Annotated in this window: 105 protein-coding genes, 2 tRNA genes, 2 pseudogenes and 1 riboswitch (2 of these 110 running past the window's edge); of the genes and pseudogenes, 29 read left to right on the plus strand and 80 right to left on the minus strand. The window is 64.9% G+C overall.

What is annotated here, in order from left to right:
• From A9Z00_RS06230 to hemL, 11 genes are all read right to left on the minus strand, one after another.
• Positions 1 to 3: the beginning of a rod shape-determining protein gene (locus A9Z00_RS06230; RefSeq protein WP_296975296.1), read on the minus strand. It extends 1026 nt beyond the left edge of the window; only the first 3 of its 1029 coding nucleotides appear in the window; the start codon lies at positions 1 to 3; its stop codon lies beyond the left edge, outside the window.
• Between the two features lie 37 nt (positions 4 to 40).
• Positions 41 to 730, minus strand: coding sequence for a RadC family protein (radC, locus tag A9Z00_RS06235; protein WP_296975297.1), 690 nt, complete (start codon positions 728 to 730; stop codon positions 41 to 43).
• Positions 731 to 791: 61 nt separating this feature from the next.
• Positions 792 to 1418 carry a Maf family protein gene (locus A9Z00_RS06240; RefSeq protein WP_296975298.1) on the minus strand — a complete coding sequence of 209 codons (627 nt, stop codon included), beginning with the start codon at positions 1416 to 1418 and terminating at the stop codon, positions 792 to 794.
• Positions 1419 to 1458: 40 nt separating this feature from the next.
• Positions 1459 to 1701 carry a DUF4321 domain-containing protein gene (locus A9Z00_RS06245; protein WP_296975299.1) on the minus strand — a complete coding sequence of 81 codons (243 nt, stop codon included), beginning with the start codon at positions 1699 to 1701 and terminating at the stop codon, positions 1459 to 1461.
• A gap of 62 nt (positions 1702 to 1763) precedes the next feature.
• Complete coding sequence (locus A9Z00_RS06250; RefSeq protein WP_296975300.1) at positions 1764 to 3137, minus strand: SPOR domain-containing protein; 1374 nt, start codon at positions 3135 to 3137, stop codon at positions 1764 to 1766.
• 316 nt (positions 3138 to 3453) lie between these two features.
• The gene (murC, locus tag A9Z00_RS06255; RefSeq protein WP_296975301.1) at positions 3454 to 4851 is read right to left on the minus strand and encodes a UDP-N-acetylmuramate--L-alanine ligase; all 1398 of its coding nucleotides are present in this window, start codon (positions 4849 to 4851) and stop codon (positions 3454 to 3456) included.
• Between the two features lie 8 nt (positions 4852 to 4859).
• A complete protein-coding gene (locus tag A9Z00_RS06260) occupies positions 4860 to 6254 on the minus strand; it encodes a bifunctional folylpolyglutamate synthase/dihydrofolate synthase (RefSeq protein WP_296975302.1) in 1395 nt (464 codons plus the stop codon).
• A 19-nt stretch (positions 6255 to 6273) separates the two neighbouring features.
• A complete protein-coding gene (locus A9Z00_RS06265) occupies positions 6274 to 8931 on the minus strand; it encodes a valine--tRNA ligase (RefSeq protein ID WP_296975303.1) in 2658 nt (885 codons plus the stop codon).
• A gap of 610 nt (positions 8932 to 9541) precedes the next feature.
• Complete coding sequence (locus tag A9Z00_RS06270; protein ID WP_296975304.1) at positions 9542 to 11320, minus strand: LysM peptidoglycan-binding domain-containing protein; 1779 nt, start codon at positions 11318 to 11320, stop codon at positions 9542 to 9544.
• Between the two features lie 170 nt (positions 11321 to 11490).
• Positions 11491 to 12420, minus strand: a complete 930-nt coding sequence (locus A9Z00_RS06275; RefSeq protein WP_296975305.1) for an RluA family pseudouridine synthase — start codon at positions 12418 to 12420, stop codon at positions 11491 to 11493.
• A gap of 42 nt (positions 12421 to 12462) precedes the next feature.
• Positions 12463 to 13764, minus strand: coding sequence for a glutamate-1-semialdehyde 2,1-aminomutase (hemL, locus tag A9Z00_RS06280; RefSeq protein WP_483316277.1), 1302 nt, complete (start codon positions 13762 to 13764; stop codon positions 12463 to 12465).
• A 143-nt stretch (positions 13765 to 13907) separates the two neighbouring features.
• Between hemL and A9Z00_RS06285 the strand changes: the two genes are divergently transcribed.
• A complete protein-coding gene (locus A9Z00_RS06285; protein ID WP_296975307.1) occupies positions 13908 to 14531 on the plus strand; it encodes a Crp/Fnr family transcriptional regulator in 624 nt (207 codons plus the stop codon).
• Between the two features lie 20 nt (positions 14532 to 14551).
• Here A9Z00_RS06285 and hemB read toward each other — a convergent pair whose 3' ends face one another.
• The 16 genes from hemB to A9Z00_RS06365 form a co-directional block, all read right to left on the minus strand.
• Positions 14552 to 15544 (minus strand): porphobilinogen synthase, encoded by a 993-nt coding sequence (gene hemB / locus A9Z00_RS06290; RefSeq protein WP_296975308.1) that lies wholly within the window; start codon positions 15542 to 15544, stop codon positions 14552 to 14554.
• Between the two features lie 129 nt (positions 15545 to 15673).
• A complete protein-coding gene (gene cobA, locus A9Z00_RS06295; RefSeq protein WP_296975309.1) occupies positions 15674 to 17221 on the minus strand; it encodes a uroporphyrinogen-III C-methyltransferase in 1548 nt (515 codons plus the stop codon).
• 8 nt (positions 17222 to 17229) lie between these two features.
• Entirely contained in the window at positions 17230 to 18162 is a 933-nt protein-coding gene (gene hemC, locus A9Z00_RS06300) for a hydroxymethylbilane synthase (protein ID WP_296975310.1), read from the minus strand.
• 4 nt (positions 18163 to 18166) lie between these two features.
• Positions 18167 to 18841, minus strand: coding sequence for a precorrin-2 dehydrogenase/sirohydrochlorin ferrochelatase family protein (locus A9Z00_RS06305; protein WP_296975311.1), 675 nt, complete (start codon positions 18839 to 18841; stop codon positions 18167 to 18169).
• Between the two features lie 18 nt (positions 18842 to 18859).
• Entirely contained in the window at positions 18860 to 19672 is an 813-nt protein-coding gene (ccsA, locus tag A9Z00_RS06310) for a cytochrome c biogenesis protein CcsA (protein ID WP_296975312.1), read from the minus strand.
• 26 nt (positions 19673 to 19698) lie between these two features.
• Entirely contained in the window at positions 19699 to 21084 is a 1386-nt protein-coding gene (gene hemA, locus A9Z00_RS06315; protein ID WP_296975313.1) for a glutamyl-tRNA reductase, read from the minus strand.
• Positions 21085 to 21322: 238 nt separating this feature from the next.
• Positions 21323 to 21724 (minus strand): adenosylmethionine decarboxylase, encoded by a 402-nt coding sequence (gene speD / locus A9Z00_RS06320; protein ID WP_296975314.1) that lies wholly within the window; start codon positions 21722 to 21724, stop codon positions 21323 to 21325.
• 310 nt (positions 21725 to 22034) lie between these two features.
• Positions 22035 to 22628: a non-ribosomal peptide synthetase module gene (locus A9Z00_RS06325; RefSeq protein ID WP_296975315.1), complete on the minus strand. Its 594-nt coding sequence runs from the start codon at positions 22626 to 22628 to the stop codon at positions 22035 to 22037.
• Positions 22629 to 22834: 206 nt separating this feature from the next.
• Complete coding sequence (gene yihA / locus A9Z00_RS06330; RefSeq protein ID WP_296975316.1) at positions 22835 to 23422, minus strand: ribosome biogenesis GTP-binding protein YihA/YsxC; 588 nt, start codon at positions 23420 to 23422, stop codon at positions 22835 to 22837.
• A 45-nt stretch (positions 23423 to 23467) separates the two neighbouring features.
• Positions 23468 to 25873 carry an endopeptidase La gene (gene lon / locus A9Z00_RS06335; protein ID WP_296975317.1) on the minus strand — a complete coding sequence of 802 codons (2406 nt, stop codon included), beginning with the start codon at positions 25871 to 25873 and terminating at the stop codon, positions 23468 to 23470.
• 75 nt (positions 25874 to 25948) lie between these two features.
• Positions 25949 to 27655 (minus strand): ATP-dependent protease LonB, encoded by a 1707-nt coding sequence (gene lonB / locus A9Z00_RS06340; protein WP_296975318.1) that lies wholly within the window; start codon positions 27653 to 27655, stop codon positions 25949 to 25951.
• A 149-nt stretch (positions 27656 to 27804) separates the two neighbouring features.
• A complete protein-coding gene (gene ispG, locus A9Z00_RS06345) occupies positions 27805 to 28923 on the minus strand; it encodes a flavodoxin-dependent (E)-4-hydroxy-3-methylbut-2-enyl-diphosphate synthase (protein ID WP_296975319.1) in 1119 nt (372 codons plus the stop codon).
• A 101-nt stretch (positions 28924 to 29024) separates the two neighbouring features.
• Positions 29025 to 30281 carry an ATP-dependent protease ATP-binding subunit ClpX gene (gene clpX, locus A9Z00_RS06350; protein ID WP_296975320.1) on the minus strand — a complete coding sequence of 419 codons (1257 nt, stop codon included), beginning with the start codon at positions 30279 to 30281 and terminating at the stop codon, positions 29025 to 29027.
• A 25-nt stretch (positions 30282 to 30306) separates the two neighbouring features.
• Positions 30307 to 30903 (minus strand): ATP-dependent Clp endopeptidase proteolytic subunit ClpP, encoded by a 597-nt coding sequence (gene clpP, locus A9Z00_RS06355; RefSeq protein WP_296975321.1) that lies wholly within the window; start codon positions 30901 to 30903, stop codon positions 30307 to 30309.
• Between the two features lie 231 nt (positions 30904 to 31134).
• Positions 31135 to 32436: a trigger factor gene (gene tig, locus A9Z00_RS06360; RefSeq protein ID WP_296975322.1), complete on the minus strand. Its 1302-nt coding sequence runs from the start codon at positions 32434 to 32436 to the stop codon at positions 31135 to 31137.
• Between the two features lie 96 nt (positions 32437 to 32532).
• The gene (locus A9Z00_RS06365; RefSeq protein ID WP_296975323.1) at positions 32533 to 33522 is read right to left on the minus strand and encodes a hypothetical protein; all 990 of its coding nucleotides are present in this window, start codon (positions 33520 to 33522) and stop codon (positions 32533 to 32535) included.
• Between the two features lie 212 nt (positions 33523 to 33734).
• Between A9Z00_RS06365 and A9Z00_RS06370 the strand changes: the two genes are divergently transcribed.
• Positions 33735 to 33808: transfer RNA gene (locus tag A9Z00_RS06370), tRNA-Gly, on the plus strand.
• Between the two features lie 7 nt (positions 33809 to 33815).
• A tRNA-Arg gene (locus tag A9Z00_RS06375) sits at positions 33816 to 33892 on the plus strand.
• Between the two features lie 242 nt (positions 33893 to 34134).
• On the opposite strand, the gene A9Z00_RS06380 is transcribed toward A9Z00_RS06375, so the two are convergent.
• The 8 genes from A9Z00_RS06380 to A9Z00_RS06415 all read right to left on the minus strand — a co-directional run bounded on the left by A9Z00_RS06380 (position 34135) and on the right by A9Z00_RS06415 (position 40960).
• Entirely contained in the window at positions 34135 to 35082 is a 948-nt protein-coding gene (locus A9Z00_RS06380) for an ABC transporter permease (RefSeq protein WP_296975324.1), read from the minus strand.
• A gap of 6 nt (positions 35083 to 35088) precedes the next feature.
• Positions 35089 to 36582 (minus strand): sugar ABC transporter ATP-binding protein, encoded by a 1494-nt coding sequence (locus A9Z00_RS06385; RefSeq protein ID WP_296975453.1) that lies wholly within the window; start codon positions 36580 to 36582, stop codon positions 35089 to 35091.
• A 58-nt stretch (positions 36583 to 36640) separates the two neighbouring features.
• On the minus strand, positions 36641 to 37606 hold the full coding sequence (locus tag A9Z00_RS06390; protein ID WP_296975325.1) for a sugar ABC transporter substrate-binding protein: 966 nt from the start codon (positions 37604 to 37606) through the stop codon (positions 36641 to 36643).
• A 63-nt stretch (positions 37607 to 37669) separates the two neighbouring features.
• Positions 37670 to 38413 carry a DeoR/GlpR family DNA-binding transcription regulator gene (locus A9Z00_RS06395; protein WP_296975326.1) on the minus strand — a complete coding sequence of 248 codons (744 nt, stop codon included), beginning with the start codon at positions 38411 to 38413 and terminating at the stop codon, positions 37670 to 37672.
• A gap of 28 nt (positions 38414 to 38441) precedes the next feature.
• Positions 38442 to 38987: a D-lyxose/D-mannose family sugar isomerase gene (locus A9Z00_RS06400; RefSeq protein ID WP_296975327.1), complete on the minus strand. Its 546-nt coding sequence runs from the start codon at positions 38985 to 38987 to the stop codon at positions 38442 to 38444.
• Positions 38988 to 39023: 36 nt separating this feature from the next.
• Positions 39024 to 39776 (minus strand): carbohydrate kinase family protein, encoded by a 753-nt coding sequence (locus A9Z00_RS06405; RefSeq protein WP_296975328.1) that lies wholly within the window; start codon positions 39774 to 39776, stop codon positions 39024 to 39026.
• A gap of 458 nt (positions 39777 to 40234) precedes the next feature.
• Positions 40235 to 40618, minus strand: coding sequence for a hypothetical protein (locus A9Z00_RS06410; protein ID WP_296975329.1), 384 nt, complete (start codon positions 40616 to 40618; stop codon positions 40235 to 40237).
• A 21-nt stretch (positions 40619 to 40639) separates the two neighbouring features.
• Complete coding sequence (locus tag A9Z00_RS06415; protein WP_296975330.1) at positions 40640 to 40960, minus strand: hypothetical protein; 321 nt, start codon at positions 40958 to 40960, stop codon at positions 40640 to 40642.
• A gap of 166 nt (positions 40961 to 41126) precedes the next feature.
• Between A9Z00_RS06415 and asnB the strand changes: the two genes are divergently transcribed.
• Positions 41127 to 42971 carry an asparagine synthase (glutamine-hydrolyzing) gene (gene asnB / locus A9Z00_RS06420; RefSeq protein WP_296975331.1) on the plus strand — a complete coding sequence of 615 codons (1845 nt, stop codon included), beginning with the start codon at positions 41127 to 41129 and terminating at the stop codon, positions 42969 to 42971.
• A 59-nt stretch (positions 42972 to 43030) separates the two neighbouring features.
• On the opposite strand, the gene rdgB is transcribed toward asnB, so the two are convergent.
• The 3 genes from rdgB to A9Z00_RS06435 form a co-directional block, all read right to left on the minus strand.
• Positions 43031 to 43681, minus strand: coding sequence for an RdgB/HAM1 family non-canonical purine NTP pyrophosphatase (gene rdgB / locus A9Z00_RS06425; protein ID WP_296975332.1), 651 nt, complete (start codon positions 43679 to 43681; stop codon positions 43031 to 43033).
• Positions 43678 to 44424 (minus strand): ribonuclease PH, encoded by a 747-nt coding sequence (gene rph / locus A9Z00_RS06430; protein WP_296975333.1) that lies wholly within the window; start codon positions 44422 to 44424, stop codon positions 43678 to 43680. Before rph ends, rdgB begins: the two co-directional genes overlap by 4 nt.
• A gap of 115 nt (positions 44425 to 44539) precedes the next feature.
• Complete coding sequence (locus A9Z00_RS06435; RefSeq protein WP_296975334.1) at positions 44540 to 45634, minus strand: GerMN domain-containing protein; 1095 nt, start codon at positions 45632 to 45634, stop codon at positions 44540 to 44542.
• A 125-nt stretch (positions 45635 to 45759) separates the two neighbouring features.
• Here A9Z00_RS06435 and A9Z00_RS06440 point away from each other — a divergent pair, with 125 nt between their 5' ends.
• On the plus strand, positions 45760 to 46299 hold the full coding sequence (locus tag A9Z00_RS06440; RefSeq protein WP_296975335.1) for a phosphatidylglycerophosphatase A family protein: 540 nt from the start codon (positions 45760 to 45762) through the stop codon (positions 46297 to 46299).
• Between the two features lie 24 nt (positions 46300 to 46323).
• On the opposite strand, the gene A9Z00_RS06445 is transcribed toward A9Z00_RS06440, so the two are convergent.
• The 13 genes and pseudogenes from A9Z00_RS06445 to A9Z00_RS06505 all read right to left on the minus strand — a co-directional run bounded on the left by A9Z00_RS06445 (position 46324) and on the right by A9Z00_RS06505 (position 63082).
• A complete protein-coding gene (locus A9Z00_RS06445; protein ID WP_296975336.1) occupies positions 46324 to 47310 on the minus strand; it encodes an MBL fold metallo-hydrolase in 987 nt (328 codons plus the stop codon).
• Between the two features lie 148 nt (positions 47311 to 47458).
• Positions 47459 to 48415, minus strand: coding sequence for a sugar kinase (locus A9Z00_RS06450; protein WP_296975337.1), 957 nt, complete (start codon positions 48413 to 48415; stop codon positions 47459 to 47461).
• A 22-nt stretch (positions 48416 to 48437) separates the two neighbouring features.
• The gene (locus A9Z00_RS06455) at positions 48438 to 48860 is read right to left on the minus strand and encodes a hypothetical protein (protein WP_296975338.1); all 423 of its coding nucleotides are present in this window, start codon (positions 48858 to 48860) and stop codon (positions 48438 to 48440) included.
• Between the two features lie 121 nt (positions 48861 to 48981).
• Positions 48982 to 49932 (minus strand): malate dehydrogenase, encoded by a 951-nt coding sequence (mdh, locus tag A9Z00_RS06460; protein WP_296975339.1) that lies wholly within the window; start codon positions 49930 to 49932, stop codon positions 48982 to 48984.
• 30 nt (positions 49933 to 49962) lie between these two features.
• Entirely contained in the window at positions 49963 to 51261 is a 1299-nt protein-coding gene (gene icd, locus A9Z00_RS06465) for an NADP-dependent isocitrate dehydrogenase (protein WP_296975340.1), read from the minus strand.
• Positions 51262 to 51350: 89 nt separating this feature from the next.
• Positions 51351 to 52463, minus strand: coding sequence for a citrate synthase (gene citZ / locus A9Z00_RS06470; protein WP_296975341.1), 1113 nt, complete (start codon positions 52461 to 52463; stop codon positions 51351 to 51353).
• Between the two features lie 310 nt (positions 52464 to 52773).
• Entirely contained in the window at positions 52774 to 53247 is a 474-nt protein-coding gene (locus tag A9Z00_RS06475) for an acyl-CoA thioesterase (RefSeq protein WP_296975342.1), read from the minus strand.
• Between the two features lie 141 nt (positions 53248 to 53388).
• Positions 53389 to 55143, minus strand: coding sequence for a pyruvate kinase (gene pyk, locus A9Z00_RS06480; RefSeq protein WP_296975343.1), 1755 nt, complete (start codon positions 55141 to 55143; stop codon positions 53389 to 53391).
• Positions 55144 to 55669: 526 nt separating this feature from the next.
• Positions 55670 to 56626, minus strand: a pseudogene (locus A9Z00_RS06485) (acetyl-CoA carboxylase carboxyltransferase subunit alpha); the annotation flags it as partial.
• Positions 56626 to 57486: an acetyl-CoA carboxylase, carboxyltransferase subunit beta gene (accD, locus tag A9Z00_RS06490; protein WP_296975344.1), complete on the minus strand. Its 861-nt coding sequence runs from the start codon at positions 57484 to 57486 to the stop codon at positions 56626 to 56628. The pseudogene A9Z00_RS06485 and the gene accD, both read right to left, overlap by 1 nt.
• 113 nt (positions 57487 to 57599) lie before the next feature.
• Positions 57600 to 57788 carry a glutamate decarboxylase gene (locus A9Z00_RS06495; protein WP_296975345.1) on the minus strand — a complete coding sequence of 63 codons (189 nt, stop codon included), beginning with the start codon at positions 57786 to 57788 and terminating at the stop codon, positions 57600 to 57602.
• Positions 57789 to 58259: 471 nt separating this feature from the next.
• On the minus strand, positions 58260 to 58820 hold the full coding sequence (locus A9Z00_RS06500; protein WP_296975346.1) for a phosphatidylglycerophosphatase A: 561 nt from the start codon (positions 58818 to 58820) through the stop codon (positions 58260 to 58262).
• 521 nt (positions 58821 to 59341) lie between these two features.
• Entirely contained in the window at positions 59342 to 63082 is a 3741-nt protein-coding gene (locus tag A9Z00_RS06505) for a DNA polymerase III subunit alpha (protein WP_296975347.1), read from the minus strand.
• A gap of 112 nt (positions 63083 to 63194) precedes the next feature.
• Between A9Z00_RS06505 and A9Z00_RS06510 the strand changes: the two genes are divergently transcribed.
• The 3 genes from A9Z00_RS06510 (at position 63195) to A9Z00_RS06520 (ending at position 64854) form a co-directional block, all read left to right on the plus strand.
• Positions 63195 to 63521: a YtrH family sporulation protein gene (locus A9Z00_RS06510; RefSeq protein ID WP_296975348.1), complete on the plus strand. Its 327-nt coding sequence runs from the start codon at positions 63195 to 63197 to the stop codon at positions 63519 to 63521.
• 3 nt (positions 63522 to 63524) lie between these two features.
• On the plus strand, positions 63525 to 64034 hold the full coding sequence (locus tag A9Z00_RS06515) for a sporulation membrane protein YtrI (RefSeq protein ID WP_296975349.1): 510 nt from the start codon (positions 63525 to 63527) through the stop codon (positions 64032 to 64034).
• A 496-nt stretch (positions 64035 to 64530) separates the two neighbouring features.
• Entirely contained in the window at positions 64531 to 64854 is a 324-nt protein-coding gene (locus A9Z00_RS06520) for a YtpI family protein (protein WP_296975350.1), read from the plus strand.
• Between the two features lie 260 nt (positions 64855 to 65114).
• Here the strand turns inward: A9Z00_RS06520 and A9Z00_RS06525 are convergent, their stop codons facing one another.
• Complete coding sequence (locus A9Z00_RS06525) at positions 65115 to 66455, minus strand: DRTGG domain-containing protein (protein ID WP_296975351.1); 1341 nt, start codon at positions 66453 to 66455, stop codon at positions 65115 to 65117.
• 133 nt (positions 66456 to 66588) lie between these two features.
• Between A9Z00_RS06525 and A9Z00_RS06530 the strand changes: the two genes are divergently transcribed.
• Complete coding sequence (locus tag A9Z00_RS06530; protein ID WP_296975352.1) at positions 66589 to 68001, plus strand: sensor histidine kinase; 1413 nt, start codon at positions 66589 to 66591, stop codon at positions 67999 to 68001.
• A gap of 132 nt (positions 68002 to 68133) precedes the next feature.
• On the opposite strand, the gene A9Z00_RS06535 is transcribed toward A9Z00_RS06530, so the two are convergent.
• Entirely contained in the window at positions 68134 to 69303 is a 1170-nt protein-coding gene (locus A9Z00_RS06535; protein ID WP_296975353.1) for a DUF445 family protein, read from the minus strand.
• Positions 69304 to 69448: 145 nt separating this feature from the next.
• On the opposite strand from A9Z00_RS06535, the gene A9Z00_RS06540 reads away from it, so the two are divergent.
• The 6 genes and pseudogenes from A9Z00_RS06540 to A9Z00_RS06565 form a co-directional block, all read left to right on the plus strand.
• Positions 69449 to 70813: a YheC/YheD family endospore coat-associated protein gene (locus tag A9Z00_RS06540; protein WP_296975354.1), complete on the plus strand. Its 1365-nt coding sequence runs from the start codon at positions 69449 to 69451 to the stop codon at positions 70811 to 70813.
• Positions 70788 to 72146 (plus strand): YheC/YheD family protein, encoded by a 1359-nt coding sequence (locus tag A9Z00_RS06545; protein WP_296975355.1) that lies wholly within the window; start codon positions 70788 to 70790, stop codon positions 72144 to 72146. The genes A9Z00_RS06540 and A9Z00_RS06545 overlap by 26 nt, the downstream gene beginning before the upstream one ends.
• 18 nt (positions 72147 to 72164) lie before the next feature.
• Entirely contained in the window at positions 72165 to 73535 is a 1371-nt protein-coding gene (locus A9Z00_RS06550; protein WP_296975356.1) for a YheC/YheD family endospore coat-associated protein, read from the plus strand.
• Positions 73532 to 74695 (plus strand): YheC/YheD family endospore coat-associated protein, encoded by a 1164-nt coding sequence (locus A9Z00_RS06555; protein ID WP_296975357.1) that lies wholly within the window; start codon positions 73532 to 73534, stop codon positions 74693 to 74695. The genes A9Z00_RS06550 and A9Z00_RS06555 overlap by 4 nt, the downstream gene beginning before the upstream one ends.
• Before the next feature lie 145 nt (positions 74696 to 74840).
• Positions 74841 to 76202 carry a YheC/YheD family endospore coat-associated protein gene (locus A9Z00_RS06560; RefSeq protein WP_296975358.1) on the plus strand — a complete coding sequence of 454 codons (1362 nt, stop codon included), beginning with the start codon at positions 74841 to 74843 and terminating at the stop codon, positions 76200 to 76202.
• 277 nt (positions 76203 to 76479) lie between these two features.
• Positions 76480 to 76840 (plus strand): annotated as a pseudogene (locus A9Z00_RS06565) (amidohydrolase family protein); the annotation flags it as partial.
• 17 nt (positions 76841 to 76857) lie between these two features.
• On the opposite strand, the gene A9Z00_RS06570 reads toward A9Z00_RS06565, so the two are convergent.
• The 6 genes from A9Z00_RS06570 to A9Z00_RS06595 form a co-directional block, all read right to left on the minus strand.
• Positions 76858 to 77172 carry a DMT family transporter gene (locus A9Z00_RS06570; RefSeq protein ID WP_296975359.1) on the minus strand — a complete coding sequence of 105 codons (315 nt, stop codon included), beginning with the start codon at positions 77170 to 77172 and terminating at the stop codon, positions 76858 to 76860.
• Positions 77169 to 77516 (minus strand): DMT family transporter, encoded by a 348-nt coding sequence (locus tag A9Z00_RS06575; RefSeq protein ID WP_296975360.1) that lies wholly within the window; start codon positions 77514 to 77516, stop codon positions 77169 to 77171. The genes A9Z00_RS06570 and A9Z00_RS06575 overlap by 4 nt, the downstream gene beginning before the upstream one ends.
• A gap of 72 nt (positions 77517 to 77588) precedes the next feature.
• Positions 77589 to 77691: riboswitch (guanidine-I (ykkC/yxkD leader) on the minus strand.
• A 46-nt stretch (positions 77692 to 77737) separates the two neighbouring features.
• Positions 77738 to 77995 (minus strand): hypothetical protein, encoded by a 258-nt coding sequence (locus A9Z00_RS06580; protein WP_296975361.1) that lies wholly within the window; start codon positions 77993 to 77995, stop codon positions 77738 to 77740.
• Between the two features lie 92 nt (positions 77996 to 78087).
• Positions 78088 to 79128: a sporulation integral membrane protein YtvI gene (ytvI, locus tag A9Z00_RS06585; RefSeq protein WP_296975362.1), complete on the minus strand. Its 1041-nt coding sequence runs from the start codon at positions 79126 to 79128 to the stop codon at positions 78088 to 78090.
• A 62-nt stretch (positions 79129 to 79190) separates the two neighbouring features.
• The gene (gene yfkAB, locus A9Z00_RS06590) at positions 79191 to 80339 is read right to left on the minus strand and encodes a radical SAM/CxCxxxxC motif protein YfkAB (RefSeq protein ID WP_296975363.1); all 1149 of its coding nucleotides are present in this window, start codon (positions 80337 to 80339) and stop codon (positions 79191 to 79193) included.
• Between the two features lie 24 nt (positions 80340 to 80363).
• A complete protein-coding gene (locus A9Z00_RS06595; RefSeq protein ID WP_296975364.1) occupies positions 80364 to 81869 on the minus strand; it encodes a bifunctional metallophosphatase/5'-nucleotidase in 1506 nt (501 codons plus the stop codon).
• Between the two features lie 114 nt (positions 81870 to 81983).
• On the opposite strand from A9Z00_RS06595, the gene A9Z00_RS06600 reads away from it, so the two are divergent.
• From A9Z00_RS06600 to A9Z00_RS06610, 3 genes are all read left to right on the plus strand, one after another.
• A complete protein-coding gene (locus A9Z00_RS06600; RefSeq protein WP_296975365.1) occupies positions 81984 to 82724 on the plus strand; it encodes a molybdenum cofactor biosynthesis protein in 741 nt (246 codons plus the stop codon).
• A gap of 12 nt (positions 82725 to 82736) precedes the next feature.
• Complete coding sequence (locus A9Z00_RS06605) at positions 82737 to 83777, plus strand: ThiF family adenylyltransferase (RefSeq protein ID WP_296975366.1); 1041 nt, start codon at positions 82737 to 82739, stop codon at positions 83775 to 83777.
• 94 nt (positions 83778 to 83871) lie between these two features.
• Entirely contained in the window at positions 83872 to 84891 is a 1020-nt protein-coding gene (locus tag A9Z00_RS06610; protein WP_296975454.1) for an HD-GYP domain-containing protein, read from the plus strand.
• A 66-nt stretch (positions 84892 to 84957) separates the two neighbouring features.
• Here A9Z00_RS06610 and A9Z00_RS06615 read toward each other — a convergent pair whose 3' ends face one another.
• Together A9Z00_RS06615 and A9Z00_RS06620 are read right to left on the minus strand one after the other, a co-directional pair.
• Positions 84958 to 85842 (minus strand): C40 family peptidase, encoded by an 885-nt coding sequence (locus A9Z00_RS06615; protein ID WP_296975367.1) that lies wholly within the window; start codon positions 85840 to 85842, stop codon positions 84958 to 84960.
• A 276-nt stretch (positions 85843 to 86118) separates the two neighbouring features.
• Positions 86119 to 86310, minus strand: a complete 192-nt coding sequence (locus A9Z00_RS06620) for a hypothetical protein (protein ID WP_296975368.1) — start codon at positions 86308 to 86310, stop codon at positions 86119 to 86121.
• On the opposite strand from A9Z00_RS06620, the gene A9Z00_RS06625 reads away from it, so the two are divergent.
• Positions 86309 to 86656, plus strand: a complete 348-nt coding sequence (locus A9Z00_RS06625; RefSeq protein WP_296975369.1) for a hypothetical protein — start codon at positions 86309 to 86311, stop codon at positions 86654 to 86656. The two genes, A9Z00_RS06620 and A9Z00_RS06625, sit on opposite strands and share 2 nt — an antisense overlap.
• Before the next feature lie 21 nt (positions 86657 to 86677).
• Here A9Z00_RS06625 and A9Z00_RS06630 read toward each other — a convergent pair whose 3' ends face one another.
• The 4 genes from A9Z00_RS06630 to A9Z00_RS06645 all read right to left on the minus strand — a co-directional run bounded on the left by A9Z00_RS06630 (position 86678) and on the right by A9Z00_RS06645 (position 88502).
• Positions 86678 to 87007, minus strand: a complete 330-nt coding sequence (locus A9Z00_RS06630) for a hypothetical protein (protein WP_296975370.1) — start codon at positions 87005 to 87007, stop codon at positions 86678 to 86680.
• Complete coding sequence (locus tag A9Z00_RS06635; protein WP_296975371.1) at positions 87007 to 87159, minus strand: holin; 153 nt, start codon at positions 87157 to 87159, stop codon at positions 87007 to 87009. Before A9Z00_RS06635 ends, A9Z00_RS06630 begins: the two co-directional genes overlap by 1 nt.
• A 362-nt stretch (positions 87160 to 87521) precedes the next feature.
• The gene (locus A9Z00_RS06640) at positions 87522 to 87857 is read right to left on the minus strand and encodes a phage tail terminator family protein (protein WP_296975372.1); all 336 of its coding nucleotides are present in this window, start codon (positions 87855 to 87857) and stop codon (positions 87522 to 87524) included.
• Positions 87858 to 88034: 177 nt separating this feature from the next.
• On the minus strand, positions 88035 to 88502 hold the full coding sequence (locus A9Z00_RS06645; RefSeq protein ID WP_296975373.1) for a sigma-70 family RNA polymerase sigma factor: 468 nt from the start codon (positions 88500 to 88502) through the stop codon (positions 88035 to 88037).
• A gap of 194 nt (positions 88503 to 88696) precedes the next feature.
• Between A9Z00_RS06645 and A9Z00_RS06650 the strand changes: the two genes are divergently transcribed.
• Both A9Z00_RS06650 and A9Z00_RS06655 read left to right on the plus strand, forming a co-directional pair.
• Positions 88697 to 89053: a helix-turn-helix domain-containing protein gene (locus A9Z00_RS06650; protein ID WP_296975374.1), complete on the plus strand. Its 357-nt coding sequence runs from the start codon at positions 88697 to 88699 to the stop codon at positions 89051 to 89053.
• A 4-nt stretch (positions 89054 to 89057) separates the two neighbouring features.
• A complete protein-coding gene (locus A9Z00_RS06655) occupies positions 89058 to 89522 on the plus strand; it encodes an ImmA/IrrE family metallo-endopeptidase (protein ID WP_296975375.1) in 465 nt (154 codons plus the stop codon).
• A gap of 228 nt (positions 89523 to 89750) precedes the next feature.
• Here the strand turns inward: A9Z00_RS06655 and rpiB are convergent, their stop codons facing one another.
• From rpiB to A9Z00_RS06690, 7 genes are all read right to left on the minus strand, one after another.
• Positions 89751 to 90218, minus strand: a complete 468-nt coding sequence (gene rpiB, locus A9Z00_RS06660; RefSeq protein ID WP_296975376.1) for a ribose 5-phosphate isomerase B — start codon at positions 90216 to 90218, stop codon at positions 89751 to 89753.
• A gap of 200 nt (positions 90219 to 90418) precedes the next feature.
• Positions 90419 to 91816: a Fe-S cluster assembly protein SufB gene (gene sufB, locus A9Z00_RS06665; protein ID WP_296975377.1), complete on the minus strand. Its 1398-nt coding sequence runs from the start codon at positions 91814 to 91816 to the stop codon at positions 90419 to 90421.
• Between the two features lie 79 nt (positions 91817 to 91895).
• Entirely contained in the window at positions 91896 to 92324 is a 429-nt protein-coding gene (gene sufU, locus A9Z00_RS06670) for a Fe-S cluster assembly sulfur transfer protein SufU (protein ID WP_296975378.1), read from the minus strand.
• Positions 92311 to 93534 (minus strand): cysteine desulfurase, encoded by a 1224-nt coding sequence (locus tag A9Z00_RS06675; RefSeq protein WP_296975379.1) that lies wholly within the window; start codon positions 93532 to 93534, stop codon positions 92311 to 92313. Before A9Z00_RS06675 ends, sufU begins: the two co-directional genes overlap by 14 nt.
• The gene (gene sufD / locus A9Z00_RS06680; RefSeq protein WP_296975380.1) at positions 93531 to 94838 is read right to left on the minus strand and encodes a Fe-S cluster assembly protein SufD; all 1308 of its coding nucleotides are present in this window, start codon (positions 94836 to 94838) and stop codon (positions 93531 to 93533) included. Before sufD ends, A9Z00_RS06675 begins: the two co-directional genes overlap by 4 nt.
• 22 nt (positions 94839 to 94860) lie before the next feature.
• Positions 94861 to 95640, minus strand: coding sequence for a Fe-S cluster assembly ATPase SufC (gene sufC / locus A9Z00_RS06685; protein ID WP_296975381.1), 780 nt, complete (start codon positions 95638 to 95640; stop codon positions 94861 to 94863).
• A 161-nt stretch (positions 95641 to 95801) separates the two neighbouring features.
• Positions 95802 to 96455, minus strand: coding sequence for a DUF1802 family protein (locus tag A9Z00_RS06690; protein WP_296975382.1), 654 nt, complete (start codon positions 96453 to 96455; stop codon positions 95802 to 95804).
• 324 nt (positions 96456 to 96779) lie between these two features.
• Here A9Z00_RS06690 and mtnK point away from each other — a divergent pair, with 324 nt between their 5' ends.
• A complete protein-coding gene (gene mtnK / locus A9Z00_RS06695; protein WP_296975383.1) occupies positions 96780 to 98000 on the plus strand; it encodes an S-methyl-5-thioribose kinase in 1221 nt (406 codons plus the stop codon).
• Positions 98001 to 98006: 6 nt separating this feature from the next.
• A complete protein-coding gene (mtnA, locus tag A9Z00_RS06700; protein ID WP_296975384.1) occupies positions 98007 to 99071 on the plus strand; it encodes an S-methyl-5-thioribose-1-phosphate isomerase in 1065 nt (354 codons plus the stop codon).
• Positions 99072 to 99118: 47 nt separating this feature from the next.
• On the opposite strand, the gene A9Z00_RS06705 is transcribed toward mtnA, so the two are convergent.
• Positions 99119 to 99469 carry a YunC family protein gene (locus A9Z00_RS06705; RefSeq protein WP_296975385.1) on the minus strand — a complete coding sequence of 117 codons (351 nt, stop codon included), beginning with the start codon at positions 99467 to 99469 and terminating at the stop codon, positions 99119 to 99121.
• A gap of 183 nt (positions 99470 to 99652) precedes the next feature.
• Here A9Z00_RS06705 and A9Z00_RS06710 point away from each other — a divergent pair, with 183 nt between their 5' ends.
• Positions 99653 to 100249, plus strand: coding sequence for a hypothetical protein (locus tag A9Z00_RS06710; RefSeq protein ID WP_296975386.1), 597 nt, complete (start codon positions 99653 to 99655; stop codon positions 100247 to 100249).
• A gap of 55 nt (positions 100250 to 100304) precedes the next feature.
• Here the strand turns inward: A9Z00_RS06710 and A9Z00_RS06715 are convergent, their stop codons facing one another.
• Together A9Z00_RS06715 and A9Z00_RS06720 are read right to left on the minus strand one after the other, a co-directional pair.
• On the minus strand, positions 100305 to 102206 hold the full coding sequence (locus tag A9Z00_RS06715) for a putative bifunctional diguanylate cyclase/phosphodiesterase (RefSeq protein ID WP_296975387.1): 1902 nt from the start codon (positions 102204 to 102206) through the stop codon (positions 100305 to 100307).
• 130 nt (positions 102207 to 102336) lie between these two features.
• Positions 102337 to 102738, minus strand: coding sequence for a DUF423 domain-containing protein (locus tag A9Z00_RS06720; protein WP_296975388.1), 402 nt, complete (start codon positions 102736 to 102738; stop codon positions 102337 to 102339).
• Positions 102739 to 102807: 69 nt separating this feature from the next.
• On the opposite strand from A9Z00_RS06720, the gene A9Z00_RS06725 reads away from it, so the two are divergent.
• The gene (locus A9Z00_RS06725) at positions 102808 to 103227 is read left to right on the plus strand and encodes a hypothetical protein (RefSeq protein ID WP_296975389.1); all 420 of its coding nucleotides are present in this window, start codon (positions 102808 to 102810) and stop codon (positions 103225 to 103227) included.
• A 255-nt stretch (positions 103228 to 103482) separates the two neighbouring features.
• Positions 103483 to 104640 carry a sporulation protein YhbH gene (gene yhbH / locus A9Z00_RS06730; protein WP_296975390.1) on the plus strand — a complete coding sequence of 386 codons (1158 nt, stop codon included), beginning with the start codon at positions 103483 to 103485 and terminating at the stop codon, positions 104638 to 104640.
• Between the two features lie 58 nt (positions 104641 to 104698).
• On the opposite strand, the gene A9Z00_RS06735 is transcribed toward yhbH, so the two are convergent.
• The 4 genes from A9Z00_RS06735 to A9Z00_RS06750 form a co-directional block, all read right to left on the minus strand.
• Positions 104699 to 105934 (minus strand): MFS transporter, encoded by a 1236-nt coding sequence (locus tag A9Z00_RS06735; RefSeq protein ID WP_296975391.1) that lies wholly within the window; start codon positions 105932 to 105934, stop codon positions 104699 to 104701.
• A gap of 277 nt (positions 105935 to 106211) precedes the next feature.
• The gene (hflC, locus tag A9Z00_RS06740) at positions 106212 to 107081 is read right to left on the minus strand and encodes a protease modulator HflC (protein ID WP_296975392.1); all 870 of its coding nucleotides are present in this window, start codon (positions 107079 to 107081) and stop codon (positions 106212 to 106214) included.
• The gene (gene hflK / locus A9Z00_RS06745) at positions 107078 to 108166 is read right to left on the minus strand and encodes an FtsH protease activity modulator HflK (protein ID WP_296975393.1); all 1089 of its coding nucleotides are present in this window, start codon (positions 108164 to 108166) and stop codon (positions 107078 to 107080) included. The genes hflC and hflK overlap by 4 nt, the downstream gene beginning before the upstream one ends.
• Before the next feature lie 102 nt (positions 108167 to 108268).
• Positions 108269 to 109288 (minus strand): globin-coupled sensor protein, encoded by a 1020-nt coding sequence (locus A9Z00_RS06750; protein WP_296975394.1) that lies wholly within the window; start codon positions 109286 to 109288, stop codon positions 108269 to 108271.
• 182 nt (positions 109289 to 109470) lie between these two features.
• Here A9Z00_RS06750 and A9Z00_RS06755 point away from each other — a divergent pair, with 182 nt between their 5' ends.
• Positions 109471 to 110919: a SpoVR family protein gene (locus A9Z00_RS06755; RefSeq protein ID WP_296975395.1), complete on the plus strand. Its 1449-nt coding sequence runs from the start codon at positions 109471 to 109473 to the stop codon at positions 110917 to 110919.
• A gap of 120 nt (positions 110920 to 111039) precedes the next feature.
• Here the strand turns inward: A9Z00_RS06755 and thrC are convergent, their stop codons facing one another.
• Complete coding sequence (gene thrC / locus A9Z00_RS06760; RefSeq protein ID WP_296975396.1) at positions 111040 to 112299, minus strand: threonine synthase; 1260 nt, start codon at positions 112297 to 112299, stop codon at positions 111040 to 111042.
• A gap of 123 nt (positions 112300 to 112422) precedes the next feature.
• Between thrC and A9Z00_RS06765 the strand changes: the two genes are divergently transcribed.
• Positions 112423 to 113331 carry a LysR family transcriptional regulator gene (locus A9Z00_RS06765; protein ID WP_296975397.1) on the plus strand — a complete coding sequence of 303 codons (909 nt, stop codon included), beginning with the start codon at positions 112423 to 112425 and terminating at the stop codon, positions 113329 to 113331.
• A 96-nt stretch (positions 113332 to 113427) separates the two neighbouring features.
• Positions 113428 to 113680: the start of a class I SAM-dependent methyltransferase gene (locus A9Z00_RS06770; RefSeq protein ID WP_296975398.1), read on the plus strand. It continues 521 nt past the right edge of the window; 253 of the gene's 774 nt are visible here — the first part of the coding sequence; the start codon lies at positions 113428 to 113430; the stop codon falls past the right edge of the window.

Here is a 113680-nt window from a genome sequence, read left to right on the forward strand (position 1 = left end):
CATCGCTTTGCTCCCTTCTGTCGGCCGGACCCTTCTCCCTTTACAGGTATCCCTGTTCCTTCAGGCTGACGAACCGTCCGTCGCCGATGATGATGTGGTCCAGCACGTCAATTCCGATGAGCGATCCCGCTTCATGCAGGCGGCGGGTCAGCGAAATGTCTTCCGGACTCGGCGTCGGATCGCCGCTCGGATGGTTGTGGATGCAGATGATGGACGCGCATCCCCGCTTGATCGCGGCACGGAACACCTCGCGCGGATGGACGAGCGAAGCGTTGAGCGTGCCGACGAACAGCGTCTCGCGTGCGAGCACCTGATTCTTCGTGTTCAGGAACAGGCAGACGAAATGCTCCTGGAGCTCGGAGCGGAGATCTTCCATCACGAGCTTCGCCGCATCCTCCGGCTTGCGGATGGCCGGCCTGTCGGACGCGGCCCGGCGCGCCAGCCTTCGGCCGAGCTCGATGCCCGCCCGCAGCTGGACGGCCTTGGCCGGTCCGACGCCGCGAATCCGGGTGAGTTCGGATATGCTCATGTCGACCAGATTCCGCAAGCCTCCGCACTCGCGCAAAATCCGGTTCGCGAGATGGACGGCGGATTCGTTGCGCGTTCCGGTCCTGAGCAGAATGGCGAGCAGTTCCGCATCGCTCAGCGCTTCCGCCCCGTCAACCATCATGCGCTCTCTCGGCCGGTCTTCCCTGGGGACGTCGCGCAGCAAAATGACACGCGAATCCATGTGTCCTCGCTCCTCCCCGGACTCCGGCCCTGCAGCCGCGCATCCGTCCGTCGTCCGGACGTCACATGGTCCGGACGCCGAACTCGCCGAGCAGCTCGCCGAGCAGCGACACCGGAAGTCCGACGACATTGAAATAGCAGCCTTCGATGCGCTCCACGAATCCCGCGGCCAGCCCCTGGATGCCGTAGGCACCCGCCTTGTCGAGCGGTTCGCCGGTCGCGACATAGCGCGCGATCCGCTCGTCGTCCAGCGGTTTCATGAACACCCGCGTGACGCTGCGGGCGGTCTTGTGCCTTCCGGTCGATCCGTCCACGACGGCGACGCCGGTGATGACCTCATGCGCCCGGCCCTGCAGGCGTCCGAGCATCCGGCGCGCGTCGGCGGCATCCTTCGGCTTGCCGAGAATGGCGCCGTCCAGCACGACGATCGTATCAGCGCCGATGATGACGGTTCCCTCCGCCTCCGCGCCCAGCCGTTCCCGGACGTTCGACGCCTTGCAGAGCGCCAGCCATTCCGCCGCATCCGCGGGCGCAAGATCCGGAGGGATGGATTCGTCGGCGTCGGACGCCTCGATCCGGACCGGAAGCTCCAGCCCGAGCAATTGCACGAGCTCCCGTCGTCGGGGCGACGCCGATCCGAGCACAATCGCACGAAGGGCTTGTCCGTTGCAAGACCCGACCTTTGCCATGACGATTTCCTTCCGTCCCGCCGCCGTCGGCAGGCGGGATCTACAATCTTCGGTAGAGCCAGATCGCGAGGACGATTCCGAGAATGCTGAGCAGGCTGATGTCGAGCCGGAGCGTGAAGTCGAACGCGACGACGGCCAGATCCACCGCCGGCGACCACACGATCGGCACCGTATCGGTCAGGAATTTCAGCGCGGGAACCTGTTCCAGCGACTGCGCGGCCAGCGATCCCGCCAACATCCCGACCACGACAAAAAACACCAGCAGCCAGCGATGCTTCTTCATCCCCGATCGTCCTTCGCCCGATTCTGACACTCGTTCTATATTATACGCGCCGCCCCTTGCGTTTACAATGCGCCGTACGCCAGCGCCCGGTCCCGCAGGGCGACCGCCGCCTCGATCAGGGCGGATTGGACCGCCTTCAGATGGGCGGGATCCGCCTTCCCGCGATAGGCGGCGAACGCGTCGGCCGCCCTGCCGACGGCTCCGAGGATGGCGCGGAAGCCGTCCGCCGCGGCGGCATCCGCCAGCGCCTCCGCCGCTTCCTTCCAGCTCCGGTGCGACGCCTCCCAGTCGCTCCAGGCTTCCTCCGGAACCGGGCTTGTCCCGCCGGCTGCAAGCAGGCTGGCCGACAGCCCGCCCGCCGTCCGGATCAGCTCGGCCGTCCGGAGCAGAAACGCGGGGACGGCCTCCGGCTGTCCCGCGAACGCCTCCGGCGGGACGGACGGAATGTCGAGCGGACGGATGTACAGCTCGACGCCGCCGAACGTCCCGGCCAGCGCCTCCGCGCCTTCCCGGCTGTCCGCGATGCCCGCGTAGGCGCGGTATCCGTCTCCCGTGTCCGCCCCGGAGGGGAAGCCGGCCGATTCGAGCTGCGCCAGCGCCTCCTTCAACCCGGCCTCGGTCGAGAACGCGCCGTACTGGATCATATGATAGCGGACGGCCGGAATTCCGACGGAGGCCCGGCTCCCGGCCGCATACGAGGCACCTTCCGTTCCGGCCGGATCGGCTTCGGGCGTTTCGTCCGCCGCCCGCGGCGTTTGATCCGCCGGTCCGCCCGGCTGCGCCCCGGCATCGGACGGTCCCGGCGAGCCCGCCTGCCAGAAGATCAGCGACATGACGAGCCAGCCGAACAGCGCGCCCGTCAGAACCGCTCCGACGACGGTCGCGGCGGCCCGGATCCAGGAGGCGGCGGGGGGCCGCCTGCGGGGTACGTAACGGCCCGCCGCTCCGCCGATTGCCGTCAGGCGCGATTCGGACGGGAAGCCTTCCGCGGCCTCGAACGGCCGGTTTCCGAACCGCGCCTCTTCCTCCGGCGGGCCGAACGCCGGTTCGACGGCTCCGGGATCCGCCGTCTCTGCCGCTTCACCCCGATCTTCACGACCTTCGCCGCCTTCCGTTCCGCCCGCTTGTTCCGCGCTTTCGCCGGCATCCTGCTCCGCCGTACTCCGGTCCGTCCCGCGAATCAACCGCTCGAGCGCGTCCGTGTCGTCCTGGAACGGGCTGTTCCACTGCGCGGCATCGAAACGGAATTCCGGTTCCGCATGCAGCGCCCCGTCCGGGCCGAACCCGTACGTCTCCCGCGTTTCCGGCGTCTCCCGGCTTCCATCCGGACCGACCCGCACCAGTCTGCGCACGGTCCGTCCGCCGCCCTCGCCCTGGTTTCCGCCGCTGCTCGCCACCGTTTCGAACCGATACGTAATCCGCGCTTTCGGGTTCATGTCTCGCTCGCACCCCTCGTCCGAATCTTCCATTCTACTCTATGAATCCCGTGCGAGATTTATGCGCGGCCGAAAGAAGAAGGGCCGACCCGGACGCCTTCGTGCGGAAGACGTCCGGGTCGGCCCGGACCGAAGAAACCGTCAGGAAATCAAAAGGAATTCCGAAACCGTGCACGCAATGGAACGCTGTCGTCCCAGACGCCGTCGACCACGCCCGGCCGGTCAGACCTTGCTTCCCGGGGAATGCCCCGGCCGAAAACGAGCGGCCGCCCGCCGGGCCCCCGTCCGGGGCACGGCGGACGGCCGTCTCATCCGATCAACCGCCGGCCGCGTACCTCTCCTCCAATTCCCGCGCCAGCCGCTCCGCCGTCTTCCAGATGTCGCCGGCGCCCATCGTCAGCACGAGATCGCCCGGCTTCACGCGCCCGAGCAGCCACTCGAGCACTTCTTCCTTCGTCGGCAGATAGACGGTGTTCGGGTTGCTGTTCTTCGCGATCAGCTCCGCGAGCCGCTGCGAGGATACTCCCTCGATCGCCTTTTCGCCCACGGGCGAATAGATGTCGGTGATGACGACTTCATCGGCTTCCGGGAACGCGCGGCTGAAGGCGTCAAACAGGAAGAACGTCCGCGTGTAGCGCTGGGGCTGGAACACCGCGATGATCCTTTTGCCCGTCGCCTTCGCGGCCGCGATCGTCGCGCGGATCTCCGTCGGATGATGCGCGTAATCGTCGATTACGAGGATGCCACCCGGCTCGCCGATCACCTGAAACCGCCGTTTCGCCCCGCGGAACAGGCGGATCGCCTCCGCGATCCGGTCGAATCCGAGCCCCGCTTCCATGCAGACGGCGATCGCCGCCAGCGCGTTGGCCGCGTTGTGCCGGCCCGGCACCGACAATTCCACGCGGCCGAGCCGCTCGCCGCCCTTCAGCACCGTGAACGAGACCCTGCGGTCGCCGGGCGCGATATCCACCGCCCGGTAATCCGCTTCGCGACCCTCCTCGATCGAATAGGTGACGATCCGCGGTATATCGACCCGGGGCAGCAATTCGCGGATATTCGGATCGTCGATGCAGACGACGGCGAGGCCGTCCGGCTTCACCCGGCCCAGGAACCGGGCATACGCATCCTTCAGCTTGCCGAAATCGCCGTCGAAGTTTTCCAGATGATCGGGCTCGATGTTCGTCACGACGGCCGTATGCGGCTGGTATTGCAGGAACGAACCGTCGCTTTCGTCCGCTTCGGCCACGACGTATTCGCCGCCTCCGGCCTTGGCGTTCGTGTCGAGGCCGACGATCTCTCCTCCGATGATCCAGGTCGGATCGAGGCCGCACGACTCCATGACGAGCGCGATCATGGACGAGGTCGTCGTCTTGCCGTGCGCGCCGGCGACGGCGATCCCCTTGCCCTCGTTCAGCAGGCGGGCCAGCATCTGCGAGCGATGAATGACCGGGATGTTCCGCTCCTCGGCGGCGCGGCGTTCGACGTCATCCTGCGCGATGGCCGTCGAATAGACGACGAGGTTCGCCCCGACGACGTGCTCCGGACTGTGTCCGATGTAAATCCGGGCTCCCTGCTCCGCGAGCTTGTCGGTGCGTTCCTGCCGTACCACGTCCGAACCCGACACCTTGTACCCCTTCTGCAGCATCACCCTGGCGATGGCGCTCATCCCGTATCCGCCGATGCCGATGAAATGCACATGTTCCGCCGTGCTCAAGTGCCGTCTCACCAACCTTTTTCATTGTCGCGATCATGGAGGAGAGAGGAACGAACGTCCGCGATCAGGTACAGCGAGCCGGATACGACGGCCAGATCCTCGGGCCCCGTTCGCCCGATCAGCATGTCGAGCGCCCGGCGCCAATCCGGTTCAACCGCGGCATCGGCCGGACAGCCGGGGACGGCGGCCGCGATCCGCGCCAGCTCTTCCGCGTCCAGCTTCTTCCTGAAATCCGGTTCGGTCACGATGAGCGAATCCGCCATTGGTAGTATATGCCGCAGCATGTCGAGATGATTCTTGTTCGCCAGCGCGCCGATCATGAGGTGCAGCCTGCGCCAGCGGAAATGGTCCCGCAGCGCGCCCGCCAGGGCGGCCATTCCCTCCGGATTGTGCGCGCCGTCCAGCAGCACGCGCGGCTCCTGCCGCACGATCTCGAGCCGGCCGGGCCACCGGGCCTTGCGCAGCCCCTCCTCGAGCACGCCCTCCTCGAGGTACAGCGCGTAATATTGCCGGAGCACCTCCAGCGTCATGACGGCAACGGCGGCGTTTTCCCGCTGATGCGCGCCGATCATCGCGATCTCGAGCGGCTCGATCGCGCGGAACGGACCCTCGAACCGGAACCGCTGCGTGCCGTCGCCGGTGCCGAGCGGCGTCTCCCGGAAATCCCGGCCCATGAGATAGAGCGTGCTCTTCCTGGCCGCGGCCGTCTCGCCGATGATGCGGACCGCCTCCGGCTGCTTCGCGGCGCTCACGACCGGCACGCCGTTCTTGATGATGCCGGCCTTCTCGGCCGCGATCGACTCCAGCGTGCCTCCCAGCACGTCCATGTGGTCGTGGCCGATGTTCGTGATGACGCTCACCACCGGCACGACGATGTTCGTCACGTCAAGGCGGCCGCCGAGTCCGGTCTCCCAGACGACATAATCGGGATAGACGACCTTCGCGAAATAGAGGATCGCGATCAGCGTCGTCACTTCGAACATCGTCGGCGAACCGAGCTCGGACGAAGCCAGTTCGTCGACATGCGGCTTGACTTCGTTCGCGAGCCGCACAAGCACGTCGTCGGGGATGTCCTCGCCGTTGTACCGGATCCGGTCCGTGAACCGGGTCAGGTACGGCGACGTGAACGTGCCCACGTCGTATCCCGCGGCGCGGAGCACGCTGGTCAGATAGGCGCAGACGGAACCTTTGCCGTTCGTGCCGGCCACGTGGATGAACCGGAGCCGGCGGTCGGGCCGGTCGAACCGCTCCAGCAGCCGCGTGATCCGCTCGAGCCCGGGGCGGATGCCGAACGCGGAGAGGCCGGTGATCCAGTCGCGCGCCTCCTCGTATGTCCGGAACGGACCCTGCTCCTGCTGTCCGTTTCCGCTTGCACCTCCGGTCCGTTCTCGCTTGTCGGACATGCTTGCGCTTCCTCCCCCTTCAGCCGCGCAGCTCCGCGATGCGGGCGATCGTCCGGTCGCGCTTCTCCGTATAGTCGCGCAGCTTCGCCCGCTCTTCCTCGATCACCTTCGCGGGCGCCTTCGCCAGGAACCCTTCGTTCGCGAGCTTCTTCTCGACCCGCTCGACCTCGGTGTTCAGCGTCTTCAGCTCCTTCTCGAGCCGCGCGATCTCCGCCTCGATGTCGATCAGCCCCGCCAGCGGCAGGTACAGCTGCGCACCGGTCACGATCGCGGTCATCGCCTTGTCCGGCGCCGGGAGATTCACGCCCATCTCGAGCGACGACGTGCCGCAGAACCGGCGGATGTACTCCTCGTTCCGCCTTGCGATCGCAAGCTCGGCTTCTCCGGTCATGCTGACGATCAGGTCGACCTTCTTGCTGAGCGGCACGTTCACTTCGGCGCGGATGTTGCGGACGGCGCGGATGATGTCCATGAGCAGGTTCATCTCGCGCACGGCGTCCGGCGCCTCGAAGGCGGGATCGTACTCCGGCCAGGGCGCCAGCGTGATCGTCTCGCCGTCATGCGGCAGATGCTGCCAGATCTCCTCGGTGATGAACGGCATGAACGGATGCAGCAGCCGGAGCGTCCGGTCGAGCACATACGCCAGCACCGACCGGGTCGCGCGCTTCGCCTCCTCGTCCGTGCCGTACAGGTTCGGCTTCGAGAATTCGATGTACCAGTCGCACAAATCGTCCCAGATGAAGTTGTAGAGCAGCCGGCCGGTTTCGCCGAACTCGTAGGCGTCGATGAGCCGGGTGACGTCGCGCACCGTCTCGTTCAGCCGGTGCAGGATCCACCGGTCGGCCGTGCCGAGCGGCCCGGACAGATCGATGTCCCGGACCGCGAACCCTTCCAGGTTCATCAGCGTGAAGCGCGACGCGTTCCAGATCTTGTTCGCGAAATTGCGCGCCTGCTCGACGCGCTCCCAGCGGAAGCGCAGATCCTGGCCGGGCGAAATGCCCGTCGAGAGCATGAACCGCATCGCGTCCGCGCCGTAACGCTCGATCACGTCGATCGGGTCGACGCCGTTGCCCTTCGACTTCGACATTTTCTCGCCGTTGGCGTCGCGCACGAGGCCGTGGATCAGGACATCTCCGAACGGCCGTTCGCCCGTGAACTCCAGCGCCGTGAAAATCATCCGCGACACCCAGAAGCCGATGATGTCGAAGCCGGTCACGAGCACCGTCGTCGGGTAGTACCGCTTCAAGTCCTCGGTCTCGTCCGGCCAGCCGAGCGTCGAGAACGGCCAGAGCGCGGAGCTGAACCACGTGTCGAGCACGTCCTCGTCCTGGCGCACCTCGCCGCCGCATTTCGGACAGACCGTCAGATCCTCGCGGGAGACATGCGTCTCGCCGCAGGCGTCGCAGTACCATGCCGGGATGCGGTGGCCCCACCAGAGCTGGCGGGAGATGCACCAGTCGCGCACGTTTTCGATCCAGTGCATGTAGTTCTTCTCGAACCGCTCGGGCACGAACCGGACGCCCTTGCCGGAGCGCTGCGCGGCGATCGCCTGCTCCGCGAGCGGCTTCATCCGCACGAACCACTGCGTCGACAGGAACGGCTCGACGACGACGCCCGTCCGGTCGCTGTGGCCGACCTGGTGGACGTGCTCCTCGATCTTGATCAGGACGCCTTGCTCCTTCAGATCCTCGACGATCCGCTTCCGGCATTCGAACCGGTCCAGTCCCCGGTACGGACCGGCGTTCTCGTTCATCCGGCCGTCCTCGTCCATGACGACGATCTGCGGCAGATCGTGGCGCAGGCCGATCTCGAAGTCGTTCGGGTCGTGGGCCGGCGTGATCTTGACCGCGCCGCTGCCGAACTCGCGCTCGACGTATTCGTCCGCGATGATCGGAATTTCGCGGCCGATGATCGGGAGGATCAGCGTCTTGCCGATCAGGTGCCGGTACCGCTCGTCCTCCGGATGGACGGCGACCGCCGTGTCGCCCAGCATCGTCTCCGGACGGGTCGTCGCGACGACGATGTGGCCGCTGCCGTCCTTGAGCGGGTAGCGAAGATGATAGAGCGCGCCCTTGACTTCCTTGTATTCGACCTCGATGTCGGACAGCGCCGTGCGCGCGGCCGGGTCCCAGTTGATGATCCGCTTGCCGCGGTAGATCAGCCCCTTCTCGTACAGGCGCACGAACACTTCGCGGACGGCGCGGGACAGCCCCTCGTCCAGCGTGAACCGCTCGCGCGAATAGTCGAGGGAGAAGCCCATTTTCGCCCATTGTTCGCGAATCGTCTTCGCGTAGTGCTCCTTCCATTCCCAGACTTTCTCGAGGAATTTCTCGCGCCCGAGATCGTAGCGGCTGATGCCCTGCTCGCGGAGCGTCGCCTCCACGCGCGTCTGCGTCGCGATGCCCGCATGGTCCATGCCCGGCAGCCACAGCGCGTCGTACCCCTGCATCCGCTTCGCGCGGATCAGGATGTCCTGCAAAGTGCAGTCGAGCGCGTGGCCGATGTGCAGGTTCCCCGTCACGTTCGGCGGCGGAATCACGATCGTGAACGGCTTCGCGTCCTTCCGCCGCCCCGCTTCGAAATACCTGCCCTTGAGCCAGTAATCGTACCATTTCTGCTCCGCCGACTTTGGATCGTACGTCGTCGGAAGCGTCACAGAGGATTTGTTGTCGGTCATGCTCCTCAAGCCTCCTCGTGCGGCCTGGATCCGGCAATCCTCCGGGGGTCCAACAAAAAAACCTCCCGCCCGACCAAGGACGAAAGGCTCTTCGCTTCCGTGGTACCACCTTCATTCCGCCGGCGCTTCGGGCGCCTGCGGCACTCGACGGCTTCTAACGGTTGCCAACCGGCCTGCCCTGGCGTGCGCAACGCTCGAACAGGCGACTCCGGGGCGACCCGCATGCGTTCCGATCCTGCGGAACCTCGCAGCCATCCGGTTCCGCTCTCTGAAGGCCGGGCGCGCCGCGGCTCCCCTTCATGGTCGTTCGACGTCGGGAATGCCGAATCCCGTTAAACTATCACTCATTATTTCCTATCATAGCGATGTTAACCGTCCTCGTCAACAAGGCGGCCGTCCGGCGCCGGGAGCCGGTGCGCGATTCCGGTGCGGATCGATCCGGCGCGGTGCCGGCCCGCACGGGGGCCGGGAGCCGGGCCGCAGCCGCCCGACAAAAAACGGCCGAACGGGAACGGCATGCCGTTTCCCGGTCGACCGCTTGATGCCGCCATTTCAAGCACGGGCAGCATCCGCCGCACCCGCGCCGGCAAAGCCTGCCGGCCCGTCCGGCCTACGGAATGTACAGCACCTGGCCTTCCGTCAGCGACGAATCCTCGAGCCGGTTCGCCAGCGCGATCTCGCGCGGATTCCGCTGGTAGCGGAGGGCAATCGATTCGAGCGTGTCGTCCTTCTGCACGATGCACAGCCGCACCGTGCGGAACGACTCCTGCGCGGCGGCCCCGCCGAACAGGGTCCGCCAATCCACTTCGTCCGACGAAGCCTGACGCCGTTCCGTCTCCGCCGGTTCCGGCTCCTGTTCCGGATCGCGGACTTCCTGTGCCTTCGCATCGGATTCGCCGCGCGTCTCCCGCCGTTCCGGGAAAAACAGCTTCCCGATCCCCGGCGTCCCGTCCGCGTCCGACGTTCCGGCATCCCGCTTCGTGCCCAGCGCGACCCTCAGATCGGACCTGCCGGACGCGGGCCGGGATCCGGAGCCGGATTCGGCGGCGGACGCGCCCACGGCCTCCGGAGCGGCGTCGGACGTTTCCTCCGCCGCCGAAGGTTGCGCTACCTCCGGCTGCGCATCGTTCCGGGCCTCCGCGGCCGGCGGAACGTCCGCCTGCTCCGCGCCGGCCCCGGCCGCATCGCCGGCTTCGCCGCGGGCGTCGGACGTGCCCGTCCCGGATCCGGCATCTCCGTCCCCCGTCGTCCCGACCGTCCGCCGCTCCGCTTCCGCGCCGTCCGCGCCGCCGGCCCGCGCATGCGCCGCGAACGATCTCCAATCGAGCGGTCCCGCCGCCCCGGCCGAGCCGGACTTGTCGTCCGCATCCCGCCCGCCGGCCGACCGCCATTCCGCCGTCACCCGCTCCGGCGCGGGATCTTCATCCTTCACCGGGTACGGGCCGCCGGACGGCGGCGCGAACGCTCCGTTCTCCGGCGCCGGTTCGAGGTTCGTCCGCGCGGATCCGACCGCCGCCGGCTCCCATATCCCGGATGCCTGCGACGTCCGGGCATTGCCGGCGCCCGCAAGGACGCCCACTTCCTGTTCCTGCGTCTCCGCACCGGACGGCCGTGAAGCATTCGCCGCCTCCCGCGCCTCCGTGCCGGATGCAGGCGTCCATTCGGCCGCATCCTGCGCACCCCGCGCGGATGCCGCCTCCTCATGCGCATCATCTGCCGCCTGCGCGTTTGTCCCCGCCGGCAGCGCCGAATCGCCCGCCGCGCGCCCGAAGGCTTCGTCCGCCTGACCGGCGGCCCCTGACCGGGACGATTCTCCTTCCGCCGGCGCCGCCCCGCCGAATGCCCGCGCGTCCGTACCCGCCGGCTGCAGCGCTTCCTCCGCCGACACCCCCGGCGCATCGTCCGCCCGGCCGGTCCCGCCGGCGGATGCACCGCCCGCTTCCCCGGTCACCTCGCGGCCGCGGCGGTGAACGACCGTATACGGCTCGTCGCCCCAGGCGTAGGTCTGGTTCCGCGCGGCGGACGCATCCGCCGCGACGCCTTGAAGCGTCAGGACGCCCGTGATGTTGAGCGTGCGCCCGTCCAGCAGATCGACATCGAAATTGTCCACTTCCACCGCCAAATCTTCGGGCCTGATCACCCGCTCCCGCGGCAGCGTGATCTCGACCGGGATCCAATGTTCGAGCTGCCGCGAAGCCCGGCTCTCGTCGTCCGACTGATAGACGCCGCTCAGAAGCAGGCTGCCTCGCAGCACCACCTGTTCTCCGCGGGTCTCGGCCTGGACACAGGGCGTCAGTTCGATCTCCTCGATCTCGCGGATCTCCGCCGCCTCCTCCGGCAGGCGCACGCGCTCGTAGATATCGAACCGGAGCCCGCTCGATTCGCGCACGTCGCTTCCTCCTTCCTCCGCAACCATGGATGCCGCCATGGATATGAACGGATTCATGCCTTCGTTCAATATCCATCTATATGGCCGCGGAAGGAAGGGCATGCCTGCAATTTCCCGAAGGCCCGGCGGAAGCCGGTGCATATCCGGAGGCCGGTCAGCCGGGTCCCGGTTCAGAGGCCGGCGCGGCGGAGCGCATCGTCGAACCAGCGCGGCCGGGGCGCGGCGACGGTGATTTCCTCGCCGGTCCAGGGATGCGGAAAGACCAGGGACTCGCCGTGCAGCGCCTGATGGGACAGGAACGGATCGGCCGGCGCGCCGTACAGTGTGTCGCCCAGCAGCGGATGACCGATATGGCTGAAATGGACGCGGATCTGGTGCGTCCGGCCGGTCTCGAGCCGCACCCTCACCAGCGACAGGCCGCCGGACGCCTTCACCGTCTCGTAATGCGTCACGGCGCGGTCGCCGCCGGGCGTCACCCGCCGGCGCGAGGCGTGGTGCCGGTCCCGGCCGATCGGCGCGTCGATCGTGCCGGACCGCGGGCGGGGCACGCCGTGCACGATCGCGACGTACCGCCGTTCGATCCGCTTCAGGCGCATCGCTTCGTCCAGGCGCATCTGGGCGAGATCGTTCTTCGCATACAGCACCGGCCCGGACGTATCCCTGTCCAGCCGGTGGATGTGGCGGACCGGCAGCGGATCCCCGGCCCGGAGCACGTGCCGGACCGCCGCTTCGTCCAGCGTGCCGCCCATGCCCGGATGCGCGGGATGGACCGGCATGCCGACCGGCTTGAGCAGGACCAGGCACCAGTCGTCCTCGTACAGCGCCTCCGCGGCAGCCGGCTCGCCTCCGCCGGACAGGAACGGATGGCCCGTCCAGTCATACGCCGGAAAAGCCTTCAACCACAGCGCGCCGTGCTCCACCCGGATGCCGCCCGTGGAGAACAGCCGGTTCAGCCATTTTTCCGGAAACACCCCTTCCGCGATGAGCCGCCTGCGCGCGTCGTGCGGATGCGTCCCGTCTTCCAGCCCCGCCGGACGCTTCTCGCCGAGCGGCACGCGCAGCCATTCTCCCTCGCGGCGGGCAAGCGCCGGATCGATCATGCCGCCTCCTCCCGTCCCTGCCGCGCCGGCGGGACGCCTTGCCTACAACCGGCGCAGCGCCTCGTCGTGGGCTTCGATCGTCGCATCGATGTCCGCTTCCGTATGGGCCGCGGAGACAAACATCCCCTCGAACTGGGACGGCGCGATGCTCACGCCGAGATCGAGCATCGCCGCGAAATATTTCTTGAACCGTTCGAGATCGGACGTCTTCGCGGTCTCGTAGTTGACGACCGGGCGGTCGGTGAAGAACGGGCAGATCATCGAGCCGACCCGGTTGATCGTCATCGGCACGCCGCGGCGCGCCGCGTTTTCCTCGAATCCGCGCTGCAGCCGCGCCGACAGCCGCTCGAGCCGTTCGTAGACTTCGGGCGTCAGCAGCTTCAGCGTCGTGTAGCCGGCCGCCATCGCGAGCGGATTGCCCGACAGCGTGCCCGCCTGGTAGATCGGCCCGGTCGGCGCGATCATCTCCATGATGTCCCGCTTGCCGCCGTACGCGCCGACGGGCAGGCCGCCGCCGATCACCTTGCCGAAGCAGGTGAGGTCCGGTTCGACGCCGTACAGCCCCTGGGCGCAGTGATAGTGCACGCGGAATCCGGTCATGACCTCGTCGAAAATGAGCAGGCTGCCGTACGCCTTCGTCACTTCCCGCAAGCCTTCGAGGAAGCCCGGCAGCGGCGGCACGACGCCCATGTTGCCGGCGACCGGCTCGACGATGACGCAGGCGATCTCCTCGCCGTACCGCTCGAACGCGAGTTTGACGGCGGCCAGATCGTTGTAGGGCACCGTGATCGTGTGCGACGCGACGCTGTCCGGCACGCCCGGGCTGTCCGGCAGGCCGAGCGTCGCGACGCCCGAGCCGGCCTTGATGAGCAAACTGTCCGCGTGGCCGTGGTAGGAGCCTTCGAACTTGACGATCTTGCTCCGCTTCGTATACCCGCGGGCGAGCCGCAGCGCGCTCATCGTCGCCTCGGTGCCGGAGTTGACCATCCGCACGACCTCGACGGACGGGACCCGTTCGACGACCAGCTCGGCCATCATCGTCTCGAGCTCCGTCGGCATGCCGAAGCTGGTGCCCTTTTCCGCCGTCCGCTTGATCGCTTCGACGACTTCGGGATGGGCGTGCCCGAGGATGAGCGGCCCCCACGAGCAGACATAGTCGATGTACGTGTTGCCGTCGATGTCCGTGATGCGGCTGCCCGACCCCTGGGCCGCGAACACCGGCGTCAGGCCGACCGACCGGAACGCGCGGACCGGGCTGTTGACGCCGCCGGGAATCGACCGCTTCGCCCGCTCGAAGGCGGCCTTCGATTTCTCATCCCTTCGGATTCGACTTGTTTCGATCAATTTTGTCACTCCCGTCACTTACAAAATCGACGCGCTGTGCTAAACTAGAAGAAGAACGAACAAATTCCGGAATTTCCGCGCTACCGCCATTATTGCGAAAGTCGGGGTTGGTTTATGATCGAATTGCTGAGAAATTCGAAAACATGACCGACGAACAGCTGGGGCAGCTTCTGTCGATCGCGCAGCGTCAGACGTTCCCCGCAAACACCGTCCTGTTCCACGAAAACGATCCCGGCGCCACCTTCTATGTCATTTTGCGGGGATCGGTCAAAATCTTCAAGCGGTCCGCCCAGGGAGAGGAGAAGGTGCTGATCCTGCTCCAGGCCGGCGACAGCTTCGGCGAACTCGCCCTGATCGGCGGACGCCCCCGGTCGGCGTCGGCCGCGACGCTGGAACCGACCTCGGTCCTGGCCATTGCGGAGCAGCCGTTCCACGAGCTGCTGCGCAACCACTACGACATGACGCGCAAGATCATGGCCGAACAGTGCCAGCGTCTCCGGGACACGAACCAACACGTGCACGACCTGACGTTCCTCGACTCGCGCACCCGCGTGATCAAGAACCTGATCCTGCTCGCGAACCGGCACGGCCAGCGCAGCGGCAACATCATCACGATCCGGATGCCGCTCAACTACGACGAGCTGGCGCAGATGGCCGGCGTGCAGAAGCACGTGCTCGCCGAAGTGCTCCGGGACGTCGAGGACCGGGGCATCCTGCGCCTTTCGCCGAACGAATACACGCTCGATCTCTCGAAGCTGCGGAGCTGATCCTCCGCGGCTTTTGTCGTTTATCGGGACTTCAGCCAGTTCGCCGCGTCGACGGCGTGGTAGGTGATGATCAGATCCGCGCCGGCACGCTTGAGCCCCGTCAGCGTCTCCAGCACGACGGCCCGCTCGTCGATCCAGCCGTTCATCGCCGCCGCCTTCACCATCGCATACTCGCCGCTCGTATTGTAGGCCGCAAGCGGCAGATCGAAGTTTTCCCGGATCGTCCGGATCACGTCCATATAGGCGAGCGCCGGCTTCACCATCAGCATGTCCGCGCCTTCCAGCACGTCCGACTCCGCTTCGCGCAGCGCCTCCCGCACGTTGGCCGGATCCATCTGGTATGTCTTCCGGTCGCCGAACTGCGGCGCCGACCGGGCGGCCTCGCGGAACGGTCCGTAGTAGGCCGACGCGTATTTGACCGAATAGGACAGGATCGGCACCGACTCGTGCCCGGCGGCGTCCAGCGCGCCGCGGATCGCGGAGACGAAGCCGTCCATCATGTTCGACGGCGCGATGATGTCGGCGCCGGCGTCCGCCTGCGACACGGCCGTCTTCGCGAGCAGTTCGAGCGATTCGTCGTTCGCGACGTCCGCGCCGCCCGACGGCGTCCTGCGGACGACGCCGCAATGGCCGTGGTCGGTATATTCGCACAGGCAGGTGTCGGCGGCGACGACGAGGTCGGGAGCGAGCCGCTTCACCTCGCGGATCGCCCGCTGCACGACGCCTTCCGGATCCCAGGCCGAAGAGCCGAGCTCGTCTTTGTGCGCGGGAATGCCGAACAACATGACGGATTTCACGCCGGCCTCGACGACCCGCTCGATGATTTCGCCCAGCCGGTCGACGGAGTAGTGGAACACGCCCGGCATCGACTTCACTTCCTCGCGCACGTCCCGGCCGTCCCTCACGAAGATCGGATACATGAAATCGCCGGCGTCCAGCGTCGTCTCCCGCACCAGGTCGCGCAAGGCGGCGGTGCGGCGGAGACGGCGGTGCCGGATCAGCGGATAAGCCATTGATCATTCCCCCAGCATGACAGGATTTCGGACGGTCTCCGGCGCGATGACCGGAGCCCGGATCGTTCCCCGCGCCGCTCCCTGCAGGCGGCGGACGCGGCACGCCGCAGCCGGGCGCGGGTGCACTCCTCAGACCGGCCTGCGGTCCGCCCAGTAGGCCGCGATCGCGGCGACGAGCGCGTCGATCGTCGATTCGGGCGGCTCGATCGCGACCTCGAGCCCCGCTTCCCGCGCGGCCGCCGACGTGAGCGGCCCGATCGAAGCCACGGCCGTTCCCGCGAGCAGCCCGGCCGGGTGCTCCACGCCCGCCGCCTGCAGGCGGCCGATCAGATGGCGCACCGTCGACGCGCTCGTGAACGTCACGATGTGGATGCCGCCCCCGCGCAGCAAATCGACGATGTCCTCGCCTCCCGCGGCCGGCACCGTCTCGTACACGGCGATCTCGACCGGCTCGACGCCGAGCGCCCTCAGCGCCTCCGGCAACGACTTGCGCGCGAGATCGCCGCGCGGCAGAAGCGCCCGCTCTCCCGGCCGCACGTGATCTCGCATGCTTTCTAGCAGGCCCTCGGCGTGGTACTTCTCCGGCAGCTCGGCCGGCACAAGGCCGATCCCGCGCAGCGCTTCGGCCGTCTTCGGACCGACGGCGGCGACGCGCGCCCGGTGGAACCGCCGGATGTCGAGCCCGAACCGGCGCAGCCATTCGAGGAAATAATGCACGCCGTTCACGCTCGTGAAGATCAGATGATCGTACGATTCCGCCGCCCTGAGCGCCTCCCCGATCGCCGACGCGGCCGCTTCTCCCGCGGGCATCCGCGTCTCGATCGCCGGGAATTCCACCGGTTCGCCGCCGAGTTCCTCGATTTTCTGCGACAGCGTCCCGGCCTGCGCCCTGGCGCGCGTCACGAGCACGCGGGCGCCGAACAGGGGCCTGCGCTCGTACCACATGAGCTGCTCGCGCTTGCCCACGACTTCACCGACGACGATGACGGCCGGCGGCTCGAAGCGCGCCGCCTTCACCTTCTCCTCGATGTCCGCCAGCGTGCCGACGAGCGTCCGCTGGTCGGCCGTCGTGCCCCAGCGGATGAGGGCGACCTTCGTGTCCGGCGGACGGCCGTGGGCGATGAGCTGCCGGGCGATGTGGCCGATCCGCGCGACGCCCATCAGGAAGACGAGCGTTCCGGCCGCGTTCGTCACCCGATCCCAGCGGATCAGCTCGTCCAGCTTCTCCGGATTTTCGTGTCCGGTGATGATGGACACCGATGAGGCCAGATCCCGGTGCGTGACCGGAATGCCCGCGTAGGCCGGCACCGCGATCGCGGACGTGACGCCCGGCACGATCTCGAACTCGATCCCTTCCCGGCGAAGCGCTTCCGCTTCCTCGCCGCCGCGGCCGAAGACCATCGGATCGCCGCCCTTGAGCCGGGTGACGATTTTGCCCTCCAGCGCGTGCTCGATCAGGATCCGGTTGATCTCCTCCTGCTTCATCGTGTGGCGGTCCGGCAGCTTGCCGACATAGATCCGCTCCGCGCCCGGCTTCAGGTGTGCAAGCAACCGCGGACTGGCCAGCCGGTCATAGACGATCACGTCGCACGTCCGGATGCATTCGAGCCCGCGCAGCGTGATCAGCTTCGGGTCGCCGGGACCGGCTCCGACCAGGTACACTTTCCCCTTGCCCAAACGAACGGTCACCTCACATCCGCGAGAATGCGGTCGGCGCCGAGCCTGAGCAGCCTGCGCGCCAGCTCCCTGCCGAGGAGCCGCGGGTCCGTCCCCTCCATCGACTCCTTGAGCAGCGTTTCGCCGTCCGGCGTGCCGATCATGCCGGTCAGCCGGATCATCGCGCCCGCGGTTTCGGCATAGGCGCCGATCGGCACCTGGCAGCCGCCGTTCAGCTCGGCGAGGAAGCTGCGCTCCGCCTCCACCGCCCGCGCGGTCGCCTCGTCGTTGTACCGTCCGAGCAGCGCGAGCAACTCTTCGTCGTCGGCGCGGCATTCGACGCCGAGCGCACCCTGTCCGGCGGCCGGCACGCATGCCTCGACCGGGATCGGCGCGGACGCCCGGTCTTCCCAGCCCATCCGCTTCAGCCCGGCCATCGCGAGGATGATCGCGTCGAACCCCTCCGTCTCGAGCTTCTTCAGCCGCGTGTCAATGTTGCCCCGCAGCGGTTCGAGCCTGAGATCCGGACGGATCGCCTTGAGCTGGCACATCCGCCTGAGGCTGCTCGTGCCGACCCGGGCGCCGCGGGGCAGCTCCGCGATGGAGCGCGCCCCGCGGGCAATCAGCGCGTCGCGCGGGTCGACGCGCCGCGGCACGGCGCCGATCGCGAGGCCGTCTTCGAGCGTGTGCGGCACATCCTTCATGCTGTGGACCGCAATGTCGATGCCGCCGGAGAGGAGCTCCTGCTCGATCTCCTTCACGAACAGCCCCTTGCCGCCGACCTTCGAGAGCGACACGTCGAGGATCCGGTCTCCCTTCGTCACGATGTGCCGCGTCTCGAACCGGTATGCGAGCCCGAGCTCGCGCGCGATCCGCGCGAGATCCTCGATCACCTGTCCCGTCTGCGTGAGCGCCAGGGCGCTTCGCCTCGTGCCCACGACGATCGTTCGTGCACCCGCCATCTCTTCACTCCCCGTCCGTTCCGTTACCGTCTCCGGCCTCCGGCGGGTCCGGCCGTGCCGCAAGCTCCCGGATGCGCGCGGCCAGATTCCCGCTCGCCAGATCGCGCCGCCACTCCGCCTCCGGCACTTCCAGCGCGGCGCGCAGCACGCGCCGCCTCGCCCGCGCGTCGGGCACCGACGCGCGCACCGCCTCGCGCAGCCGGTGCAGCCATTCGGTATAGTCGGCCCAGGATTCGCCGTAACGCTCCGCCAGCTCGCGCGCGATCCTGCCCGCCAGCGCCGGGCTTGCGCCCGACGCGGTGACGGCAAGCACGAGCCGCCCGCGGCGGACGACGGCCGGCACCGCGAACGAACCGGCTTCCCGGTCGTCCGCCGCATTCACGGGAACGCCGCGGCGCTTCGCGTCCCCGGTTACCCGCCGGTTGGTCTCGCGGTCCGCGGCCGCAAGGCAGAGCCGGACGCCGTCGAGATCCTCCTCCCGGTATTCCCGGCGCATCCAGGCGATATACCCTTCCTCCGCCAATCGTCTCAGTCCCTCCGTCACGGAGGGCGCGACGAGGCGCACCCCGGCGCCCGCCTCGAGCAGGCCGCGCGTCCGCCGCTCCGCGACGGGGCCGCCGCCGACGACGAGGCACGTCTCGCCTTCCAGGCGCAGCATGATCGGATAATACCCGGCCACGCAACCACCGTCCTTGCCCTACGACCAGGAATGAAAACGCGACGCCGCGCCGATCAGCGAATTGGCGAGCAGCGCGCAGAAGGCGTACAGATTCCACCGCGCCGTCAGCATGCCGGGATGCCTGCGGCGCTTCCTTGCGGCTATGTAGATGAGATAGGCGGCCGCCGCGACCATGGTCGCGAACACCTTCCAGTCGGCGAGCCATTCCGCCCGCCGGGCCATGAGCAGCGTCGCCGCGGCCGCCGCGAGCGACAGGATGAGCAGCGGCGTGCCGGCGAGCACCGCGCCGAACGCGCAGCGGTCGATCGTCTCCAGGCTGGGCATCCGCCGCACGACGGCGTTCCAGCTCCTGCTCTTGAGCTGGCGGTGCAGAAGCAGATACATCGCCGAGAAGACGGCGGCGGCGGTGAACAACGCGTAGGCGGCCAAAGCAAGGCTGATGTGCACGATCAACAGATACTGCCCGGCGTCCCACAGCCGGAGCGGCGCCTCGGACGGCCCTTCCGCGGCCACCGCCGCCAGCACGCCGAATCCAACGACGTTCAGCGCGAAGACGAACGGCTCGATCCGCGGGATCCGGCCGGCCGCGAGCGAGATCGTGACGAGCAGCCAGACGAAGAACAGCATCGTCTCGTACCGGGTCAGGTCGGACGGCCCGTCCAGCTTGAGCAGGCGCCAGACCAGGTAGCCGGTCAGAAGCGCCCATACGAACACAAGGAGCCCTGCGCCGATCCGCTTTATCCTCCGGTTCGCCGACACGAAATCGGAGAAATAAAACAGAAGGCTCAGGGCATGCAAGACGAGCAATCCGTGGACCGCAAGGCCGTACACGGGGCATGCACCTCCGGGGCGCACCCTCACGGCGTGACGGCGGCCAGGCCGCCGGCCGCCTTCCGGACCTGTTCCGTCGCATCCGACCGCTTGTCCGTCCGCGCTTCGGCCTCCTTTGCCTCCGTCTCCTTCTTCAGGTTCCGGATCTCCTCTTCGAGCGCGAACAGCTTGACGAACAGGTCCATCGCTTCGCCGGCTTTCCGGTCCGCCGCCATCTCCTTGATGCGGAGAATCGGATCGTGCATCAGCTGGTTGACGATGCGCTTCGTCATCTTCCGGATCACCCGGCGCTCGTGCTCGGTCAGGTCCGGCAGCTTGTTGAAGAGGCTGGTCATCGTCTCCTCGTGGATTCTCGCCGCCTTCTCCTGCAGCGCGCGGATGAGCGGCACGACGCCGAGCGTCCTGTACCAGTTCAGGAAATGCGCGAGCTCCTCGCCGATCATCGCCTCGATCTTGACCGCTTCCCTGCGCCGCTGCTCGAGATTCGATTCCACGATCCCCTCGAGATCGTCGATATCGTACAGGAACACGTTCGGAATGTCGGCGATCGCCGGATCGAGGTCGCGCGGCACCGCGATGTCGATCAGGAAGAGCGGGCGGGACGGCCTGAGGCGCATCGCCTGCTCCACCTGCGCCTTCGTCAGCACGTATTCCCGCGATCCGGTCGAGCTGATCACCACGTCCGCCTCGGCGAGCCGTTCGGCCGCCCCGGCGAGCCCGATCGGTTCGCCGCCGAGACGCGCCGCGAATTCCACCGCCCGCTCGTAGGTCCGGTTGGCGACGAGCACCCGTTTGATACCGGAAGCGTTCAGATGCTTCGCCGTCAGCTCGCCCATTTTGCCGGCGCCGATGACGAGCGCCGTCTTGCCGCCGAACCCGCCGAAGATCCGTTTGCCGAGCTCGACCGCCGCATAGCTGACGGACACGGCGTTTTCCCCGATCGACGTCTCCGTATGGGCCCTTTTGCCGACGGTGATCGCCTGCCGGAACAGCATGTTGAACAGCGTCCCCGTCGCGCCCTCCCGCTGGGCGAGGAGAAACGCGTCCCTCACCTGGCCGAGAATCTGCGTTTCGCCGAGAATCATCGAGTCGAGGCCGCACGCCACGCGGAACAGGTGGCGGATCGCCGCCTCGTCTTCATACATGTAGAGATATTTCGTGAACGTCTCCCGCGGGACGCCGAACCATTGCTCCATGAAATGCCGGATGTAATGGCCGCAGAGCACGTGGCGGTCGACGACGGCGTACAGCTCCGTCCGGTTGCAGGTGGCGATGATCACGCATTCCATGACGCTCGTCGTCCGCTTCAGCATTTCGAGGGCCTTCGGAAGCTCCTGCCCGGCGAACGTGAACCGCTCCCGCACTTCGACAGGCGCCGTCCGGTAATTCAATCCCACGACAAGGATGTGCATCCGCGTTACCACTCCTGACCGGGCCTCAAAGGCGGGGCGGGGCCCGGTGAGATTTCGGCTTTGAAATAGTATAGCATAGTTGGAAGGCACGTACCCTGACAAAAATGAAAATTGTATGAAAAGCGCGGCATATCCCTATATATCCCTATTGTGGACGCCGGCGCGCGCGGTTATGCAAAAACATGCAAAAACAGCCACGGAACGCTGTCCATGGCTGTTCATTCCTTCGCTGTTCGGTTCAAACCAACGCGAACGGCTTCAGCTCGGGCTCTTCCACCTTGAGCTCGCCGATGCCGCGGATAAGCTTCTTCGCGTGGACCTTGCGCGGCTTCAACACGGAAAGAAGATAGTCGATCGCGAGTTGGGGGTCCACCGTCGCTCCGCAAGTGTAGCAGTCAATCGCCGCGAAACCTTTCTCGGGATACGTATGGATCGAGAGGTGGCTCTCCGAAAGCAGCACGAGCACTGTCGCGCCTTGCGGTTCAAACTGTTTCGATTGCACCGAGAGAACCGTGGCACCGCAGGTTTCCGCGGCCTCCACCAACTGGGCTTGCAGAAATTCGGCGTTGTTGAGCAGTTCGTAATCCACGCCCCAGGCGTCGACTGCCACGTGCCTTCCGAAAGTCGAGTACTCCGCCACTTTCGGCTCCCCCTTCCCAGGAATAATATGGTAAAGCAACTGTCATCCTCCGGGATCTGCGTCATGCACTTCCGGGGGAATTCTCCCGCACATCGCATGCCCCGGGCCAATCCCGGTTCCCGTAGTGAATTCAACGATGATTAAAATAACATCTTCCGCCGAGAAATGCAATACTTTTTTTGGACCGGCGCGAGTCGCCCGGATCCCGCGCCGGACAAGGCTTCTCGGACTCTTCCGGCATGCGCGTGCGACCGCATGAAAAAGGGGCCGCCCGCTCCGTGCGGGGCAGCCCCGGACAACCGCCTTCGCGTCATTCCGCTTCCAGGATGAACAGCCGGCGCGTCAACTGCCGCAGCCGTTCGTCCACGGCCTGCTTCTCGGCTTGGGACGTGCATTGGTTGCGCAGATCGAGCAGCTCGTCGATCGCGTCCTGGATGCGCTCGATTTCCATCTCCACCTGGCGGCTCTCATACAGCGATTCAAGCTCACCGACCGTGTCCCGCCGCTCGAACACGATCCGCGCGCCGTCCCTGCCGTGCTCCACGATCTTGTGGACGGCGCCCTTTTTGTAGTAATACGTCATCGTGAAACCCAGATAAATGCGGTTGACAACGGCGTCGCCGCGGAACGCCGCGACGGCTCTGCGCATGGCATTGGTCAACTGCGGATGGACCAGACGGCAGGACAGCTCACAGACATAACGATCACCGCACAGTTCGAACCTCAGGCTGACTTCCTCTCCGCTCGCCTCGTCCGCGAGCTCCATCTCCTGGCTGCCGCACCCGATCACCCGCAATCGGATGCGGATGTTCTGGGCGCCCACGAACCGGATGAACCGGTCCAGCTCGTCAGCCGTCAGCTGCAGCCGGGCGTTCACATACTCTGTGGCCAGCCGTTTCGCCATAAAAAAATCTCCTCAATTCTTTAGCTTGCGCCGCAAATCGCGGGCTTTTGCCTGTTTCCATTATACGCGATATCCGGATCGGGCGCCTCACGCCGCGGCCTCGATAATCGCGCATTTTCCCGAGAAATTCCGGCGAATATCGCAGGCTGGCCGAAATATTGCAAGGTATCCTCCGAATTGTACGGCAAGTCGGCGGGCTTGCGGTGTCATCCGGCAATTGCCTGACGCACGATGTTCCAGAGCTCGTCCCGCCCCTCTCCCGTCTCGGCGGAGAACAGGACGAGCGGCACGCCGTCGTCCAGGCCCAGCGTCTCGCGCACGGCGCGGAGATGCCGCTCCCGCCGCGTGCGGGGAACTTTGTCCGCCTTTGTCGCGACGACGCAGGTCGGAATCCCGTAATAGCGCAGCCAGTCGTACATCAGCTTGTCGTCCCCGGTGGGAGGATGCCGAAGGTCCACGATGAGCAGCTGCAGCTTGAGCTGCTTCCGGCCGCGGATGTACGATTCGATGAGCCGCCCCCACTTCTCGCGCTGCTTCTGTGACACCTTCGCGTAGCCGTAACCCGGAAAATCGACGAAGTACATCTCGCCGTTTACCCGGTAGAAATTGAGCTGCTGCGTCTTGCCGGGCTGCGCGCTCGTGCGCGCCAGGTTCTTCCGGTTGAGCATCCGGTTGATCAGCGACGACTTGCCGACGTTGGAGCGGCCCGCCAACGCGACCTCCGGCAGGCCGTCACCCGGCAGCTGATCGAGGCGCGCCACGCCGATCACGAATTCGGTGCTGACAATCTTCATGGCTCCTGTCCGCTCTCCCGTATCCCTTCCGATTCCCGCGGAGCATCAGTGCACGTCGTGCATGTCGATCCGGACGGCCTCGCCGCCGGCGCCGTCGCCGGACTCCATCACATGGACGGGGGGAAGTCCGCCGACCAGGGCGTGCGCCAGCACCTCGTCCATGTGCGACACCAGGACGAACTCCAATTCCTCGCGGATGCATTCGGGCACATCCTGCAGGTCGCGCGCGTTGTCCTTCGGCACGAGCACCTTGCGGATGCCGGCGCGGTGGGCGGCGAGCGATTTCTCCTTCAGCCCGCCGATCGGCAGCACGCGGCCGCGGAGCGTGATCTCGCCGGTCATCGCGACTTCTTTCGAGACGGGGCGTCCCGTCAGCGCGGAGATGAGCGCGGTCGCCATCGTGATGCCCGCGGACGGACCGTCCTTCGGTATCGCTCCTTCCGGCACGTGGATGTGGATGTCGTATTTTTCGTGGAAATCCGGCTCGATGCCGAACTCGACCGCCTTGGAGCGCGTGTAGCTGAACGCCGCCTGCGCCGATTCCTTCATCACGTCGCCCAGCTTGCCGGTCAGCGTGAGCTTCCCCTTGCCGGGCATGACCGTCACTTCGATCATCAGCGTGTCGCCGCCGACCTCCGTCCAGGCGAGGCCCGTCGCGGCACCGACCTGGTCCTCCTGCTCGGCGAGGCCGTACCGGAACTTGGCCGGTCCAAGCCATTCCTCGAGGCGCTTCCGGTCGACGACGATCGGGCCTCGGCCGGGATCGGAGACGATCTCCTTCGCCGCCTTGCGGCAGATCGCCGCGATCTGCTGCTCGAGGCCGCGGACACCCGATTCGCGCGTATATTCGCGGATCAGCGCCTGCAGCGCCTCGGGCTCCACGGAGAGCTGATCCTCCTGCAGCCCGTGGTCCCGCTTCTGTTTCGGCAGCAGGTAGCGTTCGGCGATTTCCTTTTTCTCGAGTTCCGTGTAACCCGGAATGTACAGCACTTCCATCCGGTCAAGCAGCGGCCGCGGAATGTTGTGCACCGCGTTCGCCGTCGTGATGAACATGACGTGCGACAGGTCGAACGGCAGCTCGATGTAATGGTCGCTGAACGTGCTGTTCTGTTCCGGATCGAGCACTTCCAGGAGCGCCGCCGCCGGATCGCCGCGGAAGTCCATCGCCATCTTGTCGATCTCGTCGAGCAGGAAGACCGGATTGGCCGTGCCCGCCGTCTTCATGCCCTGGATGATGCGCCCCGGCATCGCGCCGACATACGTCCTGCGGTGGCCGCGGATTTCCGCCTCGTCCCGCACGCCGCCGAGCGAGATGCGCACGAACTGGCGGCCGAGCGCCCGCGCGATCGAACGGGCGATCGACGTCTTGCCGACCCCCGGCGGACCGACGAGGCAGAGGATCGGACCCTTCAGCCGGTTCACAAGCTTCTGCACGGCAAGATATTCGAGCACGCGCTCCTTCGGCTTCTCGAGGCCGTAGTGATCCTCGTTCAGCACCGCCTCGGCGTGCGCGATGTCCAGGTTATCCTCGGTGCGCTTCCGCCACGGCAGCGCGAGCAGCCAGTCGATGTAGGTGCGGATGACGCCGCCTTCGGCCGACGTCGTCGGCATCCGCTCGAGCCGGTCGATCTCCTTCGAGATCCGCTCGCGCACGTTGTCCGGCACGTCGGCTTCCTCGAGCTGCGCGCGCAGCTCCTCGACTTCGCCCGCCCGGCCTTCCTTGTCGCCGAGCTCCTTCTGGATCGCCTTCATCTGCTCGCGCAGATAGTATTCCTTCTGCGTCCTCTCCATCTGCTTCTTGACGCGCTGGCTGATCTTCCGTTCCAGCTCCAGCACTTCGCGCTCGTTGTTCAGCAGATTGAGAATCTTCTCGAGCCGCTCGCGGACGTCGATCGTCTCGAGGATTTCCTGTTTGTCCTTGATCTTGAGCGACAGATGGCTCGCAATGACGTCCGCGAGCCGCCCGGGCTGGTCGATGTCGGCGACGGCCGCCATCGTCTCGGGCGTCACTTTCTTCGTCAGGCCGATGTAATGTTCGAACTGGCCGAGCACCGCGCGCATGAGGGCGTCGATCTCGGGATCGATCTCCTGGCGTTCGGGCAGCTCTTTCACGATGACTTCGAAAAACTGATCGTTCGGGACGTACTCCGTAATCTCGGCGCGCGTCAAGCCTTCCACCAGCACGCGGATCGTGCCGTTCGGCAACTTGAGCATCTGCCGCACCCGCGCGATGGTGCCGACACGGTAAATGTCGTTCTGCGTCGGTTCCTCGATGCCCGACTCCGACTGGGCGCAGAGCAGGATCGTGTTGTCGCCGACCATGCAGCGCTCCAGCGCCCGCACCGACTTCTCCCTGCCGACGTCCAGGTGCAGCACCATGCTCGGGTAGACCAAGAGTCCCCGGAGCGGCAGCAAGGGCAGGCGCCGTCCTTTCCATTTGCCCGGTACCACGCCAGCACCTCCCTGGTCGAATGCACCGCCCGCCGCGCCGCGCATGCGGCACCGTCCGGCGGGTTGACATCTATTTTAGCATTCCGCCGAATCGGCCTGCAAATACGACACCTCCGGCACGGCGTACCGCTCGGCCGGCGTGCCGGCTTCGAGGCCGGGACGGCGCAGCTCGATGTCCGGCAGCGCGATCCGCAGCACCTCCTCGGCCCGGCTCACCGGGATGACGTTCAGTCCCTCCAGCCGTGCATATAAATCCTGCCAGTTGTCCTTCGGGATCAAGACGGTCCGGGCGCCGGCCTGGAACGCGGCCTCCACCTTCGCGAGCACGCCGCCGACCGGCTTCACGTTGCCGTGGATGCCGAGCTCGCCGGTCATCGCGAGCCGGTTGTCGACGGCCCGGCCCGTGATGGCCGAGGCGATCGCGGTCATCATCGCGATGCCGGCCGAGGGGCCGTCGATCGGCGTGCCGCCCGGGAAATTGATGTGCAGATCGTACCGGTGCGGCTGGAATCCGAGCCGGCGGAGCACCGTGAGCACGTTCTCGACCGATCCGCGGGCCATGCTCTTGCGGCGCAGCGTGCGCGATCCGCCCTCCAGCTCCTCCTCGTCGACGACGCCGGTGATCGTGAAGGTGCCCCGGCCCGAGCGGACGGGAATCGCGCTGACCTCGATCTCGAGCAGCGTCCCCATGTTCGGGCCGTATACCGCCAGGCCGTTCACATAGCCGACCTGCGGCTCCTCCGGCACCTTCCGTTCGGGACGCGGCGCGAGCTGGCTCGAATTCGCGACCCACTCGATATCGGCCGCCTCGATCCTGTCGCGCCGCTCGGACATGACGAGGCCGGCCGCAAGCTGCACCATGTTGACCGCCTCGCGTCCGTTCGTCGCGTATTTCGTGACGGCCTTCACCGCCTCGGCATCATACGGCAGGCCGATCTTGCGCATCGCGCCTTCCGCGATCTCCGCGATTTCCTCCGGCAGGAGCGGCCGGAAGAAGATCTCCATGCAGCGGGACCGGAGCGCGGGCGCGATCTCCTGCGGCGACCGCGTCGTCGCGCCGACGAGCCGGAAATCGGCGGGCAGGCCGTTCTGGAAAATGTCGTGGATGTACTGCGGGATGTTCGGGTCCTCCGAATGGTAATAGGCGCTCTCGAGGAACACCTTCCGATCTTCGAGCACCTTGAGCAGCTTGTTCATCTGGATTGGATGGAGTTCCCCGATCTCGTCGATGAACAGCACGCCGCCGTGCGCCTTCGTGACGGCGCCGGGCTTCGGCTGCGGGATACCGGCGACGCCGAGCGCCCCGGCACCCTGGTAGATCGGATCGTGCACGGAGCCGATCAGCGGGTCGGCGATGCCGCGCTCGTCGAAGCGCGCCGTCGTCGCGTCGATCTCCACGAACTTCGCGTCGTGGCGGAACGGAGAAGCCGGATTTCTCTTCGCTTCCTCCAGCACGACGCGGGCGGCCGCCGTCTTGCCGACGCCCGGCGGGCCGTAGATGATGACGTGCTGCGGATTCGAACTGCAGAGCGCCGCCTTCAGCGCGCGCAGCCCTTCGCGCTGCCCGACGATGTCATCCATCGTCTTCGGCCGCGTCTTCTCGGCCAGCGGCTTCGTCAGCGTGATCGAACGGAGCCGGCGCAGCTTCTCCATCTCCTTGCGCGATTCCCGGTCGACGGCCACCCGGTTCGTCCGCTGCGTGCGCAGCAGATTCCAGAAATAGAGACCGATCACGACCGCGAAGAACATTTGGATCAACAGCAGCACGACAGTCAGGTCCATGCGAATCGCTCCTCCCGTATGCGTCGGCGGCCCGGGCGCCCGCCCGGCGAACCGCCCGACACAAAAGTCCGGCAATCAGGATCAATACTTGTAAGTATTGCCTGTTTGCCGGACATGATACGGGAAGTAAAATATTGGTTATCCGATCGTCACCGGACCGCGTGCCCGGCGTGCCGCTTCCGTCCCGGGATCTCGCCCGTCTCGTTGTAGATGCGCACGAGCTCGTCGATTTCCTTCTTCAGCTCGTTCACCAGCTCCGATTCGGGCACCTTGCGGATCATCTCGCCGTGGCGGAACAGGAGGCCTTCCCCGCGGCCGCCGGCGATACCGATGTCCGCCTCGCGGGCCTCGCCGGGTCCGTTCACCGCGCAGCCGAGCACCGATACCTTGATCGGCGCCTTGATGTCGGCGATGTACGCCTCCACTTCGTTCACGATCGAGAACAGATCGATGTCAAGCCGCCCGCAGGTGGGGCAGGAGACGAGCGTCGCCGCGTTCGAGATGAGGCCGAACGCCTTCAGCAGCTCGCGGGCGACCTTCACTTCCTCGACGGGGTCGGCGCTCAGGCTGACGCGCACGGTGTTGCCGATGCCCATCGCGAGCAGCGCGCCGATGCCGGCCGCGCTCTTGATCGTCCCGGAAAACAGCGTGCCGGCCTCCGTGATGCCGAGATGGAGCGGATAGCGGATTCGCTCCGCCGCCATCCGGTACGCCTCGATCGCCATCGGCACGTCGGACGCCTTCAGCGAGACGATGATGTCACGGAAGTCGAGCTCCTCCAGGATGCCGATGTGGTAGAGCGCGGATTCGACCATCGCCTCCGGCGTCGGATAGCCGTATTTCTCCAGCAGGTGCTGCTCCAGCGAACCCGCGTTGACGCCGATCCGGATCGGGATGCCCCGTTCCTTGCACGCCTTCACGACGGCCTCCACCTTCTCGCGGCGGCCGATGTTGCCGGGATTGATCCGCACCTTGTCGATGCCGTTCTCGATCGCGGCCAGCGCCAGCCGGTAATCGAAATGGATGTCCGCGACGAGCGGGATGTGAATCCGTTTCTTGATCTCGCGGATCGCCTCCGCCGCCTCCCGGTTGTTCACGGTCACGCGCACGAGCTGGCAGCCGGCCTCCTCCAGCCGGTGAATTTGCGCGACGGTCGCCTCGACGTCGGCCGTCTTCGTCGTGCACATGCTCTGGATGATCACTTCGTCGCTCCCGCCGATCGTGAGGTTCCCGACCCGGACCGGAACGGTGTCTCTCCGATGGTACATGGCCTTCTCTCCCCGTAGAACGTCAAAATGCCACCTTCGCCGCGGGGGACATCCCCGCGGCGAAGGTGGTCCAATGCGAATCGCCCGGCATCAGGCGCTTATCAGGCGCTTTCTTCTTTCTTCTTGCCCTTCTTCGTCGTGAGCTCGGGCATGATCTTCTCGCGGACCACCTGCTCGGTGATCATGCAGCTCGTGACGTCGTCGCGCGACGGCACTTCGTACATGACGTCGAGCATGATGTCCTCGATGATCGCCCGGAGGCCCCGCGCGCCCGTGTTCCGCTTGATCGCTTCCTTCGCGATCGCCTCGAGCGCCGCCGGTTCGAAGTCGAGCTTCACGTTGTCCATCTCGAGCAGCTTCTGGTACTGCTTCACGAGCGCGTTCTTCGGCTCGGACAGGATGCGGATGAGCGCCTGCTCGTCAAGCGGCTCGAGCGCGGCGATGACCGGCAGACGGCCGACGAATTCCGGAATCAGTCCATACTTGATCAGGTCCTCCGGCTGCACGAGCTTCAGGTACTCGCCCGGCTTCAGCTCGTGCACGCTGTCGCTGTTCACGTTGAAGCCGATGACCTTCTTGCCGATCCGGCGCTTGATGATCTGCTCCAGACCGTCGAAGGCGCCGCCGCAGATGAACAGGATGTTCGTCGTGTCGATCTGGATGAACTCCTGGTGCGGATGCTTGCGCCCGCCCTGCGGCGGGACGGAAGCGACCGTACCCTCGAGAATCTTGAGCAGCGCCTGCTGCACGCCTTCGCCCGACACGTCGCGGGTGATGGACGGATTCTCCGATTTGCGCGCGATCTTGTCGATCTCGTCAATGTAGATGATGCCGCGCTCCGCCTTCTCGACGTCGTAATCCGCCGCCTGGATCAGCTTCAGCAGGATGTTCTCGACGTCCTCGCCGACGTAACCCGCTTCCGTCAGGGACGTGGCGTCGGCGATCGCGAACGGCACGTTCAGCATCTTCGCGAGCGTCTGGGCAAGCAGCGTCTTGCCGGAACCGGTCGGTCCGACGAGCAGGATGTTGCTCTTCTGGAGTTCGACGTCCTCGAGCTTGTTCTGCGAGTTGATCCGCTTGTAATGGTTGTAAACGGCCACGGACAGCGATTTCTTCGCGTGATCCTGGCCGATGACATACTGGTCGAGGAAGGCGCGGATTTCCTTCGGCTTCGGAATATCCTTCAGATCCACTTCCTCTTCCGATCCGAGCTCTTCTTCCACGATCTCCGTGCAGAGTTCGATGCATTCATCGCATATATAGACGCCCGGACCGGCGACCAGTTTGCGCACCTGATCCTGCGATTTTCCGCAGAAGGAGCACTTGAGCTGGCCCTTCTCGTCATTGAATTTGAACATTTCGTTATTCTCCCTTCGCTATGCGTCACTGGCCTACGGCTTCGGGCCGGGTGATGACCTTGTCGATCAACCCGTATTCGAGCGCCTCCTGGGCGCTCATGAAAAAGTCGCGGTCCGTGTCGCGCTCGATCTTCTCGTAGGGCTGTCCGGTATGCTCCACGTAGATCTGGTTCAGCTTGTGCTTCGTCTTCAGGATCCAGTCGGCATGAATCTTGATGTCCGCCGCCTGGCCGCGCACGCCCCCGAGCGGCTGGTGGATCATCACTTCGCTGTTCGGAAGCGCGTACCGCTTGCCCTTGGCGCCCGCGGCCAGCAACAGCGATCCCATGCTGGCCGCCATGCCGACGCAAATCGTCGACACGTCCGGCTTGATGTACTGCATCGTGTCATATATGCCAAGCCCGGCCGTCACCGAACCGCCGGGGGAATTGATGTACAGGTAGACGTCCTTCTCGGGATCTTCGGCCGCAAGAAAGAGCAGCTGGGCGATGACGAGGTTGGCGACATCGTCGTCGATCGGGCCGCCCAGAAAAACGATCCGGTCCTTCAGGAGCCGGGAATAAATATCGTAGGATCGCTCGCCGCGACTGGTCTGCTCCACTACGATCGGCACCAGATTCATGCGACCCACCTCTTTTCTTATTCGGTTTTGCCTCTTATTGTACCATGTCTGCGCCGCAATGTCATATCCGGCGGAAGCGGACGCTCCCGCCGGCAGGGCTCCTGCCCATCGCTTACCTATTATGTATGCGCCGAACGGCGCGGCGTGCACCCCGTCGCCGGTCGAAGATGGAGAAATAAGGCACGCGCCCGTGAAGGTCGTGCCTTACTCCCCTGTTGACGTTCCCGGCGCTCAGGCGGCCGGGGATGCATCTTTGCTGTTTTCGACCAGGAACCGGATCGTCTTGCGCAGGACCAGATCTTCCTTCAGGTTGTCCAGACTGCCGTTGCGGGTGAACAGCTCGCGCAGTTCCTCCGCGGAACGGTTGTAGATGCCGGACAGCTTCTCCAGCTCCTCGTTGACCTCTTCTTCCGTGACGGTGATGTTCTCCGCCTTCGCGATCGCTTCGAGCACGAGATTGTTGCGGACCCGCTTCTCGGCGTCGCCCCTCATCTGCTCGCGCAGCTTCGCTTCATCCTGTCCGGAGATGCGGTAATACAGTTCGGGCGTCATGCCCTGCATCCGGAGGCGGTTTTCGAAGTTGCGCAGCATGTAATCGAGCTCCGTCCGGATCATCGCTTCCGGAATGTCGACCTCCGCGTTCGCGGCGGCCTTCTCGATGGCGGCCAGCTCGCGCGCTTCTTCGGCCTCCTTCCGCTTACGTTCCTTCATTCTGGCCGCAAGATCCTGTTTGTATTCCTCCAGCGTCTCGAATTCGCTGACATCCTTGGCAAATTCGTCGTCCAGCGCCGGCAGGTTCTTCCGCTTGATTTCGTGCAGCTTCACCCGGAAAACCGCCTTCTTGCCCTTCAGCGCATCCGAATGGTAGTCCTCGGGGAACGTCACGTCGATGTCCTTGGAGTCGCCGGTGCGCATGCCGACGATCTGTTCCTCGAAGCCGGGAATGAACCTTCCGGAACCGAGTTCAAGCGTGTAGCGCTCAGCGCGTCCGCCTTCGAACGGCTCGCCGTCGATCGTGCCTTCGAAGTCGATGATGACGATGTCGCCCGTCTCCGCCTGCCCTTCGTCGACGACGACGAGTTCGGCGTGGCGCTCCCGCTGCCGCTCGAGTTCGGCCTGGATTTCCTCCTCCGTCACGTCGACTTCGACGGGCGGAAGTTCAAGGCCCTTGTATTCCCCGAGCTTCACCTCCGGCTTGACCGTCACCTTCGCCTTGAAAATGAACGGCTTGCCCTTGCCGAACTGCTCGATGTCGATCTCCGGCGCGTCGACCGGAAAAATGCCCGTCTCCTTCACCGCGTCCGCATAGGCGTCGGGCAGCAGAATGTCGACCGCGTCCTGATACAGGCTCTCAACGCCGAACCGGGCTTCGAAAATCTTGCGCGGCACCTTGCCCTTCCGGAAGCCGGGAACGTGCACCCGCTGGACGATCTTCCGGAACGCCTTGTCCAGCGCCTCGGCCACGCGTTCCTCTTCCACTTCGACGCTCAGCACGCCCGTGTTCTTCTCCAGAGTCTGCCAACTTGCCTTCATGTTCACGCCTTCCCCTTCCACTACTGACACAACTGACACCGTCTGTTCCTTCGCTCCAATTAAACTACTCCATTATATCCAACCTGCAGAAAGATTTCAAGATTTCCGGGGCCCCTCGACCGCGGGCCCGACCGCGCGCCGGACGGCCCGGCACGCCTGTTCGAACCGGAAACGTAGCGACTCGGGAATGCCGTAGGCCGCGCGGATCTCCGCTTCGTCGGCCCGGCCGTAGGCCGCCGTCTGCACCGCAAGATGCAGCGCGGCCGCCCAGCAATCCACCGCCTCCTCTTCGCCGGACGCCAGCCATTCGTAGTCGGACGTGCCGTAGATGGATCTCAGGATTTCCTCCCACAGTTCGCGGGCGAATTGCGGCAGCATCGGATCGTACGATTCGGTCGCGCGGCACGCCCGCTCCAGCACCTCGCCCGCCGCGGGCGGGTAGTCTTCCGGCCTGAGCGGCGTCCGCTCGATCTCGAGCTCGACCGTCTCTCCCGCGCGGTTCAGCAACACCCTGCCGGTGACGCCGCGCCGCCTGAGCGTCTGCAGGGCGCGGAACTGCATCGACGGGTGCATCGGCTCGCCGCGCAGCCATTCCAGAATCGCCTGGTCCACTTCGGGGGCGTCGAGGTACGCGGCCTTCTCGAGCGCAAGCAGCCGCCGTTCGGGGCTTGAGCCGCGCTTCAGCTCCCCGATCACCCGGCGGATCAGCGCTTCCCGGTCGCCGTCTTCCCGCGGCCTGAGCGCCCGCCCGCGCATCGCTTCCTCGTCGTCGGGCGCATCCTCCTCCGGCGATCCGGCCAAACCCCCGGCCGGTTCGGCGCCGGCTTCGCTCCCGCTCGGCCGGCCGCTCAGCGCCACCAGTTCGGGAAAAACCGCCTCCAGCCACCGGAGCAGCCGCCGCCATTCGGCGTACGCCTCGCCGTCCTGCCCCCGGCAATCGAGCAGGAAGCGGAGCAGCGCGTGCGCTTCCCCGAACCGTTCGGTCTCGAGCAGGCGCCGGATCCGGCGCCGATATTCCTCCGTCATGGACGGCATGAGGTAAACGTTGCTTCCGCCGCCGTCACCGCCATCGAAGTGATCCGCCATATGATGATCGCTCCCGGAAGGCGCCGCCGGGGACGGGCAGGCATGTTCCGGCCCGGCCGGCGCCGGAAATGGTGAATCGCTTGAGTCGACCCCAGTATAGCACGACGCCCCGCTTTCTTCATCCCTTGCCGGCCGGACCTCCCGCAGCGCTTCGTGCCCCGGCGTCCGGTTGCATTTTCGCCCGTCCTGTGCTATGATGTTATGTGCTCCATGCGGGTGTAGTTCAATGGTAGAACTCCAGCTTCCCAAGCTGGCGGCGCGGGTTCGATTCCCGTCACCCGCTCCATCGACCTGTCCCAGTAGCTCAGCTGGATAGAGCATGCGCCTTCTAAGCGTATGGTCAGGGGTTCGAATCCCTTCTGGGACGCCATACCGCAATCTTCACGGGCTGCCCGCACGCCGTGTTCACGGAAGACGGCGTGCGGGCGGCTTTTTGTTGTCCTTGTTGTCCTTTCCGCGCGGCGCGGTCATGGCATCAGGTTCCCTGCGCCGCACTAGACCGGAAGCATGCGCCGCCGATCCGCCGGAATCGGGAACACCCGCATGCCATGGGGCGTGCGGGTGTTCCGTTCGGCGCGCCTGTGGACGGCGCGCCACGATCACGGCGACAGATCAGGCCGTTTTCCGTTTGATCACGTCGGCATAAACGGCGATCAGGATCACGATCCCTTTGACGATATATTGCCAAAAGGAACTGACGCCGATCAGGTTCAGGCCGTTGCTGAGCACGCCGATGATGAGCGCGCCGATCACCGTGCCGCCGATTCTGCCGTAGCCGCCGGTCATGCTCGTTCCCCCGAGCACGACCGCGGCGATCGCATCCAGTTCCGCGGCAACGCCCGCCGTCGGCTGACCCGAGAACATGCGCGAGGCGAGCACGATTCCGGCAAATCCGGCCATGAAGCCGCTGAACGTATAGGCGAAAAACTTCACCCGTTTGATATGGATGCCGGAAAATCGGGCCGCCTCCGGATTGCCGCCGACCGCATAAATGTACCGGCCCATCTTCGTTTTGTTCATCATGAGGTAGCACAGGATCACGAAGATGATCGAATACAGCACGGGGGTGGGCAGCACCCCGCCGATATAGCCGGATCCGATGAAGTTGAAGGCATCCGACATGACGCGAACCGGCTGGCCGTCGGTCAATACGTAGGCCACTCCCCGGCCGATATTCATCGTGGCGAGGGTGATGATAAACGGCGGGATGACGGTGGTCGCCGCCACGTAACCGTTCAGCGCGCCGAACAGGATGCCGACGAGCAGCCCCGCGGCGACGGCTGCGTAAAGCGGAGCACCGAATAACGCGATCAGCATGGCGGTCACCACCCCGGACACGGCCATGACGGAGCCGACGGACAAATCGATGCCGCCCAGGATGATCACCATGGTCATCGCAAGGGCCAGATAGAGGTTGGTGGAGGTTTGCCGCAAGACGTTCAGCAAATTGTTCGCCGTCAGAAAATTGGGATTGAGCACCGCGATGATGACGCATAACACCAACAGTCCGGCGAGAATGCCGATATTGGCCCGCACAAATGATTTGATCCCGTATACCATGGACCCTTAACCTCCGGTGGCATAATGCATGATGGTCTCCTGGCTGAACTCGTCCCGGTTCAAAACGGCCCGTATCCCGCCTTTGTACATGACCGCGATCCGGTCGCTCATGTTGATCACTTCGGGCAATTCCGAGGAGATCAAAATGATGGAGACGCCTTCTTTCACCAACCGGTTCATGATCGCATAGATTTCCGCTTTGGCTCCGACATCCACCCCCCGGGTCGGTTCATCCAGGATCAGGATGCGCGGGTTGGTGGCCAGCCATCGGGAGATGAGCACCTTCTGCTGATTGCCGCCGCTCAAATTCCGTACTTCCTGGTCCGGATTCGGGGTTTTGATCGCCAGTTCATGGATGAATTGCCGGGTTTTCTGGCTTTCATAACGGGCGTTGACTCTGAACCACCTGATGAACTGGTCCAGGATTTTGATCGTGATGTTGTATTGGACCGAACGGATGAGGAACAGCCCTTCCTCCTTCCGGTTTTCCGTCACATAGGCGATGCCGTGTTTGATCGCATCGTTCGGGTTGCGAATGATCACCGGCTTGCCGTCGATCCGGATTTCCCCTTTGTCGTAGGCATCCAGACCGAAAATGCATTTCATCAGCTCCGATCGGCCCGCGCCGACCAAACCGGCAAATCCGAGAATTTCCCCTTTCCGGAGATCGAAGCCGGCTTCGTTCAGCACGCCTTTTTTGGACAGGTTTCGCACGCTGAGCACGATGTCCCCGTCGCTTGCCGGGCTGGCATCCTTGATGTAATACTGGGTGAGCTCCCGGCCGACCATCATCGCGATCAGCTGGTCGGTGGTCGTTTCCTTCGTCTTGACGGTGCCGATCAGGTTGCCGTCCCGCAGAACGGTGATGCGATCGGTGATGGTGAACAATTCGTTCATCCGGTGCGAAATATACACAATGCCGACGCCCTGTTCTTTCAGGCGGCCGATGATTTGAAAAAGAAACTCGACCTCTTTTTCCGTAAGCGAGGAAGTCGGCTCGTCCATCACGATCATTTTCGCCTGGAAGGATACGGCCTTGATGATCTCGATCATCTGCTGCTGCGCTACCGTCAGCTTTTTGACCGGCGTCTCCGGCGCGAGTTCCAGTCCGAATTGCCGCAGATATGTCCGCGCATCTTCCATCATCTTTTTCCAGTCGATCCATCCGATCTTCGTGACCGGTTCTTTGCCCAAAAAAATGTTTTCGGCGACGGACAGATGCGGCACCAGCGAAATTTCCTGGTGGATGATGCTGATGCCGTGGGCCTGGGCATCTTTGACGCTGTTGATGGAAACCTTGTTTCCCTCGATGAAAATCTCCCCTTCGTCGACGGGGTAGATGCCCGCCAGCATTTTCATCAACGTGGATTTTCCGGCGCCGTTTTCGCCGAGGAGGCCGTGAACCTCCCCGCTTTCCAGTTCAAAATCGACCCCCTTCAGGGCGTGGACGCCGGCAAATCGCTTGGCGATTCCTCTCATCTGAAGCAATGGTCGACCCATCCGTTCCACCTCGATGAAGGACGGGAGGGTGCGCGTCGTCACCCTCCCCGTTGTGTCGTCATTGCCATTCGTCGATGCCGTACTCGTGGACGTTTTCCTCGTTGATCAGGAACGTTTCCACCGGCGTTCGTTTTTCGTAGCTTTCGCCCCTCAAAATCTTGTAAGCGACATCCGCGGCAATCTGACCGATCGAGATCGGCGACTGCGCCCCGGTCCCCTTGAACGGACCGCCTTCGGCGATGGCCGCCTTCGCGTCGGGCGAACCGTCCACGCCGTAAATCGCAATCTCCAGGCGGTTGGCGGCTTTGACGGCGGCCAGCGCGCCGAGCGCGGACGGATCGTTGCCGGCGAAGATGGCCACGATGTCGGAATGCGCTTGCAAGATATCCTCGGTAATGCCCAGGGCGGTTTCCAAATCACCCTTTGCGTCCTGTTGGGCCACGACCGTGAAGTTTTTCCCCTCAATGGCTTCCAGGAAACCGGCCACCCGGTCGTTGATCGAATTCATGGTCGGGCTGTCGAGGATGACGATGTTGCCGCCGTTCGGGAAGCGCCTGACAAGGTCTTCGCCGACGACTCTGCCGGCGTTCTTGTTATCCGAGCCGACGTAAGCGGTCACATATTCAAAGTCCTTGACTTCGGTATCGTAGTTGATGATCGGAATGCCGGCTTCCTTCAGCATTTGCAGCGCGGGCCTGATGCCTTCCCAGTCGACGGGATTCAGGAAAATCGCGTCGATTCCCTGCGCGATCATGTCCTCGATCTGGTTGATTTGCAGCGCGACATCCATCGCCGGGTTCAGCGTAATCATTTCATCCCCGTTCGCTTCGACTTTCTCCCGTATCGCTTTTTCCAGAACGATGAAGAAGGGGTTGTTCTGCGTCATGGAGGTGTAACCGAACAAATAATGGTCCTTGTTCTTGGAACCGCCTCCGCCGCTGCCACCGCCGCTTCCGCCATTGCCGCACGCGGCGGACATCAGGACCAGCGCAACAATGAGCACCAATGACCACAGTCTCTTCAAAGGAAGACCCTCCCATCCATGGTTTATTTGACCGGCGACCGGAATGGCGTCCTGGGTGCTCGATCAGGCACATTCGATCAGGCGGACTCCCGCATCCCTGCATGCGCCGAGCAGCGCGTCGTCATCGGGAAGCCTGTCCGTATAGATGCCGTGAACGTTCGAAAGATCCGCAAAGGATACGAGCGATCGATGCCCGAATTTCGTATGGTCGATGACGACGTATGCTTCAATGGCCCGTTCGATGACCATCGATTTCAGTTCGCACTCATACGGATCCGAATTGCTGAATCCGTGCTGCACGCTGCATCCGGTCGCCCCGATGAACGCCCGGTCGAAAGCCATGCGGGAAATCGCCTCAACGGCCAGCGGCCCGACCAAAGTCGAAGTGGTCTCCAGCGCAATCCCCCCCGTTACGATGGTGCGGATCCCTTTTTCCAGAAGGACGTTGGCCACGTTCAGCGCATTGGTCACCACGGTGATGCGGATACCCGTCGGCAAATGCTTCGCCACTTGGAGCGTCGTCGTCCCGCCGTCGATGAAAACGGATTCACCCGGTTGGACGGATTCGGCCGCTTTTTTGCCGATGCGGATTTTTTCCTCGATCATTTTGACAGACCGCTTGCGAACGTCCTGGGTTACGGAAATGGCCCCTCCGAACGTGCGTTTCAGGCCCCCGATCTGCTCCATTTTCTCCAAATCCCGTCGCAACGTCATTTCCGTAACCGAAAAATGTTCCTTCAGATCCCGAATCCGCACTTCTCCTTCACGGGACAGCATCTCCATGATTTGTTGCTGGCGTTCGTTCAATCCGGGATGCATGGACGCACCTCATCCATCAATCTTCATCCACGCGCGGAAGACGCACGATCCTGGGATCGGTGAAAAGATCGAATTCATCCCTGCTCGTGCTGGAGAACTCCGAGACGATGGCCCCTTCGTCTCCCGCCTGAAACCAGTGCAGCGTGTTCGGGGGAATCGTATACTGTTCCCCCGGATTCAATTCGATCTCGCGGAAGACGGTATAATACGTCTCGCTGCCCTCGGGCACCCGCGCCTGGATGTTCGCGGTCGGCTCGCCTTCCACATACAGCCACACTTTCCCCCACCGGCAGCGGAAGGTCTCCATTTTTCCCGGATCACTGCCCACCGGAGGATGCCGGTGCTCCGGACAAGTCTGGCGGGGAAACAGCACGAGTTCTTTGGCGCAATACCGATCGGTGTTGATGTAAGTGACGAGCGCCAGCCCCTGTCGCTCGAGCTCCCCCAGCCCAAAATCAGCGATTTCGATCTGGTCGCGCTCCCGGGGCGTCAATACGATGCCGACCCTTGCCAGCATTTCCGCCGCGCGTTTTTGCGCCAGTTCCGCTTCCCTTCGTTTCATGGTCGCATCGGCAACCTCCGTCCCTTTCTGAACATTTCAAACCGTAACCGTGATCTTCCCGTCATTCGGCCCGACCCACAGTTCCGCATCCGGATCCAAACGCCACCCGTCGAGTCTCAACCGGTTGGCGCGCTTGGGCCACCCCGCTTCGATTCTGCGCTGCACGGCCTCCCAGGAAGGAATACCGCTGACCGCGTCCTGCCGCTCGACATTGCAGGCGCCAACCGCCACCGCCGCGCGCATGACGGACTCGGGTGAAAGGCCTTTCAAAAGACCCGCCAAAAATCCGGCAATGGTACAGTCCCCCGCGCCCGTCGTCCCCGCCACTTCCACTTGATAACAGGTTGCGAGCAGTTCCCGACCGGCCCATGCTCCGACATTTTCCGGCGCGCAGCTTCCCATCGATCGAAGCCGGCATTCACCCGCGGTACGCAAATAGAGGCCGTGTTCCCCCAATTTAACCGCGACGATTGCGGCTCCCATGCCGATCATGCGATCGGCCAACGCTCTCAAATCTTCACCGTCGAGGTGTTCCGCGATGTCGCCCTTCGCTGAAACAAGCCGTTCATAAAACGGTCGATCCAGCATGTACAGGATCTCTTCCATGCTGGGCATGAACACGTCTACCCGGGGCAGCACCTGTTCCAGGATGGCGATCCAATCCGCACGCCCCGCTTCCGATGCGGGATCCGGCATGGCCATGTCGAGCGACGTCGTCAGTCCCATGCGCTTCACCTCATGGAGCATGCCGGCCAGTTCGGTTCCTCCGTCGGCGTACATGCGCTTCATGAGCGGCGGATAACCGAAATGGAACTTCAATAGCCATATTTATGTAAGACTGCGTCAGATTATTATGGGGCCGCGGTTCAAAACCGACCGTCCCCGGTTGAAAGCCGGTCTTCCGGCTGTGATGCCCGCGGCTTGCGGTTTTGTCCCGAACGTGCGGGTGGGCGAAATGTTCATTAATTTTTTCAGTCGAAACCGTTCGAATCAAAAAAGATGATGAAACGCTGCAACAAAGAGGGGGGACTGGGGCAAATCAGCCGGGGCAAATCAATCGAAAAATGTTTCTCTCGTCTCCACGATTCCGGTCACCGGAGGTGCGGGCCTTTCGCGGGGAACAATCGGAAACGCAAAGGCAACCTGTCGATGCTCCGCGAGGTTCACGAAAAGGTGGGGGTGGCGTCCAAAGGCACAGGGGAGCGGCCGTTTCGTCGACAAAGAAAAGGCGGACCGCATGATGGCGTTCAGTCCGCAGGACGTTGCGCTTGCGGCCGCGCACTCCTATGCGCATCATGGGGCATGCGCAATGCGCGCATCGCATCTTCCCGCACGGAGCCGAAATGCAGCACCCGTTCTTCAAACGAACCGCCGTCACCGGCGGCCGCGGCGCTCCGATAAGCGTCCGTCCGATTGACCGCCGCCTGGTGCAGCGGATTGTCGTACCAGTCGATCTCGCGACTCGCATCATTTTCGACGACCCGCACCATTTCGAGCCCGCCGCCGGCTTTCTCCGCAAAATAGACCAGCAGCCCCGGAGCGTCCGGGCCGTCTGTCAACACTTCCACCTCTGCGCACGTGCGGCCGTCCAGACGGACCGTTCCCCTGACCCGCGCTTCCGTGATGTCCATCGTTGCCAGCCTCCTTCGTGTTCAAGACAAGCGCATCCGCTCGATGAACGCCTTCGTCTCCGGCGTTCCGAGCTCGTGCAGCAGATGGTAGATCCGGTTGGTCACCTCGGCCGTCGCGGCCGACACCTGTTCCGTGGAAGCCGTACCGAACGGATGCCAGGTGAAGTGCAGCATCTCCGCCTCTTCCAGGCTGGCCAGCTCCTCGAACAGGTCCTGCAGCCGGTACAACTCCTCCTCGTTCGCCCGAATCTCGAACTCCCAGGGCGATGCGCCCCTGTCCTTCAGGATCTCCTTGCCCCCGACGGAAACGTAATACGTCTCTCTTCCGTCGTCCGATCGCATGTCGTGTCATCCTCCCTTGCCCGGTCCGCCTCGGTGCGGCCGGCATGCGGAATCCCGCCATAGCATGCCGCGCGGACAGACATTTTATGCCGCCGTCCGGCATATATCTCCCTATGCCGTTCCTGAGGTTTCCGGACTCAAGACCGACACGAGAGGATGAACCGGTATGTGCGGAATCACCGGATGGATCGACTGGACGCGCGACCTGACGCTGGACAGCGCCATTCTGGAGAACATGACGGAGACGCTCGCGCCGCGCGGTCCCGACGCCTCCGGCACCTGGATCACGACGCATTGCGCGCTGGGGCACCGCAGGCTCAGCGTCATGGACCCGGAGAACGGCGCGCAGCCGATGATCCGGCGCGCCGGCGACAATACCTATGTCATCGTCTACAACGGGGAACTGTACAACGCGCCGGAGCTGAGGCGAGAACTGGAAGCGCGCGGCCACCGTTTCCTCACCCATTGCGACACGGAAGTGCTGCTCGTCGCCTACATCGAATGGGGACCTGCGGCGCTCGACCGGTTCAACGGCATCTACGCCTTCGCGGTGTGGGAGACGAAGGAAGAGCGGCTGTTCGCGGCCCGCGACCGGCTCGGCGTCAAGCCCTTCTTCTATGCCGAAGTCGACGGCAAGTTCCTGTTCGGTTCCGAGCCGAAGGCTATCCTCGCGCACCCCGCGTTCGAGCCGGCGGTCGGCGCGGAGGGCCTTGCCGAAGTGTTCGTCATCGGTCCGGCGCGGACGCCGGGTGTCGGCATCTATAGGGGCATGACCGAACTGAAGGCCGGACAGTGCCTGACCGTCGACCGGTCGGGCGTCCGCGTGCGCACCTACTGGCGGCTGGAGAGCCGGCCGCACGAAGACGACGAGGCGAGGACGGCCGAGCGCGTGCGGGAGCTGCTGTTTGATACGGTCGAGCGCCAGCTCATGTCCGACGTGCCGGTCTGCACGCTGCTCTCCGGCGGCCTCGATTCGAGCGCGCTCACGGCGCTCGCCGTCGGGCATTGCACCCGGACCGGCCGGGGCACGCTCGCCACCTATTCGGTCGACTATGTCGACAACGACAAGCATTTCCGGGCGCACGCGTTCCAGCCGAACGCCGACGGGCCGTGGATCGAGCGGATGAGCCGCCATCTCGGCACGCGCCACACGCAGGTGCAATTCGACACGCCGGAGCTCGTGCGGGCGCTCGACGATGCGGTGATCGCGCGCGACGCGCCGGGCATGGCCGACATCGACGCTTCGCTGCTGCTCTTTTGCCGCGAGATCAAGAAGGGAGCCACGGTCGCGCTGTCGGGCGAGGCGGCGGACGAGGTGTTCGGCGGCTACCCCTGGTTCCACCGCAAGGAGGCGCTGGAGGCCCGGACGTTCCCCTGGTCGCTCGCGACGTCCCTGCGGGCGGAACTGCTTCATCCGGACGTGGCGGACTGGGTGAAGCCGCTCGAATACATCGAACGGCGATACGCGGAGGCGATCGCGGAGGTGCCGCACCTTGCGGGCGAGGACGAGGCGAAGCGGCGGATGCGCGAGATGTCGTACCTCAACATCACGCGCTTCATGCCGACGCTGCTCGACCGCAAGGACCGGATGAGCATGGCGACCGGCCTCGAAGTGCGCGTGCCGTACTGCGACCACCGGCTCGTCGAGTACGTGTTCAACATTCCGTGGGAGATCAAGACGGCGGGAGGCCGGGAGAAGGGGATTCTGCGACGCGCGCTTCGGGGCGTGCTGCCGGACGACGTGCTGTACCGCAAGAAAAGCCCGTACCCGAAGACGCACAATCCGAATTACCTCGAGGCGGTGCGGCAGCGGCTGCTCGACGTGCTCAACGACCCGTCCTCACCGCTTCTTCCGCTCATCAACGTCGCGAAGGTGCGCGAGATCGCGGAGTCGGAGGCGGCTTCGTCGCACATCCCGTGGTTCGGGCAGCTCATGTCGGGCCCGCAGCTCTTCGCCTACCTGGTGCAGGTCGACACCTGGCTGCGCAAATACAGGATCGCGATCCGGTGAAGCGGGGCTCCAAGACGACCGAGGGCCGGCGGAATGGACCGCCGGCCCTCGCGTTCGCATCACGATTGCCGCTTCAACAGATGATCGACCAGCTTCGCGAGCGCCCGTCCGCGATGGCTGATTGACTGCTTCTCCTCCGTCGTGAGCTCGGCCATCGTCCGGCCGAATGCCGGCACCCAGAACAGCGGATCGTAGCCGAATCCGTTCGTTCCCCTCGGCGCGTCGATGATCCAGCCGTCGACGGTTCCCTCCGCCTCCGCGAATTCGCCGGTCTCCGGATCGTAGAGCGCCAGGGCGCAGACGAACCGCGCCCGGCTGAGCGCGCGCACGCCCGCGGGCAGGCCGTCCGGCTGCGGCACGCCGGCCTTCAGCGCGGTCAGCTCACGCAGCAGCTTCGCGTTGTTCGCGGCGTCGCCGGCGCCCTCGCCGGCGTAGCGTGCGGAGGTTACGCCCGGCGCGCCACCCAGCGCCTCCGTCTCGAGGCCGGAGTCGTCGGCGAGCGCCGGCACGCCGAGCGCCTCGCCCGCGGCTCGCGCCTTCTTGCGCGCGTTCTCCGCGAACGTCGAGCCGTCCTCCGTGATCACGGGCGCCCGGTCGAAGTCCGCCAGCGTCCGCACGGCAAGCCCGAGCGGAGCAAGGGCGTGCGCGAACTCGCGCGCCTTGCCCTCGTTGCGCGTGGCGATGACGACAACGCCCAGCTCGCGGATCATGCCGATCCCGCCCCGATCCGCGCGCCGATCTCGCCGAGCGCCTCCCGCTGCCGCTCGATCAGCTGCCGGATGCCGCCTTCGGCGAGCGCGAGCAGGCGGGTCAGCTCCTCCCGGCTGAACGGCGTCGATTCGCCCGTCCCCTGAATTTCGACGAACCGGCCGGAACCGGTCATGACCACGTTCATGTCGACCTGCGCGTTCGAATCCTCTGCATAGTTCAGGTCGAGCAGCGGCCGGCCGTCCACGATGCCGACGCTGACCGAGGCGAGGAAATCGGTGATCGGATACCTTTCAAACGGCTGCTGGGCATGCAGCCGGTCGACCGCAAGCGCCAACGCGACGAACGCGCCGGTGATCGATGTCGTGCGCGTGCCGCCGTCTGCCTGGATCACGTCGCAATCGAGCATGATCGTCCGCTCGCCGAGCGCTTCGAGATCGACGACCGAACGGAGCGCCCGGCCGATCAGCCGCTGGATCTCCATCGTCCGACCGGACGGCCTGCCCTTCGCGACCTCGCGCTGGTTGCGCATCTGCGTCGCCCGGGGCAGCATCGCGTATTCGGCCGTCACCCAGCCGCGCCCCTGGCCTTTCATGAACGGCGGCACCTTGTCCTCGACGGTGGCGGTGACGATCACCTTCGTGCCGCCCATCTCGATCCAGACGGAGCCTTCCGCGTACATGTTCGGACTCAATTGCATTACAAGAGGGCGGAGTTCGTCGTCCGCCCGGTTGTCGTTGCGCATCCGGTTGCCTCCCGATGTCTTTTCTTCCGCTTGCATGACGGGTATATTGTACCAGAATCGCGGAGGAAAAGCATCTCCGGCCCCGTACCGCGACCGCATCTTGCGGCCGATTCCGTCACGTCTTCAGCGCGTTCACATGCTCGGGACGGCTGACCGGCTCGGCATACGAACGGTTGTCCGTATCAATCACGTTCGTCGATCCGTTCACCCGGATCTGCACCTTTTCCGCGCCCGTATTTTCGCTGACGGACAGCACGACCGCCTGGAGCATTTCCGACGGCAGCGGCTGACCCTCCGCGTAGGTCTCGTCCTTGAGATCGACGAACGCCGTGTCACCGTCCACCGTCACCGCTTCGGCTTCGACATCCTCCGTCATGACGGCGGCAAGTTCCGCTCCGCGCGCGGGTCCCGCGATCAGTTCGCGCAGCGCGGCGACGGCCTGGTCCTCCTGCCGTTCCACCAGACGGGTGACCGGCACGAAATAGGGCGCGCCCTCGTCGGAGAGCGCCGAGAAATAGACGGTCACCGGCATCGAATTCCCGTACGAGGCGCCCGGCGCAAGCTCCAGGTTGATGCCCACCGCCCGCGTGAGCGGCGCGTCCAGCGGGAAGCCGTCAACCGGCATTTCGCGGAGCGGCTCGCCGGCGTGGCGCAGCTCGACGCCGTCGACATCCGCAATGCCCGTCAGCGTCCACGTCACCGCCTCCACGATGCGCCGCTCGTCCTGCGGATTGTAGTCGGTGAACGTCCCGCCGAAATCGACGACCGCCACCCGCCGCTCGCGGTCAATCGCGAGCCCCTCGATGCGCGTCCCGGCCGGCAGCACCCCGCGGAAACCTTCCGGCAGCGCCCACGATTCGCTCCCCTCGATCATCCGCTCGAGCGCGCGGATGCCGGCTTCCTCGGCGCTTGCCGCCGCCGCGTTCACCGTCAACGGCACCAGATAACCGCCCCTGTCCTTTACATAGACGGTGACCGGCGTCACGGCGCTTTCCGTTCCGTCCGGCGTTTGCGAATCCGGCGACCCCGCGCCGGCCTGCGATCCGGACCCGGAGCCGGTCCACGTCTCTTCCTCCGCCAGGAAATCCGGCGGCGGATCGATCGCCATCTTGCCCTCCTGTCCGCCCAACAGGCCGCAGCCGGCGAGGAGCAGCGGCACGACCGCAAGACCGGCCGCCGCGCGCCTTCGCAAGAATTGGAACCGCACCATCTCGTCTCGCGCCTCCCGTGCATGACAATTCATGGATTTGTTAAATTCAGAATTTTTGTAGTACTATGTATACGAATCTTGTCCAGTCATAGAACTGATTCCTTCATGAATGGGAGTGTAGACGCATGGCGGATACGAAGCCCTACGTGCTGAACAGCCGGGAGGTGCAGCGCGCGACGCTGGAGTGGCTCGGGAAACGGGGCGTGACGACGAGGCATATCGCCGAGCTGGTCCATTATTTGCAGGCGCCGTATTTTCCGGACCTGACGCTGGAAGAATGCGAGCAGCACGTGCTGGCCGTGCTGGGTAAGCGCGAGGTGCAGAACGCCGTGCTGACGGGCATCCAACTGGACATCCTGGCCGAGGAAGGCAAGCTGATGCCGCCGCTGCAGGACATGGTGAAGCACGACGAGGCGCTCTACGGCATCGACGAGGTGCTGGCGCTGTCCATCGTCAATGTGTACGGCAGCATCGGCTTTACGAATTTCGGCTACATCGACAAGCAGAAACCCGGCATTCTGGTGAAACTGAACGACAAATCCGACGGGGAGACGCACACGTTCCTCGACGACATCGTCGGCGCGATCGCTTCCGCCGCGGCAAGCCGCATGGCGCACCGCAAGCAGGAAGAGAAGGAAAACGGCAACGGGCTGCCCTCCGATTGAACCGGGGCAGCCCGTTCCCTTTTGTCAGCCGCGCTTCCAGCGCACGATGTCGTCCGCTCCCCGCGCGGAGGCGGCGCGTCCCTCGCGCGCCAGATGTTCGAGATGCGCCAGCGTCTCGGACATCGCAAAGCGGAGATGGTGCATGCTGCCGTTCACGCGCCCGCCGAACAGTTGCATGCATACTTCGAAGGCGGTGAGCGGCGTTTCAAGCATCGCCTCCATGGCCTCGAGCCGCCGGACGTGATGCTCCCGGATTTCGCCGATCCGTCCCCGCATGTCCCGGATCGGGTCCCGATGGCCGGGCAGGGCCAGCTCGACTTCGAGCTTCTCCAGCGACGCGAGGCTGTCCAGATACCTCGCGAGCACGCCGGGCTCACCGCCGGGCACGAGGCTGATGTTCGGCGTGATGCCGTTCAGCACCTGATCCCCGCACAGCAACCGCCTTTCTTCCCGCAGGTAGAAACAGAGATGGCCGTCCGCGTGACCGGGCGTGTCGAGGATCTCCCATCCCTTGCCGCCGACCTCCAGGCGGTCGCCGCCCTGGATGAACACCGGCTCCGGCAGGGGCGACACCATCGCGACGAAGCCTTCCAGATGATCCCGCAGCGCCTCTTCCATTTCCCGCGGCAGACCGTGTTCCCGGTACAACGCCGGAAGCTCGTCCGTGAACGTCCGCTCCGGTCCCCACAACCGCATCGCGTACGCATGCGCCCGCCCGGACATGTACACCGGCGCGCGCGACCGCTCCTGGAACCAGCCCGCCAGTCCGATATGGTCGGGATGCGGGTGCGTGAGCACGATCGCCCGGATTTCACGAAAGCCGATCCCGCTTCGCTCCAGCACCTCCCGCCACAACCGCTCCGCCTCCGGCGTCCGGAGCCCCGGATCGACGAGCGTCCACCCGTCGCGTTCCGGAACCAGATAGGCGTTCACATATTTCAATGAAAAAGGAAGCGGCACCCGAACCCGGATCCACCCGCCGTCCGGCCGCCCTTCGTCCGTGTGCATCATGCCGCACAGCTCCCCCGCGCACAAGAAAAACGGCTGCCTCCGCCCCGGGGGACGGACACATCCGTTTTTCCGAAACGGTCGTCAAATTCCGAAATGATCCGTCGCGGCCGGCGCATGTACCGCGATCTTCCCCGCCGCCGGACACGCGCTACCGCTCGACCCTTGCCCGGTCCGTCAGGATCCGCTCGACCGTCCGCCAGTCCGGCGTCGCCTCCCAGTCGCCGCGCCCCTGCACGACGAGGGAGCCGCAGATGCTGGCGATCCGCACCGCTTCCTCGATCGGATATCCTTTCAGCAATCCGGCGAGCAGCCCGGCGCAGAAACCGTCGCCGGCGCCGACCGTATCGACGACCTTCTCCGCCTTGTGGAACGGCACGACGGTCCGCTTTCCGCCTTCGACGATGACCGTCGTCTCCCCGACTCCCTTCACGACCGAGACGCCGGGCAGCTTTGCGAGGCGGTCGAAGATCGCGTCCTCATCCGTCGTGTCATAGAGCAATTGCAATTCATCATATCCGGGAAGAAAATAGTCCGCCTGTTCCGCCAGCGGCAGCAGCACTTCCCGCGCTTCCCCGATCGACCACAGCTTGAGGCGCAGATTCGGGTCGAAGGAGACCTTGACGCCTGCCTCCTTCGCGATCCGGACGGCTTCCCGGACCGTGTCGCGCGCGCTCTCGCTGATCGCGCACGTAATGCCGGTCACATGCAGCAACCTGCTGCCGCGGATGTAGTCCGCGTCCAGATCGGACGGTTTCATCCGGCTCGCGGCGGAATGCCTCCGGTAATAATAGACCGACAGCTTGCCGCCGGGGTTGTCCCGGAACATGACGCCGGTCTGCTCCCCCGGAACGAGCCTCGCCCGGGATACGTCGACGCCCTCGCCCCGGATCGCCTTCAGAATCCGGAGCCCGAACGGATCGTCGCCGAGCGCGCCGAACCAGCCGCTTGACACGCCGAGCCGCGCGGCTCCGATCGCGAGGTTGCTCTCCGCGCCGCCGAACGTAAGCTCCAGCGAGGCGGCCTGGTCGAGCCCCTTGTAATCCGGCGCCATGCACAGCGCCATCGATTCTCCGAACGTGATGAGGTCCGGTGATTGTGCCGCCATGTCGAAAGCAATCCCTTCCGAGTTAGAGATGCGGATATTGCATGACAAAGATGATGGCCACATAAAGCACGAGGAGCAGCACGCTGAACAGGCGGACGCGCGCGATGGAATCCGACGCGTTCTCGCCGGCCTTCGCCGCCGCCACAATCGCTTTCAGCGGTTTCGTCAGGACGCCGCCGAGGGCGCCGATGCCCACCATCAGGATCAGCGTCAGCGTGGTCCACAACACGGAATAGTCGGCCAGCGTCATCAGGAACAGCCCGGTGAGCAATTGCAGCGCCAGACAGAACTGCGCCACCCGGTTCGCGGCGATCAGCCCGTCGGCGAAGCCCGCCTGTCCCTCGCTGCTGAGCTGCATGATGCGTCCGACCAGAAACGGCATCACCAGATAAATGCCCATCCCGACGGCTCCGACCGCATGAAGGAACAAGAAAAACTGTCCCATTCGGCACCTCCTGACATGGACTACTCCCAGTATAGCCGAACCTGCCCGCCGGCTCCAGCCGCCTCCAAAAAACGCAAGACCCTGAACGCGCGGTCAGGGTCTCGGAATGCGCACCCGGAGCTCAGGCGGGGCCGCCGGCCGCGATTCGGATGACGCTGCGGACGGATTCGGCGGAACGATCGAGCGCCGCCTTCTCTCCGGGAGTGAGCTCCAGCTCGATCACGCGCTCGATCCCGCCGCCTCCCAGGACGACCGGCACTCCCATGAACAGGTCCTCGTAGCCGTACTCGCCTTCCAGCAGCGCGATGACCGGCAGAATGCGCTTCTTGTCCTTCAGGATCGCCTCCGCCATCTGTACGAGCGACGCGGCCGGCGCATAATAGGCGCTGCCGGTGCCGAGCAGATTCACGATCTCGCCGCCGCCGAAACGCGTGCGCCGAACGATCTCGTCGATCCGTTCCTTCGGCAGCAGCTTCTCGACCGGAATGCCGCCTACGTTCGAGTACCGGACGAGCGGCACCATGTCGTCGCCGTGGCCGCCGAGCACGAAGCCGTGCACGTCTTCGACCGACACGTTCAGCTCCTGCGCGATAAACGTCCGAAAGCGGGCCGTGTCCAGCACGCCGGATTGGCCGATCACGCGGTTCTTCGGAAAACCGAGCGTCCGCCAGGCGACCCAGGTCATCGCGTCCACCGGGTTGCTCAACACGATGACGTACGCTTCCGGGCAATGGACGCGCACCTGCTCGCAGACCGACCGGACGATGCCCGCGTTCGTCGTCACGAGATCGTCCCGGCTCATTCCCGGCTTGCGCGCCACGCCGGCCGTGATGATCACGAGATCGGAACCGGCCGCATCCCGGTAATCGGATGTGCCGGTGATCCGGCTGTCGACGCCGAGCACCGGCGTTGCCTCGAGCATGTCCAGCGCCTTGCCCTTCGTCGGACCGTCGAGCTGCGGCACGTCAAGCAGCACGATGTCGCCGAGTTCCCGCTGCGCGAGCATGAGCGCCGTCGTCGCGCCGGTGAACCCCGCACCGATGACCGAGATCTTCTTCCTCCTGATGGACACGTCCCGCGCCAACCTCCGTTTCTGACGGCATCAGGCCATATGTTTGATGACCTCGTCGGCGAACTCCGAGCATTTGACTTCCTTCGCGCCTTCCATGAGGCGGGCGAAGTCGTACGTGACCGTCTTGTTGTTGATGGCCGTCTCCATCCCCTTGTAGATCAGGTTGGCCGCTTCCTGCCAGCCGAGGTGCTCGAGCATCATGACGCCGGAGAGGATGACGGAACCCGGGTTGACGACGTCCTTGTCGGCGTATTTCGGCGCCGTGCCGTGGGTCGCCTCGAAGACCGCGTGGCCCGTGACGTAGTTGATGTTCGCGCCCGGCGCGATGCCGATGCCGCCGACCTGCGCGGCGAGCGCGTCGGACAGGTAGTCGCCGTTCAGGTTCAGCGTCGCGATGACGTCGAATTCCGCCGGACGGGTCAGCACCTGCTGCAGCATGATGTCCGCGATCGTATCCTTGATGATGATCTTGCCGGCCGCGACCGCTTCGGCCTGCGCCCGGTTCGCGGCCTCCTCGCCCTCGGCCGCCTTGATGCGGTCATACTGGGCCCACGTGAACGTCTTGTCGGCGAATTCCTGCTCCGCGACCTCGTAACCCCAGTTCTTGAACGCGCCCTCGGTGAACTTCATGATGTTGCCCTTGTGCACGAGCGTCACCGACTTGCGGTTGTGACGGATCGCGTACTCGATCGCGGCGCGCACAAGCCGCTTCGTGCCCTCTTCCGAGACGGGTTTGATGCCGATGCCGCTTGTCTCGGGGAAGCGGATCTTCTTCACGCCCATCTCCTTCTGCAGGAATTCGATCACTTTCTTCACTTCGGGCGAGCCCGCCGGCCATTCGATGCCGGCGTAGATGTCCTCCGTGTTCTCGCGGAAGATGACCATGTTGACGAGATCCGGCCGCTTCACCGGCGACGGAACCCCCTGGAAGTAGCGGACCGGGCGGAGGCAGACGTACAGGTCCAACTCCTGCCGCAGCGCGACGTTCAGGGAGCGGATGCCGCCGCCGACCGGCGTCGTCAGCGGGCCCTTGATGGCCACGATGAATTCGCGGATCGCGGTCAGCGTATCGTTCGGCAGCCATTCACCGTATGTATTGTACGCTTTTTCGCCGGCGAACACTTCGTACCACGCGATTTTTCTCTCGCCCTTGTAAGCCTTCTCGACGGCGGCGTCCAGCACGCGCTTCGCAGCGCGCCAGATGTCGCGGCCGGTGCCGTCGCCCTCGATGAACGGAATGATCGGGTTGTTCGGCACCTGCAGCTTGCCGTCCTTCATCGTGATTTTTTCGCCTTCGGTCGGCGGCGCGAATTTCTCGAGTTGGATCATGGTGATGGTTCCTCCTTTACAGATTCAGGCTGACAGTCATGCCGCGTGCGTGTGTTCGATGTTTGACGGGGCGCGCGGCCGGCGCCTTTTCAACGCTCGTCGATCGGCACGTAGCGCACGTTCGTCGGACCGGTGTATTCCGCGCGCGGGCGGATCAGACGGTTGTCGCTGTATTGTTCCAGGATGTGGGCCGTCCATCCCGAGACGCGGCTGATCGCGAACAGCGGCGTGAACAGATCGCGCGGAATGCCCAGCATCGTGTAGACCGACGCCGAATAGAAATCGACGTTCGGTTTCAACCCCTTCAGATTGCCCACGAGCTCTTCGATTTTGACGGACATCTCGTACAGCTTCAGGTTGCCCGCCCGTTCCCCCAGCTCGCGGGACATCTTCTGCAGATGCTTCGCTCTGGGGTCGCCGTTCTTGTAGACGCGGTGGCCGAAGCCCATGATCTTTTCCTTCCGCGCCAGCTTGTCCGTAATGTATCGCTCGACGTTCTCGATCGATCCGATTTCTTCCAGCATGACCATGACCGCTTCATTGGCCCCGCCGTGGAGCGGACCCTTGAGCGCCCCGATCGCGCTGGTCACGCCCGAATAGATGTCCGAAAGCGTCGCCACCGTAACCCGCGCCGCGAACGTCGACGCGTTCAGCTCGTGGTCGGCGTGCAGCACGAGCGCCTTGTCCAACGCCCGGACGGAAATTTCATCCGGATCGACGCCCTTCAGCATGTAGAGGAAGTTGTGCGCGACGGACACGCCGGCCTTCGGCGGAATCGGCTCCTTGCCTTCGCGGATCCGCGCGAACGCGGCGACGATTGTCGGCAGCTTCGCCTGGAGCCTCACCGCCTTGCGCAGATTGGCTTCGCGCGACATGTCATTCGCCTCTTCGTCGTACAGCGCGAGCGCGGAAACGGCCGAGCGCAGCACGGCCATCGTGTTGGCGCCCGGGGGATAGGTACGCATCTGCGCGAGCAGCTCCGCGGGCAGTTCCGCGTTGGCGGCGAGATCATCCATCAGGCCCTTGAGCTCGGCCCGGTTCGGCAGCCTGCCGTGCCAGAGCAGATAGACGGTCTCCTCGAAGGTCGCCTTCTCCGCCAGCTCGTCGATGTTGATTCCGCGGTAGGTCAGTACGCCGTCGATGATCGAGCTGATCTCCGAAGTGGTCGCAACGATGCCTTCCAGACCTTTCGTTGCCGTCATGTCTCCCTCTCCTTTTTCCGCAATTTCCGGGGAAATATTCGCCCCATATGGCCGCCTGCGGGCATACGGAAGCGCTTCAGCCGAGTAACGTACCATCCTATCATACCGCTTTTTGACGGGCATGTGAACATCCGTGTCAAGTTTGCGTGAAATAAAAATGCTTTATCGACATTATAAAAGAACTTTTTGCCTTTCGCCGCCGCGTCGTCCCGTTGTCGGTATATTGTGCGAATTCCGTCCGGTTTTCATCCGTCCCGAGGGCGGACGAACGGCCGCGATGCGCCGGCCGGTATCCGGATCATCCGGCTCGTCAAGCGGATCCGGTCAGACGGCTCAGCATGTCGTACAGCTCCGGCGCCGCCCGGTCGATCCGAACCGGCTTCCAGTCGCGATTGAGCCACACGTGGACGGTTCCGCCCGCCGCAAGCAGCGTGCCGGGCAGGTCCGCTTCCGTGTCCGCCGTCGCCGGCGGCGCTTCCTCTTCCCCGATCATTCGGATCTGCGAATCGAACGACAGTCTGAGCGGCGTCGCCTCCCGCAGCCTCGTGCACACGACGATCCGGTCGTCATAGCGGGCCGGCCGCTCGTACCGAACGTTCAGCTCGACCACCGGCAGCAGCAGGCCCGCATCCTCCACCTTCCGGTACGGCCACCCCGCGTGCCGGATGAACTCGGTTCGGCCGATCTCGAACCAGGTGGCGTAATGCGCGTAGAACACGACGTCCATCCGGTCCGTCTCCTGGTAGCGCACCCTGAGCGGGAACAGATGCCAGTGCGATGCCATGCCACGCCTCCCCGTGAAGGAACTCGACCCGCGAAGAACTCGAACCCGCGAACCGTTACGCCGGCGCAGGCAGATAGGCGGGAGCGGCAGACCGCCCGGCGGTCCGCCGCTCCCGTCGCAAGGTGCCGGCGGACGGCGCGCTTACAGTACGCGCGCCTGTCCCGTATAAATGACGCCGATCTCGGCGTATACCGTCACTTCCATGCCGTCCGTCATTTTCTTCGTCGCATCGGCGACGCCGAGCACGACCGGGATGCCGAGGTTCAGGCCGACGACAGCCGCGTGGCTCGTGATGCCGCCCTGCTCCGTGATCAGCGCCGCCGCCTTCTCGATGGCCTGCATGTAATCGCGGTTCGTCGACGGCGTGACGAGGATCATGCCTTTCTGCGCCTTCGCGATCGCTTCCTCCGCCGAGTGCGCGATGACGACCTTGCCCGTGGCGGATTGGCTGCCGATGCCCTGGCCCTTGGCGACGAGATCGCCGACCGTATGGATCTTGATCAGGTTCGTCGAGCCGGACCGTCCGACCGGAACGCCGGCCGTGATGACGACCGTGTCGCCGAGCTTGACAAACCCGGATCGGACGGCGCCGTTCACGGCGATTTCGAACATCTCGTCCGTCGTCTTCGCCGGCCGGCCGAGCACCGGAATGACACCCCATACGAGCTGCAGGGTGCGCATGACGTGCTCGGACGGCGTCACGGCGATGATCGGCGCCTTCGGCCGGTACTTCGACACCATCCGCGCCGTGTAGCCGCTCTCCGTCGAGGTGATGATCGCGTCCGCGTCCAGGTCGAGCGCGGAGTTCGCGACCGCCTGGCTGATCGCCTCCGTCACGGTCGTCTGCTGTCCGCTCGCCCGGCGGAGGAAGATCTCGCGGTACTCGAGCGCCGCTTCCGCCCGCTCCGCGATGCGCGCCATCGTCCGGACGGATTCGACCGGATATTTGCCGGCCGCCGTCTCGCCCGACAGCATGATCGCGTCGGTGCCGTCAAAGATCGCGTTCGCGACGTCGCTCGCCTCCGCGCGCGTCGGCCGCGGGTTGCGCTGCATGGAATCGAGCATCTGCGTCGCCGTGATGACCGGCTTGCCGGCGCGGTTGCATTTCTCGATCATCATCTTCTGCACAAGCGGCACTTCCTCGACCGGGATCTCGACGCCGAGGTCGCCGCGCGCCACCATGAGGCCGTCCGCCACTTCCAGAATCTCGTCCAGATTGTCGACGCCCTGCCGGTTCTCGATCTTCGCGATGATCTGGATGTGCGACGCGTTGTGCCGCTCCAGGAGCTCGCGAATCTCCAGCACGTCGCTGGCTCTCCGCACGAACGAAGCCGCAATGAAGTCGATGCCCTGCTCGATCCCGAACAGGATGTCGTTCGCGTCCTTCTCCGTGATGCCCGGCAGCGAGATCGCGACGCCCGGAACATTGACGCCCTTCTTGCTCTTGATCGGTCCGCTGTTCTGAATTTCGCAGCGGATCTCGGTGTCCCGGACTTCGACAACCTTCAGGCCGATCAGGCCGTCATCGAGCAGGATGGTGTCACCCGGCTTCACATCCCGGGGCAGGCCGCGGTACGTCACCGGAATGCGGTGCCGGTCGCCGAGGATGTCCTCCGTCGTCAGCGTGACGAATTCGCCCGCCACCAGCTCGATCGGCTCTTCGGCCAGCTTGCCGAGGCGGATTTCCGGCCCCTTCGTATCGAGCAGGATGGCAACCGTCTTGCCCAGCTCGCGGGAAGCCTGGCGGATGTTCCGGATCCGGTTGCCGTGCTCCTCGTAATCACCGTGCGAGAAATTCAGCCTCGCGACGTTCATGCCCGCCTCGATCAGCTGCCTCGTCATCTCGAGCGATTCGCTCGCGGGACCGATGGTGCATACGATCTTCGTTTTGCGCATGTGCGGTATCCTCCGTTACTGTCAAGCCTTCGAATGTTCCGGCCGTCCGCCGGAAGGCCGCGCCTCCCCCGCGGCGGGAGGGACGGGCCGTCCGGCGGGCGGCGCAATCCTCTATCCGTATCCTTAAATAAAATACACGATCCCGGCCCGGCTGTACATGGCCCCGGCCTCAGCGGACGTTCGATTCGATCGCCGCGTCCGCGCCCGCCGTCGTCCCGCCGTCCGTTCCTCCGGCCGAAGAACCTGCGCCGGACCCGCCGCCGGCGGTATTCCCGGACTCCGCTTCGCCCGGGGAATGTCCGGATGCCGACGCACGGCCTGCGAGATTTCCCGATTCCGGCGCACGGCCTGCGGAACCCCCGGCTTCCCCGGATTCCGGTGCGCGGCCTGCGGCATTCCCGGAACCCGGTGCGTGAACCGCGTTATTCCCGGATTTCGGCGCTGCGCCCGCGGACTTCCCGGATTCAGCCTCGCGGCCCGCCGGCGCCCGTCCGGCTTCCGGCACCGTCCCGGCCGCCGCCCCCGGCTCGTCCGACGCATAAACGCCGATACTCCGGTATTTCCGGAACCGGTCCTCGACCAGCTCCTCCGGCGTCATCGCCATCAACTCCTGAAGATGGCGCCATATCGCCTCTTTCACGAGCGCGGCCGTCCCTTCCGGATCGCGGTGCGCGCCGCCCTTCGGCTCCGGAATCACCTCCTCGATGATGCCGAACGCGAGCAGATCCTGCGCCGTGATCTTCATCGCCTCGGCCGCCTCGTCCGCACGGGACGCATCCTTCCACAGGATCGACGCGGCGCCGTTCGGCGAGATGACGGAGTAGATCGCGTTCTCGAGCATGAGCACCCGGTTGCCGACGCCGAGCGCGAGCGCGCCGCCGCTGCCGCCCTCGCCGATCACGACACAGACGATCGGCACGCGCAGCGTCGACATGACGAGCAGGTTGCGCGCGATCGCCTCACCCTGCCCCCGCGCCTCGGCGGTGTCGCCCGGATAGGCGCCCTTCGTGTCGATGAACGTGATGATCGGCCGTCCGAACTTGTCCGCCTGGCGCATCAGGCGCAGCGCCTTGCGGAAGCCCTCCGGATGCGGGCTGCCGAAGAATCGCGCGATGTTGTCCTTCGTGTCCTTGCCGCGCTGGTGGCCGATGACCGTAACCGGCACGCCGTTCAGCTTCGCGAGCCCGCCGACGATCGCGAGGTCGTCCGCGAACAGCCGGTCGCCGTGCAGCTCCAGAAAATCGGTGAAGATCGCCTGGATGAAATCGAGCGTCGTCGGCCGCTGATGATGGCGCGCGATGCGCATTTTCTGCGCGGCGGTGAGGGAGCTGTACAGCTCGTTTTCGAGCTGCCGGTACTGCGCCTCAAGGCGCGCAAGTTCCTCGGAGAAATCGAATCCGCGCTCCTCCGCGAACTTGCGCAGTTCGTCGATTTTGTTCCTGAGCTCGACGAGCGGCTTCTCGAACTCCAGCTCTCCGGCCATTATACCGCCCTCCCCGTGCGGTGCATGTCCAACAGCTTGGCGAGCACCGTCCGCATGTCCTTGCGATGCACCACCTTGTCAAGCTGGCCGTGCTGCAGGTTGAATTCCGCGGTCTGGAAATTGTCCGGCAGCTTCTGGCGGATCGTCTGCTCGATGACGATCCGTCCCGCGAAGCCGATGAGCGCTCCCGGCTCGGCGAGATTGTAATCGCCGAGGCTCGCGAAGCTGGCCGTCACGCCGCCGGTCGTCGGGTCCGTCATGACGGAGATGTAGAGCCCGCCGTCATCCTGAAACCGCGCGAGCGCCGCGCTCGTCTTCGCCATCTGCATCAGACTGAAAATGCTTTCCTGCATGCGCGCGCCGCCCGAAGTCGAGAAGATGATGAGCGGCAGCCGCTCGCGGTGGGCATATTCGATGGCGCGGGTGATTTTCTCCCCCACGACCGATCCCATGCTTCCGGTAAAAAAATGAAAATCCATCACGCCGACGACGACCGGGTGGCCGCCGATCGTCCCCCTGCCGGTGACGACCGCCTCGTTCATGCCCGTCTTCGCCTTCTGCTGCTCGAGCTTGGCGGCGTATCCCGGAAAGCCGAGCGGGTCGCCCGACTGCATGCCGGCGTCGAATTCTTCCAGAAGCCGACCGTCGTCCATCGTCATCGCGATCCGTTCCCGCGCGGTCAGCCGGAAATGGTATCCGCAGGACGGGCAAACCTTCAGGTTCTTCTCCAGTTCCTTGCTGTACTGGATATTGCCGCATTTCGGGCATTTATTCATCAAGCCTTCGGGAATTTCCCGCTTTACGGGCCGTTCGGCAGGTATCGTCGCGTATCGCTTCTTGTGGAAGAGATCCTTGAACATGGAGCCACCTCTCAGGGCACAAAATTATTGTGACGAGGCCGGCCGGGCGCCCGCAAGTGGCGTCTGGTACTCCGTCAAGGATGGCCGTACCCGTCACAACCGGAGGGTGCTGATCAAGAATTCAGGATTTCATGCAGAACTTCTTGCGCCTCTTCGACTTCTGCGGATGGCACCATAATCTCGTACTGCTGCCTCGAGAGATTGACCGGCCGGACCTGGACGAGAAATCCCTCCTCGGTCAGACGTTGACGTATCGTCTCCGAAAGTTTCGCAGTCGGAGCGATATAGATGACCGTCCACATCGACAGGGTACCTCCCGAACCATTCGCAAGAAATAAGGCCGCATGTTGCCATAATGATAGCATATCCGCCCGACGGGCCGCAACAAACGAACCCGCGACGCGAAGCGGCTCCGGGCTTGTCCGCGACGCATGCGCGCGGCGCTCCGGGCCTGAGGCCGCCGGGCCCGTGCGGGAAGCCGATGACCCGACCCGCGCCGGCTCGGCCGCATTCACCCCATGCCTGTTTATCCCTTATCGCACACCGGTTGGTCCGCATCCTTCATCCCGCATTGGTTCGGCCGGATCCTACCCCGCACCCGGTTTGACTACACCCTGCATTCCGCACCGATATGACAAGATCCTTCACCCCGCATTGACTCGGCCGGATCCTTCACCCTTCGCCGGTTTGGCCGCATGCACCTCGCACCCGGTTTGGGCACTTCCTTCATCTCGCACCGGTTCGTTCGCCCCGCATTGGTTCGACCGCTTCCTTCACCCTTCTCCAGGCAGGCCGTAATCCCGCGCGTCCGGGTTCTGGTGCGCGATGCGTGCCGACGCCGCGGCCGCGAGGGCGGATACGAGATCGTCGAGGAAGACGTGGATCCGGTAGCGGGGTTCATCGACGCGACCGTCGCCGGCTTCACCGCGCGCTTCCGATCCGCCCCGACCCGTTCCGCGCGCGCCGTTCAGCCGGCCGATCACGCCCGGTTTCATTTTGTCGAGATATCCGAAACTGGTCAGGCCGATCATGCCGTAGACGGAGACGATCCCGAGCGCCAGCGTCTCGTCGACGCCGTACAGCGACTCGTCTTCCTCCATGATGCGCTGCAGCGGTTCCGGCAGGAGACCGCGGTCCGCCAGTTCGTCCAGCGCGATGCCGGTCAGCAGCGTGTACTGCACTTCCCGTTTCGCGAGCACCGCGCGCACGCTCTCCTCGCAATCGGAAATCGTCAGCCGTCCGTTGTACGGGCGCTGCAGGGACAGGACGATCTCCGCCACGTCCCGCACCGTCACCCCCCGGCGCTCCAGCCATTGCTCGATCGCCGCGGTCATCCGCATCCCTCCCGTCCGGGATGCGCGCCTCATGGCGGGCACCCTGGTCTCTTAACGATATGCAGGCGCCCGCGCGAATGTTCCCTTTGAATCGAGGCCGTGTTGGCGGAGGAGAAACAACGGTCCGCGAGACCGTTGACGGGCCGTACGGGAGGGGCGACGCGGTGCGATAACGGTCCGAGGGACCGTTAACGGCCGCACGAGCGGGGCCACGAAGCGCGATAACGGTCTGCGAGACCGTTAACGGCACCTCCGGACGGACCTGACCCGCCCGGATGGAACGAATAACGGTCCGCGAGACCGTTAACGGCCGCACGAGTGGGGCCACGAGGCGCGATAACGGTCTGCGAGACCGTTAACGGCACCTCCGGACGGACCTGACCCGCCCGAACGAGACGAATAACGGTCCACAGGACCGTTAACAGCCGAACGGGCGGGGCGATGCGGCGCGATAACGGTTCGCGGGACCGTTACATGCGAATATGGACGCCGCTTCTCCGCTCCGGCGCGCCCGCTAGTTGCTATTTCACGACGGCCGTGCCTTCGCCGAGCAGCCGCCCGATCGCGGCGAACAGCTCGCGGGACGGCTTGACGCGGACGCTCTCGCCCAGTTCGATCGTCCGGTGGTCCCGCTCGTAATAAAGCACCGTGCGCAGCGGGCCCGGATGCCCGTCCAGCAGCCGGCGCAGTTCGTGCAGAACACCCGGCTGCTCGCGGTCCGCCGGTATGCGGATGAACACCCGCTGCTCGCGGACGGTCCGCCGGACCGCGGGCGGCGCGAAGGCGGCGCCGGCCGAAGCCTCCGCGCGCGGAGAAGCTCCTGTGGAAGCCGCGGAGGGTGCACCGGAACCGGCCGGCCCCTCAACATGGGGGGATGACGCCGCGAATGCGCCGGACCGGGCGGACGGCGATCGGGTGGCGAGGGACGGTTCCGGATGTACGCCATGTACGCCGTCAGCATCCGGAACTCCGCGATACATGACGGGTCTGGCACCGATGCCGCCGGGCGCGGGCCGCCGGGCGCGCGCGCCCGCCCGTTCGCGCATCCGCCGGACATGGGGAGCCAGATTCGGCCCGTCCATCGGCACGATATCCTCGACGACCAGTTTGAAGTCTTCCTCCTGCTGCTGCACAACCGCGAGCACCAGCGCGAGCTTCCCTTTTTCCAGCCAGAAAATGCTCCGCTTCCACACGCTCTGGAAGACGACCGCCTCCACGCGCGCGATCCGGTCCTCCAGCTCGAGGAAGCCCATCTGCTGCCCCTTGCGGCTGGTGAACGGCTTCACCGAGACGATCAGCGCCGCCGTCACGACCATCGCGCCGTCCGGCGCGTCGGCCAGCTCGTACAGCCGCTCGACGCCGAGCCGCTCGAGCTCCGCCTCCCGCTCGTCGAGCGGATGGCCGGACAGGTAGATGCCGAGCAGCTCGCGCTCGAACTCGAGCTGCTGTCCCCGGGTATAGGGCTTCACCTCCGGCAGCTCGACGTCCCAGTTGTTCACTTCCTCGATGCCGAACAGCTCAATTTGCAGCTCCTCCCGCTCCTTGCGCCATTTCGCGACCGTCTCGATCGTCTCGTCGAGCGCGGCGAGAAGCTGCGCCCGATGGCCGGGCAGTCCGTCGCAGGCGCCGGAAAGGATGAGCGATTCGAGCACCCTTTTGTTCACGACCCGAAGGTCGACGCGCCGGCACAGGTCGAGCAGGCTCTCGAACGGACGCTCCGCGCGGGCCGCCTTGATCGCCTCGATCGCGTGCGTGCCGACGTTCTTCACGGCGCCGAGCCCGAAGCGGATCGCGTTCTCCGTCGGCGTGAACGACTCCTCGCTCACGCCGATGTCCGGCGGCAACACCGGAATGCCCATCCGCCGGCATTCGTCGACATATTCCGCCGTCTTCCGCTGGTTGCCGGTGACGGAGGCGAGCATCGACGCCATGAACGGGATTGGATAGTGCGCCTTGAGATACGCGGTCTGGAACGCGAGCACCGCATAGGCGACGGCGTGGGCCCGCGGGAAGCCGTAGTCCGCGAACCGGACGATCATGTCGTACACCGCGTTCGCCTCCTCCTCGGTGTACCCCTGCTTCACGCTGCCCGCCACAAAATGCTCCCGCTCCCTGTCCAGGGTCTCACGCTTTTTCTTCGACACGGCCCGCCGCAGCAGATCCGCCTCGCCGAGCGAAAAGCCCGCCATCTTCGAGGCGATCTGCATGATCTGCTCCTGGTAGACGATGATGCCGTAAGTGTCGGCAAGAATCGGCTCGAGCGACGGATGCGGATACGTCACCTTGATGCGTCCGTGCTTGCCCGCGATATATTGCGGGATGAACTCCATCGGGCCCGGCCGGTACAGCGCGAGCACCGACACGAGGTCCTCGAAGACGGTCGGCTTGAGATCCCTGAGCACGCGCCGCATGCCCGCCGACTCGAGCTGGAACACGCCGGTCGTCTCGCCCCGGGCGAGCATCTCGTACGTCTTCGGATCGTCGTCCCGCACCCGTCGAAAATCGACCGTCTGCCCGTACAGCTTGCGGATCCAGGCCAGCGTCCGCTCGATGATGGACAACGTCCTGAGGCCCAGGAAATCCATTTTGAGCAGTCCGACGGCTTCCAGGGCGTCCATCGGATACTGGGTGAGCGCGGTCCCCTCGCCGCCGGACTGGAGCGGTACGTGATCCGTCAGCGGATCCCGCGAGATGACGACACCGGCCGCGTGGGTCGACGCATGCCGCGGCATCCCCTCGACCTTGAGCGCGGTCTTCACGAGATGGTCCACGCGCGGATTGCTCTCGCAAAGCGCACGCAACTCGGGGCTTGCCTCGAGCGCCCTCTCCAGCGTCATGCCGGGCTGGTTCGGAATCAGCTTCGCCGCGCGGTCCACCTCGGCGTACGGCACGGCGAGCGCCCGGCCGACGTCGCGCACGGCCGCCCGCGCGGCCAGCGTCCCGAACGTGATGATCTGCGCGACGTGCTCCTCGCCGTATTTCGCGGTCACGTAGGCGATGACCTCGTCGCGCCGCTCGTCGTCGAAGTCGATGTCGATGTCCGGCATCGACACCCGCTCCGGATTGAGGAACCGCTCGAACAGCAGCTTGTGCTTGAGCGGATCGACGTCGGTGATGAACAGCGTGTAGGCGGCAAGGCTGCCCGCGGCGGAACCGCGGCCCGGTCCGGTGCGGATGCCCCGCTCGCGGGCGAACCGGATGAAATCCCACACGATCAGAAAATAATCGCTGTACCCCATCCGCTCGATGACGTCCAGCTCGTACGCAAGCCGCCGTTCCGCTTCCGCGCGGAACGCGGGGTCGCGCCACCGCTCCGTTCCGCCGAAGCGCGCGGCGAGGCCTTCGAAGCACAGCACGCGCAGATATTCGGCGGACGTCATCCCCTCCGGAATCGGCCGGAAGACCGGCAGATGCGCGCGTCCGAACGTCAGCTCCAGGTTGCAGCGCTCCGCGATCCGGACCGTGTTCTCCAGCGCCTCTGTAAGATGCGGGAACAGCGCTGCCATCTCCGCCGCCGATTTCAGGTAATGCTGGTTTGTCACGACCTTCAGGCGGTCTTCGTCTTCGATCGTCTTGCCCGTTCCGATGCAAATCAGCACGTCCTGCAGCGCCGCGTCCTCCGGCCGCAGATAGTGGACGTCGTTCGTCGCGACAAGCGGAATGCCGGTATCTTCGGACAGGCGCACGAGGCCGGCGGCCACTTTTTTCTGCTCGAGCATGCCGTGATCCTGGATCTCGAGAAAGAAATCTTCGCCGAATATCTCCCGCAGCCTGAGCGCGACCCGCTTCGCCTCCTCGTCCCGCCCGTGGAGCAGATGCTGCGAAATTTCACCGTTCAGGCAACCGCTCAGCACGATCAGCCCGTCCGCATGGGCGGCGAGCGCCTCGTAATCGATGCGCGGTTTGTAATGGAAGCCTTCCAGGTGGGCGATCGTGGTGAGGCGCATCAAATTGCGGTAGCCTTCGGCGTTTTTCGCGAGCAGGGTGATGTGGTGGATCGGATGGTCGCGGCGGGATCCTTTTTCCAGGCGGGAGCCCGGCGTCAGGTACGCCTCGCAGCCGATGATCGGCTTGATGCCGCGTTCGGTGCAGGCTTTGTAGAACGGGATCACGCCGTACATGACGCCGTGATCGGTGAGCGCGAGCGCCTTCATGCCGAGCTCGGCCGCCCGGTCGACAAGGCCGCGGATGCGCGCCGCGCCGTCGAGCAGGCTGTATTCGCTGTGCACGTGTAGATGAACGAACGAATCCGGTCTCGCCATAAGCGCCGTTCCTTCCGTACGCGTAATCACGGCTTCATTTTATCATAAAAAGGTCCGGCCTTCTCATAGACTGGGTAGCGGGAAAGGCCTGTCCGACAGGGGAGGTGCCGGCATGATCGCGTTTCTGTCGACGGCCGTGATCGACTTCTTCATCGCATTCGGGGTCGTCATCGGGGGGTCGTTGCTCGCCTCGATCGGCGCGGTGTTCGTCTCGTATCCGCCTGCCTCGACGATGCTCGATACGGCCATGCGGCTCAAAATCTGGGCGATCGTCGTCGCGATCGGCGGCACGATCGATCCGGTGCGCGTCATCGAGGCGAATGTCACCGAGGGACATCTGTCGCCGGCCGTGCAGCAGATTCTGCTCATCGCCTGCGCATTTCTGGGGGCGCACCTCGGCACCGAACTGGTCCGCTGGATCGTCCGGGGAGGCTGGTGACGGATGCGGGTGCCGCCCTTCTACCGATTCCGGAGGCTCAGCGCGGCGCTCGGCATTTTCGTCCTCGGCATGGTCGCGGGCGCCGCGGTGTACAACGGGCTGCACGCCGCGAAGTTCGACGCGCTCGTCGAGCGGCTGCACGAGACGGAGGAGAAACTGGGGGAGTACGAGCTCGAAATCCGGAAGCTCGCGCATGATCGGGATCGCCGCGCGGTCATCCGCGCGGTCGTGCTCCACATCGAGACCGGGCGCGGGCCGGACGGCACGCCGCAGCCGCTCGACGCGGTGACCGAGGCGCGGCTGAAGCAGCAGCTCAAGCGCGATCTCGCCGCTTTCCTGGGGCACAGCATCTACGACATCGACTCGGAGGCGCGGCTCGCGCGGCTGCTGCTGAACGGCAAGGTGTACAAGGGGCTGAAGGATGCCGAGTATCTGGTCGAGATCCGCACCGTGCTCGTTGCGGAAGGCACGATGACCGTCTGGGTGACGGCGCGTCCGCGGCCGCCGGGGTAAGCGCCTTGACGGCGTGACGGCGGCATGGCCGCGACAGACGGGGAGAGCGGGTATGACGATGCGGCCGCGGCGGCGGGCGCTTCCCGCAGCCGCGACCGGCGGACCGGAAGCCCGGGCGGCGGCGCGGACGCGAAGGCCGGGGTCAAACACGGGCGCAACAGGGCCGCAGGGGGCCCAAAGGTCGTAAAAAGCCTCGGCCGTGATGACCCCGGCAATATGACAAATCCCGGCATGGTCTGGTACAATGACGGAAGTATTGGTGTGTTCGCGGGATTGCGGTTCAACACGGCGGAACACGGCCGGGCGCCTGTACTCCGGAGAAGCTGCGACGCAGAAACCGCGTTGCGGGCAAGCCGGTAGCGGCGAACGGCGCTGTAACGGGCTGTCTTCGTTCCAGACCCGCCCGGCGGGCGCAAGGCACACTGGAACGGGCCGGTCGAGATTCCGCATGTCCCGCGGCCAGCCCTCACGCCATGCAAAGGAGCCGAACCACGCCATGCCGATCGAAAATGTCGTTCTTCAATGGGTGCTCGCCATCGGCGTACTCGCCACGCTCGGAGCGACCGTCTATTACAGCCTGAGATACCGGCGCAGCGCCGATCCGAAGACGCGCGGCATCCTGCAGGCGCGGATGAATATCGTCATGGGCGTCATGCTCATCCTGCTCGCGCTGATCCAGATGCTGCTGTTCCCCGGGTCGACGGTTCGGGTCATCATCGGCACCGTCTTCCTGCTGCTCGGCCTGTTCAACCTGTTCGCCGGGTTGCGCAACCACAGCGTCTTCCGCTCGATGAAACAGAAGGACAGCGAACAGGGCTGACTCAGCATCTGCTGAATGAAAGAAAAAGGGAACTCGCCAGCAGCGAACTCCCAAAAACGGTATGACTACGGGTTCCCGTCAATACACATCCATTGAACAAAATGCGTCGGCTCGGTAATATTGCCGGTATACGGGCCGTATGAATCACCTGAAGGCCAACCTGTTCCCGTTTATTGTATAGTTCCCCCATAGAAGGGCGTCCAATAATGATTCCAGAAAGCGCCGATGGCTTTTTTTGTGCTTGTCTTGCCAATCGACCGTCACAGCGGATCGATCATCTGCGCGGCGGCGAGTGCCTTGACGGCCAGTCCGTGCTCGTCGTGCAGCTCCATCTCCACCTTGGCCGACCGGCGGCTCAGCTCGAGCAGGCGGGGCATGAGCCGGACCTCCGCCTCGATCTGCACCGGCCGGACGAAATAGGTCGTGACGCTCTCCACGACGTGGCCGCGCCGGGCGATCTCGCGGATCGTCTGCTTCGCCGCCAGCGTAAGCAGCGACAGCAGCGTCCCCTCGGACACGGTGCCGGCCGGCCCGGCCATCTGCGGCGTCATCTTGCCGACGTAGACCGGCAGCGAATCCTCCGTTCGCTTCTCCTCCGCAAACCCGCTCCAGATCAGATCGTCGATCGTCTCTCCCGGCTGCTGCTTGCCGGCGAACTGCATCGCCCGCGTGATGTCCGACCGGCTGACGACGGCGAGCAGCCGCCGGTGCCGGTCGACGATCGGCAGCAGATCGATGCCTTCGATCGTCATCCGGTGGGCGGCGGCCGCGACCGGCATCGACGGGTGCGCCGTGACCGGCGGCCGGGTCATCCGCTTCTCCACTGCTTCGCCCGGCTCCGCGCCTTCGGCGTCGCGCGCCGTCATCATCCCGACGACCCGGCCGCGCTCGTCGATGACGGGAAACCGGGTGTGCCCCGTCCGCTCCCGCAGCCGGAAATAGTCGGCGATCGTCTCGCCGATCCGCAGGGCCAGCGGCGCGCTGTCCGTCGTGACGATGTCCTCGAGCAGCATGATCTTCCGCGTGATCAGCCGGTCGTACATCGCCCGGTTGATCATCGAGGCGACCGTGAACGTGTCGTGCCTGCACGAGATGACCGGCAGCCCCGTCTCGTCGGCCAGCCGGATCACATCCTCGCAGGTGCCGAAGCCCCCGGTGATCAGCACCCCCGCGTTCCGCTCGAGCGCCCGCCGGTGCGCGTTCACACGGTTGCCGACGATCAGCAGGCTGCCCGCGTCGATGTAGCGGACCATCTCGTCGAGCTCCATCGCGCCGATGACGAATTTGTGCAGCGGCTTGTCGAGTCCCGAGGCTCCGCCGAGCACCTGGCCCTCGACGATGCCCGCCACGTCGCCGAATGTGAGCAGGCCGTCCCGCTGGCCTTGCTTCTTCTCGATCCGCACCGTGCCGACGCGTTCGCGCGTGCTGACGTACCCGGCGCTTTCCGCCTCCTTCAGCGCCCGGTACGCCGTGCCTTCGCTGACGTTCAGCTTGCGGGCGAGCGAGCGGACCGAGAGGCGCGTCCCCACCTTGAGCCCCTTGATATATTCCAAAATGCGTTCGTGCTTCGTAGCCGCCTCATCGCGCGGAAAATCCGCCATGATCATCTTCCCTCCGCCCATCCGGAAATGTTATTCTCATTTTACCAGAAACCCGACGCATCGAAGGTTTTCCCCGATCCGCTTCGACCGCATCCGGCATCGGGGCCCGGCGCGCGAGGAAGATCGAGGTCACATGAAATTCGAACTGCTGCTGAAAATCGCCTGTTTGGTCACGATACCGGAGCTCATCGCGGTTACCTGGTTCTGCTTCCGGTTCTTCGGACTGCGTCCGGAACGCTTCCTGCCCAGGATGCTCCTGCTGGCCGCCGCGTCGGGCGCGCTCATCGTCACCAGCCTGTCGCTCGTCCCGCCGATCTTCCAGCCGTTTGTCGGCACCGTGCTCTATTTCTCGGTGCTGTCGCTCGTCTTCCGCGAGCTGTCCTGGAAGGTGCGCATCTGGCTCTCGCTCGCCATGAGCCTGCTCACGTTCCTGATCGAGCTGTCGTCGATCGTCTATCTTACCGCCGCGGGCCTTGAAGCGGACCTGAGCAAGACCGATCCGAACACCTGGCCTCTGCACCGATTCCTGTTCATGTACTGGCCGGGCCTGCTGCTGGTGGCGGCGGCCGGATGGGGGATGGAGCGCACGGGACGGTCGCCCGGGCGGCGCGTGCTCCATTTTCTCGTTCAGGAGCGCAACCGCTACGTTCAGCATTATGTCGTGCTCACGTTCATCCAGTGCTTCACCCTGATCATCCTGTTCATCTCGCGGTATGCCTACGGGCTGGCGGAGGAGACGCGCATTCTGTTTTACGCCGCCATCGTGATGGTCATCGTGTTCACCTTCCTCACCGTGCGGCTGATCGCGCAAGCACGCGACGAGGCGGTCCGCGCGACGCAGGAGGCGTTCGTCGGCGACCTGATGAAGATGATCACGACGATCCGCGGGCAGCGGCACGATTTCGTCAATCACGTGCAGACCATGTACGCGATGCTCACGATGAAGAAATACGATCAGCTGCAGCAGTACATGGAGGAAGTGGTCGGGGAGATCCGGTCGGTCGACCGGCTGGCCGACAAAATTCCGGCCACGGCGCTCGAATCGCTGCTCATGGCCAAACAGGCGATCGCCCAGTCCCGGCATATCCGGTTCGAATACCGGCTGTCGGAACTGCCGGCGGACCTGCCGGCGGTGCGGAACCTCGACCTGGTCCGGATCACGGGCAACCTGGTCGACAACGCCTTCGATGAAGTGATGAAGCAGAGTGAACAAGAGCGGTTCGTGACGCTGGACATCGGGCAGATTGACGGCGAGCTGCGCATCACCGTCGCAAACACCGGCAATCCGCTTCCGGAGAACGAGCGAAAGCGGATCTTCACGCCCGGTTACAGCACGAAGAAGAAGGGGCACGAGGGGCTCGGTCTGCCGATCGTCGTCGAACTCGTCCGGCATTACGGCGGCGATGTCCACGTCGGCTTCCGGCCGGGGCGGGGCGTCGTCTTCACCGCCCGCATCCCGATCGAAGGGAAAGCGGGGCGAACCGGATGCCGAAGTGAAAGCAGAAGGCCGCCGGCAACGCCTGCAGGGGGAAAACCCGGGCGCTGACCCGGGCCGGGCACCGGCGCCGGACCGTTCCGCGGACACCGGCCGCGGGCCGTTCGTGCGCTCCGGAGCGGACCGGTCCCCGCGGGCCGCGGACGGGTACGGCCCGGGAAGCCGGAGCGCGGACGGCCTTGTTCAGCCGACGAGCCGCAGGAAGACCGACTGGAACAACCCGATGAGGCCGCCGAGCAGCGCGCCCAGCCAGGTGATCGCGCGGAATTCCCGTCCCGAGAGGCTCAGGATGATGCGCTCGACCTGCTCGACCGGGAACTTCTCGACCTGCTTCCGCACGAGCTGCGGCAGTTCAATCGCGGCGACGACCGCTTCCAGCCGCCGGTCCAGCAGCTCGAACGCGGCGTCGGCGACAACCCGCAGCGCCTCGCTCCATGCCGGTTCATGGCGGATCAGTAGGCCGCCGACATCCAGCTTCTCCAGTCCGGCGATCCGCTCCTCCAGACGCAGCAGGCGCCTGGCCTGCTCCTTCAGCCAGGGAAGCGGATCGTCGGTGCCCGCGAGGCGCGCCGCCGCCTCCCCGAGCGTCCAATTTCCCGCTTCCGCCAGCTTCTTCTCGATGAAGTTCCGCACGATCCCGCGCACCGATCCGCTTTCCAGCTGCCCGGCCAGCACCTCGCCCAGCTTCTCTGCCGCCTTGTCCGCATCCACGAAAATGCCCGCGAGCATGCCGACCCATCCGCCCGTCCGGTCCAGCAGCCCGTCGATCATTGCGCGCAACAGCCGCTGTCCGCGCAGCGAGCGCAATTCCTCCCCGAGCGAAGCCGCCAGCCAGTCCGTCAGATCGGCCGCCCACCGGGCGGCCGCTTCATCGGACCAGCCCGGCACCAGCTCCGCGATCGTCTTCGTCTTCCAGCCGCCTTCCTCCCAGAGCCGTTCGATCCACCGCTCCGCGAGTTCCGCCCCCCGCTCCGCCCATCGCGTCCGCATCGTTTCCCAGGAAACGCGGTCCGCAAACCGCAGCACCAGCCCTTCCGCCGTCAGCCCCTCTTCGGCGCGCGCGAGGAGCCAGCCGCGGATCTTCGCGACGGCGGCTTCCCGCATCGCGCCTTCGCGCAGCCATTCCCGGATCCCGTCGGCCGTCACGAGATACTTCGCGACGACGTCGCCGAGCGCCGCGGCGATCTCGTCCTTGCGCTTCGGGATGAGCCCCGGCGTGAACGGCACCCGTCTGCCGAAGACGCGCCAGGCCCGCCGGGGGTGGAAGAGCATTTTGATCGCGAAATGGTTCGTCAACGCGCCGATGAAAGCGGCCACGCATACGTTCACCGTGATGAAAAGCCAAAGCTCCATTCCTGGTCCGTCCTTTTGCCTGATCGCCCGGAAGGGCCAATCACCAGCGTATAGATGTCCTCATATAGTGGAGTAATCGCGAACCGCAACCGGCTTGCGCCGCGGGCGGCCCGGAAGTCTGCGCAGGAAACGAAAGGAGATCGAGATGCAAAGCTCAAAGATCGGCGTTCAAATCGTCAGCTCCGGCATCCTGTCCGACGATACGCTCATGCTGGGCGAATCGCATCTCAAGAAGTGGCAGATTCCGCAAGGCCAGACCGTCCGGCTCAAGTTCGGCGCATTCCGGGGCGACGTGAAGGTGATCCCGGTCCAGCGCTACGACGGCATGCGCATCAGCCAGGCGCTGGCCAGCCGGCTCGGCCTGCACGCGCCCTGCACCCTCCGCATGCGCTACCGCCGCGGCGCCCGCGAACTCGTGCTCGGCCCGCTTGTCGGCGTGCTGATCAGCCGGGACTACCCGCACCATCCCGATCGGCCGTTCGGCGCGATCACCGGCTTCTGCCGGGAGCTCGTGGACGCGGCGAAACTGCTGGGAGGCGCGGTGTATGTTCTGACGCCGGCGATGCTGGGAAGCAGCGTCTCCCGGCTCGACGCGTGGGTCTGGGCCGACGGATGGCGCCGCGTGAAGGCGCCCGCGCCGGACGTCGTCAACAACCGCCTGACGACGCGCAAGCTGGAGAACAAGACCAGCGTACAACATTTCTTCAGGGAAGTAAAATCGCGCTTCGGCACGCAGGTGTTCAACGAGAAATTCCTCGACAAGTCGGAAGTGTTCAACGCGCTCCGCAAACAGCCCGCGCTCGGACGATTCTTGCCCGAATCCCATTCTTTCACCGGCTTTCCGATGCTGCAAGCGATGTGTTCACGCTATGCGACGGTGTTCCTGAAGCCGGTCCGCGGCAGCCTCGGCAAGGGGATCATCCGCATCGTCCGCCTGCCTTCGGGGGGCTACGCCGCGCACCACGCGACCACGCTCGGCACGAAACGGCAGCAGTTTCCGACGCTGCAGAAGCTGTACGCCTCGCTCTCCGGCAGGCTCCGGTCGGGCCGCTACCTGATCCAGCAGGGGCTCCATCTGATCGAATCGCAGGGCCGGCCGATCGATTTCCGGGCGCTCGTGCAAAAGAACGGCTCCGGCCAATGGATCGTCACGTCGATCGTGGCGCGGATCGCGGGTAGCCAGCATTTCGTCTCGAACATCGCGCGGGGCGGAACGCTCAGCACGGTGAGGGAAGCGATCGCGAAGTCGAACCTCGCGGCCGGCCGCCAGGATGCCCCGGCGCGCCTGCGGTCCGCCGCGCTCCAGATCGCGGCCGGGGTCGACGCGCAGATCCCGGCCCATTTCGGCGAGCTCGGCATCGATCTCGCGCTCGACACGAACGGGCGCGTCTGGCTGCTGGAAGTGAACAGCAAGCCGTCCAAGAACGACAACACTCCGCTGTCCGCAACGGGCATCCGGCCGTCCGTGCGGGTGATGCTGCGCTATGCGCGCTACCTGGCCGGTCTGTGAGCGGGCGAACCGCGCAGGCCCGCCGATTGGCGGTCTCCGGCCGGAGGAAGACCGCCTGTTCGGCGTGCTGATGAGCCGGGAACCGTCCGGCGACCGGCTGCCGGAGGACCGGCTCTGCCGGATGCTGGCGGAGGCCGGGGCCGGCCTGGGAGTGCGCGTGATCGCGTTCTCCCCCGCGGGCGTTCGTGAAGGGGGCGGCCGCGCGTCCGTGCGCGGCTGGACGCTCGAAGGCGGCGTCTGGACGCCCGCCGAAGCGCCCGCGCCGCCGGTCTACTTCGACCGGCGGTTTCCGCGCGATCCGGCGGAGCTCCGGGCGGGCGTCCGCGCCGTCCGCATCCTGCACGCGCACGGCGCGGTGCCGCTCGGGCGCGCGCTGCCGGGCAAGGCGCGGGTGCTCGCGGCGCTCGGGCGCAACCCGCTGCTCGCTTCGCTGCTGCCGCCCACGGCCCGTCTGAACGTCCGGCGGCTCGCCGGTATGCTCCGGACGCATCCGGCCGGCTTGTTCCTCAAGCCGGCCGCCGGCATGCAGGGCCGCGGCGCGCTCTCCCTGCGCCCCGAACCGGGCGGCGCCATCCGGATCGCGGGACGGTCGATGCGGAACCGGCCGTATGCACTGCGCGTGCCCGAGGAACGGCTCGCCCGGGCCGCGGCGGCAATCGTCCGCGGCCGGTCCTATCTCGTGCAGCCGCTGCTCAATCTGAGGACGCCGGCGGATGAACCGTTCGACCTTCGCGTGTTCGCGCAGAAGGACGGCGCCGGGCGATGGGTCGTATCCTGCACCGCCGTCCGGATCGGCCGGCCGGGAGCGGCGGCGAGCAACCTGCACGGCGGCGGCAAGGCGCGCGCCCCCCTCCCGTACCTCGCGGAGATGCTCGGCGACCGGGCGGCCGCGGTGCTCGCGAGGGCGAAGCGCGCCGCGCTGCTCGCCGCCCGGGAGGCCGAGCGCGCGTTCGGCCGCCAGGCCGAGATCGGGGCCGACTTCGGCATCGAGCCGGACGGCAGGCTGTGGCTGCTGGAGCTCAACGGAAAGCCCGGCCGCGCGATCTTCGCGGCGATCGGCGACGCGGAGGGAGAGCGGCTCGCCGCGAAGCGGACCGTCGCCTATGCCCTCCGCCTGATGGCGGCGGGCAGGCCGGCCGCGGGAAGGTTCGCGGCCGGCAGTGCGGCGGCATATGGGCCGACGGCTTGCGGGGCTGCGGCGGACACTCCGGCGTCGGGGAGACCGGCGGCAGGCGGGACGACGGGGCGAACGGAAGCCCGCCGCCGGCCCGCGCCCCGGGGACCTGCGGCGGAAGCGCCGCATGCACGGAACGACCGCCCACTTTACGGCTGACACGCAGGAGGTTCAACCATGAGTCTGACGAATTGCAACGTCCGCTTCTCGGGGCAAGCCGACCGGATCGTGTATGCCACCGGAGCGCTGCTCCGGCAGCTCAAGCTGACCGGCAAAAAGCGGATCCTGCTCAAGCTGGGCGGAGAGCGCGCGATGGCCGCCCTGCGCCCGCTGCGAAGGGAAGGAAAGACCCTCTACCTGTCGGCCGGACTCCGCCAGCTGATCGGCGTGCCGAAGACGGGCAGCGTCTATATCCAGAACGTGAACGACGAAGTCCGGATCGGCCCGCTCATCGGCGTCCTCACGGATTCGGCCGTCCGCACCGCCTCCATGCCGTTCGGCTCCCGGACGCCGTTCATCCGGGAGCTGCTCGCGGTCGGCGGCAAGAAGGCCTATTTCTTCGCGTTCACGCCGCGCGACATCGACTGGCAGAACGAGCAGGTGAACGGCTGGTTCCTGGGCCCGAAGGGCAACTGGATCCGCCGGAAGGTGCCGCTGCCCGACGTCGTCTACAACCGGCTGCCGAGCCGGCGGGCCGAGACGACGTCCTCGATCACCGGGCTCCGGGAGCGGTTCGTGCGCAGGAACATCCCGTTCTTCAACTGGAGTTTTTTCAACAAATCGGACGTCTATGACCTCCTGCGGGGCGATCCCGACGGGGAGAAGCATCTGCCGGAATCGGTGTCCGGACCGACGCCGGAAAAGATCCGGGAGATGATCGAGAAGCACCAATTCGTCTATTTCAAGCCGACGGCCGGAAGCCTCGGCGCCGGCATCTACCGGCTGACCTACCATCCGAAGCGCGGCTATTACGCCAGGTACCGGCGCAACGGCCGCAACGTTTTGCTCCGGTTTCCGAACTTCCGCTCCCTGATGCGCATGCTGCAGGCGCGGCACGGCAGCGCCCTGTCCCGCTACGTCATCCAGCAGGGCATCCGGCTCGTCGAAATCGACGGGTGCCCGATCGATTTCCGCTTCCACATGCACAAGAACGGCGAAAACAAATGGGTTCCCGTCGGCATCGGCGCGAAGAAGGCCGGGCGCGGCAGCGTCACGACGCACATCCGGAACGGCGGCTCGCTCTTGACGCCCGAGCAGGCGCTCAGCCGGACGTTCGGCGAGCGGGCCGGCGAGGTGCTCGAGAACGCGAAGAAGGTCGCCGTCAAGCTGTCCGAGGCGATCGAGCGCAACTATCCGCACATGCTCGGCGAACTCGGACTCGACATCGGCATCGACCGGGACGGCAACGTCTGGATGTTCGAGGCGAACGCGAAGCCCGGCCGCTCGATCTTCAAGCATCCGGCGCTGAAATCCCAGGGTCGCCAATCCCTGGAATGCATTCTCGAACATTGCCTGTATCTGGCCCGCTTCAGGAGGAGGGAGTCATGATGCATCATCCCGATGACGACCGGAAGCAGACGGCCGCGGACACGACGGCGAAGCGCCCGGTGTTCGCCATCCTGACGATCGACGACGACGTGCAGCTCTTCCGGGGCAACCGGAGCAACTTCGCCGATCTGATCCGGACCGGCCGGGAACACGGTTTCACGACCTACGTCGTGACCGTGAGCCAGCTCAGGCTGACGAAACCGCGCGTGGTCGGCTACACGTTCGACGAATCGACGCAGACGTGGAAGAAAGGTCTTTTTCCGCTTCCGGACATCGTCTACAACCGGGTGCCGATGCGCGAGGACGAAATGAAGCCCGCGGTGCGGCGCAAAATCGCGGCATGCCTCAAACATCCGCACATCCGGCTGTTCAACCCCTCGTTCTTCAACAAATGGAGCCTGTTCGAATGGCTCAGCATGTCGAAGACGACCCGCCCGTACATTCCGGTGACGCGGCGGCTCGCCAGCCGCGAGAGCCTCCGCCGCATGCTCAAAAAGCACCCGTTCCTGTATCTGAAGCCGGTCAGCGGCAAGGCGGGCGTCGGCATCATGTCCGTCAGGCTGTACAAGGAGAAGCAGCTTCCCTACCGGCTCAAGCTGCAGCAGAAGAAGCGGAGCCGGACGTTCCGCTGCGGCACGTTCGACGGACTCTGGAACCGGATCCGGAAGCAGAGCCGGGGCGAGCGGTACATCGCACAGCAGGGCATCGAGCTGGCCGCCTATGCCGACCGGCAATTCGATCTGCGCGTCCTGATCCAGAAAAACCAACGCGGCCAATGGGACATCAGCGGCATCGGCGCGCGCCTCGCGGGATCGAGGAGCATCACGACCCACGTGCCGCGCGGCGGCAGCATCGAGGAGCCCGAGAAGCTGCTGGTCGGCTCGTTCGGCCCCGAACAGGCGCGCAAGATTCTCGCGAAGGTGAAGAGCGCCGCGCTGCTCATCGCGCGCCAGATCGAACGGGCGTCCGGCCACGAGCTCGGCGAAATGTCGATGGATCTCGGCGTCGACAAGCAGGGGAACATCTGGTTCTTCGAGGCGAATTCGAAGCCGATGAAATTCGACGAGCCGCACATCCGGCAGAAGTCGCTCGAGCGCATTTTCCAGTACAGCCGCTTCCTGCTCCGGCAAAAGAAGAGGAAAAAGGCGGGTGTGGTCTGATGGAGGCAATCATCCGCTTCGTGCCGCCGCTCGTCCGTTTGCTGCGCCGCGGGCGGCCGTCCGGCGTTCGCCGCGGCATCCCGCGAAGGCGCAAAGGACGCGAATCCTCCCGGCCGGCGGTCCGAACGGGAGGGGGAGCCCTGACATGGCGGTTAGACCGGTCCTCGGCATTTTGACCCTCTACCTGAACGACCGCGGGCTGCTCGAAGAGCGCGACGTGTACCGGAAAATGACGCTGGCCGCGCGCAAGCTCGGCCTCGATCTGATCGTGTTCACGCCGGACGACGTCCAATACGCGACGAACCGGGTCCACGCCCAGCGGTACGTGCCGGAATCCGGTTCGTGGCAGCGGATATGGACCGCTCTGCCGCAGATGATTTTCGACCGTTGCCGGATCCAGCAAAGCCCTCGCTTCGAGCGGCTCAAAATCTTCCGCGCCCGTTACGGGCACCTGCTGTTCCTGAACCGGCCGATCGGCAACAAATGGTCGGTCTACCGGACGCTCCTGCGCGACGCCAGGTTCCGCGACCATCTGCCCCAGACGCGGCTCTACGAGAGCAGCCGGGATATCACCGCGATGCTGAAGCGCCATCCGCTGCTCTATCTGAAGCCTGCGGGCGGCACCGGAGGCCGCGGCATCCTGAGCATCCGGCGCGCGGCTTCGGGCGGCACCCTGATCGTTCAGGGGCGCGACCATTACCGGCGCATCATCCGCCCGATGCGCGTCCGGCCGGAGCGGCTGGCGGAGAAGCTCAAGGCCTGGGATTTGCGCGGGCGCAAATATCTCGTGCAGCAGGGCATCCGGATCCGGCTTCCGAACGGACGGGTCCACGATTACCGGCTGCTCGTGCAAAAGGACGGGCAAGGCGAGTGGAGCGTCACCGGATGCGCCGTGCGGATCGGGCCGCCCGGCAGCGTGACGAGCAATCTGCACGGCGGCGGGCAGGCGGCGCGGCTCGACGCCGTGCTGCCCGGCTGGCTCGGCAACGAGGAGAAGGCGCGGGAGGTGCAGGAGAGCATCGGCCGGTTCGGCGTCGAGGTCGCCGGTTATCTCGAGGAATGCTACGGCCCGCTGTGCGAGCTGGCGCTGGATCTCGCGATCGACCGGGACGGCCGGTTCTGGCTGCTCGAGGTGAATCCGAAACCGGCGCGCGACGTGTTCCGCCGGGCCGGCGAGCAGGAGGCGTACCGGCTGGCGCTCATCCGGCCGCTGCAGTACGCGCTGTGGCTGTACCGGAACCGGCTGCGCCGGCGCCGGAACTCCGGAAGGACCGTCGGGCGCAAAACGACCGGATCGGCGGGCGGGGCATCCGGCCTCTCTCCCGCACGGACGGTCGGACGGAAGACCGGCGGAAAGGTGCTTCGAACGGCCGGTCGCGCGGCGGTTCGGGCGGTGGGCGGCGCTGCGGCGCGGACGCGGTCCGATGCGGCGGGCCTGACCGGCATGCGTCGGTCCTCCGCCATCCCGTGCGGCGTACAGGAAGAGCATGAAAAAAAATCGGGATGATTCCGTCATCCCGATCACGGGCGCTGCAGGCAAAGCCCGGGGAATCCAGACGTTCCGGATTGGCGGAACGCCCGGATTCCCCGGGCTTTCCCGTTCGGAACCGTGGTTTACCGTTCCCGGCGGTCCGTTCTCCTTCATTCCGGGCCGTGCGGGCGCGCGGGCACGGCTTGTGCGTGACGCCGCTCCGCATGCCGCGCAGGAGCCCGATGTCGTGCCGGTTCAGGTGCACCGCGTGCGCGAGCAGCACATGCAGCCGCTCGAACAGCCCGAGATGGTACCGGTCAGCAACCTGAAGCCCGGCTGCGGCATCGCGCCGGTGTCGGGATCTGACCGCACAGGGCGTCACGGTCGGGATCGGCACGGACGGCGCGGCGCTGCTCGGAATCGCGCATGAAGTCGGGACGCTGGAAGCCGGCAAGAAGGCGGACATCCTGTTGATCGATCTGCGCAAACCGCATCTTCAGCACGTCCACAACCTCCCGTCCCTGCTCGCATGCAGCGCGACCGGCGCGGACGTCGACACGGTGATCGTGAACGGCCGGGTGCTGATGCGCGGGCGCCGCCTGCTCGTGATCGACGAAGACGAGCTGCTGGAACAGGCGTCCCGGCGGGCGCGACGGATCACGGAGGGACTTTGACCGGAAGCGGTGGACGCCTATTCCGCCAGCTTCAGGCCGATGACGGACGCGACGATCAGAAAAATGAAGAAGATTCTGCGCCGGTCCCGCGGCTCGCCGAACCAGATCATGCCCGCCAGGGCGCTGCCGGCGGTCCCGATTCCCGTCCAGACCGCGTAGGCCGTTCCCATCGGGATGTCGTTCATCGCCCGCGCAAGCAGCACAAAGCTGAGCAGGAAGCCAACAGCCAGGACCAGGAATGAGCGTACCGAAGGCTTCCGGTTCACCATGCCGATGCCGATGACGCCGACCATCTCGAAGCAGCCGGCCAGGATGAGCGCCGCCCAGCTCACCGGCTTTCCCTCCGCTCCGGTCCGTCTCCCGGCGGCGTCACGATTTTCAGGCCGATGATCCCGACGAGCAGCGACGCGATCAGCGCCGCCTTCACCGGGCTGAACGGCACGCCGAAGAACAGCGTCTCCGTGACGACGGTTCCCGCCGTTCCCAAACCGACAAATACGGCGTACGCGGTCGCGGCGGGCAGCTTCTTCCCCGAACGGATTAGAAGCGCGAAGCTCAACAGGATCGCGGCGATCGTCAGGGCGCGCTGCCATGCCGAATCCGCGTATTTCAGGCCGGTGACCCAGCCGATTTCGCATGCCGCCGCGATGAAGACGAGCATCCAGTGCCTGTTCATCCACCGATCCCTCCCGGTTCGTGCAATCGGGCATTCGCAAAGTGAAAAGCCCGTGAAGAATATCTCGGATATTCCTCCCGGGCTTTTGTCCCTCCGTGTTCGCGGACATCTCCCGCGCGTTTCCTCTCGGACCAGACCGGCCGTCATCCGCCGCGGAACCCTAGGAAACGTGCCTGTTCGGTTGTCTGCTCAAGTCATGCTATCACGGCCGGCTTCGGCTGTCAATGGTTTTCCGAACGCCGGCCATTTTTCTTGAACGTGAACAGGACGGTCAGGAGTGTGCCGAATAAAACCGCGGCGAACGCCAGATACGCGAAAACCTCCGCTTTCTCCATCCACCGGCACAGAAGAAAGAAGATGCCGAGCAGAGTCAGCTGAATGCCCAGAAGCTGAATGCGGTAGGCGAAGGAAGCCGGGCAGCCGAGGTAAAGGCCGTAGCAGACGGCAAGGCAGACGACGATGATCACCAGAACGGTCAATGCGGTCTCCTCCCGGATCGCGTCCGTGTGAATGCGGCCCTTGTCCGCGGGAATCGTCCCGGTTCGGACAAGGGCCTCGGGGTTTTGGACGGTTACAGTCGGATTTTGAGCTGGAACAGTCCGGCCTTGCGCGCCGCCATGAAGATGATGACGACGAGCGGACCGAGGAACACGCCGACGACGCCGGCGAGCTTCAGGCCGACGTAGAGGCTGATCAGCGCGGCGAGGGCGCTGATGCCGACGGAATCGCCGAGCACCTTCGGCTCGATGATGCGGCGGAAGACCGTAATGAAAAGGAACAGCACGATCAGGCCGATCCCCGTGTACCAGTCGCCGTTCATGAGAATCAGATAGGTCGCCCAGGGCACGAGCACCGAGCCGGTGCCGAGAATCGGCATGATGTCGACGATGACGACGAGCAGGGCGATCGCCATCGGATATTTGATGCCGAGCAGCAGGAATCCGCTCAGGGTAATGACGTACGTCAGCGCGCTCAGGATCAGCTGCGAACGCAGAAAGCCGAAGATCGACCGGCGGAGGCTGTCCAGCACTTCCTCCACCTGCTTGCGCGATTCCTCGGCGAAGATCGAAAGGAACGACGCCTTCATCGTCGGCAGGCTGTAGCTGAACATGTAGACGGCGACCAGGAAGACGATGAAGAAGATGAACAGGTTCGGGATTTCGCCCGCCAGACTGATGAAGACGCGGGACAGGCTCGTCGCCGCCTGCGTCAAGGTGCCGGACAGGCCCATCAGCCAATTCTCGAGCTGGGCGGCCGAATCCGGCGGCAGGTGCTGGTACAGCGATCGCGCGTTGTTCAGCGCATCCTGGAAGTACAGGTTCAGATTGCCCACGAATTCGGGCACCCGGTTCCAGAACGCGACCAGTTCGCTCACGATGCGCGCGCCGAGCAGGGCGATCAGGCCGAGCAGCACGATGGTGAACACCGTGCTCGAGATCGTCCCGGCCGCCACCCGGTTGAGCTTGCCCCGGGATACCCGGATGAGGAACGCGGTGAGCGGCTCGATGAAGATCGCCACGACCAAGGCGAGCAGAAACGGAGCACCGACCGTAAACAGCAGATACAGCAGCCCGAGCCCGAGGGCCATCATGATCAGGGTGCGGATCGGCATGTCCATTCATCGCCTCGCTTTCATCGGTAAATTCCGTTGCCGCTTGCCGGATACGCTCGCGTTTACGCGTCCGCGATGGCCCTGCGGGCGGTGAAATCGACATCGGCGTAATACATCGACTTGACGAGCAGATTCGGTCCGCAGCATCCGACTTCCGGGCAGTGGCAATTCACGCTGCGGGCGAGCGGACCGTCCAGCCATCTTTCGAAAATGTCGTCCAGCCGCTCCTCGCGGATATTGCCGAACGGCGGCACGTCCGCGAAATCGGTCACGAAGACGTCGCCCGTGAATACGTTCACGTTGAGCCGGTTCCGGCCGTCCGGATCGTTGCGCACCGTGACGCCTTCCGTTTCGGTGAGCAGACGCGCCAGCCTCCGTTCTTCCGGATCCGGGCTGCAGCGGTAGAACGGCAGCGTCCCGAACAGCATCCAGACATTCGGATCCCGGTGCTCGATCAGCCGTTCGATCGCGGCCATCATCTCGGCCTTCGAGAGCATCGGCAGCGATTTCGCGAACGAGCTCGGATACATCGGATGGACTTCGTGACGGCGGCAGCCCATCTCGACGACGTCGCGGTGGATGCGCACGATGTCCCGATGCGTCCGGTAATTGATCATCGACTCGGCGGACACGAACAGGCCGCCCTTCGCCAGACGCTGCGCGTTGTCCACCATCCGCTCGTACAGCCGCGCGGCCGCCTCCAGCGAAGGCGGATTCGGCGCAGCGCCGAACGTGATACGGTGAAACTCCTCCACCGACGTATAATTGTAGGTAATATGCATGACATCGAGCCAGGGGGCGATCATCTCGTACCGACCGTAGTCGAGCGTCAGGTTGGAGTTGAGCTGCGAGCGGAGGTTGCGGCTGCGCGCGTATTTCAACAGCGGAATGATAAATTCGCGCACCGTCTTCTCCGAGAAGGTCGGCTCTCCGCCGGTGATGCTGATCGTCTCGAGGTGTTCGACTTCATCGAGCCGCCTCAGGATGAGATCGAGCGGCAGTTTCTCCGGTTCGACCGTCACCAGCGTATGTCCGACGGCGCAATGCTCGCAGCGCATGTTGCACAGATGGGATACGGTCAATTCCACGCTGGTCAGCACATGCCTTCCGTACCGGCGGAGCGACCGGATCGGATCCCACGGATCGTATTCCGGCGACAGCTCCGGCAGTCCGGACCGGCGTGCCGACAATGATTCGGCATTGAGGCTCATGGTCAGCTCCTGCGTCGTAATCTGTCAGAATTCAATATATTTATTGTAATGTTCGTGCAGCCCAGCTTGCAAATGCTCCCCGCCGGACAGGGCGATCCATCGGCTGCGGCGGGCATCCGCGACGAACGAGCCGTCCGCGAGCGCGGCCGCAAGCAGGTCGCGGATGAATTCGGGCAGATAGAGCCGGATGTCCGTGCCGTGCTTCAGCGATTCGTAGCCGACGCCGAACGTGAACATGTCGATCGTGCCGACCGTGTACGGCCGGTCGTCTTCGAGCGGTCCGTCTTCCGCGGTCACCTCGCGCAGCTTGCCGAACGGCGGGCCGTCCGGATCATAGACGATCGTGAGCCCGTCCACGGCCAGCGTGCCGAGCCGCTCGCCGCGGAATCCGAATCCCCGGATCGGGCGCCGGATCCAGTCGTCGAGCAGCGCTTCTTCCAGCGCCTGCCGGATGTCACGGCCGGTCAGCGTCATCCGGCACGGATTGATCGGTGACGGACAGATCGCGTGCAGCAGCCCTGTCGTCACGCTGCCCGCCGGGAGGCCGCCGAGCAGCTGCCCCGCGTTCACGAGGCCGATCTCCGCACCGGTGTGGCGGCGCAACGCCGCGGCCAGCAGATTCGCGAGCGGCGACTCCCGGTCGTCGAACGCCTCGAGCGGCGCGGACAGCACCGCTTCGACGCGGCTCAGCGCGGCCTCGGCCTCGGCGAGTCCGCGGGCGATCAGGCCGGCCGCCGCGGGACACTCGTCCGCGTCATCCACGGAAACGACGGAGGCGCGAATGTCGAACCCGGGTCCGTCCGCGCGCCGCCCGATCTCGACCCGCCCCAGCCAGCCGCCGAACTTCCCGGCGGCGAGAACGGTCGTCCGCCCGATGACAAGCGGCTCTTCCAGCAGGTGATGGGTGTGGCCGCCGAGGATGAGATCGATGCCTTCGATCTCCTCCGCGAGCTGCCGGTCCATCGGCAGGCCGAGATGGGAGAGGACGACGACGATGTCCGCCGCCGGCCGGAGCCGGCGCACCTCCCCGGCCACCGCTTCGACCGGATCGAGCATCCGCCAGCCGAGCTCGCGGTAGAACTCGCGGAACGCGGCCGTCGCACCCGTGATGCCGAACGTGACGCCGCCCTTCCGCACGAGGACGGACGAATGCATCCAGGACGGCCGGCCGCCGTCCGACTCGCGGACCATGTTCGCACACACGACCGGAAATCGCGCGTGCACGCCGTACAGTTCATCGAGCGTCTCCATCGTCCAGGACAGGCCTTCGTTGTTCCCCAGCGTCACCGCGTCGACGGCCGCCTCGTTCAGCAGCGCCATGTTGACCCGGCCGCCCGTTCCCTCCGTCTCCTTCCGCATCCGGTCCATATGGTCGCCCACGTCGAGCACGAGCACCCGGTCCGCACCGAACCGGGCCCGCTCCTCCGCGATGATGGACGAAATCTTCGCATACTGTTCCAGCCGGCTGTGCAGATCGTTGCTGTGCAGCAGCACCACCCGGCCGGGTGCTTCAAGGCCGTCAGCGCGCATCGGGCATGAATCCTTCCCCGCGAAAGGTTTGTGCTTTCTAGTTTATCACTTCTCCTATGAATATGATATGCTAATTCCATATCCAACACGCACCAATTGGACGGGGATGACGGCATGGAAGTGCAATGGACGATCCGCCTGTTCGCGGGGCTCGCGGAACGGTTGGGCGGAAGCGAGATCCGCGTGACGGCTTCGCGGGACGGCATGACGGCCGGCCGGCTGAAGGCGTTGCTCGCCGAGCGGCACCCTGCGCACGGCGGCCTGATCCTGGCGTCGTTCGTGGCGCGCAACGAGGCTTATGCGGCCGACCACGAGCCGGTCGAACCCGGCGACGATCTCGCGCTGCTGCCGCCGGTCTCCGGCGGCGCGCCGGAGAGCGCTCCGGCCGATGATTCGGCGGCGGAGGACGGACGCTACCTGTTGACGCGCGATCCGCTCGACGCGGATACGATGTTCGGGAAAGTGATCGCGCCGGAGCACGGCGCCTCGCTCGTCTTCATCGGCACGACGCGCGAATGGACGGACGGGCGGCGCACGCTGCATCTCGAGTATGAAGCCTACGCGCCGATGGCCCTGAAGACGCTGCGGCAGATCGGCGAGGAGATCGAAGCGAAATGGCCGGGCGCGAAGGCGGCCATCGCCCATCGCCTCGGAACGGTGCCGGTCGGCGAAGCGAGCGTCGTCATCGCCGTGTCGGCGCCTCACCGCGCGGCCTGCTATGAAGCCAGCCGGTACGCGATCGAGCGGCTGAAACAGATCGTGCCGATCTGGAAGAAGGAGATCCGGGAAGACGGATCGGAATGGATCGGGGAGCGGCGGGAAGGCTGGAACCCGACGGCTCCCGCGGACTGTTGAGGAGCGATGGGCATGCCGGCTTCATCGGAAGAACGATACGACCGACAGATGCGCTTTTCCCCGTTCGGCCCGGAGGGACAGAAGCGGCTCTCCCGCGGATTTGCGGTCGTCGTCGGCATGGGCGCGCTCGGCTGCGTCGCCGCCCATCACCTGGTCCGCGCGGGCATCGGCCGGATCCGCCTGATCGACCGCGACATCGTGACCTGGAGCAACCTGCACCGGCAATCGCTCTATACGGAAGCGGACGCGGAGGCCGGCCTGCCGAAGGCCGAAGCGGCCGCCGAACGGCTGTGCGCAGTCAACAGCCGGGTCGTGATCGAAGCCGCGGCGATCCATCTGAACCCCCGGAACGCGGAGCAGCTGCTGGCCGACGCCGACCTGATCATCGACGGCACGGACCATTTCAGCGTGCGCTATCTGATCAACGACGCGGCGGTCCGGTACGGCATCCCGTGGATATACGGCGGCGCGGTGGGCTCGTCCGGCATGACGATGACGGTCGTGCCCGGCAAGACGCCGTGTTACCGCTGCCTGTTCCCGTCGCCGCCTCCACCGGGCGCAGCCGACACGTGCGAAACCGCCGGCGTCCTGCCGCCCATCGTCGACGTGATCGGCTCGCTGCAGGCGATGGAAGCGATCAAGCTGCTCGCCGGCCGCGGGGAACATTTGCACGGTGCCCTGATCCATGCCGATCTGTGGAACCTGTCATTTACGAAAATGAAAACGGCGGGTGCGCGGCGGGACGACTGCCCTTGCTGCGGCCTCCGCCGGTTCGAATATCTGGACGCGGCGATGGGCGATGCGTCGGAGACCGTCCTGTGCGGCCGCGAGACGGTGCAGATTACGCCCGCCGGAACGGTCAGCCTCGATTTGGACGAATTGGCGGAGCGGCTGAAGGCCGCCGGGCGCGTCGAACGCAACCCCTGGCTGCTCCGGCTCGCGCCGGAAGACGGCATTTCGCTCGCCCTGTTTCCGGACGGACGGGCGCTGGTGACGGGTACCGGCGATCCGGAACGGGCGAGAAGGATTTATGAACGAATCTTGTCGCCTTGAATCGGTTATTGTCTTCCGTCGGAAATGCTGATACGATGAAGATGAAAATATATCCGAAAATTTCAACTTCCGGGATTTGCGAAAGGTGATCGCCATGCAGGTCCACGTAGCTGATCTGAGGAGCGGTGATATCGTCAGTCGCGACGTATTCAATGCTTACGGACTGTTCGTACTGCCCGCCGGCACGCAACTGTCCGATTCGGACATCGCCAAACTGTTTCAACACCACATCGAGTATGTCGACATCGAACCCCGGCGTGACCATGTGCCGTCCGCGCTGCGGCTGAAGCCGATGTTCGAGCAGGCGGTGTCGGGAAGCGAATCGCTGTTCCGGGAAGCGTTGGAGGAAGGCATCGTCCGCCAGGAGCAATTCGATGAAGTGTTCCGTCCGCTCACCGACAAACTCCCCGAAGAACGGGACGTCGTCTCGGTCCTGCTGCTGCTCAACACGGAAGCGGAATACACGTTCACCCACTCGGTCCGCGTGGGCATTCTGTCGTACTATATCGCGAAGTGGCTCAATTTGAACGAAGAGGAAGCGCTTACAATCAGCAAGGCCGGATTCCTGTGCGATATCGGCAAATGCCGGATCGATCCGGCGCTGCTCAACAAGCCCGAACCCCTGACGGAGGAGGAATTCCGCCTCGTCCGCAAATACCCGATATACGGATACGAGATCATCAAGCGCTCGTTCGGGAATGAACTCATGGCGAAGGCGGTGCTGCAACATCTGGAGCGGCTGGACGGTTCGGGCCATCCTTACGGCATCAAAGGCGACGATATTCACTTCTTTGCGCGCATCGTCGCCGTCGCCGACGTCTGCAGCGCAATGATCTCGACGCGGACATACAGGGAGCGCCGCGACCTGCTGAACGTACTCAAGGTGCTGTTCCGGCTCAGCTTCAACGAACTGGACCCGTTGGTCGTCCAGACATTCATCCGCCGGCTGCTGCCGTTCTTCATCGGGAAGACGGCCGTCCTGTCGAACGGCGAGTCCGGTATCATCGTCATGACGAATCCGACCGATTTCTTCCGGCCGCTCCTCCGCTGCGGCGACACGTTCATCGATGTCTCGCAGCACCGGGACCTGGAAGTCGTCGACATCGTCATGTAACCGGGGCAGACGTATAAGGAAAGCCCTGCGCGTGCATTCGCCGCAGGGCTTTCGTCATGTCTTTCGTCATGTCTGCAGTATGCGTTTCGCGACGCGGAACGTCTCTTTCCAGTACGGTCTGTCGATGTCCGTGATCTGCACGCCATCCAACGGCAGCGGGCTGGAATGGATCATCTTTCCGCCACCCATGTAGATGCCCACGTGGCCGATCGTCTCATGATCCTTGAACCTTCCGGGGACGTGGAAGAAGAGCAGATCTCCCGGGCGCAGCTTGTCCCGCGGAACTTCCTTTCCCAGGAGCGCCTGGGCCCGGGCCGTCCGCGGAAGCTCGATCCCCTGCCCGGCGAAAAGATACTGGACGAACGAGGAGCAATCGAATCGCTTCGAAACCGAATAATGCGCCGCCCCGAACTGGTATTGCACGCCGAGATACCGCTTCGCTTCCTTGATCAATTCGGCGTTGGCCGAAGACGTGCTCCCGTCGTCCCCGTCGGCAAGCATCCGCCATGTGCCGCCCGCATTCCGTCCGGACGCGGTACCGGCCGAATCGTCGGCGAAATCCCCGACCGATTCCGGACGGCCGTCCGGCGGCTGCGGCATCACCACCGCCTGCTTCGAATCGACCGCGATCAGCGCTTCATCCCCGAACAGCTTCTTTAGTTCATTCGAAGGCACGAGCATGCGGCCGTCCGCGAGAACCGCCGACAGGGCCATCGTCACGGTCCGATCCGCCTTCACCGCTTCGCGGGAACCGGCCGAAATCTTCAGCTCCGGGTCGTGGTCTCCGACAAGCAGCGTGCTGCCGGCTTCCGTGTATTCCGTATGGAATCCGATCAGACCGGCCAGCTTCTCCGCGTCGGCGTACCGCTGTCCGCCGATGTTCTCGAACGGGACAACCGCCCGGATCGGGCTGCTCCGCGTTCCGACACCGTCGTCTTCCGATTCCGGCATCGGCTCCGCACTTCGCCGCGTCGGGTTGTCCCCGACCGATCGCGCGCGATCCTCTTCCGACCGCTGCGCTCCGCACCCCGCAAGCATAACGAAGGCCGCCGCGAACGCGAGCGCACAAGCGGCCGCCGACCGGCGTCTCCGCCCGCTTCCAACCATCCGTATCCCGCCCTTTCTGTCGTTGGCATACATGGATCAGGATGGTACCGATGGGGCGGGATTATACTCCCTGTCTAAACTCCCTGTCGTCGGATGCGGGCGGGCGCCTTCATTGTCTGGTCATGCCGTTCTCGCGACGGGCCGCACGGCCAGAATGTTCGCGATCCGAAATGTGCGCGGCGCACCGGAGGTGATGCAGTAGGCCCGCACGATGCCGCCGCGCACGTCGATCACGCGGATGGTGCGCTTCGTGAACCTGCCGTCGGAGGACAGATAGATGATCTCGATGCGCCGGCCGATATATTTCTGCATGCGGATCACCGACCGAACGTGTGTTTGTTTTATTATTATACCCGAACGTTTGTTCGGTTATCAAGATCCGGTGCCCGATCTTTTTTCGGCGGAAAAAATCGAAAGCGGCCGGCATTGGGCCGCTTTGCGTTCAATGTTCCTTCGGAGTTCTCAGCCCGAAATAGGCCGGTATCGCGAAAATGATGCCGAGGAAAAATCCGATCACGCCGGCCGCACCGGTCAAGAGTGTGGTTCCAATGGCGCCGCCGATCACAGCTCCGGCCTGTTCCGCTTCGGAGGCCGAGGAATGGACCAAATCCGCCGTGGCATTCGCTCCAATGAAGCGGCCGTTTTTTGGGTCAAATGAGTCCACGGCGATGCAGCACGGTCAGAAACCGGTAAAAGTCATAACTGCCGCCCTTGGGCGTATCCACCCGGCCGCCACAGCCGCGTCCACGGCATCCCGAGCCCAGGGCGGAATTTGGTCCATCGCATGGGTGCCGAGCAGAAAGCCGACCTGGCTGGAGATGCCTTCCAAATCCTTCCCGATTGCGAACACTTGCTGTTGGAGCTTGCTCACGTCCTTCTGCAATTGCGCGATCGTCTCCAGCACCTTGTCCACCTCCTGATCATACTTCTTGAGTTCATACTGGCGGATTATCGCCATGAGCTTCTCCGAATACGCGGGATGACCGGCCAGGCTCATCAGCAGGCTCATCACCGCCGCCAGCAGGGTACTTCCCGCCAGTCCCGCCAGTCCACCTGCGAAAACATCGTGGCCGCGCCGATCGCACCGATCGCGGCTTGCGCCGCCGTGCGGATCGCGCGGATCGTGGCGGCCATGAGCCACTTCTTCGCCTTTTCCGACATCGTCATTCCCTCCCCTCGAGACGATCGATGCGTCTGTGCGCGGACTTTGTGCTTTCCTCGACCCGGGCGACTCTCTCTACAAGGTCGGCATAATCCTGCCGCAGCAGTCGGAGCTCGACCCGCAGCTCGTTCACGGCCTGCCGAATGTAGTTGACCGAAGTGCGAAGGTCTGCGTCTGCCGCGGCATCGTTCGCTGCGTCTTTTCGAGCTGTCCGAGCGTGCCCCAACCACCCGATCACAATCCCGGAAATAGCAGCGGCGGCCGAAATGGCCGCCGTGAACGTTAATCCATCCATAGCACCATCCTCCAAATTCAATAAATTAGGCCACGCCTCATCGGCGGAGCCCTTTTTATTCGTTTGTTATTCAGGCGTCCCGTTTACCGGATCAGAAACCGTCGGATCGTCTCCCCAAACTGCGAAGATAGCAGACCCGTCGGACAGCCTGTCCGCCGCATCGTACCGGTCGTCGTCCGTCGCATCCGGGTCCACGTATTCGATGACGAACGGATACTGCCGCAGGAACCTGCGGTCCAGTTCCTGCACGTGTCCGGATTCCAGCAGCCGCACGACGAAGTACGGCGGAGCCGGCCCCGCCTGCACCTCATCGGCCACGGGAATGTCCGGGAAGCATTCGGCCAGCGCTTCGTGCACCGCCCGGCGGACATCATTGATTCCGATGGCTTGCGGCTCGCTCATGGCTCTTACGGGTTCACCTCCTTCCCATGGTCCGGGCCTATCGCCGCGCCTCGACGGGCCCGCCCGTGCGCATGCTTGTCCACTCCGGAGTCTAAGCCCGGCCGCATGCGTGAACGTTCCGGTTTCGCGGTGTGCTTTTCCGTCAATGGGCACGCTCCGGGCACTGAAACCGGCACGTCATCCGCACGTCGCCTGCACGTCATCCGTCTGCCCGAGCGCATCCCGGACCTTCTTCCGCGCCCGCTCGACGTACTGTTTCACCGTCCGTCTCGACAGCCCGAGCCGTTCGGCGATCTCGGCGTACGTGCATCCCTGGGCCATGTGCAGCAGCCAGCACGTCAGCTCGCGCTCGGTCATGACGGCCATGCAGTCGAGCAGCTTGCGCCGCTCCTCCTCCGTGGGCGGCTCCGTCGACGCGTGCAGCTCCCGGCGGCGGTAAATGTCGTGCCGCTCGGCGCCCCGCCGGCTCCCCGGCCGCCGCCCCCGGCGCATCCACTCGAGTGCGTACCGCATGTCGGCCAGCATGCCGGACACGGTGCGGATTTCCGCCAACTGCTTCGGATCGTTCCGGTCCAGCCGCTTCTTGCAGCGGTTCAGCTCCCGGATGCCGGCCGTGTATTCCGCGATCAGTGCCGCAATGCTCATCCGCGACCGCCTCCTTTTGTTTGGGTGAACGCAATTGCGTTTGTCTTGATGCAAATCTTAAACGCTAATGCGTTCATTGTCAAGACGTGCAGTTGAAAATTGAACGCATTTTCGTATATAATGGCAGTACTACCGAATGGACGTTCGCTTGTTTCGACGACGTCATGCGAATTTGCGTTTGCGGGGTGTACGGATTGGATGCAAAGGCCAAAGTGCTCGCGGAGCTGATCGACCGCAGGGGGAGCCGTCGGGCGTTCGCCGAATCGATCGGGCTTCCGCCGACGACGCTCCAGTCGATGCTGACCCGCGGGGTCGGCAGGGCGTCGATCGACAACGTCATGAAGGTGTGCCGCGCGCTCGGCATTACGGTCGAGCAGCTGGAGGCGATGGCCCGGGGGCTTGAGGAGAACCGCGACATTTCGACCATCGCCGCGCATCATGACGGGGAAGACTGGACGGAAGAGGAGCTGGAGGAAATCGAACGGTTCAAGGAATTCGTCCGCATGAGGCGGCAATTGAAACAACGGGAGAATCAGGAGAAGCAGGAGTGAAACCATGCTTTACGACCAACTCATCCGGGAGGCGGAACAGCATGGTATCGACATCTACGAGAAGCCGCTGCAAAAGAGGATCAAGGGGCTGTACGCGGACGGCGTCGTCTGGATCAACAGCCGCATTCCGACGATGAAAGAGAAGGCCTGCATCCTCGCCGAGGAGCTCGGCCATTACCATACGAGCGCCGGGGACATCCTCGACCAGCGCGACATCGTAAGCCGCAAGCAGGAGAAGGCCGCCCGGGGCTGGGCCTACGAGAAGCTGGTCCCGCTGGAGAAGATCATCGAGGCGCACCGCGCCCGCGTGGCCAGCCGGCACGATTTCGCGGAGTTTCTCGGGGTGACGGAGCCGTTCCTGCAGGCGGCCATCGAGCGGTATTGGGAGAAGTACGGCCGCCACACGACAGTGGGCCGGTACGTGATCTGCTTCGATCCGCTGGGCGTGGCGGAGATGTTCGGGTGTTGATACATAACCGGACTCCTTATGCAAGCCCCGGCTTTGACCCGGGAGGGACGAAACGAAAATGACCCGCTCCTGGAACATGGTCCCCTCTGAAATACCGACAGGTCCCTTCAGAGGAGCCATATACCAAAGAGTGGGTCTGTTGCATACGTGAACGTGATGCCGGAGGCATCCAAACCATCCCGCATGATTCACCCGGATTTTTCTCTCCCGCGCCGCGCCGCACAACCTTTATGGTTCCCGCAACATCGCCGCGGCTTCCCGCTCCAGATCCGCGAGCTTCGCGACCCTGCGCCGGAACTGCTCCTCCGTGCTGAAGCGCGCGTTCAGGAACGCCGTGATCAGGTCCCTGGCCAGCCACGGCCCGACGATCTGGGCGCCGAGGCACATGACGTTGACGTCGTCGTGCTCCACGCTCTGATGCGCCGAGTGCACGTCATGGCACACGGCCGCGCGGATGCCGGGAATCTTGTTGGCCGCGATGCAGGCGCCGACACCCGTTCCGCACACCATGAGCCCCCGGTCGGCCTCACCCTTGCGCACCGAATCGCACACCAGGCGGGCGATGTCGGGGAAATCGACGGGTTCCGGGCTGTGGCACCCGTGGTCGATCACCCGGCAGCCCAGGGACTCCAAGTGATCGATGACGGTCTGTTTCATGGCAACTCCGGCGTGATCGCACCCCAAAGCGATGATCATGTCACGGCCTCCGATCTGCATGTGCGGATGTAGGGCCATTATATCATATTCTTTATTCTTGCCGGTTTGATTTTTCAAAAAATAAAGAAATTAAAGAAAAAGACGCACCGCTCCGTACAAGCGGTACGTCTTTTTTATCCGCGGGCAGATTCGGGGCAAAATCAGTCGGGATACTCTCCCAGCCCCCATCCCGCCAGGGCTTACCCGATCGAACCTTCCATCTCGAACTTGATCAGCCGGTTCATCTCGACCGCGTACTCCATCGGCAGCTCCTTCGTGAACGGCTCGATGAAGCCCATGACGATCATCTGCGTCGCTTCGGCTTCGGAGAGGCCGCGGCTCATGAGATAGAAGAGCTGGTCCTCCGACACCTTCGATACCGTCGCCTCGTGCTCGAGCGTGATGTTGTCGTTCATGATCTCGTTGTACGGGATCGTGTCGGACGTCGACTGGTTGTCGAGGATAAGCGTATCGCACTTGATGTTCGACTTCGCGCCGTCGGCGTTGCGGCTGAACGACGCGAGGCCGCGGTACGTCACCTTGCCGCCCTGCTTCGAGATCGACTTCGAGATGATCGTCGACGTCGTGTCCGGCGCGAGGTGGATCATCTTCGCCCCGGCGTCCTGGTGCTGCCCCTTGCCGGCGACCGCGATCGACAGGACGCTGCCCTTCGCGCCGCGGCCCTTCAAGATGACGGCCGGATACTTCATCGTCAGCTTCGAGCCGATGTTGCCGTCGACCCATTCCATCGTCGCGTTCTCGTACGCGACCGCGCGCTTCGTGACGAGGTTGTAGATGTTCGGCGCCCAGTTCTGGATCGTCGTGTAACGGACGCGCGCGTCCTTCTTCACGATGATCTCGACGACGGCGCTGTGCAGCGAGTTCGTGCTGTAGATCGGCGCCGTGCAGCCTTCGACGTAGTGGACGAAGCTGCCCTCGTCGGCGATGATGAGCGTGCGCTCGAACTGCCCCATGTTCTCCGAGTTGATCCGGAAATACGCCTGCAGCGGAATCTCAACCTTCACGCCCGGCGGCACGTAGATGAAGCTGCCCCCGGACCAGACGGCGCTGTTCAGCGCGGCGAACTTGTTGTCCGTCGGCGGAACGACCGTGCCGAAGTACTCCTTGAAGAACTCGGGATGCTCCTTCAGCGCGGTATCCGTGTCCATGAAAATGACGCCCTGCTTCGCAAGGTCTTCCTTCATGTTGTGATAGACGACTTCCGACTCGTACTGGGCCGACACGCCCGCGAGGAATTTCTGCTCCGCCTCGGGAATGCCCAGCTTGTCGAACGTCTGCTTGATTTCGGCCGGCACCTCTTCCCAGCTCCGGCCTCTTTTTTCGGACGGCTTCACGTAGTATTGGATGTCGTTGAAGTCAAGTTCGTCCAGATTGCCGCCCCAGCGCGGAATCGGCATCTTCTCGAACTGCTCCAGCGCCTTCAGGCGGAACTCGAGCATCCAATCGGGCTCGCCCTTCATCTTCGAGATCGTGCGCACGACGTCGGCGTTGAGCCCTTTGCCCGTCTGGAAGACCGCCTTGTGCTCGTCGCGGAAGCCGTACTTGTATTCTTCCAGCTCCGGCGCCTTCTTCGCCATCGCCCTCAGCCTCCTTTTCCATTTCCTTCAAATCACATCAACCCGCCGTACCCATGTCTTCCTGCCGCGAAACCAACCATCAGCTCCGGCGCCCGGCTTCGATGCCCTTGCGCAGCGCGTTCCAGGCGAGCGTCGCGCACTTGATCCGGGCCGGAAACTTGCTGACGCCGGCGAGCGCTTCGAGATCCTCGTACTCCTCGAATTCGACGGGCTGACCCTGCATCATCGCGCTGAACTTGTCGGCCATGCCGAGCGCCTCGTCCAGCGTCTTGCCGCGGATCGCGTCCGTCATCATCGAAGCCGAGGACATGCTGATCGAACAGCCTTCGCCCGTATATTTCGCAAGCTTGACGACGCCGTCTTCCACCTTGAGCTGCAGCTGGATCCGGTCGCCGCAAGACGGATTGTTCAGGTTCACCGTCACGGAGTCTTCGTCCATCGTTCCGCGGTTGCGGGGGTTTTTGTAGTGATCCATGATGACCCTGCGATACAGCTCATCCAATTGCATGTCCGAAGAACTCCTTTGCCTTGATTAGCGCCGCGGCCAGCCGTTCCACGTCCTCCTCGGTGTTGTAGAGGTAGAAGCTGGCGCGGGCCGTCGCCGTCACCCCGAGCTTCCGCATGAGTGGCTGGCAGCAATGGTGTCCGGCCCGGATCGCGATGCCCTCCGTGTCGAGGACCGTCGCGACGTCATGGGGATGGATGCCGTCCAGATTGAACGTCACGAGGCCGGTGCGCTCGCGCGGCCCGTACAGCGTGACTCCTTCGATCGCGGACAGCCGGTCGTAGGCGTACCGGGCGAGCGCCGCGCTGTGGCGGTCGATCTCGTCCATGCCGACCTCGGTCAGGAAATCGATCGCCGCCGCGAGGCCGACGGCTCCCGCGATGATCGGCGTGCCGCCCTCGAACCGCCAGGGGGATTCCTTCCACGTCGCGTCGTAGTAGTCGACGTGCTCGATCATCTCGCCGCCGTATTCGACCGGCTCCATCCGATCGAGCAGATCCAGCTTTCCATAGAGTACCCCGATTCCGGTCGGACCGCACATCTTGTGGCCCGAGAACGCGTAAAAATCGCAATCGATGTCCCGCACGTCCACCTTCATGTGCGGCGCCGACTGCGCGCCGTCGACGACCATGACCGCTCCGCGCCTGTGCGCGAGCGCCGCGATCTCCTTCACCGGATTGACGACGCCGAGCACGTTCGAGACGTGGGTGACGGAGACGATCTTCGTCCGGTCCGTCAGCGTCGCCTCGACGTCCTCGAGCAGGATCCGGCCGTCCGGCTGCATCGGAATGTAGCGCAGCACCGCGCCCGTCGCCTTCGCCGCCTGCTGCCACGGAATCAGGTTCGCGTGGTGCTCCATCGGCGTCAGCACGATCTCGTCCCCTTCGCGCAGCACGGCGCGCGCGTACGAGCGGGCGACGATGTTCAGCGCCGACGTCGTGCCGCGCGTAAACACGATCTCCCGCTCGCTCGCCGCGTTCAGGAACCGGGCGACCTTCTCCCGGGCCCCCTCGTAGGCGTCGGTGGCCCGGGACGCGAGCGTGTGGACGCCGCGGTGGACGTTCGCGTGGTCATGCTCGTAGTAGCGCACGATCGCGTCGATGACGCGGCGCGGCTTCTGCGAGGACGCCGCGTTGTCCAGGTAGACGAGCGGATGCCCGTTCACTTCCTGGTCGAGAATCGGAAATTGCTTCCGGAGTTCAAGCGGATTCATGCGTCCAGCTTCCCTTCGATCATCCGCTCGAGCTCCCCGCGCACCGCCTCGATCGGCACTTCGCCGACGGTGGGCGTCAGGAAGCCGCGGATGATGAGGCGTTCCGCGAGCTCGCGGTCAATGCCGCGCGACATCAGGTAATAGATCTGCTCCTCGTTCACGCGGCCGACGCTCGCGGCGTGATCGGCCTTGACGTCGTCCTCGTCGATCAGCAGGATCGGGTTCGCGTCGCCGCGCGCCTTCGGGCTCAGCATGAGCACCCGCTCCGTCTGGTGGCCGTTCGCCTTCGAGGCGCCCTTCTCGATCTTCGTCACGCCGTTGATGATCGCCGTCGCCGAATCGCGCATGACGGCGCGCGACTCCATCTCGCTCTCCGACCCGATCCCGTAGTGGACGGCGTGCGTCGTGATGCTCATGTTCTGCGATCCGGTGCCGACCGTGATCAGCTTCGAATCGGAGGAGGAACCGTTGCCCTTGAGATCCGACTTCGTGACCGACAGCGTGTTGCCGTGGTTCAGATCGCCGATGATCCATTCGATCCGCGCATCGTTTCCGAGCGTCGCGCGGCGGATCGAGAGGTCGACGACGCCCTCCGGCAGATGATGGATCGACGCGAACCGCACGTGTGCGCCCGGTCCGGCGACGATCTCGACGACCGAATGGTGCACGGCCTCCGCCGTCCGGCCCGCGCCGCTCGCCAGCACGCGGTCGACATAGGACACGCGGCTGTTCGCATCGGCCACGATCAGGATGTGCGGCGCAAACGCCGCCTCCGGATCATCGAGGTAGAAGACCGCCTGCAGCGGCACGTCGAGCTCGACGTTCTTCGGCACATAGACGAAGACGCCGCCGTTCCAGAGCGCCGCATGCAGCGCGGTCAGCCGGTCTTCGCCCGCCTCGACCGTGCGGAACAGGTGCTTCCGGACCAGCTCGCCGTGTTCGCGCGCGGCCGTCTCCAGATCGGTGAAAATGACGCCCTTCGCCTTCCATTCCTCCGCGAGATTGCGGTAGCAGACGCCGGAATTCCGCTGCACGACCAGGTTCGCCGCGTCCTGCGGCAGCGACGCGCGGATCTCCTCCGGCAGCTGCTTGAGATCCCCCGCGAGTTGGGGCGCCCTGTGCTCGCCGAGCGCCGTCAGGTTCCAGCGATCGATGCGCATCTTCTCGGGCTTCGGCCATTCCAGCGTGCCGGCCAGCGCGGCCGCCTCCCGGCGCAGGTCGGTCAGCCAGCCGGGCTCGCCCCTGCCCTGCGACAGCGCCGCGATGTTCTCGAGGTTCACCGGAGCATTCAGTTGCGTACTCATGTCGTGTCAGCGCCCCTCTCCCTCAGGCTTGACCGACGGTCTCGTCGATGATGCCCAGCTCTTCCTTGACCCAGTCGTACCCTTCGGCTTCGAGGCGCTCCGCAAGCTCCGGTCCGCCCGATTTCACGATGCGGCCCTGCATCATGACGTGGACGTAATCCGGCCGGATGTAGTTGAGCAGCCGCTGATAGTGCGTGATGATGAGGAAGCCGCGGTCTTCCGAACGCATGCTGTTGACGCCTTTTGCGACGATCTTCAGCGCGTCGATGTCGAGACCCGAGTCGACCTCGTCGAGGATGACGATCTTCGGCTCGAGCATCATCATCTGCAGGATTTCGTTCCGCTTCTTCTCGCCCCCCGAGAACCCTTCGTTCAGATAGCGGTGGGCGAGCTCGGGGTCCATCTCGAGCTCCTTCATCTTGCTCTCGAGCTGACGGATGAACTTGATGAGCGAAATCTCATTCCCTTCGCCGCGGCGCGCGTTGATCGCGCTGCGCAGGAAGTCCGCGTTCGTCACGCCCGAAATTTCGCTCGGATACTGCATCGCGAGGAACAGGCCCGCCCGCGCCCGCTCGTCGACTTCCATCTCGAGCAGGTTCTCGCCGTCGAGCAGCGCCTCGCCCGCCGTCACCTCATATTTCGGATGCCCCATGAGCGCCGACGCGAGCGTGCTCTTGCCCGTGCCGTTCGGCCCCATGATGGCGTGGATTTCGCCGCCGCGGATGTCGAGATCGATGCCCTTCAGAATTTCCTTGCCTTCAACCGACACCCGCAGACCCTTGACCGTGAAACGCGTCGCCATATATGGTGTCTCCTTCCGCATTGTACTGTAGGGATTGATGGTGATTATCAGTGAAAATCACCGTGTAATTTAAAATTATTCTAATATATTTCCCCGCTCAAAGCAACAAACGCCGGCCCGGGTCCGCTGACATCCGGACAAACCGGCGGTCGGCGGGGATGTCACTCCGCCGCAAGCCCCAGCGCGTTCAGGATTTCCGCCTCAAGACGACGGAATTCCCCGTCGGAAAGCGCGGGACGGAAACGGACATCCCCGGGAACGTCCTCAAGCCTCACCCAGGATTTGCATCCGGCGTACGATTCGCGGTGCGGGATCCGGACCGGCTCCTCCAGCACGTGGACGCGCAGCACGAGCACATGCAGCGGCTTCGTCCGCTTCCAGCGGAGCCGCTCCTCCGCGAACGCGCCCGTCCAGATGTGAAAACGGTCCAGCCGCGCCAGCGTCTCCGCGTCCGTCACTTCGAGGTCGCGCATCGCCTCCGCCCAGGCCTTGATGAGGAGCGCGCCCCCCGCCGCCGCGCGTTCGGCCTGCGTGCGGGCGATCAGCGGCCGTTCCTCCGCCTTGAGCAGATGTTCCCGCTGGTGCTCGTAGGTCGGCAGCAGCCAGAACCGGGGCGCCTCGAGCCGGAACTCCCGCGTCTCCTCGGCGATCCCGCCCTTGCGCATGAGGATGATCTGGCGTCCGGCCGCCAGCGCTTCGATCGCCGACGCCCATTCCTTCAGCGCGATGCCGTCCCGGACGCCGCCGGCATCGTCCGTCATCCGACCGTCCGCGTCCCGCATCGCGTCTTCCGCCCTCGTGATCGTATTCGACATGGCCCCGGCATCCCCCCGATTCCATGCTGAGTCTTCATTATACCAGAACCCGGCACCCGATGCTAACGCGGGGAGGAATCAGGAACCGGCGGCCCGTCCGGCTGCCCGCGTCGGACCAGTCCCGTGCCGCCGTCAAGCGGATTTCTTACTTTTTTATAGGCGCGACCATCAAGAAAGTAAAAACCATCTATATTTTATTGTAGAAATTTTTCCGGACTCCCCGCCATTCCCGTCCGCCATTTAAATCTGGGTATTCCAATCAGAATAAAAATATTTTATACTTATAGCCATCGATTCCAAAACGGCGTTACGGAGGTGCCGCCTTTGGCTGCATACCATCCGCTTTCCGAACGGGAGGCGATCGGAATCGCGCGCGAAGTCGAGGGGGTTTTCCCGCCGAACGCGAGACTGACCTGCCGCGAGATCGGCGACGGCAACCTGAACCTCGTCTTCCACGTCCGCGACGAAACGTCGGGCCGCGGCCTCATCCTGAAACAGGCGCTCCCTTACGCGAAGGTCGTCGGCGAATCCTGGCCGCTCACGCTCGACCGCTCGCGCATCGAGAGCGAGGCGCTGATCGAGGAAGGCCGGCTCGCACCGGGCCTCGTGCCGAAGGTATACCGGTATGAACCGGATCTCGCCCTCACCGTCATGGAGGATCTGAGCGACCACATCATCATGCGCGCCGGACTGATGCAATGCCGCCGCTATCCGCTGTTCGCCGACCACATCTCGACGTTCCTCGCGAACACGCTGTTCTTCACGTCGGACCTCGGCATGAACCAGCAGGAGAAGAAGCTCAAGGCCGGCCGATTCATCAATCCGGAGCTGTGCAAGATCACCGAGGATCTCATCTTCGACGATCCGTACACCGTGTCGCCGAACAACCACTACGATCCGGCGATCGAGGACGAAGCCGAAGCGCTGCGGACGGACGCGGAGCTGCACTTCGAAGTCGCGCTGCTGCGCGAGAAATTCCTGACGCAGGGCCAGGCGCTGCTGCACGGCGACCTGCACACGGGCAGCATCTTCGTCCGCGAAGACTCGACGAAAGTGATCGACCCCGAGTTCGCATACTACGGACCGATGGGATTCGACGTGGGCGCCGTCATCGCCAACCTGCTGCTGAACTACGCCGGCCAGCTCCACTGGAGCGCCGACGGGGCGTCGCGGACAAGCTATCGCGAATATTTGCTGGAGACGGTCAAGAGCATCTGGACGCAATTCGACCGGAAATTCCGCGCGCACTGGGAGGAGAAGAACGTCGACCGCGTCGCCCGCGAGACGCCCGGCTATCGGGACGACTACATGCGCCGCCTGCTGCAGGATTCGATCGGGTACGCCGGGTGCAAAATGGTCCGCCGGATCGTCGGGCTCGCGCACGTCGCCGACATCGACCGCATCCCCGACCCCGCCGTCCGGGAGAAGGCCCAGCGCGTCGCGCTTCGCATCGGCAAGGCGCTGATCAAGGGCGGCCGCGGGGCGGAATCCATCGACTTCGTGATCGAGACGGCCCGCGAAGCGGCAGCCGCGCTGGAAGGATAATGCGCCATGAAGACGACGCATCAACCGCTGTCGCCGCTGAACTGGGCCGGCACGCATCTCGAACTGCTGGACCAGCGGCGGCTTCCCGAACATATCGAATACCTCAGGCTCACCACGCCGGAAGAAGTATGGGAGGCGATCCGCACCCTCGCCGTGCGCGGCGCGCCGGCGATCGGCATCGCCGCCGCCTACGGCGTTGCGCTCGGCGCCGCGAAGGCGGTTCACGAAAGCGCGGCCGCCTGGCTGGAAGCCGTCAGGCGCCATGCCGGGTACCTCGCCACCTCCCGTCCGACCGCCGTCAACCTGTTCTGGGCGCTCGACCGGATGACGAAGCGGGCCGAACGGCTTGCGGCAAGCGGCGCTTCCGCCGCCGAATGCCAGGAGGCGCTCGTCCGGGAAGCGAAGGCGATCCACGAGGAGGACATCGAGACGAACCGCCGGATCGGCGAGCACGCGCTCACGCTGCTCAAGGACGGCATGGGCGTCCTGACCCATTGCAACGCCGGCGCCCTCGCGACCGCAAAATACGGCACGGCGCTCGCACCGTTCTACCTCGCCGCCGAGCGGGGCATCCGGCTGAAGGTGTTCGCGGACGAGACGCGCCCCGTGCTGCAGGGAGCGCGGCTGACGGCGTTCGAGCTTCATCAGGCCGGCATCGACGTGACGCTCATCTGCGACAACATGGCCGCGGCGGTCATGCGCGCCGGCCGGGTCCAGGCCGTCATCGTCGGCGCCGACCGCGTCGCGGCGAACGGCGACGTCGCGAACAAGATCGGCACCTACGGCGTCGCCGTGCTCGCGAAGGCGCACGGCATCCCGTTCTACGTCGCCTGCCCGCTGTCGACGATCGACCTGAAAACGCCGACCGGTGCGGAGATTCCGATCGAGGAGCGGCCGGCGGAGGAAATCACCGAAGGCTTCGGCCGCAGGACGGCCCCGCACGGCGTCAAGGTCTACAACCCCGCCTTCGACGTGACACCCGCCGAATACGTCGATGCGATCATCACCGAGAAGGGCATCGTGCGCGCACCCTACGACGTGAACCTGCGCAGGCTGTTCGAGACGCAATGAAAACGGCAACGGCCGTTTCGGGCGAACTCCGCCCGAACGGCCGTTTTTCATTTTCCGGATGCGTGATCCCCCGTCCGTCCGGGCGAATCCGCCGACCCGGCCATTCGCTTCAGCGCGTCGGCACCGCGCATTCCCGGCCGGATGCCGAGCGCCTCGGCCGCGTGGGTCACCGACTCCAGCGGCGCCTCCATCAGCTCCTCCAATGTCCGCACCCCGACGGCCCGGCCCGCCACGATGCCGCGGTCGGCCAGCCGTTCGTTCAGCAGCGCCACGTCCAGCGCGCCGCACATGATATATCCGGTATCGGTCGCGATCGCAAGCAGCGTCGTCTTGGGCAGCTTCACTTCCACGCCCAGGGCGACGCCGCCCTCGAACGGCACGGGTACCAGCCGGATCATCGCGATCCCCCTCCGTCAGGTGATGTCACAATCCCTGCTTCCAACCTATGCCCATGGTCTGATGTTCGCGAGGGCAGGCGCCCCGTGCCCGTGACCGACGTCATTTTTTTTGGGATGAAATCTATGCCAAGGGTCCTGCTCGTGCTACAATAAATGAGCAGGAAAGGAAAGGTGCTTTTCGAGATGAGAAAGAACGATCAACAGATGGGGAGAAACCTGTACATATTCAACGTGGATCTGATGATTGAAGGCGACAGCAACGCGCTGGCGCTCGAACAACTCATTACCGCGCTGAACCGGTGCGATTTCGTCGACTACCGGATCATCTCCGGCATCGCGACTGGACGGCTCATTCAGCAGGTCACGCAGGGACCGCATCCCTTGCAGCCGGTTCCGATCCCGCCGGAGTTCGCGCACGCCCGCACGCCCGCGGCGCCTTCGACGGCCGTGCACCCGGCAGCCTCCGCCAAACCGTCCGCCGTTTCCGGGAAGCCCCAGGGAACGGCCCTGAAAGAAACGGACGGAAACGCGAAGGGAGACGCGCGGGAAAGCGGCTCCCCTTCCTGCATCGACGAAGCGATGGATCGCATCCGCGGGTACATCGCGGACAACCGGCTCGTCCGGTTGTCCGTCAACCGCGGCCGCGGCGTCAAGCTGAACGTCCCGTGCCGGATCATCAATCTGGACGAATCGACCTACAATGTCACGGTCTATCACGTGGACGAGAAGAAGGTCTACACCTTCGGCCTGTTCGAGATCGACGATTTCATCGAAGTCTAAAAAAAACCGGACAGCATGGGCCAATGCGCAAGGCCCGATGATTCGCAAGGCCCGGTCATTCCGCCCGTCCGTCGGCTTCGCGCAGCAGCGTTTCCGCCTGCTCCGACGGCACGGGCGGACTCCTGTAATAGCCCTGGAAGCCGTCGCAGCGATGGGACTTGAGGAACAGGAGCTGTTCCTCCGTCTCCACCCCCTCCGCGATGACCGACAGGTTGAGGTTGTGGGCCATCGCGATGATCGCCGCGACGATGGCCGCGTCGTTCGGATCCTGACGGATGTCGCGGACGAACGAACGGTCGATTTTCAGGCGGTGGATCGGAAAATTCTTCAGATGGTGAAACGAACTGTACCCCGTGCCGAAATCGTCGATGCTGATGCGCACGCCGAGCGCCGCCAGATCGAGCAGGCAGGCGGTCGCGTATTTCACGTCCATCGTCATCGACTCGGTGATCTCCAGCTCGAGATATTGCGGCTCGAGGCCCGTCTCGGCCAGCACGCGCTCGACCCGTTCCTTCAGGTTCCGCTGCAGGAACTGGCGCATCGACAGGTTGACGGACACCGGCACGGCCGGAAGCCCCGCTTCCTGCCAGGCCTTGTTCTGCCGGCACGCCTCGGCCAGCACCCAATCGCCGAGCTGCACGATCAGGCCGCTCTCCTCCGCGATCGGAATGAATTCGCCCGGCGGAATCATGCCCCGTTCGGGATGCTGCCAGCGGAGGAGCGCTTCCATGCCGATCAGCCGTCCCGATACGATCTCATACTGCGGCTGATAATACAGCCGGAAATCTCCGCGCGCGAGCGCGAGCTTCATCTCGTGCTGCATCGTCAGCCGCTCGAGCGAGGAGTTGTCCGCCTCCCCGGAGTAGAGCATGCAGCCGTTGCGCCCGTTGTCCTTCACCATCCCGAGCGCGATGTCGGCGTGCTTGATCACCGCGACCGGATCGCTGCCGGCCGCGGCCAGGGCGATGCCGATGCTGGCGCTCAGATGAAAGGGATGCCCCTGCAGCTCGAACGGCTCCTCCAGCAGCCGGAGCAGGAGCTGCGCCCGCTCCAGCGCTTCCGCTTCGGAGGCGACCTCGTCGTACAGGACGGCGAACTCGTCTCCCTCCATGCGCGCCGCGAGATCGTTGGTTCCCAGATTGCGGGAGAGCCGCTCCGCCACCTGCAGGAGCAGCATGTCGCCGAAATCCCTTCCGAACGAATCGTTCACCAGCTTGAACCGGTCCAGATCCAGATACAGCACCGCGGACCTGCTTCCGGACGGGCGCGGGCGGGAAAGCGCTTCCTCCAGGGTATTCATGAACAACCGCCGGTTCGGCAGACCGGTCATGTCGTCATAGTAAGCGAGATACCGGATCCGTTCCGAGCTTCGCTTCTGTTCCCCCAGATCCTGGACGAGCACGACGGCGCCGCGCTCGCCGTCCGCCAGCGGGCAGGGAGAGAGCGTGAGCCGCACCTCCATTTCATAACCGCTCTTGTGCAGCATCGGGAGCTCGGCCTGCCGCTTCTCCCCGGCGACCGCCCCCTTCAGCAGCTCGGCCAGTCTGCACCGGGAATCGCGGGCCGCGAGCTCCGACAGGCGCATCCCGTCCAATTCGGCGCGCTCGTACCCGTACAGATGCAGCATTGCATCGTTCGCATCCAGGACCCGTCCCTCCGCATCCGCGATGACGAGCGGAAACGGACCGTGCCGGAAAATCGTTTCGCCCGCGTTCCGGACCGACGCCTCTCCGGCGCCTTCCCGCTTCGGGCGTGACAGGGCAAGAACCGCTGATGCGACGAACCCGGTCGCGGCCGCCGCGGCTGTCGTCCAACCGGCTGCCTTGCCCGGCAAGAGCAGGGGGGCGAGCATGGCCCACGCCGCGATTGCTCCGATGATCCAGAGCACCGGGGCGGCGCCCGCGGTGGAGGAACTCCGCCGCAGCTTGCCTTCGCGGACCGGATCATGCAATGCCATTTGCGCGACCATCCTTCCCGACACGATAGGTTAGGGGGGTGACGGAAATATATATTTTACATTATAGCGGAAGTTTCCGGTTTCGGCATCTTTTTCGTAACGGAGATCACATGTTCCGGAATGAAAGCTGTCACCGTCCGTCGAATCGCTGCCGCCGGTCGCGCAGCAGCGCGGCGGCCGCAAGCCCCCAGGCCGTCACCCAGCAGACGCCGCCGAGCGGCGTGACCGCGCCGAGCCAGCCTGCGCCGGTCAGCACGAGCACGTACAGGCTGCCCGCGAACAGCCAGATCCCGGCCTGCAGGAGCCGCAGCGCCCAGGCCAGCAGCCGTTCGTCCGCCTCCCGGCGCCCGGAGACGAGCGCCGTCAGGATGAGCCCGAGCGCGTGATACATGTGATAGCGGGCGGCGGTCTCCCAGGTCGACATCGCGTCCGCCGCGATCCGCTCCTCCAGCACATGGGCGCCGAACGCGCCCAGCGCGACGGCCAGTCCCGCGTAGATTGCGCCGGCCGCGGCATGCCGCTTCCAGTTCATATTCCCACACCCATTCCGTAAAGTTATGGTATAATAGACACATTACGACATACGGGAGGATTCGGACAAGTGGATTCGACGCAAGGGCAAACGCCCGCATTTTCCCCCTCGCCGCCGGAGCGGGAGGACCGTCCGAAACATTCCGGTCCGGGCATCGCTTCCTTCATTCTCGGATTGATCAGCATCCTGGCGGTCATCATCGCGATCTTCATCATCGCCGCCGGGCTGGTCGATTACATCGACGAGAACGGCGTCTTCTTCATGCCCGACCCCGAAGAGCTCGCCGGGGATGCGTCGTTTCTGGGCGGCAGCCTGCTGTATCTCCTCGGCGTGCTGATCGCCTTCGTCGGCGTCGTGCTCGGGATCGTCGGCTGCGTCATCCGGAACCGGCGCCGCGTCTTTGCGATCCTCGGCCTCGTCCTGAACGGCCTGGTCGCGGTCGGCACGATCCTCTCGACCCTGCTCGGCCTCCTCGCGCAAACGCAATAATCCGGACGCATCGGGCGGCCTCGCGCGGGGCCGCCCGATCCGCCCCAGGCGCTTCACTCCCACTATAGCGGACCGGAAGCCCCGGCGGCAAATCGCCGCTCCCGGCCCCCGCCCTTTTGTTCCCCGCATCCCGCTCCACATGGCCGGCAGGCGCCGGATTGGGCAAGCCCCCCATCACATAACCGCGTCCGCCGCGAATATGAATAGTTATGGAGAAACCATACGGCAGGCTGCCGATGCGGGAGGTGCGGGCCCATGCGGGACGCCGTCCGGCCGACGTTCATCGTGTCCCGGGAAGACTGGTCGCTGCATCGCAAAGGCTATCAGGACCAGGCGAGGCACCAGGAGAAAGTGCGCGAAGCGATCCGCCGGAACTTGCCGGATCTGGTGTCCGAAGAGAGCATCATCCTGTCGGACGGCAAGCAGATCATCAAGGTGCCGATCCGCAGCCTGGACGAGTACCGGTTCATCTACAATTACAACAAGAGCCGGCACGTCGGCCAGGGAGACGGCTCGAGCTCGGTCGGCGACATCGTCGGCGTCGATCCTTCGGGTGCCGGCGGCAAGGGGGAAGGCGCGGGCGACCAGCCCGGCGAGGACGTGATCGAGGCGGAAGTGACGCTCGAGGAGATCGAGACGATGCTGTTCGAAGAGCTCGAGCTTCCCTTCCTGAGCCCGAAGGACAAGAACCGGCTGGAAACGAAGGACATCCGGTTCAACGACGTCCGCAAGAAAGGCATCATGGCCAACATCGACAAAAAGCGGACGATCCTCGAGAACCTGCGCCGCAACGCGCTCAGGGGCAAGCGGGGCATCGGCGGCATATCGCCCGAGGATCTGCGCTACAAGACCTGGGAAGAGATCGTGCAGCCGACCTCGAACGCCGTCGTGCTCGCGATGATGGACACCTCGGGCTCGATGGGCAGCTTCGAGAAATACGTCGCGCGCACGTTTTTCTTCTGGATGACCCGATTCCTCAGGCACCGCTACGAGAACGTCGAGATCGTGTTCATCGCGCACCATACGGAAGCAAAGGAAGTGACGGAGGAGGAATTCTTCAACCGCGGCGAAAGCGGGGGCACGATCTGCTCCTCCGCCTACGCGAAGGCGCTCGAGATCATCGATTCCCGGTACCCGCCGTCCCAATACAACATCTACCCGTTCCATTTCTCCGACGGCGACAACCTGACGAGCGACAACGAGCGCTGCGTGAAGCTGATCGGCGAGCTGCTCGAGCGGGCGAACATGTTCGGCTACGGCGAAGTGAACCAGTACAACCGGTCAAGCACCCTGATGTCGGCCTACAAGCACATCACATACCCGCGCTTCCTCTATTACGTCATCCGCGAAAAAAACGAAGTCTACGCCGCGCTCAAATCGTTCTTCCACCGCCGCGAGCAGCCCGCCGTATGAGGGACGTCCGAAACGCGCAAAGCCGCAGACCCGCAAGGGGCCTGCGGCTTTTGCCGTCTCATGCTTCGGATGTCCGCCTGCCGAGCAGCAGGAAGAGCAGGACGCCGGCCCAGCCGAAGAGCGCGGCGGCGCCCAGCAGAACGGACATCGGCAGCCCGGCGCCGGAGAGCGCCGTCGACAGGAGCGGGCCGATCGTGCCGCGGATACCGAACAGCATCATGTGCAGGCCGAAGGCCACGGCCTCCCGTCCCGGCGCGAGCCGGAAGACGTACGTCATGAACCCGATGTCCCAAATCGCGTCGCCGACGGCGAGAATCGCGCTGCCCGCGAGGACGGCCGGATAGCTCTCGAACATCGCGTACAGCGCCGGTACGGCCGAGAACGCGGCGAGGCCCCAGATGACCGTGCGCCGCGCCGAGAACCGGTCGATCACCCAGCCGACGACGAGATAGGACGCGAGCAGGCAGACATAGTACACGATCCGCGCCCAGCCGATCTCCACGTTCGAGAGCGCCAGCCGGTCCACCTGGATGATCTGGTAGAGCGGCTGGGACGCGATGTTGCAGAAACCGGTGAGCGTCGTGGCGAACAGGAACAGGCCGAGCTCCCGGCTCTCGCGCACGAGGCGCCACTGGTTCCCGAATCCCCCGCGCCGAAGCCCCGCGGAGGCCAGGCCGCCGGAAGCGGCGTTTGCCGGCACCGTCTCCCGGATCCCGGTGAAGATGAGGATCGACAGGACGCCGAGCACGGAGGCGGACGCGAGCGGCCCGCCCGAACCCGCCTTGTCCATCCACCAGCCGACGAGGTACGCCATCGGGATCATGAGCAGGACCATCGCGACGCGGACGTTGCCCATGAGCCGGCCGCGGTGGCGCGGCGGATACATCCGCGGAATGAGCGCGGCGTAGGCGGGCGCCTGCACCCCCATCAGCAGCTGGAAGGCGAGCGCGACCGCGACGAAGACGGCCGGCGTGCCGAAGAACGCCGGCAGGAGGATGAGCGTGCGCCCGATCAGGTTCGGCCAGATCATGTACGGGCGCGGGTTCTGCGAGCGCTCGATGAGCGAGGCCCAGATCGGCGACAGCATCAGGCCGACCGCCGGCGCCGCCGCCAGCAGCCCGGCCTGGAAGTCGGTCGCGCCGGCCCTCAGCGCCATCGTGAGATAGAACTGGTTGATGACGACGTTGAAAAAAGCAAACAGCAGCGCCGCCGACGTGTCAACCCGGAAATTGTGCCAGGCGTCCGGCCCGAGTTCCAGCCTGACCTGCTCCAGCGCGCCGCGCAGTTTCCTCATGGCGAATCCCTTCTGCCTCTCCCCGAAACGTTTGCGTTGGTTGTCCGACTCCACCCATTCTACTACACGTCCCGCAAAATAAACAGACGGATTTCGACTTTTTGTCGCAAATTCCGACGGCTTGCGGACGAACGGTCCCGGACCGCCGCCGATCCCCGGCCGGCCGGCCGCGAACGGCCGCCGCGACGAAACCGCCGATGAAGGCTTCATCCCGCGCGTCCGCACATCGCAGAACGGCCGTCCGGAAGCGGCGCTTCCGGACGGCCGTCGATCAGGGTCATTCGCCCAGCAGCAGGCGGGCATATGGCGAATCGATCGGAATCATGATGACCGGTTCGCCCTCGAACGTCTTCACATAGCTTTCCAGCGTGCGGTACAGCTCGTAAAATTCCGGATCCTTGCCGTACGCCTCGTTGTAGATGCGGGCCGCTTCCTGTTCCCCTTCCGCGATGATCTTCTTCGCCCGCGCCTCGGCCTCGGCGATGAGCTCCTTCGCCTGGCGGTCGGCGTTCGACGTGATCTTGCGCGATTCCTCGTCGCCCTCGGACAGATAGCCCGCGGCGATCGACTGCCGGTCCGAGATCATCCGGTTGTAGACGGATTCCTTGTTCTCCGGCGGCAGGTCGGTCCGCTTGATCCGGACGTCGATGATCTCGATCCCGTAGCCCTGGTTCACCGCGACGTCGGACACGATCTTCGTGATCTCGGCGTTCAGGTCGCCGCGCGCCGTGTTCTCGCTGATGATGCTGCCGTATTCGATCTCCGAGAGCTTCCGCCGCACCGCGTTGTACACGGCGTCGGAAATCCGGCTCTCCGCGTTCGATACCGTGTTCAGGGAGCGCAGGAACTGCTGGGGATTGCTGATCCGCCAAACCGTATAGTTGTCGACGATGATCGGCTTCTTGTCGTTCGTCAGGATCAGGGTCGGCTCGCTGTCGTAAATCTTCTGGTACTTCGGCAGCGTGCGCACCGACTCGACGAACGGCATCTTGAACTTGATGCCGGGCTCGGAATGGATGCGCGTCGCTTCGCCGAAGCGGAGCACGACCTTGTATTCCCCTTCCCGCACGATGAACAGCGATCCGGACAGGACGATGACGATGAGCAGGAGACCGAGCCCGATCAGCAAGGCTCCGCGCGCCTTCATCGCGATTCGCCCCCTTCCGTCTGACCGGCGGATGCGCCCGCCGCGCCGCCTGACGATGCGGCCGGGCCCGCGGACGCGCCCGGCGACGAGCCGGAGGCGCCGCTCCGCGCGCGGCTCAAGAGTTGGTCAAGCGGCAAATATTGCACCGTATGGCCGTTGCCGTCCGTGATGATGATCTTCGCGTTCGGCAGAATCCGCTCGAGCGTCTCGAGCACGAGCCGCTTCTTCGTCACTTCCGGGTTCTTCGCGTATTCCTCGTAGATCGCGTTGAACTTCGCGACGTCGCCCTCCGCGTTCAGGATGCGGGCGCGCTTCTCCGCCTCCGCCGCCTCGATGATCGCCTGCGCCTCGCCCCGGGCCTTCGGCAGCCGGTCGTTCACGTAACGCTGCGCCTGGTTGATCTTCGTGTTTTTCTCCTCGCGGGCGTTCGTCACTTCCTTGAACGCCTGCTGCACCTCGCCCTCCGGCGGCTCGATGTCCTGGAACTTCACGTCGCTGATGAAAATGCCCGTGTCATACGCGCGCATCAGTTCCTCGAGCTTCTGCTTCACTTCGTTCTGGATCACGGTCTTCCCGTCGGTGATCGCGTAATCGAGCTTCGTCGACCCGATGACCGATCGGATGGCGGCGCTCGCCGCGTTGCGCAGGAAGCGCTCCGGATCCTCGATGTTATACAGATAGGCGCGAACGTCCGATATTTTCCATTCCACGACGGCGTCCGCGTGCACGATGTTCTCGTCGCCCGTGATCATGAGCGCCTCTTCCTCGACGACGCGGAACTGCCCGTTCTCATCCTCGCGGTAGCCGATCTGAAGCTTCTGCGTCAGATTGGCCGGCACCTTCACAACCTGTTGGATCGGATACGGCAGCTTGAAATGCAGCCCCGGCTCCTCCTGCGTCTCGGTGTAACGGCCGAAGGTCAGGATGGCCGCCCGCTCCTGCTCCTCCACCGTATAGAAACAGGTGGAGCCGACGAGCAGCACGAGCACGACGGCCGCGCCGACCGCGATTTGCTTCCAAAACCCCGGAGGCAGATGGATCTGCTTGCGCGTCCTGCCGTCCAGACCGCCCTTGTAGACTTCCATCGGTTCGCTTCCCCCTCCCTGTCTGTGTGGTCCGCATGCTCCTTATACGATACGAAGGCCGGAGGCGTTTCAACGCGCTCCGGCCTTGGACGGGCCGCCCGGTCAAATCGTCGCCGCGGCGGCCTGATCTTTGAGCGATTCCAGCTCCTTCGCCACGCGCTCGATCATCTGCACATAGGCGCTCAGCTCTTCGGCGATCTCCGCCTGCCGCATCGCGCGGGCGGAGGATTGCTCCGCCATTTCGACCGCCGTCCGGATCGTCTGGCGGATATGGTCCAGCTTCCGATGCACCGTATCGAGCGATTCCTTCGACGATGCCGCCAGCTTGCGCACCTCTCCCGCGACGATGCTGAAGCCCCGGCCGTACTCGCCGGCACGGGCCGCCTCGATCGCCGCGTTCAGCCCGAGCAGGTGCGTTCGGTCCGACAGCTCCCGCATGACGGAGCCGATCTCCACCACTTCGTGAACCTCGGTCTCCAGCGCCCGGATCGACCCGCCCGTCCGCTCCTGGGCGTGCGCCGCTTCCCGCGCATTTTCGGCCACCGCCCGGCTGCTCCTCGAGAGCTCGTTCATCATGGCGGACAGCTCCTGCACCGACGACGTGATGACGCGCAGCATGCCGCCGCGCTCCTCGGCCAGACGATCGATCTTGGCCTTCTCCTCCTCCTGGTAGACTTCCAGGACGATCTGGGAATCGAGATTGAACGTTTTGGACAGCGACAGCGTCACATCCATCCAGTCATCGGGGCAGACCTGCTTCAGGTGCCGGATCGCCAGATCCAGATAGATCATGTATGTACCCAGATACCAGCCCGTGGTCAGACCGATCCGCGCGTGGACGCGGCCGATCTGCATCCGTCTGGAAATGTAAGCGTCATCAATTTCCCGCGTGCACGTTGACATGAAATATTGGCGCTGCGTCATCTTCAGGCGCCCGACCGTGCTGTGCCGCTCGATGATCGCCTTCAGTTCCGGACGCGCCAGAATGCGCCGGTACAGCTCGTCCGTCACGGCGTCCGCGATCCTGTCGAACTCCGCCGTCCTGCTGTGCAGCAGGGCCGTGTCCGCATCCGTGAGCCCGATGTAGTCGACCATTTCCTTCCATTTCGGTGACAATTTCATGAATTTTCGCCTCCTCCTCTGAAATTTGATTATAGTCGACTTAAAAAAGACGAAAAGACATCACCATTTTTCCCGATCATTCTCCCGTCGTCATACCCGCCTTGCGGCTTCATAGAATGAATTATCAAGTTGCCGGCCGCCGCCCGATGGCGGCCGGACAGCCTTCAGGGGAGGGATGCGGCATGAATCAGGACGAGATCAAGGCGCTCGAGCGGGCCATCGAAGAGATCACCGAGATCGCCCGCGGGTTCGGCCTCGATTTCTACCCGATGCGGTTCGAGATCGTGCCGGCGGACATCATGTACACGTTCGGCGCGTACGGCATGCCGACGCGCTTCAGCCACTGGAGCTTCGGCAAGATGTTCCGGAAGATGAAGATGCAGTACGATTACGGCCTGAGCAAAATCTACGAGCTCGTCATCAATTCCGACCCGTGCTACGCGTTCCTGCTCGAGGGCAATACGCTCGTCCAGAACAAACTGATCGTCGCGCACGTCCTCGCCCACTGCGACTTCTTCAAGAACAACGCCCGCTTCAGCAGGACGAACCGCGACATGATCGAGAGCATGTCGGCGGCGGCCGAGCGCATCCGCCGCTACGAACTCGAGCACGGCGCCGAAGAGGTCGAGCAGTTCCTCGACGCCGTCCTCGCGATCCAGGAGCATATCGACCCGTCGCTCATCCGTCCGTACGGCCTCGACAAGAAGCGGTACATCGAGATGCTGAAGAAGGAGCAGGAGCGGGAAGCGGAGCGCGCGGCCCGGCGGAAGACGCCGTACGACGACCTGTGGGAGCTCGACGAGCGGGGGAAGGAGAAGCGGGAAGAACCGGAACCGGAGCCGCAGCGCGTCTTTCCGCCGAAGCCGGAGAAGGACGTCGTCTGGTTCATCGAGGAATACTCGACCGTGCTCGAAGACTGGCAGCGCGACATCATGTCGATCATCCGCGAAGAAATGCTCTACTTCTGGCCGCAGATCGAGACGAAGATCATGAACGAGGGCTGGGCGACCTACTGGCACCAGCGGATCATGCGGGAACTGGATCTCACGAGCGACGAGACGATCGAGTACGCGAAGCTGAACGCGTCCGTGACCGCGCCGTCGCGCCGCAGCCTGAACCCGTACTTCCTGGGATTGAAGATCTTCGAGGACATCGAGAAGCGGTGGGACCATCCGACGAAGGAGGAACAGGAGCGGTACGGACGGAAGCCGGGGCAGGGGCGGGAGAAAATTTTTGAGGTGCGCGAGAACGACTCCGACATCTCCTTCCTGCGCAACTATCTGACGAAGGATCTCGTGAAGGAGCTCGACCTGTATATTTTCGAAAAAAAGGGGCAGGAGTGGCGCATCACCGACAAATCGTGGGAAGCGATCCGCGACCAGCTCGTCAACTCGAGGGTGAACGGCGGCTTCCCGTACATCGTCGTCACCGACGGCGACTACAACCGGGCGGGCGAACTGTACCTGACCCATCGCTACGAGGGCGTCGAGCTCGATCTGAAATACCTCGAGAAGACGCTGCCGTACGTCCACAGGCTCTGGGGCCGGACGGTCCATCTCGAGACCGTCGTCGAAGACAAACCGATCGTGTTCAGCTGCGACGGCAAGAAGGTGACGAGAAGGTTTTTGTGAACGTTCGGAATTCCGGCCGCCCCGCTGACGGCGAACAGGCTCCTCCCGGGAGAGGGCGGGTCCAAGCCCCCGTCTCTCCGGGCGGAGCCTGTCCGTTTTGGCGGAACGCGGTGCCCGCGGTTACGCCCGCGCCGGCGTCCGCGCGGCGAGCCGGGCGAGCAGCTCTTCGGGCGGGATCGGCCGCCGCGCGTCTTCCGTCTCGAGCGGCCGGATCGCATCCGGATCCTTCAGCAGATGGCCGGTCAGCACGACGAGCGCCGTCTCGTCCCGGCCGATCACGCCGTCTTCGGCCAGCTTCCGGAGCCCCGCCAGCCCGGCGGCCGCGGCGGGCTCGCAGCCGATGCCGACGCGGTCGATGACCCGCTTCGCGGCCATGATCTCGTCGTCGCTCACGGCGCAGGTGACGCCGTTCGTTTCGCGCAGGACGCGGGCCGCCTTGCGCCAGCTCGGCGGATTCCCGATGCGGATCGCCGACGCGGCCGTCCGCGGCGCCGGCTCGGGGACAAGCGTGTCGCCGCCCGAGGCGATCATCCGGTGGAACGGGCTCGCCCCCTCCGCCTGCACGACCGCGATGCGCGGCACCCGGTCGATCAGCCCGATCGCCTTCATCTCGAGCAGCCCCTTCCCGACCGCGGACGCGTTGCTGAGCGCGCCGCCGGGCAGCACGACCCAGTCGGGCAGCGACCAGCCGAGCTGGTGCGCCGCCTCGATGATCATGCTCTTCTGCCCCTCGATCCGGAACGGATTCACCGAATTGCACACATAGAGCCCGAGCGACGCGCCGTAACGGTTCAGCAGCCGGACGCCGGCGTCGTAGCCGCCCTCGAGCGCGTACACCTCCGCGCCGTAAGCATACGTCTGCGCCAGCTTGCCGGACGCGACGCCCCCCGGCGGCACGAGCACGACGCAGCGCAGGCCCGCCCGGGCCGCGTACATCGCGAGCGACGACGACGTGTTGCCGGTCGACGCGCACGCGACGGCCCGGCACCCCGCGGCGACGCCGCGCGAGACGGCCGCGGTCATCCCGTTGTCCTTGAACGACCCGCTCGGGTTCTCCCCCTGCGCCTTCAGCCAGACCCGCCGGACGCCCGCGTGGCGCGCCGCCGGCCCGCAGTCGTAGAGGCCCGTGTTGCCTTCGCCGCGCGTCACGATGTGCGCCTCGTCGAGCACGGGATCGATCAGCTCCTTGTACCGCCAGACGCCGCTCGCGTACGGCCCCGTCCTGAACATGAGCCGCGCGTCGAACAGCGCCTTCAGCTTCTCCGCGTCCGCCCCCCTGAAATCATGCCGCACCTCCGTGAGACCGCCGCATTCGCAGCCCATCGGAAATGGGCGCTCCACACTCCGAACCTTTCCGCATTCGATGCAGACCAGTTCCATCCGCGCATCGCCTCCCGCATGGTGCTGATTTCACCATAGCGGAAAACGAATGATAAGTATAATATATTATTTGGATATTTACATAATTTCAGTTTATGAATTTGGGAAAAGGAGGTCGCCGCCGTGAACCTGCACGCCCTTCGCCTGTTCCATGCGGTCGCCGAGACGGGGAGCGTGACGCGCGCCGCCGGGCGGCTGCACATCAGCCAGCCGGCCGTCACGGCGCAGATCCGGAAGCTCGAGTCCGAGCTGAATGTGAGCCTGCTCGAGGCGGACGGCCGCGGCGTCCGGCTGACCGAAGCCGGCCGGATGCTCGCCGAACGCGCCGCGCGGCTGTTCAGCCTGGAGGCCGACATCGGGCGGATGCTCGCCGCATACCGGGAGGGCCGGTCCGGCCTCGTCCGCATCGCCGCCACGTACCTGCCGGCGAACCATCTGCTGCCCGGGCCGCTCGCCGCGTTCCTGGACGGACGCACCGACGTCGAGCTGAGGCTGACGACGGTCAACTCGAAGACGGCGTTCGACCTCCTGCTCCGCTGCGAGGCCGACTTCGCGGTCGTCGGCGGCGGGCGGTCGGCGCCCGACGGCCTCGAACGCATCCCGCTCCTCGAAGATGCGATGCGGTTCGCCGCGCCGCCCGGTCATCCGCTGGCGGGCCGTTCGGCTTCCCTCGCCGAGGTCGTGCGATGGCCGTTCGTCCTGCGGGAAGAGGGCAGCTCGACGCGCGAGAAGCTGTTCGCCTGCTGCCGGGCGCTCAACGCGGATCCGCCCCGGGCGGCCCTCACGGCCAGCGGCCCGTACGAGACGATCCGCGCCGTGAAGGCCGGCTGCGGCATCGCGTTCGTCTCCGCCCTCGAGATCCGGGACGAACTCGCCCGCGGCGAACTTGCCGTTATCGACGTGCCGGACGTCGCCGTCGTCAACCCGATCGCCCTCTACACACGGCGGGACGAGCCGCTCCCGCCCGCGGCCCGCCTGTGCCTGGACCACATCCTCTCGGCGTTCGGCAAGACCGGGTGCCGTTCCGGGTGATCCGCCGACCGCCGCAAGCGCCGTTTGCAAATTCCGCAAAACGGCTATCATGATTGCCGTTATACTGCCATTATCCGGAACGGGAGAGGCGAGACCATGGACCTTTTCGAGCGGGTCAAGCGCGCATGCGCGAAGCAGGCCGCGCGCTTCTCCGATGCGAAGTCGAACCGGGCCAACGAGCGCTACATCCGCTGGATTCTCGACAGCCTGCCCGCCGCGCCGGGCGGCGAAGCGCTCGACGTCGCCGCCGGCACGGGCATCCTGTCCCGCGCGCTGGCCGGGCGATTCGCGCGCGTCACCGCGATCGACCTGTCCGTGGACATGCTTCAACAGGGCAGGTTCGAGACGG

This window comes from Thermobacillus sp. ZCTH02-B1 (assembly GCF_002159085.1).
GTDB lineage: Bacteria > Bacillota > Bacilli > Paenibacillales > Paenibacillaceae > Thermobacillus.

What these genes read in the sequence shown, in the direction of transcription:
- radC (WP_296975297.1), bottom strand. Translation starts at nt 730, where the DNA reads ATGGATTCGCGTGTCATTTTGCTGCGCGACGTCCCCAGGGAAGACCGG.
- A9Z00_RS06240 (WP_296975298.1), bottom strand. Translation starts at nt 1,418, where the DNA reads ATGGCAAAGGTCGGGTCTTGCAACGGACAAGCCCTTCGTGCGATTGTG.
- A9Z00_RS06245 (WP_296975299.1), bottom strand. Translation starts at nt 1,701, where the DNA reads ATGAAGAAGCATCGCTGGCTGCTGGTGTTTTTTGTCGTGGTCGGGATG.
- A9Z00_RS06250 (WP_296975300.1), bottom strand. Translation starts at nt 3,137, where the DNA reads ATGAACCCGAAAGCGCGGATTACGTATCGGTTCGAAACGGTGGCGAGC.
- A9Z00_RS06260 (WP_296975302.1), bottom strand. Translation starts at nt 6,254, where the DNA reads ATGTCCGACAAGCGAGAACGGACCGGAGGTGCAAGCGGAAACGGACAG.
- A9Z00_RS06265 (WP_296975303.1), bottom strand. Translation starts at nt 8,931, where the DNA reads ATGACCGACAACAAATCCTCTGTGACGCTTCCGACGACGTACGATCCA.
- A9Z00_RS06275 (WP_296975305.1), bottom strand. Translation starts at nt 12,420, where the DNA reads ATGATCGATCCGGCGCTTGCCCGCCGCGAGGGAGAATGGCTGCGCGTG.
- A9Z00_RS06285 (WP_296975307.1), top strand. Translation starts at nt 13,908, where the DNA reads ATGACCGACGAACAGCTGGGGCAGCTTCTGTCGATCGCGCAGCGTCAG.
- hemB (WP_296975308.1), bottom strand. Translation starts at nt 15,544, where the DNA reads ATGGCTTATCCGCTGATCCGGCACCGCCGTCTCCGCCGCACCGCCGCC.
- hemC (WP_296975310.1), bottom strand. Translation starts at nt 18,162, where the DNA reads ATGGCGGGTGCACGAACGATCGTCGTGGGCACGAGGCGAAGCGCCCTG.
- hemA (WP_296975313.1), bottom strand. Translation starts at nt 21,084, where the DNA reads ATGCACATCCTTGTCGTGGGATTGAATTACCGGACGGCGCCTGTCGAA.
- A9Z00_RS06325 (WP_296975315.1), bottom strand. Translation starts at nt 22,628, where the DNA reads ATGGCGAAACGGCTGGCCACAGAGTATGTGAACGCCCGGCTGCAGCTG.
- yihA (WP_296975316.1), bottom strand. Translation starts at nt 23,422, where the DNA reads ATGAAGATTGTCAGCACCGAATTCGTGATCGGCGTGGCGCGCCTCGAT.
- lonB (WP_296975318.1), bottom strand. Translation starts at nt 27,655, where the DNA reads ATGGACCTGACTGTCGTGCTGCTGTTGATCCAAATGTTCTTCGCGGTC.
- ispG (WP_296975319.1), bottom strand. Translation starts at nt 28,923, where the DNA reads ATGTACCATCGGAGAGACACCGTTCCGGTCCGGGTCGGGAACCTCACG.
- clpX (WP_296975320.1), bottom strand. Translation starts at nt 30,281, where the DNA reads ATGTTCAAATTCAATGACGAGAAGGGCCAGCTCAAGTGCTCCTTCTGC.
- clpP (WP_296975321.1), bottom strand. Translation starts at nt 30,903, where the DNA reads ATGAATCTGGTGCCGATCGTAGTGGAGCAGACCAGTCGCGGCGAGCGA.
- tig (WP_296975322.1), bottom strand. Translation starts at nt 32,436, where the DNA reads ATGAAGGCAAGTTGGCAGACTCTGGAGAAGAACACGGGCGTGCTGAGC.
- A9Z00_RS06365 (WP_296975323.1), bottom strand. Translation starts at nt 33,522, where the DNA reads ATGGCGGATCACTTCGATGGCGGTGACGGCGGCGGAAGCAACGTTTAC.
- A9Z00_RS06380 (WP_296975324.1), bottom strand. Translation starts at nt 35,082, where the DNA reads ATGGTATACGGGATCAAATCATTTGTGCGGGCCAATATCGGCATTCTC.
- A9Z00_RS06385 (WP_296975453.1), bottom strand. Translation starts at nt 36,582, where the DNA reads ATGGGTCGACCATTGCTTCAGATGAGAGGAATCGCCAAGCGATTTGCC.
- A9Z00_RS06400 (WP_296975327.1), bottom strand. Translation starts at nt 38,987, where the DNA reads ATGAAACGAAGGGAAGCGGAACTGGCGCAAAAACGCGCGGCGGAAATG.
- A9Z00_RS06405 (WP_296975328.1), bottom strand. Translation starts at nt 39,776, where the DNA reads ATGAAGCGCATGTACGCCGACGGAGGAACCGAACTGGCCGGCATGCTC.
- A9Z00_RS06410 (WP_296975329.1), bottom strand. Translation starts at nt 40,618, where the DNA reads ATGGACATCACGGAAGCGCGGGTCAGGGGAACGGTCCGTCTGGACGGC.
- A9Z00_RS06415 (WP_296975330.1), bottom strand. Translation starts at nt 40,960, where the DNA reads ATGCGATCGGACGACGGAAGAGAGACGTATTACGTTTCCGTCGGGGGC.
- asnB (WP_296975331.1), top strand. Translation starts at nt 41,127, where the DNA reads ATGTGCGGAATCACCGGATGGATCGACTGGACGCGCGACCTGACGCTG.
- rdgB (WP_296975332.1), bottom strand. Translation starts at nt 43,681, where the DNA reads ATGATCCGCGAGCTGGGCGTTGTCGTCATCGCCACGCGCAACGAGGGC.
- rph (WP_296975333.1), bottom strand. Translation starts at nt 44,424, where the DNA reads ATGCGCAACGACAACCGGGCGGACGACGAACTCCGCCCTCTTGTAATG.
- A9Z00_RS06435 (WP_296975334.1), bottom strand. Translation starts at nt 45,634, where the DNA reads ATGGTGCGGTTCCAATTCTTGCGAAGGCGCGCGGCGGCCGGTCTTGCG.
- A9Z00_RS06440 (WP_296975335.1), top strand. Translation starts at nt 45,760, where the DNA reads ATGGCGGATACGAAGCCCTACGTGCTGAACAGCCGGGAGGTGCAGCGC.
- A9Z00_RS06445 (WP_296975336.1), bottom strand. Translation starts at nt 47,310, where the DNA reads ATGATGCACACGGACGAAGGGCGGCCGGACGGCGGGTGGATCCGGGTT.
- A9Z00_RS06450 (WP_296975337.1), bottom strand. Translation starts at nt 48,415, where the DNA reads ATGGCGGCACAATCACCGGACCTCATCACGTTCGGAGAATCGATGGCG.
- A9Z00_RS06455 (WP_296975338.1), bottom strand. Translation starts at nt 48,860, where the DNA reads ATGGGACAGTTTTTCTTGTTCCTTCATGCGGTCGGAGCCGTCGGGATG.
- icd (WP_296975340.1), bottom strand. Translation starts at nt 51,261, where the DNA reads ATGATCCAACTCGAGAAATTCGCGCCGCCGACCGAAGGCGAAAAAATC.
- citZ (WP_296975341.1), bottom strand. Translation starts at nt 52,463, where the DNA reads ATGACGGCAACGAAAGGTCTGGAAGGCATCGTTGCGACCACTTCGGAG.
- A9Z00_RS06475 (WP_296975342.1), bottom strand. Translation starts at nt 53,247, where the DNA reads ATGGCATCGCACTGGCATCTGTTCCCGCTCAGGGTGCGCTACCAGGAG.
- pyk (WP_296975343.1), bottom strand. Translation starts at nt 55,143, where the DNA reads ATGCGCAAAACGAAGATCGTATGCACCATCGGTCCCGCGAGCGAATCG.
- accD (WP_296975344.1), bottom strand. Translation starts at nt 57,486, where the DNA reads ATGTTCAAGGATCTCTTCCACAAGAAGCGATACGCGACGATACCTGCC.
- A9Z00_RS06495 (WP_296975345.1), bottom strand. Translation starts at nt 57,788, where the DNA reads ATGTGGACGGTCATCTATATCGCTCCGACTGCGAAACTTTCGGAGACG.
- A9Z00_RS06500 (WP_296975346.1), bottom strand. Translation starts at nt 58,820, where the DNA reads ATGACCGCGGCGATCGAGCAATGGCTGGAGCGCCGGGGGGTGACGGTG.
- A9Z00_RS06505 (WP_296975347.1), bottom strand. Translation starts at nt 63,082, where the DNA reads ATGGCGAGACCGGATTCGTTCGTTCATCTACACGTGCACAGCGAATAC.
- A9Z00_RS06510 (WP_296975348.1), top strand. Translation starts at nt 63,195, where the DNA reads ATGATCGCGTTTCTGTCGACGGCCGTGATCGACTTCTTCATCGCATTC.
- A9Z00_RS06515 (WP_296975349.1), top strand. Translation starts at nt 63,525, where the DNA reads ATGCGGGTGCCGCCCTTCTACCGATTCCGGAGGCTCAGCGCGGCGCTC.
- A9Z00_RS06520 (WP_296975350.1), top strand. Translation starts at nt 64,531, where the DNA reads ATGCCGATCGAAAATGTCGTTCTTCAATGGGTGCTCGCCATCGGCGTA.
- A9Z00_RS06525 (WP_296975351.1), bottom strand. Translation starts at nt 66,455, where the DNA reads ATGGCGGATTTTCCGCGCGATGAGGCGGCTACGAAGCACGAACGCATT.
- A9Z00_RS06530 (WP_296975352.1), top strand. Translation starts at nt 66,589, where the DNA reads ATGAAATTCGAACTGCTGCTGAAAATCGCCTGTTTGGTCACGATACCG.
- A9Z00_RS06535 (WP_296975353.1), bottom strand. Translation starts at nt 69,303, where the DNA reads ATGGAGCTTTGGCTTTTCATCACGGTGAACGTATGCGTGGCCGCTTTC.
- A9Z00_RS06540 (WP_296975354.1), top strand. Translation starts at nt 69,449, where the DNA reads ATGCAAAGCTCAAAGATCGGCGTTCAAATCGTCAGCTCCGGCATCCTG.
- A9Z00_RS06545 (WP_296975355.1), top strand. Translation starts at nt 70,788, where the DNA reads ATGCGCGCTACCTGGCCGGTCTGTGAGCGGGCGAACCGCGCAGGCCCG.
- A9Z00_RS06550 (WP_296975356.1), top strand. Translation starts at nt 72,165, where the DNA reads ATGAGTCTGACGAATTGCAACGTCCGCTTCTCGGGGCAAGCCGACCGG.
- A9Z00_RS06555 (WP_296975357.1), top strand. Translation starts at nt 73,532, where the DNA reads ATGATGCATCATCCCGATGACGACCGGAAGCAGACGGCCGCGGACACG.
- A9Z00_RS06560 (WP_296975358.1), top strand. Translation starts at nt 74,841, where the DNA reads ATGGCGGTTAGACCGGTCCTCGGCATTTTGACCCTCTACCTGAACGAC.
- A9Z00_RS06575 (WP_296975360.1), bottom strand. Translation starts at nt 77,516, where the DNA reads ATGAACAGGCACTGGATGCTCGTCTTCATCGCGGCGGCATGCGAAATC.
- ytvI (WP_296975362.1), bottom strand. Translation starts at nt 79,128, where the DNA reads ATGCCGATCCGCACCCTGATCATGATGGCCCTCGGGCTCGGGCTGCTG.
- yfkAB (WP_296975363.1), bottom strand. Translation starts at nt 80,339, where the DNA reads ATGAGCCTCAATGCCGAATCATTGTCGGCACGCCGGTCCGGACTGCCG.
- A9Z00_RS06595 (WP_296975364.1), bottom strand. Translation starts at nt 81,869, where the DNA reads ATGCGCGCTGACGGCCTTGAAGCACCCGGCCGGGTGGTGCTGCTGCAC.
- A9Z00_RS06600 (WP_296975365.1), top strand. Translation starts at nt 81,984, where the DNA reads ATGGAAGTGCAATGGACGATCCGCCTGTTCGCGGGGCTCGCGGAACGG.
- A9Z00_RS06605 (WP_296975366.1), top strand. Translation starts at nt 82,737, where the DNA reads ATGCCGGCTTCATCGGAAGAACGATACGACCGACAGATGCGCTTTTCC.
- A9Z00_RS06610 (WP_296975454.1), top strand. Translation starts at nt 83,872, where the DNA reads ATGCAGGTCCACGTAGCTGATCTGAGGAGCGGTGATATCGTCAGTCGC.
- A9Z00_RS06615 (WP_296975367.1), bottom strand. Translation starts at nt 85,842, where the DNA reads ATGCCGGAATCGGAAGACGACGGTGTCGGAACGCGGAGCAGCCCGATC.
- A9Z00_RS06625 (WP_296975369.1), top strand. Translation starts at nt 86,309, where the DNA reads ATGCGGATCACCGACCGAACGTGTGTTTGTTTTATTATTATACCCGAA.
- A9Z00_RS06620 (WP_296975368.1), bottom strand. Translation starts at nt 86,310, where the DNA reads ATGCAGAAATATATCGGCCGGCGCATCGAGATCATCTATCTGTCCTCC.
- A9Z00_RS06630 (WP_296975370.1), bottom strand. Translation starts at nt 87,007, where the DNA reads ATGAGCCTGCTGATGAGCCTGGCCGGTCATCCCGCGTATTCGGAGAAG.
- A9Z00_RS06635 (WP_296975371.1), bottom strand. Translation starts at nt 87,159, where the DNA reads ATGTCGGAAAAGGCGAAGAAGTGGCTCATGGCCGCCACGATCCGCGCG.
- A9Z00_RS06640 (WP_296975372.1), bottom strand. Translation starts at nt 87,857, where the DNA reads ATGAGCGAGCCGCAAGCCATCGGAATCAATGATGTCCGCCGGGCGGTG.
- A9Z00_RS06645 (WP_296975373.1), bottom strand. Translation starts at nt 88,502, where the DNA reads ATGAGCATTGCGGCACTGATCGCGGAATACACGGCCGGCATCCGGGAG.
- A9Z00_RS06655 (WP_296975375.1), top strand. Translation starts at nt 89,058, where the DNA reads ATGCTTTACGACCAACTCATCCGGGAGGCGGAACAGCATGGTATCGAC.
- rpiB (WP_296975376.1), bottom strand. Translation starts at nt 90,218, where the DNA reads ATGATCATCGCTTTGGGGTGCGATCACGCCGGAGTTGCCATGAAACAG.
- sufB (WP_296975377.1), bottom strand. Translation starts at nt 91,816, where the DNA reads ATGGCGAAGAAGGCGCCGGAGCTGGAAGAATACAAGTACGGCTTCCGC.
- sufU (WP_296975378.1), bottom strand. Translation starts at nt 92,324, where the DNA reads ATGCAATTGGATGAGCTGTATCGCAGGGTCATCATGGATCACTACAAA.
- A9Z00_RS06675 (WP_296975379.1), bottom strand. Translation starts at nt 93,534, where the DNA reads ATGAATCCGCTTGAACTCCGGAAGCAATTTCCGATTCTCGACCAGGAA.
- sufD (WP_296975380.1), bottom strand. Translation starts at nt 94,838, where the DNA reads ATGAGTACGCAACTGAATGCTCCGGTGAACCTCGAGAACATCGCGGCG.
- sufC (WP_296975381.1), bottom strand. Translation starts at nt 95,640, where the DNA reads ATGGCGACGCGTTTCACGGTCAAGGGTCTGCGGGTGTCGGTTGAAGGC.
- A9Z00_RS06690 (WP_296975382.1), bottom strand. Translation starts at nt 96,455, where the DNA reads ATGTCGAATACGATCACGAGGGCGGAAGACGCGATGCGGGACGCGGAC.
- mtnA (WP_296975384.1), top strand. Translation starts at nt 98,007, where the DNA reads ATGAAGACGACGCATCAACCGCTGTCGCCGCTGAACTGGGCCGGCACG.
- A9Z00_RS06705 (WP_296975385.1), bottom strand. Translation starts at nt 99,469, where the DNA reads ATGATCCGGCTGGTACCCGTGCCGTTCGAGGGCGGCGTCGCCCTGGGC.
- A9Z00_RS06710 (WP_296975386.1), top strand. Translation starts at nt 99,653, where the DNA reads ATGAGAAAGAACGATCAACAGATGGGGAGAAACCTGTACATATTCAAC.
- A9Z00_RS06715 (WP_296975387.1), bottom strand. Translation starts at nt 102,206, where the DNA reads ATGGCATTGCATGATCCGGTCCGCGAAGGCAAGCTGCGGCGGAGTTCC.
- A9Z00_RS06720 (WP_296975388.1), bottom strand. Translation starts at nt 102,738, where the DNA reads ATGAACTGGAAGCGGCATGCCGCGGCCGGCGCAATCTACGCGGGACTG.
- yhbH (WP_296975390.1), top strand. Translation starts at nt 103,483, where the DNA reads ATGCGGGACGCCGTCCGGCCGACGTTCATCGTGTCCCGGGAAGACTGG.
- A9Z00_RS06735 (WP_296975391.1), bottom strand. Translation starts at nt 105,934, where the DNA reads ATGAGGAAACTGCGCGGCGCGCTGGAGCAGGTCAGGCTGGAACTCGGG.
- hflC (WP_296975392.1), bottom strand. Translation starts at nt 107,081, where the DNA reads ATGAAGGCGCGCGGAGCCTTGCTGATCGGGCTCGGTCTCCTGCTCATC.
- hflK (WP_296975393.1), bottom strand. Translation starts at nt 108,166, where the DNA reads ATGGAAGTCTACAAGGGCGGTCTGGACGGCAGGACGCGCAAGCAGATC.
- A9Z00_RS06750 (WP_296975394.1), bottom strand. Translation starts at nt 109,288, where the DNA reads ATGAAATTGTCACCGAAATGGAAGGAAATGGTCGACTACATCGGGCTC.
- A9Z00_RS06755 (WP_296975395.1), top strand. Translation starts at nt 109,471, where the DNA reads ATGAATCAGGACGAGATCAAGGCGCTCGAGCGGGCCATCGAAGAGATC.
- thrC (WP_296975396.1), bottom strand. Translation starts at nt 112,299, where the DNA reads ATGGAACTGGTCTGCATCGAATGCGGAAAGGTTCGGAGTGTGGAGCGC.